The following is a 115343-nucleotide window of genomic DNA, read 5'->3' as shown; positions in this document are numbered from 1 at the left end:
GGCCACGCACCAGGCGGAGATCTCGGCCTACACCACCCACCAGCACCGCGAGGCCGTGGTCGGCGCCATGGCCGTGGCCGCGGCGGCCGCCCTGGTCGCCGACCCGAGCCGGCAGATCGGCCCCGAGGAGCTGCTCGACGGAGTGCTGGAGCTGATCCCGCGCAGCGCCGTACAGGCCGGACTCCGCCGGGCCCGGGACATGCTCGACTACGCCGACTCCGGCACCGTCGCCGCCGTCCTGGGCTGCGGCCGACGCACCAGCGCCCACGACACCGTGCCCTTCACCCTCTGGGCGGCCGCCCGCCATCTCGGCAACTACGAGAAGGCCTTCTGGACCACCGTGCGGGCCGGCGGCGATGTCGACACCACCTGCGGCATCGTCGGCGGGATCGTCGCCGCCGACCCCGCCGGCGCGCCGCCCGCGCAATGGCTGGAGGGCACCGAGCCCCTCCCGTCCTGGGCCCCCACCCTCGAAGTCTGACCACCCGACCACACCTGCCGCCGGGCCATGCCCAGGACACACTCGCCCACGACTCCCGCCACCGGCGGGGCGACGGCCGTCACCCCGTAACCGGCTGAGCTCCCAACGCGACCGGGTGCTCCAACGCCTTGCGCGGATCCGCCACTTCGCGCTGCCCGACGGCGCCCGCGAAGCCGAACGGCGACGATCCGCCTGCTCCGGAAGGTCGCCCACCGGCGTCTCCCATACCCGTCGGTAGCATCCCCCGTCGGGCCCGCCCGCTTTCTCACCGGCACCGATTGTGGCCAGGGGCGGATCCGATGCGGAAGGCCGGGCCGAATAGGCGTAATCTGGCTGCGCCATGCCGTACGAGCCCCCCACCCATACCGTCGAGCGATCGTTGCGCGCCACGACGGGCGCCAAGATCGTCGCAGGGATCGACGAGGTCGGACGCGGAGCCTGGGCCGGACCGGTCAGCGTCTGCGCGGCCATCACCGGACTCCGTCGACCGCCCGACGGACTCACCGATTCCAAGCTGCTGACCCACAAGCGCCGCGCCGAACTGTGCGAGGTGCTCGGACAGTGGGTCACTGCCTACGGCCTGGGGCACGCCTCGCCGCAGGAGATCGATGAGCTGGGTATGACCGCGGCATTGCGGCTCGCGGCCGTACGCGCCCTGGAGGCGCTGCCGGTCCGGCCGGACGCGGTCATCCTCGACGGCAAGCACGACTACCTGGGCATGCCGTGGCAGGTCCGCACGGTCATCAAGGGGGACCAGTCCTGCATCGCGGTTGCCGCCGCGTCCGTGCTCGCCAAGGTGCGGCGCGACGCGATGATGGCCGAAGTGGGCCTGGAATACGCCGACTTCGACTTCGCGGCCAACGCCGGCTACCCGTCGCCGACCCATCGCATCGCCCTGGAGGAGTACGGACCCACGCCGCACCACCGACTGTCGTGGTCCTACATGGACGCGCTGCCCCGGTGGCGGCATCTGAAGAAGGTGCGCATCACCCCCGAAGCAGCCGCTCTGGAAGCCGGCGGCCAACTCGGCTTCGATTTCTGAGCGGTGCGGGCATCAATTCGGTACCCGATGACGTGTCCCGCACTTACGTTTGATAGACATCCCTTTATGCCTCTCATCCCCGAGGAGCCTCAGATTCACGAGAGTGTCCCGGGTCCCCGCGCAACTCCGGCCGCCGGCCGTACCGCGCCGACCCCCCGTCCTGTCCCTGGCCCCGGTCCCCGCCCCGCGCCGCCGCGCGGTGCGCCCGCGGCCAGTGCCCGTCCGGGCAAGCCCGGACCCGCTGCCCCGCCGCGTGGGCCCGTCGCCGCTCCGCCGGCGCAGCGCACCGGATCCCCGCAGCCCCCGGCCGGCAAGACCGGCACGGCCGGAGCCCAGCTCCAGCTGATTCCGGCGCCCGCCGCCGGTGCCGTCGACGCCGCCGACGAAGCCGTCGACCTGCTGCTGGACTCGGGGCGTGCCCCGGGTGAAATCCTGGTGCTCACCACGGGCGAGAACCACCCGTGGGCCGCGCACGAACTCTCCTTCGGCGAGGCGTCCTACTGGGCCCAACACGACGCCGCGGACGACGTGTTCTACGCGGATGCCGACGCCGAGCGCGCCACCGGCCGCCCCGTCGTGGTCGTCGCCCTCAACGGCGGCACGGACGAGGTCACCGCGCGGGCGCTGCCTGCGGCGATGGCCCGTGCCGGAGCGCTGCTGATCGTCTGTGGCGACCCGCAGCGTATCAACGCGGTTCTCGGCGCCAGCGCCTGACCGCTCCGGCTCGCAGCAGCCCGTCGGCCCCCGAGGCCGTCGGGCTCGCCTGCGCTTCCGCGCGGGTCTGCCTCCGCGTACGGCTTGCCTCTCGTACGACTCTCGCGTGCTCGTCCGCTTGTCTCGCGGCCTCGTCCGCCGTGCGTTCCCGTACGGCGCGAGGCGGATCAGCGTGCCGCCGTATGCCGATGGGCCTCCGGTGCCCCGCCACCGGTGCTCCGCGGCGCCGGCCGGCCCTGTGCGACGACCGTGGCCGTACGAGGTGCGGCCGGGCGCGGCGCCGTGGTGCGGTGTGCCGCCGCGAAGTCCGCTCCCGTACGGCGGGCGGCCGTGCGCGGCTTGTCCTCGTACGATCCCCTGGGCCGGCGCCCGCCCCGGCCTTCGCCCAGTACTTGCCAGCGGTCGGGGGTCAGCGCGATGTACGCGCCGCAGCGGAGACCGTGCAGCGTGCAGGCGTCGCGCAGCCCCCACATCCACGCCCCGTCGGTCTCCGTCCAACGGGCTTCCCCGTCACGGCAGTAGAGCAGCACGGCGGTCCGGACCGGGGCACGCAACCGGAGGTCGTGCGGGATGACCCGGCGCAGATGCGCCAGCAGGGTATTACGGAACTCCCAGCCGTCGGGCGCGGCCGCGGGCTCGGTGAAGGACGCGCTGGCCGCCACCCGCTCCTGCGGATCGAGCACCGCCACGATGGCCGTCGACGGCCCCGGACGATGACGTTCGTGCAGGCCGGCGACGACCTCACGGGGGTTGCGCAGCAGGGGTATTCCGGCTGAGGCCCACTCGGCGGGCTCCAGCATCCGGCCCAGCCGGGCGGCGGGATCGGTGGAAAAGGGCGGTGAGAGGCGGGGCGGCGGGACGAAGCCGAAGGTCACGGGTCCTCCCTTCGTCCACGCGTCAGCGCATCGGACGGTGTCCGGTGTTCGAGCACCAGGACATGACCGAGCGTGACCGCGGAGCGGCCGGAACGGGGAAGCATCTCCAATTCTTGCGGTCGTACAGGCATGCGGGCAACGAGCAATTCCCTCAGGAGACTGGAATCGCGCCATGTGTGACAAATGTTCCCTGCCGTCGCACCCGTGAGTCGCCCCGTCCCGGATCGTCGGCAGCGAATGCCGCACGGCCGCGGCTCCACCGGGCGGCCGATGACCACGACCGGGACCACTCCGCTACGCCTGCACGGCGAGGACCAGCGGAAACACCCCCTCGGCTCCGGCCCGGCGCAGCAGACGGGCGGCCACCGCCAGCGTCCAGCCGGTGTCGGCGTAGTCGTCCACCAGGAGCACCGGACCACCCACGGACGCGAGGCTCTGCGCCAGCTCCGGCGGGACACCGAGGGAGCCGTGCAGTGCGCGCAGCCGCTGGGCGCTGTTGCTGCGCGGAATCCTGGTGTCGGCCCCGTCCTCCGCCGACGTCACCGCGCCCAGGAACGGCATCCGGCCGACCGCCGCGATCCGCTCGGCCAGCGAGCGGATCAGCTGAGGCCTGGTACGCGAGGAGAGGCAGACCACCCCCACCGGGCGGGCCGGCGCATCCGCCTGCCCGGAAGCCCAACCACCGGGCCCCTTCGCCCAGTCGGCGAGGACCGTGACCACCGCGGCGGCCACATCGTCCGGAACCGGACCGTCCGGTGTTTGAGCCGCGAGCATCGGGCGCAGCCGATTGCCCCAACCGATGTCGGAGAGCCGGCCCAGGGCCCGGCCGGTGGAGGCCAGCTCGTCCGCCGGAATGCGCCCCTTGAGCTCCAGGCCGATGGCCGGCAGCCCCGTCGGCCACATCCGCCGCGGCTCCACCTCCACGCCCGGACGCCCCAGCTCACCGCGCGCCGCATCCAGCGAAGCGGCCGACACCTCGACGGTGAACCGCGCCCCGGCGCAGTTGTCGCACCGGCCGCAGGCGGCCGCCGCCTCGTCGTCCAACTGCCGCCGCAGGAACTCCATCCGGCAACCGGTCGTGGTGGCGTACTCGCGCATCGCCTGCTGCTCGGCCTCGCGCTGCCGCGTCACCCACGCATAGCGCTCCGCGTCGTACGCCCACGGCCGGCCCGTGGAGATCCAGCCGCCCTTGACGCGCTGCACAGCGCCGTCCACGTCGAGCACCTTGAGCATGATCTCCAGGCGCGAGCGGCGCAGTTCGACCTGCGGCTCCAGGGCAGGCAGCGACACCGGCCGGCCGGCGGCGGCCAGCACGTCCAGGGTCTGGCGCACCTGCTCCTCCGGGGGGAACGCCAGCGAGGCGAAGTACTTCCAGATCGCCTCGTCCTCCCGGCCGGGCAGCAGCAGCACCTCGGCGTGCTCTACCCCACGGCCGGCGCGGCCCACCTGCTGGTAGTACGCGATCGGGGACGACGGCGAGCCGAGATGCACCACGAACCCCAGATCGGGCTTGTCGAAGCCCATGCCCAGCGCGGAGGTGGCCACCAGCGCCTTGACACGGTTGGCGAGCAGATCGTCCTCCGCCTGCTGGCGGTCGGCGTTCTCGGTCTTGCCGGTGTACGACGTGACCGTGTGCCCATGGTGACGCAGGAAGGCGGTGACTTCTTCGGCGGCGGCGACGGTGAGGGTGTAGATGATCCCCGAGCCCGGGAGCTCGTGCAGATGGTCCGCGAGCCAGGCCAGCCGGTGCGCGGCGTCCGGCAGCGGCAGCACGCCCAGGCTCAGGCTCTCCCGGTCCAGAGCGCCGCGGAGCACCAGCGCCTCGCCCGTCCCCTCACCCGTCCCGAGCTGTTCGGCGACATCGGCGGTCACCCGTGCGTTCGCCGTCGCCGTGGTGGCGAGCACGGGCACGCCCGGCGGAAGATCGGCGAGCATCGTGCGCAGCCGCCGGTAGTCGGGGCGGAAGTCGTGGCCCCAGTCGGAGATGCAGTGCGCCTCGTCGACCACCAGCAGCCCCGTGGCCGCCGCGAGCTTGGGCAGCACCTGATCACGAAAATCGGGGTTGTTGAGCCGCTCGGGACTCACCAGCAGGACATCCACCTCACCCGCCGCCACCTCGGACTGGACGGTGTCCCACTCCTCGGTGTTGGCCGAATTGATCGTGCGCGCGCGGATCCCGGCCCGGGCGGCCGCCTCCACCTGATTGCGCATCAGGGCCAGCAGCGGAGAGACGATCACGGTCGGTCCACTGCCGCGCTCGCGCAGCAGCGCGGTCGCGACGAAATAGACCGCTGACTTGCCCCAGCCCGTGCGCTGCACGACCAGCGCGCGACGACGCTCGGCGACCAGGGCCTCGATCGCCCGCCACTGGTCCTCCCGCAGCCGGGCCGTACCGCCGGGATCGCCGACGAGCCGGGTCAGGACGGCATCGGCTGCGGCGCGCAGATCTTCATTGCTCATGCCCCCATGCAACCCGATGCCACTGACAACGCGCGAACCCCCGCCCGAACCTGTGGATAACTCGTCACCGAGAGTTATCCACAGGGGTCGCGGAGCAGCGGCCGATCGCGAGATCTTCGAGCCATGAATCCGCAGAGCGAACCGCACGAGCCCAGCACCGACCCCAACTCACCTACTTCTTCGGCAACTTCGAGCACGCCCCCGACACCTTCCGACCCTTCCGACGTACCTACTCCTCCGAGCCCGCCGAACCCCTCTCGCCCGACGACTCCGAACCCCTTGACCCCCTCGACCAGCTCGACTCCGAACCCTCCGACCCCCTCGATCCCGCCCACCCCATCCACCCCGCCCGCCCCTTCCCACCCCCCGACCCCTCCCACTCCCTCGATCCCGAGCCAGGCTCCCTCTCCCGAGTCCTCCCACGCCCCGACCTCCGATCCCCGGCCCACCGAACCGGCAGATCGCGCCGAGGCCGCCCGCCACGCCGGCGCAGCCGACGCCCCGCACGTCTCCGTACCGACCCCCGCCGACGCGCTTCCGGCACCGGCCGCGGAGACACAGGTCACGCTGCGCGGCCCGGCGGAGCTGGCCGACGCACTGCCGTATTTGATGGGCTTCTATCCGGACGACAGCGTGGTGCTGGTCGCGTTGCACGGTGAGCGCGGACGGTTCGGCGGCCGGGTCCGGCTCGGCATCCCGGCCGACCGGGCCGAGTGGCCCGACGTCGCCGACCAGCTCGCCGAATGCCTGATCTCGGCCGGTCAGGACGGCTCCCCACGGCCCACGGCGATCATCGTCTACCTCTGTAAGGAGCCCGCGGAGGGCGAGAACGGCCGCGACGTCCGGGACCGGCTCCAGCCGTTCGCCCAGCGGCTGCGCACGGCCTGCGGAGCGCTCGACGTCCCCGTCCTCGAAGCCCTCTGCCTCTCCAACGGGCGTTTCTGGTCCTACTGCTGCCCCGACTTCCGGTGCTGCCCCGCGGACGGCACCCCGATGGTGATGCCGGGCACCTCCGTGATGGCCGCGGCGGCCGCCTACGCCGGAATGCAGGTACGCGGTTCGCTCAAGGAGATGGAGGCCAGGTTGCGGCCCCGCACGGGGCGACGGGCCGTCGAACAGGAAAAGGCCCTGGACGCGGCGGCCGGGGCTCTGGTGCCCCGGATGCTGCGGCCGGACGGTGCGGCGGCCGTCCGGAAGGACACCCTCGACCTGGCCGCCGCGATGATCCACCGCTTCCGTCAGGACACCCCCACGGGCAGCAACCGGGCCCGGGACGCCTGCGACGACGCGCTGATCACCAACGCCGAGGCGGCCAGTCTCATCCTCGGACTTCAGGACCGGGTCACCCGTGACCGGGCGGCGGAGTGGATGGACGGCACGGCCGCGGCCCCCGCCCTCCGCCTGTGGCGGGCCCTCGCCCGGCGCTGCGCCGGCGGCTATGCCGAGCATGCGACGGCACCGCTCACCCTGGCCGGATGGGTCAGCTGGTCCACGGAGGACGGCCCCTCGGCGCGGGTGGCCCTCGGGTGCGCCCTCTCGCTCGACCCGGATTACACCTTCGCCCAGCTGCTGCACCGCGCGATCAACGAGGGGCTCGATCCTGAGCCACTGCGCCGCTGCCTGCGCGAGCAGCACGAGGAGGCGATCAGCGCCGCCGCCTGTGCACCCACCCCCGGCGCGAAGCGACCGCGGTCCGCCAAGCGCCCGGCGCCCGGCCGGAACTCGCCCGCCGGCCGGCCTCGGGGACCCCGTGGTGGCACGGGCCCCGGGGCGCGTACGACCGGGGGACGCGGCGGGCGGCGGAGCGGCCAGGACGACCGGAGCCGGCGGTGACCGCGAGGTCCTTGTGCGGCCGGCGTGACCTGGGCACCGGCCGGACCGTTCACCTGTATGGCGCAGGCCGTACGAAGCCCCGACGTCCCCAGGGAGCGCAGAGCGTGCCAGGCATCGTCCCCACTACCCAACCGGCCCGCCGGCCACCGGAAGAGCGGCGTCCGGCGCCGCCCCGGGCCCCGCAACCGCAGCCCGTCCACTCCTCGCTGGTGTGCGTGGCACTGCCCGCCCTCGCGGTGTCCCCCGCATCGGGACAGCTGACCGGCCAGGGCCTGGAGGGCTTCTACCGGGACGGCCGGCGGGTCCTGTCCCACTGCGAGCTACGGGTCGCGGGCGGCGAACCACTGGTCGTCCAGGGCCGGATGACCGCCGCCGACCGGGCCCGGTTCGTCGGCACGATCCGCAGAACCGGCGAGCGGGGCCCGGACCCGGAGATCCGCATGGAACGGCTGCGGTCGGCCGACGGCACCGAGCGGATCACCTTCCTCAGCAGTGCGACCCGGCCGGTCCGGCTGCCGGTCGAGATCCGTCTGCACACCGACCTGGCGGAGCTCGGGGCCGTCGCCGTGGGCCTTCCGGGTTCCGAGCTGCGCGCCGCCGTCCACGGCTCCGGCCTCCGCTGGTCAGGGCCGGGCGTGCATGCGGTGGTGACCGCCGACCCACCGCCCGAGGACGCCCTGGCCTCGGCCGGGCTGCTGCGCTGGGAACTCGAACTCCCCGCCGGCGGCCGCCGCACCATCGAGCTGCGCGCCGCGCTGGAGCAGACGACCGCCGGACCGGGCAGCGGCCCCGTGGGGCACCGCCCGGCCGGGGGCGCCCGCATCCCCGGCCCGCGGAGCGGCACCCTCACGCCGCGTACCCGTGCAGACAGGCCACCCCGCCCCTGGTCGGACGCCCGGCTGGAGTGCGACGACCACCGGGCCGATGCCCTCATGGCGGCCGGCCTGGACGATCTGTACGGCCTGGCGATGCGGGACCCGGCAGCGCCCGCGGACGTCTACCTCGCGGGCGGGTTCCCCTGGCGCTGCGGTCTGGCACCGGCCGAGGCGTTGTGGGCCGCCAGAATGCTGCTGCCCTTGGGCACCCGGCTCGCCGCGGGCACCCTGCGGGCACTCGCACGGGGCCAACACGCCGCACCGGGGCCGGATTTCGGCCGAATTCCCGGAGCCCTGCGGGACGCCGGACCGCACTCCCCACCGAGCTGCACGGGTATCGAGGCGACCCTGCTGTTCCCCGTCGTGCTCGCGGAGGCGCGCCGCTGGGGACTGCCCGAGCCGGAGACCGAACGGCTGCTGCCCGCCGCGGAACGGTGTCTGAGATGGCTTCGGATCGTCTCCGACCCGGTGGGCCGTGCCCGTAGCGGCTATATCCCCGATCCGGCGCCCGACGGGCCGTACCGCTGCGAGACCCAGGCGCACGCCCATCGGGCCGCACTGCTGGGCGCGGATCTCCTGGACGCCTGCGGGTCCGCCGACGCCGCGGTGCTCCGCGACTGGGCCGCGGAACTACGCGCCCGGTTCCGCCGGGACTTCTGGCTGGAGGACCGGGCGGGCGGCCGTCCCGCCGCGCTGCTCACCGCCGACGGCCGGCCCGTCCCGTACCTCGGTTCCACCGCCGCCCACCTCCTCGACACCGGACTGCTCGGCGGTGGTGCCCTCGCGCCGGGCCTGCTGGACGCGGCCCAGACGGACCAGTTGGCCAGGCTGCTGAGCGGGCCGTCCATGCACTCCGGGTGGGGACTGCGCGGACTGGGTGCCAAGGAGAGCGGCTACAACCCCTTCGGCCACCGCAGCGGTGCGGTGCGCGTCCACGAGTCGGCGATCGCCGCCGCCGGACTGGCCGCGGCCGGCCACGAGCGGGCCGCCGGAGCCCTGACCCGGGGCGTCCTCGACGCCGCGGAGAGCTTCGGGCACCGCCTCCCGGAGATGTATGCGGGGGAGCAGCGCACGGCCGACGGAGCCCCCGTGCCGCACCCCGCGGCCTGCCGCCCCGCAGCGGTGTCGGCGGCCGGCGCGGTGCACATGCTGATCGCCCTCGCCGGTCTGCGTCCCGATGTCCCGGCCGGCACGGTCTCCGTGCGGCCGCTCGGTACGGCCCCGCTCGGCGCGATGGAGCTCACCGGGCTGAGCGTCGCCGAGCAGCCGTTCGCCGTACGGATCAGCAGACTCGGCATGGGCATGGTGGAAGCCGCCGCGGAGGGTCTGCAACTGGGGTCCTGAGCCACTGCGGGCCTGTTTATCGTCAGGCGGACGACTATGATCACGCCATGCCTCCCTACGACCCGTCGGCCTTCCCGCCGTTCGCTGTCACCGTCGACCTGGTCGTGCTCACCGTGCGCCGCCACGCCCTCTGCGCGCTGGCCGTGCGCCGCGGTGAGCCGCCGTTCCAGGGCCGCTGGGCACTGCCCGGCGGATTCGTCCGGGCCGACGAGGACCTTGAGGCAGCGGCCGCCCGGGAGCTCGCCGAGGAGACCGGTCTGCACGCCCAGACCCCGGCCGGCCCGCCGCCCACGTACGGTGCCCATCTGGAACAGCTCGCCACCTACGGCGATCCGAAGCGGGACCCCCGGATGCGGGTCGTCAGCGTCGCGCATCTGGTCCTCGCCCCGGACCTGCCGGCTCCCACGGCCGGCGGTGACGCGCACAGTGCCCGCTGGGCGCCGGTCGAGACCCTGCTGGAGCCGGACGACACCCATGCTCGGGAAGGCGAGCTGGCGGCCCCGCTCGCGTTCGACCACGCCCAGATCCTCGCCGACGGGGTGGAGCGGGCCCGTTCGAAGATCGAGTACTCCTCGCTCGCCACGGCCTTCTGCCCGCCGGAATTCACGGTGGGTGAGCTGCGCCGGGTCTATGAAGCCGTATGGGGGGTCGCCCTGGACCCGCGGAACTTCCACCGGAAGGTGACCGGCACCCCGGGGTTCCTGGTGCCGACGGGCGGCACCACGACGCGTCAGGGCGGTCGCCCCGCGCAGCTCTTCCGGGCCGGCGGCGCGACGCTGCTCAACCCGCCGATGCTGCGCCCCGAGGTCTGAGCACGGCCTTCGGCCTTCCCGGTGGGACAACCACGGACCGCTGATCTCTCCTGACCCCGGGACGCCCGGGAAGCCCGCGAGGGCCCGTAAACCCGGCGAGCCCGGAATCAACACGATTGCGCAATTACGAGAAAATAGGACATATTCCGGTACTTTGTTCCGGATGAGTCCACTCGTGTCGCCGATAGCCGACGTCCAGCCGCGCACCTGCCGACGGCTCGCTCCTCCCGCATGGCGGCTCCTGCGGCCGCCGGATGCCGGCCGCGCCCCGGCCTGCTTCGACGCCGCTCACGGCACTCGTGTCGACGCCGCCGCGCGGTGCGTGCCAGTGGCACGAGTCCCCGATGTCGCCACCCGTGAGCGAATACCTCAACTTCCCCGCCGTGCAACGCCCGTGGCGCCGAGAGGCTCATGAGTCAAGGTGCGGAAAGGGTTGTCATTCGGTGTGGTAGATACCCCTTGATGCCACTGTTCCGTATGTGAAATTCCCTGTTTTCACGGAGTGGTTGTGCGGCGGCCGTCAAGTGGCGGTCCGGAATCGACCGCGCCATATCGGTCGTGAGAAGCGGTTCGCCCCAATCCCCAGGCAGTGCACCGCCGTTGCCGTCGACCGGCTCTGGCCTGCGGTGATGTCCCCCTCGCCCGCTGCCGCTCTCCGTTCCGGTCGAGTAAGGCGCCTGTTTTGACGCCCTGTTGTTACGCATGCTGCTCATAACCCGCCCTGGGCAGCGCATTTCCTTCCGATAAAGCGTCAATTCAGGGATGGGGGGCGATCACCCTTTCGTGTGCTTTTCACCAAAGACCTCAAGGGTGTTCAGGGTGTCGCCGACAAAGGATGCGTGAGTACCCTTGCGCACACCATGATGACCGCGGCTCGCCCCGGCGACACCGGCCTCGCAGGCCCGGGCGAGCTTGACCGCTACCCCTACGCCAACGCCGCCAACGCCGCGAACAGCAGCAACACGGCCGGCCCCGAGCGTGCCGAGCGCGTTCCGCAGGTCTGGGACGGCCCCGAGGCGGAGATCGGCCGGGTCGGCCGGCGCGCGGCCGGCAGCCGCGGCCGCGGCCTGCACGGCCAACTCGTCCAGCAGCTCGGCCAGATGATCGTCTCCGGCGATCTCGGCGCCGACCGACCGCTCGTCCCCGAGGAGATCGGCCAGCGCTTCGAGGTCTCCCGCACCGTCGTCCGTGAGTCACTGCGCGTCCTCGAGGCCAAGGGGCTCGTGAGTGCGCGCCCCAACGTGGGCACCCGGGTGCGCCCGGTCAGCGACTGGAACCTCCTCGATCCCGACATCATCGAGTGGCGCGCCTACGGGCCACAGCGTGACGACCAGCGCCGGGAGCTGTGCGAGCTGCGCTGGACGATCGAGCCGCTGGCCGCCCGTCTCGCCGCCGGGCACGGCCGGGAGGACATCCAGCAGCGGCTGGCCGACATGGTCGAGATCATGGGTCACTCCGCCGCCCAGGGCGACACCATGACCTTCGGCCGCGCCGACGCCGAGTTCCACTCCCTGCTGCTCCAGCTCGCCGGCAACCGCATGCTGGAGCACCTCTCCGGCATCGTCTCCGCCGCCCTGCACGTCTCCGGCGGATCCGGCAGCGGCTGTGAGCGGCCGGTCGAGACGTCCGTGGGCCAGCACATGAGGGTCGTCGACGCCATCGGCTCCGGCGACGCCACGGCCGCCGAATCCGCGATGCGCCAGCTTCTCGCCGCCCATGGCGAGCCGGGCGGCCAGGGCTCCGGGACGCCCGTGGACCACGTCGTCCCCGCGCCCCGCGAGCACTGAAGGCCGTACCCGACCGCGTACGGAAGGTAGGCGCCGCGCGGCCCCGTGCCCCGCGTACCCCTCGGGCGGGGCACGCCGTACGCGGCGAAGGCGCACCCGCTCGCCGGATCCGGGGCGTCGACCGGATCCGGCGGCAGATCTTGGGAGGATTGCATGTCATATGACAGGGAATGGGTCGTTATGGGGTGTGACTCGGGCCACGCAGATTGGGCGTAACGCTCTCCCGGGAAGCGCGATGACTTAAGAGGTGATAGCCGAGGAGGGAATACGAACGGCGTTCGTGACGCTGTTCAACTCCCCGGTTGCCCCTGCGCCGTCGGTCCATCCCCACCGGCGGTCGTCGGCTCCGATCCACACTGGACGGGGTCGGAAGCCGTTTCCATCGTTCCGAGAGGTTGTTCGTGTCGGCCAGCACATCCCGTACGCTCCCGCCGGAGATCGCCGAGTCCGAGTCTGTGATGGCGCTCATCGAGCGGGGAAAGGCAGATGGGCAGATCGCCGGCGATGACGTGCGTCGGGCCTTCGAGGCTGACCAGATTCCGCCAACCCAGTGGAAGAACGTTCTGCGCAGCCTCAACCAGATCCTCGACGAGGAGGGTGTGACGCTGATGGTCAGTGCCGCAGAGGCGCCCAAGCGCACCCGCAAGAGCGTCGCAGCGAAGAGTCCGGCGAAGCGCACCGCCACCAAGACCGTCGCGGCCAAGACCGCCACGGTCAAGAAGACCACCGCCGCCGCCCCCGCCCCCGCGGCGGACCCGGCCGGTGAGTCCGAGTCCGCGCCTGCGAAGAAGGCAGCGGCAAAGAAGACGACCGCCAAGAAGACGGCCGCGAAGAAGACCACGGCCAAGAAGGCCACCGCGAAGAAGACCGCGGCCAAGAAGGACGTCGACGAGCTGCTCGACGACGAGGTGACCGAGGAGACCCCGACGCCCGGTAAGGGTGAGGGCCCCGAGGGTGCCGACACCCCGGAGAACGCCGGCTTCGTCCTTTCCGACGACGACGAGGACGACGCTCCCGCCCAGCAGGTCGCCGCGGCCGGCGCCACCGCCGACCCGGTCAAGGACTACCTCAAGCAGATCGGTAAGGTCCCCCTCCTCAACGCCGAGCAGGAGGTCGAGCTCGCCAAGCGCATCGAGGCGGGTCTGTTCGCCGAGGACAAGCTGGCGAACTCCGACAAGCTCGCACCGAAGCTCAAGCGTGAGCTGGAGATCATCGCCGAGGACGGCCGCCGGGCGAAGAACCACCTCCTGGAGGCCAACCTCCGGCTCGTCGTCTCCCTGGCCAAGCGGTACACCGGTCGCGGCATGCTCTTCCTGGACCTGATCCAGGAGGGCAACCTCGGTCTGATCCGCGCGGTCGAGAAGTTCGACTACACCAAGGGCTACAAGTTCTCGACCTACGCGACGTGGTGGATCCGCCAGGCCATCACCCGCGCCATGGCCGACCAGGCCCGTACGATCCGTATCCCCGTCCACATGGTCGAGGTCATCAACAAGCTGGCCCGTGTCCAGCGCCAGATGCTCCAGGACCTGGGCCGCGAGCCCACCCCGGAGGAGCTGGCCAAGGAACTCGACATGACCCCTGAGAAGGTCATCGAGGTCCAGAAGTACGGCCGCGAGCCGATCTCGCTGCACACCCCGCTGGGTGAGGACGGCGACAGCGAGTTCGGTGACCTGATCGAGGACTCCGAGGCGGTCGTGCCCGCCGATGCAGTGAGTTTCACGCTCCTGCAGGAGCAGCTGCACTCGGTTCTGGACACACTCTCGGAGCGGGAGGCCGGCGTCGTGTCCATGCGCTTCGGTCTCACCGACGGCCAGCCGAAGACGCTGGACGAGATCGGCAAGGTCTACGGCGTCACGCGTGAGCGGATCCGTCAGATCGAGTCGAAGACGATGTCGAAGCTGCGTCACCCGTCGCGCTCCCAGGTGCTGCGGGACTACCTCGACTAGTCGAACCGCCCGGCCCGTACAGCGCCGTGAGCCCGGTCTCTCCTGTGGGGGAGGGGCCGGGCTCGCCGCCGTCCGGGTGCGCGGCGGAGCCGTTTGGGTCACTCTGGGTGGGCGACCGCTGTCCCACAGTCAGGAGTCCGTATGCGTCCGGCCACAGGCGCCGTTCTCGGAGCCCTCGCACTGGTCCTCACCCTGCCGGTGGCGGCGGCCGCGGACGAGTCGGTGATCGGCGGGAAGCCCGCGCAACTGTCCCAGAGCCCCTGGGCGGTGGCACTGGCCTCCCACGAGCGCTTCGGGGCGCAGCGCTCCGGGCAGTTCTGCGGTGGGGTGCTGGTGGGGCACTCCACGGTCGTGACGGCGGCGCACTGCCTGAGCAAGGAGGTGCTGGGCGTGCCCTGGCAGCAGGTCCGGGACCTGCGCATCGTGATCGGGCGCGACAACCTCACCGGCGGCGGGGGGCATGAGGTCAAGCCGGCGAAGGTCTGGGTGAACCCCCGCTACGACAGCTGGACCAATGAGGGCGACATGGCCGTCCTCACGCTCCCGAAGCCGGTACCGAACCGGCCCATCCCGATAGCGGGACGCAACGACCGTGCCTACCGGCCGGGCAGCCGGGCCACGGTTTACGGCTGGGGGGACACCACGGGTGAGGGCAGCTATGCGTCGCGGCTGCGCTCGGCGCGCGTCAACGTGCTGCGGGATGCGGTCTGCGCACGGGCCTATCCGGGCAGCGCGGACGGAGCGTACCGGTCCCGTTCCATGCTGTGCGCGGGTGCAGCGGACGGCGGGCGGGACGCGTGTCAGGGCGACAGTGGCGGGCCCCTGGTCGTCCACGGACGTCTCGTGGGGCTGGTCTCCTGGGGGACCGGCTGTGGCCAGGCGGGCAGACCGGGCGTCTACACCCGGGCCTCGGCGCTGCTTCCGGCCGTATCGGCGCACGGAGCGGGCTGAGCCGTCGCGGGAGCCGGCAGATCACGCGGTGCGAGCGAACGAGTAGCGGGCGGCCCCCCGGTGGTGTCGGGGGGACCGCCCGCCGCACGGCGCAGGGCCGCTGCTCGCTCGTCGTGGATGCGAAGTGTCAGCGTTCCTCATCGGACGCGGACGCCGGAGAAGCGTTCAGCCGCTCCGTCTCGTCCTGTATTTCCGCGGCGATCTTCTTGAGTTCTGGCTCGAACTTGCGACCGTGGTGGGCGCAGAAGAGCAGTTCTCCGCCGGACATCAGGACGACGCGCAGGTATGCCTGGGCGCCGCAGCGGTCGCAGCGGTCAGCGGCCGTCAGCGGGCTCGCGGGTGTCAGAACAGTAGTCACGTCGCCTCTTCTCTAGCTCGACGAGCTGTCGTACCAGGGTCAACATCCAACCAGGCCGAAAACGTTCCCGCTCGTGCCTTTTCCTCGAAAAAAGTTCTTCGAGGGGGCCGGGTGCTGCCGGGTGGCGGCGAATGAGCCGTATTGCTTGGTGGTCTGATTCACGTTGGGTGCTGGGTCGGTCCCCCCGGCTGGCTTGCCGGTTGTTGATGAGGACGTGCCCGGAGCCTAAATGGTTCATGCCTCGAAGGGAACGTGATGTGCACGTCACTCGGACGTCACCCCAACGAGCGATCGAACGCGCGAGCGAAATTCTACTACCATGAGCATGCTTACGGGTGGCGTCACATCGGCTCTACCAGGCCTCGGTACCCTCTGACGGGCGACACCGCCACAACCGAGTCCGCGGAATGCGGACTGCCAGAAATTCAGCGAGGAGCGAACCGCGTGACCGCCGAGATGTCCGTGCCGTCCACCGCAGTGCTGACCGGGGCAGACCGGGACGGTTCCAACTACACCGCGCGGCATCTGCTCGTCCTGGAGGGCCTCGAAGCGGTCCGCAAGCGCCCTGGCATGTACATCGGCTCCACGGACAGCCGCGGTCTGATGCACTGCCTCTGGGAGATCATCGACAACTCCGTCGACGAGGCGCTCGGCGGCTACTGCGACCACATCGAAGTGATCCTCCACGACGACGGGTCCGTGGAGGTGCGTGACAACGGCCGCGGCATCCCCGTGGACGTCGAGCCCAAGACCGGGCTGAGCGGTGTCGAGGTCGTCATGACCAAGCTGCACGCCGGCGGAAAGTTCGGCGGCGGCTCGTACGCGGCCTCCGGCGGTCTGCACGGCGTCGGCGCCTCGGTCGTCAACGCCCTCTCCGCCCGGCTCGACGTCGAGGTCGACCGCAACAGCAAGACGCACTCGATCAGCTTCCGCCGCGGCGTCCCCGGCATCTTCACGGAATCGGGCCCGGACGCCCCGTTCGACCCGGCCAACGGCCTGCACAAGGGCAAGCGGATCCCCAAGACGAAGACCGGCACCCGCGTCCGTTACTGGGCCGACCGGCAGATCTTCCTCAAGGACGCCAAGCTCTCCCTGGAGACGCTGTACGCCCGCGCCCGCCAGACCGCCTTCCTCGTCCCCGGCCTCACCCTGGTCGTCCGCGACGAGCGCGGCCTCGACGGCGCCGGCAAGACGGAGGAGACCTTCCACTACGACGGCGGCATCAGCGAGTTCTGCGAGTACCTGGCGCAGGACAAGGCGGTGTGCGACGTCCTCCGGCTGACCGGGCAGGGCACGTTCAAGGAGACCGTGCCGGTCCTCGACGACCGCGGCCACATGACCCCCACCGAGGTCACCCGCGAACTGGGCGTCGACATCGCGCTGCGCTGGGGCACCGGCTACGACGCCACGGTCCGGTCGTTCGTCAACATCATCGCCACCCCCAAGGGCGGCACCCACGTCTCCGGCTTCGAGCGCGCGGTCACCAGGACGGTCAACGAGGTCCTGCGGTCGAGCAAGCTGCTCCGCGTCGCCGAGGACGACGTCGTCAAGGACGACGCCATGGAGGGGCTGACCGCGGTCGTGACCGTGCGCCTCGCCGAGCCGCAGTTCGAGGGCCAGACCAAGGAGGTGCTCGGCACCTCCGCGGCCTCCCGGATCGTCGCCCAGGTGGTGAGCCGGGAGCTGAAGGCGTTCCTGACGTCCACGAAGCGGGACGGCAAGCAGCAGGCGCGTGCCGTCCTGGAGAAGGTCGTCGCCGCGGCCCGGACCCGCATCGCCGCGCGCCAGCACAAGGAGGCGCAGCGGCGGAAGACGGCGCTGGAGTCCTCCTCGCTGCCGGCCAAGCTCGCGGACTGCCGCAGCGACGACGTCGACCGCAGCGAGCTGTTCATCGTCGAGGGTGACTCCGCGCTGGGCACCGCGAAGCTGGCCCGGAATTCGGAGTTCCAGGCGCTGCTGCCGATCCGCGGCAAGATCCTCAACGTCCAGAAGTCGTCCGTCTCGGACATGCTCAAGAACGCCGAGTGCGGCGCCATCATCCAGGTCATAGGGGCCGGTTCCGGCCGTACCTTCGACATCGACGCGGCCCGCTACGGCAAGGTCATCTTCCTGGCCGACGCCGATGTCGACGGCGCCCACATCCGCATCCTGCTGCTGACCCTCTTCCAGCGCTACATGCGGCCGATGGTCGAGCAGGGCCGGGTCTTCGCCGCCGTGCCGCCGCTGCACCGCATCGAACTGACCAACCCCAAGAAGGGGCAGGACAAGTACATCTACACCTACTCGGACAACGAGCTGCGCCAGACCCTGCTGGAGCTCCAGCGCAAGAACGTCCGCTACAAGGACAGCATCCAGCGCTACAAGGGCCTGGGTGAGATGGACGCCGACCAGCTCGCCGAGACGACCATGGACCCGCGCCACCGCACCCTGCGCCGGATCAACATCAGCGACCTGGAGGCGGCGGAGAAGACCTTCGACCTCCTGATGGGCAACGAAGTGGCCCCCCGCAAGGAGTTCATCACCAACTCCGCGGCCACCATGGACCGTTCCCGGATCGACACCTGAGCGCTCCCTGAGCCCGGGCGGGCGTCTCTCCACCCCAGGGTGGAGGGGCGCCCGCCGTGTTTTCCACCCGCTCCCCACCCTGGCGCCGATCCGCGCGGCGGCCACTCTCCGTAGCGTCGGGGAGGTCGGAATACGCCGTCTCCGGGAGGCTCAGGTCATGAGCGGCCTGCTCAACATCGTGGTGATCGTCGCGGCTGTCGCGTTCGTGGTCATCAAGCAGTTCAGTGCCCAGCAGCTCACGTCCGAGGGCCGCAAGTGGTGGTTGATCCCCGCCGTCCTGGTGTTCCTGGCGCTGCGCGCGCCCGGCCTGCTGGACCCCGTGCACCGGACCGCCTCCGCCGTCCTGCTGACCGTCGGGCTCCTCATAGGGCTGGCCTGCGGTGCGGGCTGGGCCTGGACCACACGCATCTGGACGGACGCGGACGGCGTGGTGTGGACCAAGGGCAGCTGGGCGGCGGCCGGGGTGTGGCTGTGCGCCATGGTGCTGCGCGGCGGCCTGATGGCCCTCGCCGCGGCCATGGGCGTCCATCAGGGCAGCCCGGCGATCATGCTCTCGGTCGCCGTCATGCTGCTGGCCCGGAGCGGGGTCACCACCTGGCGGGCCCAGGCCGTTCAGCGGACGTACGGTGTCCCTGTCGCGGGCTGAGGCCCCGGCGCGCCCGGTACCGCCGCCCACCGATCGAGGACCGTACGTGCTGCCCCCTTCCTTGACGAGCTGGCCCCTGCGGGAGTCGCTGTCCCGTGAAGGCATGAGCGGCGCCCGGTTGTGGATCGGCCGGTCGGTGCGCGTCCTGGTCGTCGTGGGACTGACGTGGTCCACCGTGGCCGGCCCGCACTTCCGGGGCTGGGCACTGGTGGCGGCGCTCGCGGGGGTCGCCGCCACGCTCGTGGCGTTCCGCGGCTACTTCCGCGTGACGCGCGAGCGCCTTCTCTGGCCGTCCGTGGGCCTCCTGTTCGTCCTGGAGGCCGCGGCCTTCGGCTTCTCCTTCGCCGGCGCCCGGACGCCGGCGATCGTCCTGTGGTGCGCCTGCGCCATCACCGCGTTGGAGCGGCTCCCGCTGGCCGTCGGCGTGCTGTGTTCGTCGGCCGCACTCGCCGCCTACGCCGTGATGAACACCGACAACTGGCTGGCGAGCACCACGACCACCGTGGGCCTGGCCCTGGCCGGTTACGTCATCCGCCTCGACGCCGAGGCGCGCGGCAACGCCCAGCGGCTGCTGGCCCAGGAGCGGGCGGCCCGCACGGCCGAGGCGGAGTCGGCGGCGCTGGCCGAACGGGGCCGGATCGCACGGGAGATCCACGACGTCCTCGCCCACAGTTTGAGCGCCCAGTTGGTGCATCTGGAGGCGGTGCGGCAGCTGATCCAGCGCAGTTCCGACCTCGAGGCGGACCGCGCACAGCTCCTGGAGCGGGTCGTGGCGTGCCGGGGAATGGCCCGAGAAGGGCTTGACGGCACCCGTGAGGCGCTTTCCGCCCTCCGCGGGGAGCTGGTCCCGGTCGAGGACTTCCTGCGCCGTCTGACGGCCGCTGAGGGCGTTCGACTGGACGTGACGGGCGAGTCCCGCGTGCTGCCGGCCGAGGCCGGACTCGCGGTCCGCAGGATCGCTCAGGAGGCACTCACGAACGTGCGCAAGCACGCCCCGGGGGCGCGGGTGAGCGTGCGGCTGGACTACGGGACGGACGACGTGGGGCTCGAAGTGCGGGACGACGGGGGCCGCGGGCGGTCCGCCGAACTCTCCGCGAGCGGTTCCGGGTACGGTCTGCTGGGAATGCGGGAGCGCGCCGAACTCCTCGGTGGAACGCTGGAGTCCGGCCCTGCTGAGGAGGGGTTCGTGGTGCGGTTGCGGGTGCCCGCATGACGGCACGTACGGTGACGCGGATCGTGGTCGCCGATGACCAGACGGTGGTGCGCGAGGGAATCGTGATGCTGCTGGGGCTGCTGCCGGGCATGGAGGTCGTCGGTTCGGCGGCGGACGGTGAGGAGGCGGTCCAACTGGTCGCCCGACACGCCCCCGACGTCGTCCTGATGGACCTTCGCATGCCCCGTTGCGACGGGGTCGAGGCCACCCGCCGGATCCGCGCGGACCACCCAGGCACCCAGGTCGTGGTGCTCACCACGTACGCCGACGACGACTCGCTCTTCCCCGCCCTGCAGGCCGGCGCCCGCGGCTATCTGACGAAGGACGCGGACGGCGACGAGATCGTCCGCGCCATCGACGACGTGCTCTCCGGTGAGGCCGGCCTGGCGCCGAAGATCCAGCGGCGCCTCCTGGAGCGCCTCGCCGAGCCCGCGCACACCGTGCCGCAGCCGCCGGCGGAGCCCCCGGACGGGCTGACCGCGCGCGAGGTGGAGGTGCTGCGGCTGGTCGCCGAGGGGCTGGCGAATCCAGAGATCGCCCGTACCCTGCATGTCTCCACGGCGACGGTGAAGACCCACATCAACAACCTCTTCGCCAAGGCGGGGCTGCGCGACCGGGCCCAGGCCATCCACTACGCGTACCGCAACGGGCTCGCACAGCCGCCCGGGTAGTTCCCGGCGGTCCATCACCTGATGGGGTGAAGGGTCCGCAAGCGGGCGTCCGGGATCTTCCTTTCTGTCCACCCTTGGGCGGCACGGACAACCACCCCGTGCACCAAGGAGAGTTCGGTGGACAAGCAGGACGGCCGCTCGGCCGATGAGTCCGGGGCCGTACGGCTCGACGACCCCTGGTACGACGCCCTCGCCCCCGGGTGGGCGGAACCGGCCGGTGCGGCGGACACGGCCGACCATGGAGGCGGTGCCGAGGAGCCGCTGACCGTAGGAGCACCGCGGAACGGCGGGATTCCCCTGGACGAGATCTATCTGGCGGTGCACCGGAGCGGTGCGTTCCAGGAGGTGCGCCGCTGTTACCGGCGCTTCGTCGTCCCCGCCACCCTTGCCTTTCTGGGCTGGTACCTCGCCTATGTGGTGGCGGCGATCGCCGCGCCGGATCTCATGGCCCGTCAGCTCGTCGGTGCCTTCAACGTCGCCATGGCCGCCGGTCTCGGCCAGTTCGCCACAACGTTTCTGCTCGCCTGGGCCTACATGCGCCACGCGCGGCTGCGCAGGGACCGTGCGGCGCTGGAGATCCGCTGGGAAACCCAGGAACTGACCGGGGGGAACGGGCGGTGACCGGCGGCCACGAGACCTTCGCGCTGACTCTGGTCAGCGCCTTCATCGCGCTCACTCTGGCGATCACCCTCTGGGCGGGGCGCCGCAGGCGTGGCTCCGCGGTGGAGTTCTACGCCGGCGGGAGGCTCTTCTCGCCCATGGAGAATGGTTTCGCCATCGCGGGTGACTACATGTCCGCCGCGTCCTTCCTGGGCATCACCGGGCTGATCGCCCTCTTCGGCTACGACGGCCTGCTCTATGCGGTCGGCTTCCTCGTCGCCTGGCTGCTCGTGCTCTTCCTGGTGGCCGAACTCGTCCGGAACTGCGGGCGGTTCACCCTCGCCGACGTCGTGGCCGCACGGATGCGGGAGCGCCCCGTGCGGATCGCGGTCGGCGCGGCGTCCGTCACCGTCTCCGTGCTCTATCTGGTGGCGCAGATGGTCGGTGCCGGCAGTCTGGTGGCGCTGCTGCTCGGCGACGCCGGACCGCAGGCCCGTACCTGGATGGTGATCGGCGTGGGCGCCCTGATGGTGGTCTACGTCGCCTTCGGCGGAATGCGGGCCACCACCTGGATCCAGGTGGTCAAGGCGGTGCTCCTCCTGGGCGGCGCCATGGCCCTGACCGTCCTGGTGGTGATCCGTTTCCACGGGGACCTCGGTGCGCTGCTGAACACCGCCGCCGAACGCAGCGGCCACGGAAGGGCGTTCCTCGCGCCGGGTCTCAAATACGGAGGGGACTGGACCGCGCGGCTGGACTTCCTCAGCCTCGGGCTGGCTCTGGTCCTGGGAACAGCCGGGCTGCCGCACATCCTGTCGCGGTTCTACACCGTGCCCACGGCGCGGGCCGCCCGCCGTTCCGTCGGCTGGTCCATCGGGCTGATCGGCGGCTTCTACCTGATGACCGTCGTGCTGGGCTTCGGGGCCGCCGCTGTAGTGGGCAGCGACGCAGTACGGGCCTCCAACTCGGCGGGCAATACGGCCGTTCCGCTGCTCGCCGTCGACCTGGGAGGCGGGGCGGGGTCCACCGGAGGAACGGTTCTCTTCGCCGTGGTGGCGGCGGTCGCCTTCGCCACCATCCTGGCCGTGGTCGCCGGTATCACCCTCGCCTCCTCGGCCTCCGTGGCCCACGACCTGTACGCCTCACTGCGCCGCCCGCGCGGCACGGCGCGGGACGCACAGCGCCGCGAGGTGGCCGTGGCACGCCTCGCCGCGGTCGCGGTCGGAGCCGTCGCCATCGCACTGGCGCTGCTCGCCCAGGACCTGAACGTCGCCTTCCTGGTGGGCCTGGCCTTCGCGGTCGCCGCCTCGGCCAATGTGCCGGCCCTGCTCTACGCCCTGTTCTGGCGCCGCTTCACGACGCGGGGTGCCGTCTGGTCCGTCTATGGCGGGCTGGTCCCCGCGCTCACCCTGGTGGTCCTCTCGCCCGTGGTCTCCGGAGGCCCGGAATCCCTCTTCCCCCACCTGGACTTCGCCGTCTTCCCGCTCTCCAACCCGGGCGCGGTCTCGATCCCCCTGGGCTTCCTGATGGGCTGGCTGGGAACACTGCTCTCCCCTGAGGCCGCCGATCCGGCCCGGCATGCGGAGACGGAGGTGCGGGCGCTCACGGGGGCGGGCGCCGTTTAGAACGCGCCGGGGCCTAGACCCATTCGTAGCGGTGTTCCGGGCGGCCGGTCTCGCCGTACCTGAGGGTGAGGCGCACTCGGCCGGCGCGTTCCAGGAGCTTCAGATAGCGCTGGGCGGTCTGCCGGCTCAGTCCGGCCCGGTGGGCGACGTCCTGGGCCGAGAGCGGGGTGTCCGCGGAGCGCAGCACCGAGCGCACGCGGTCGGCGGTGGCGGTGGAGTGCCCCTTGGGCAGCTCGGCGGAGCCGGCGTTGGCGGCTCCCAACGCGCCGAAAAGCCGGTCCACTTCGGACTGCTCGGCCTGTCCGCCGCCGGCGAAGGTGCGATGCAGCGCCGCATAGCCCTCCAGTTTGGAGCGCAGGCCCGCGAAGGTGAACGGCTTCACCAGGTACTGGAGCGCGCCGTGCCGCATCGCGGCCTGAACGGTCGCGATGTCGCGGGCCGCCGTCACCATGATCACGTCGGTGACCAGGCCACGGCGCCGCAGTTCGCCGACCAGTTGGAGGCCGGTCCGGTCGGGCAGGTAGTGGTCCAACAGGATCAGCTCGACGGGGTGCGTCTCCAAAGCGGCCAGGGCCTGCGCCGCCGTATGTGCGACGCAACTGACCCGGAAACCCTGCACCTTGGCGACATACGCCGCGTTGATCTGCGCGACCTGCGCATCGTCGTCCACGACCAGTACGTCGATCATCGGCCGGCCTCCGTGGCGTCCTCGGCGCGGTGCGCGCCCTCGGGATCGTCGGCCGCCCCGGCCGGCTCGGGAAGCTCCTCGGAGAGCGCGTCGGGGACCGTGACGGTGAACACGGCGCCGCCTCCTGGGCGTTGGTCCACCACGGCGCCGCCCCCGTAGCGCTCGGCGAGCCGGCGGACCAGCGCGAGTCCGATGCCGCGCTGCCCGTGGGCGGGCGGCTCCTTGGTGGTCCAGCCTTCCGTGAAGATCTCGGCCCGGCGCTCCTCGGGCACGCCCGGCCCGTTGTCGGCGACGCGTACGACGGCGGTCCGTCCCTCGGCCCGCACCTCCACCTCCACCTGGGCCTCGGGCGTGCCGGCGGTGGCGTCCAGGGCGTTGTCGACGAGGTTGCCGAGGACGGTGACCAGGCTGTGCGGGTCGATCAGGCGGTCGGGCAACCGGGTGCCGGACGCGATCCGCAAGGACACGCCCCGTTCGGTGGCGACGGTGGCCTTGCCCACCAGAAGGGCGGCCAGCAGGGGGTCGTGGATGCGCTCGGTGACCTGTTCCGCGGTGGCCCGGTGGACGCCGACGGCGCGGATCACGAACTCCACGGCCTCCTCGTGCAGCCCCAGTTCGAGCAGGCCGAGGAGGGTGTGCAGCCGGTTGGCGTGCTCGTGGTCCTGTGCCCGGAGGGCGTCGATGAGACCGCGGGTGCCGTCCAGTTCGCGGCCCAGCCGCTCCAACTCCGTACGGTCGCGGAGGGTCACCACCGCGCCGCCGTCGTCGGTCGGCATACGGTTCGCCACCAGCACCCGGTGCCCGCTGACCGCCAGCAGATCGGCACCCGAGACACGGCCGGCCAGCACATCGGTCGTCCGGCCCGGCGGAAGGGCGGTGTCCAGGGGGCGGCCGGTGTCCTCGGCGCGCAGATCGAGGAGGCGCTGCGCCTCGTCGTTCATCAGGCGGATCCGGCCCTGACCGTCGAGCGCGAGAAAACCCTCCCGGATGCCGTGCAGCATCGCCTCCCGCTCGGTGAGCAGCGCGGAGATGTCGGAGAAGGCCAGGTCATGGGTGCGGCGCTGGAGTCGGCGGGCGACCAGGTAGGCCGCCAGTGCGCCGACGGCGAGCACCCCGCCGGCGTACGCGAGCAGCTGCGGCACGGTGGACAGCAGCCGCTCCTGCACGCTCTCGTACGCGATGCCCACCGAGACGGCGCCGACGACCTTGCCGTTCTCGTCCCGCAGCGGGACCTTGCCCCGTGCGGAGCGGCCGAGGGTGCCCTCGTCGATCTGCATGACCTCGCGGCCGGAGAGCGCGGCGCTCGGGTCGGTGGAGACGTGGTGCCCGATCTCGTCGGGGTCGGTGTGGGACCAGCGCACTCCGCGCTTGTCCATGATCACGACGTACTCGGCTCCGGTGGCCGCGCGGATCCGTTCCGCCTCGTTCTGGACCGGGCCGTGGCGGCTCGGGCGCGATGCCTCCAGTGCGTCGTCGAGGCGCGGTTCGGCGGCGGTGGTCTGCGCGATGGCGAGCGCCCTGCGCATCGCCTGGTCGTCCAGCTGGGCGCTGAGCGGGGCGAGGAACAGGCCGGTCGCCAGTGCGGTGACGCCCGTGGCGATGGCCAACTGCATCAGCAGCACCTGGGAGAAGACCCGCCGCGGCCAGCCCAGCCGGGGGCGCCTCAGACGCACTCCGGTCGTGTTGCGTGCCCTGGACGTGCCGCGCGGGGCGGTCGCTGTGCGCGGGGCGGAGGGGCCGGCGGGAAACGGTGCGGTGCCCGAGGGCTCTGCGGCGCTCGGGCGCGGAACCGACGCTTCCTTCTCGCCCATACCGACGAACAGTAAGCGGGCCGACCGCCGGGCCGGTAATCCCTACGGCGAGGAATTCGGAGGGTGTCCGGACGGCCACGCGGGGCGCGGCAGCCCGGTCGTGACGGGAGCGGCGGAGTCGGGCTGTGGACGGCGATGACGGGCTTCGCGGGAGTTATCCACAGGCCTTTCGGCTGCGCACTGTGAGCACTTACTCTCGCAGTGTCGTCACGCTCCGTGACGGCGTCCGAGCCGCCACGGGTGGGGATCAGTGGCCGCGAATCCGTGAAAGGGGGGTCAGTCGAGATCTGCGGCGGTGAGAGAGGTGACCGCCATCCGCGAGGAAGGAAGGAGGGGTGCGCCACAGCTGGCGGGCGCCGGAGCACCGTCGGTCCGCTGCTCGACCGTCACGTACCAGGCCCGGCCGTCCGTGTGCGCGACCGTGACGGCCCAGGCCGGTCCCGCGCCGTCGGCGGGCGTGGCGGCGGATGCGGGCGGCAGGGCCTCGACCCGTACGACGTCGAGGGCGTCCGCGCGGTCCTCATGGATCCGGGCACGGACCGCGAGGTCGGCCGCCTGGGCGGGGCGCTCCCAGGCCGAACGGCCACGGCAGTGGTCCAAGACGATCCGTCCGCTGCGCGCCGCCTCCACGGCGGACTTGACCAGATGCGCCGAGGCACGGCCGTAGGCGTAACCGTAAGGAAGGAGAAAAAGGGTGGGGGAGAAGCGATGGCCGCCCAGGTGGGTGACCTCCCAGGTGTCGATTCCGGTGGCGGCGAGTTCCGCGGCCAGCGGCCGGCCGAGCAGGGCGCAGCAGCGGTCCCGTTTGCCGTTGGTGCAGACGAGGGCCAGCGGGTCGCCGGAATGCGGTTCCCAGAGGTCGTGGTGGTCGCCCGCGCCCAGGGCGGCGAAGTCCAGTCCGAGAGCGGTGCCGGGATCGGTGACGGTGGTCGTGCGGACCCAGGAGCGACCCGGCGCGGTGTGGGCGAGGAAGAGCCGACGGCGGGCGATGCCATGGCAGTCGGCGTGGCGGCCCGGCCGCCGGATCAGGGCGATGCGTACGCCGGTCCCGGCCGCCGCGGCGTCCAGCGCCCGGCCGAGACCTGGGTCGAGATGGCTGTCCGTGAGCGCCTTGGCTCCCCAGGGGCCGGTCTGCTCGATGAGCAGCCAGGTACGGGCGGTGGCCGAGGTCCCGGCCAGCGGTTCGGCCGCGTTACGGGAGGCGGTGGCGCAGGTACTCACAAAGGCGAGCCTAACCTCATGGTTCAGGCATCCCGCACGCCGGACCGCTTGCGAGCCTGCGCGGGAGGGGCGAGGAAGGGGGAGCGCGGTCGCGCCATGGCGGCCACGGCAACGGCAACGTCGAACCGCTCATGAATCGCCACCGCCGGAACGCCCGGTCACTCGCTCCCCATCGCGGCCGGGATGCCGGATCGCTCAGGCCCGCTCACGGTGGAGGCGCAGGACGGCTCGAGCCGCTCAGGCCCGCTCATGGCAGGCACATCACAGGACTTGGGCGGCTCGGGTGCACTCGTGGCAGGCACACCGGACGGCTCGCGCGGCTCGGGCCCGCTCATGGCAGGCACATCACACGGCTTGGGTGGCCCGGGTGCACTCGTGGCAGGCACACCGGACGGCTCGGGCGGTTCGGGCACGCTCATGGCAGATGTGCAAGGCGGCTTGGGCCCGCTTACGGGAGCGGCTGTGGGGGGCGTGGGCCGTGGTACTGGCCGCTGGGGCGCATGCGGAGCGGGCGCTCGTCGAATTCCTCCAGGGCGTGCGCGATCCAGCCGGCGGTGCGCGCGAGGGCGAAGACCGTTTCTCCCGCCTCGGGCGGCATGCCCACCGCGACGGTCAGCACGGCGAGTGCCAGGTCGACGTTGGCGTGCAGCTCCGTGTGGCGGGCGGTGGTGCTGACGACATCGCGTGCGGCCTGCAGGGCGGGTGCGGCCTGCGGTACGTCCGCCAGCAGCCGGAAGAGGACGCGGGCGCGCGGGTCCTCCCCCGGGTAGAGGCGGTGGCCCAGGCCCGGTACCCGGCGGCCGGCCCGCAGATGATCGGCCACGACGGCAGCCGCGCTGCCCCGGTCCAGGACCTCCAGCAGCGTCCGGTGCGCCAGCCCGCTCGCGGCGCCGTGCAGCGGACCGTCCAGCGCCCCCAGGCCCGCCGAGACGATCGCGTACGGATGGGCACGGGCGGAGGCCGCGACCCGGACCGCGAGGGTGGAGGCGGCGAGGTCGTGGTCGATGAGCAGGACCAGCGCGGCGTCCAGGACGCGCAGCGATGCGGGCTCGGCCGGTTCCGCGGTCAGCCGGGACCAGAGCCGGGGCGCGAGCGGTCCGGCGGTGGAGGGTTCTTCACCGAGCACCGGGAGGGCGTCGACGAGGGTCGGGATGAGGCTGCGGGCGGTGCCGAGGACGGCGTCCTCGGAGAGGTCGAACCGCAGTGGATCGGCGGCCGCGGCAGCGATCACCGCGACTCGCAGCTGGTCCATCGGCCCGCTGTGCGGCGGCAGCGCCCGTACGGCGCGACGGGCGGCGGTCCGGGCGTCCTGCGGGGCGGTGAAGCGGATGCCGCGGCGCAGCACACCGGTCCACAACCACTCCGCGACCTCCTCGTAGCTGTAGTGGGCGGCGAGCTCCGCGGTGTCCACGCCGCGGAAGTAGCAGTGGTCACGATCGATCAGGGTGATGCCGGTGCGGATCGCCAACTCGGCGCCGGCGGAGGGAGTTTCGCGGCGGCCGCTGCGGCGGGCCAGCGCGTCGATCTCCTTGGGGTCGAAGGTGCTGCCGCGGCTGCCGGGTTCCCGGTGGCTGGTCAGCTGACCGCGACTGACGTACGCATAGACCGTCTCGGGCTTCACGCCGAGCCGGTCGGCCGCCTCCCGCGTGCTCAGCCGTCGCTCGCGGGTGTCGTGTGCCGTGTCGTGATCCGCCATGGGATCACCGTATCCAGCGCGTCCGTACCCGGACCCATCCATGTCCAGGACCCTCCTGTATTGACGCATGCATTGATTCAATCAATATTGACGAGTATTGAGTCAAGCATAGATAGTCGGATCAATATCGGGGAGGAAGAACGAGGAGATCCGCCATGCCGATCGCTGAGGCGAACGCACCCATCGAGGCACCCCGCGGACTCGCGGGCGTCATCGTCACCGAGACCCAACTCGGCGACGTCCGGGGGCGTGAGGGCTTCTACCACTACCGCCAGTACTCCGCCGTCGAGCTGGCCCGGACCCGCACGTTCGAGGACGTCTGGTACCTGATGTTCCATGGCGCGCTGCCCGACGCGGCCCAGCTGGCGGCCTTCAAGGCCGAGACCGCCGCGCTGCGCCCGCTGCCCGTGGCAGTACGCGACGCACTGCCCGCCCTGGCCCGGGCCGGTGCGCTCGCGGGTCCGCTCGCCGGGCTGCGCACCGCGCTCTCGCTGCTCGGCGCGAGCTCCGGTTTCCGGCCGCTGTACGACATCGACGCCGACCGCCGGCGGGCCGACGCACTCGCCGCCGTCGCCGCCGTACCGACCCTGCTCACCGCACTGCACCGGCTCGGCCAGGGACAGCAGCCGGTGGAGCCACGGCCGGACCTGGGGCACGCCGCCAACTACCTCTACATGCTCACCGGCGAGGAACCGGATCCGGACCGGGTCCGGGCGATAGAGGCCTACCTGATCTCCACGATCGATCACGGCTTCAACGCCTCGACGTTCACCGCCCGGGTCATCGCCTCCACCGGTGCCGACCTCGCGGCCTGCCTCGTCGGAGCCATCGGCGCGCTCTCCGGCCCGCTGCACGGCGGAGCGCCGAGCCGGGCACTGGACACGCTCGACGCCATCGGTACGCCCGACCGGATCGACCCCTGGATCCGCGAACGGGTCCTGCGCGGCGAACGGATCATGGGGTTCGGCCACCCCGTCTACCGCACGGAGGACCCGCGGTCACGGATGCTGCGCGGGCTCGCCGAGGAGTTCGGCGGGCCGCTGGTGGAGTTCGCCGTCGAGGTGGAGGCGCGCGCCGAGGCGCTGCTGGCCGAGCTCAAGCCGGGCCGCGAGCTGCACATCAACGTGGAGTTCTACGCGGGCGTCGTCATGGAGCTGTGCGGCCTGCCGCGCGAGATGTTCACGCCCACCTTCTGCGCGGCCCGGGTCGTCGGCTGGAGCGCCAACATCCTGGAACAGGCAGAAGATTCGAAGATCATCCGCCCGGCGGCCCGGTACGTCGGCCCGCCCCCGCCGCAGCCGCTGCCGGAGGTGGTGCCCGGGTAGCCGCCACCACAACGCCGGTGCCTCAGCCTGGCACCGGGCCACGGCCGGATCTTGGCCCCCCGGGCCTTGGCCTCGCACCACGGCGCCGGACCTTGGCGCCGGGCCTCGGCAGCGGGCTACGGTTCCGCACCTCGTCGCTGGGCCAGGGTTCCGGACCTTGGTGTTGGACCACGGCGCCGGACCTTGGTGTTGGGTCACAGTTCCGAGTCTGGGCATCGGGTCACGGCGCTGGGAGGCCAGCGCGGGGCCACGGTTGCGGATCTCGGTGCCTGGCCACGGTGCCGGACCTCGGCACAGGATCTCGGCGTCGGGCCACGGTTCTGGGCACCGGGCGGTGGTTCGGGGCACCGGGCCGGTTCCGGGCCACGGGTCCCGGGGCGCGGTTTCGGGTCGCTGCGGCGCCGGGCCGTGGTGCCTGACCGGACCTTGCCGGCCGGACCGGATCCTGCCCACCGGACCGGGCCCCGGCGCCGGACGGGGCCCGGTCCGCCCAACCAGCCCCTGTCGGTGAGACCGGATGCTGGCGCCGGACCCGGCCCTGGCGATCGGCCCGGCCTTGGCCACGGTCGGGCCTGGGCCACGGTCGGGCCTGGGCCACGGTCCGGCCTCGGCCCCGACCCGGCCCCGCCCCCCGCCCCCGGCGACGGATGAGGCGCCCCACCCTGACACCATCGGCGGCTGCCCGCCGGACCCGACTCTGGTGCCGCACCGGGACCCGGCGATCGGCCCGGCCTCGGCCACGGTGCTGCCCGGCCCCGCCCCGGCCCCCCGCCCTGCCCTGGCGACGGACGAGGCGCCTCACCCTGGCACCAGCGGCGGCGGCTGCTGCCGGCCGGACCCACCCCTGGCGCCGGACCGGGACCCGGCGATCGGCCCGGCCTCGGCCATGGTGCGGCCCCGGCCCGGCCCTGGCCCCCGCGCCGCACCCGGCGACGGACGCGCCCCACCCCGGCCCCTCGCGGCGGCCGCTTGGCCTGGGGGCCCCGATTGCCCCGTCGCCCGCCGCCCTCCGGCGACGGACGAGGCGCCCTACCCTGGCCCGTCGCGGCGGCCGCTCGGTGCGTGGCCCCGGTTGCCCCGCCCCCGCCGCGCCGCCCCCACCCCCGGCAAGCGGCTGGCGCTTGGCCCGTAAAGCGCCGTATTGGTGGTCCGTTACGATCGACTGCTCGTCCGCCGCCGGGCCGCGCGGCCCGCCACCCGCACCATGGAGGCGCCTTCTGGCCACGCAACAGATCCCGGTCGTCGTGCTCGCAGGGTTCCTCGGTTCGGGCAAGACAACGCTGCTCAACCACCTGCTCCGGGCCGGCGACGGGACCCGTATCGGCGCGATCGTCAATGACTTCGGCAGCATCGAGATCGACGCGATGACCGTCGCCGGGCAGGTGGACTCGATGGTCTCGCTCGGCAACGGCTGTCTGTGCTGTGCGGTCGACACCAGCGAGCTGGACACGTATCTGGAGCGGCTGGCCCGGCCCTCCGCCCGTATCGACGTGATCGTCATCGAGGCGAGCGGGCTGGCCGAGCCGCAGGAACTCATCCGGATGATCCTGGCCAGCGACAACGACCGGATCGTCTACGGCGGGCTGATCGAGGTCGTGGACGCCGCCGAGTTCGAGTCCACCCGGGCCCGCCATCCCGAGCTGGACCGGCACGTCGGCATCGCCGACATCGTGGTGCTCAACAAGGCCGACCGGATCGACGACACGGCGCTCCGGGCGCTCCGGGACACCCTCGCGGAGCTGGCGCCCGGACGGCCGGTGCTTTGTGCGGCGTACGGACGGGTCGACCCCGAGCTGTTCTTCGACCGCGGGCCGGGGGAGGACCACGATGCCGCTGGCGTGCGGCAGTTGTCCTTCGAGGACCTGTTGCGCGAGGCCGCGGCCAATGGCGGGCACCCCCGAAACGATCGCGAAACCGCGTACGGCGAGAACGGCCACGTCGACCACCACGACCCCCACAGCTCAAGCGACCCCCGCAGCTCCAGCGATCCCCACAGCCCAAGCGACCACCACAGTCCAAGCGACCACCACGATTGCGGCCGCGACGCCTGTGGTGACCACTGCGCCCGCGACCACACCGGGCACTTTCACGCCGCCTACCAGAGTGTGGAGTTCAGCTCGGCGGAGCCGATGCACCCGCGTCGGCTCATGGCCTTCCTCGACAGCCGGCCGGCCGGGCTCTACCGCATCAAGGGGTTCGTCCACTTCGATGTCCCGGAGAACCGGCAGAAGTTCACCGTGCACGCCGTTGGCGACTTCCTGCGCTTCTATCCCGAGCCCTGGCCGAGGGGCGAGGAGCGGAGCACCCAGCTCGTCCTCATCGGCAGCGGCATCGATGCCCCGGCGCTCCGCAAGGAGTTGGACAACTGCCGGGAGACCGGGCCGCCGGAGGCCGATGTGAACAGCATGTGGGGCGTGCTGCGGTACGTGGCCTCCCGCGAGGGAGACGAGTAGGGACCAGTACACGAGTCCGAGTACAAGGACAGGTGCAAGTCCGAGTACGAGCGCGAGTGGCGAGTGCGAGTACGAGGAAGGGCAGCAGAGACGCGTAGCGCCGTCGGGCCGGCTCCACACCGGCCCGACGGCGTCCACTTCCGGTCACTCGACGGCGTCCGCTTCCCGTCCCGTCAGGAGCGAGGACGTCCGCTTCCCCGCCCCGTCAGCAGCGACGGGCGAGCCACGCGTAGCGCTTACACCGGACCCGCCAGCGCCGCCACCGGCTTCGTCAGCGCCACTCCCGAGCCGTCCCGGCGCGGGTCCGGCTCCGGCAGCGGGACCGGGGCGCCCTTGGCGTCCGCCGCCCGCACCGGTGCCGGTCCGGCCCACGCCTGGATCAGGCAGTCCTCGCCCTTCAGGAATCGCTGACAGCGCACCCCGCCGGTCGCCCGGCCCTTGCGCGGGTACTGGTCGAACGGGGTGAACTTGGCCGTGGCGACCGAGTCGTCCAGGGTGCCGTGCGAGCCGGCGACGGTGAAGACCATGGCGTCGGCCGCCGGGTCGACCGCCGAGAATGCGATCACCTTCGCGCCCTCGCCCAGCTTGATCCCGGCCATACCGCCCGCGGGCCGGCCCTGCGGCCGTACCTGCGACGCCGGATAGCGCAGCAACTGCGCCTCGTCGGTGATGAAGACCAGGTCCTCCTCACCGGTGCGCAGCTCGGCCGCGCCCACGATGCGGTCGCCCTCCTTGAGGGTGATGACCTCCAACTCCTCCTTGTTCGCGGGGTAGTCGGGCACCACCCGCTTGACCACGCCCTGTTCCGTACCGAGCGCGAGGCCCGGCGAGGACTCGTCCAGGGTGGTGAGGCAGACCAGCTCCTCGCCGTCCTGGAGCGTCAGGAACTCCGAGAGCGGTGCGCCGCCCGCGAGGCTCGGCGCCGCCGCGGTCTCCGGGAGCTGCGGCAGATCGATCACCGGGAGCCGCAGCAGCCGGCCCAGGGACGTCACCACGCCCACCTCGCCGCGGGTCGTCGCCGGCACCGCCGAGACGATCACATCGTGCTTGACCCGCTTGGCGTCGACGTCGAACGGCACCTCGCCGGTGACCGTACGCGCCAGCAGGCCCGTCGAGGACAGCAGCACCCGGCACGGGTCGTCGGCGACCTCCAGCGGCACCGCGCCGACCGTGGTGCCCGCCGACTCCAGCAGGACCGTGCGCCGGTCCGTGCCGTACTTCTTGGCGACCGCGGCCAGCTCGCCGGAGACCAGCTTGCGCAGTTCGGCGTCCGACTCCAGGATCCGGGTCAGCTTCTCGATCTCGTCCTGCAGCCGGTCCCGCTCCGACTCCAGCTCGATCCGGTCGAACTTGGTCAGCCGGCGCAGCGGGGTGTCGAGGATGTACTGGGTCTGGACGTCGCTCAGCGAGAAGCGCTCGATCAGCCGCTCCTTGGCCTGTGCGCTGTTCTCGCTGGAGCGGATCAGGCGGATCACCTCGTCGATGTCCACCAGGGCCGTCAGCAGGCCCTCGACCAGGTGCAGCCGGTCGCGGCGCTTCGTCCGGCGGAACTCGCTGCGGCGGCGCACCACGTCGAAGCGGTGGTCGACGTAGACCTCCAGCAGCTCCTTCAGGCCCAGCGTCAGCGGCTGGCCGTCCACCAGCGCGACGTTGTTGATGCCGAAGGACTCCTCCATCGGCGTCAGCTTGTAGAGCTGCTCCAGGACGGCTTCGGGGTTGAAGCCGTTCTTGACCTCGATCACCAGGCGCAGGCCGTGCTCACGGTCGGTGAGGTCCTTGACGTCCGCGATGCCCTGGAGCCTCTTCGAGCCGACCAGGTCCTTGATCTTGGAGATGACCTTTTCCGGGCCGACCGTGAAGGGGAGTTCGGTGACGACCAGCCCCTTGCGGCGCGCGGTGACGTTCTCCACCGTGACCGTGGCGCGGATCTTGAACGTGCCGCGGCCCTTCTCGTAGGCGTCCCGGATGCCGCTCAGACCCACGATCCGGCCGCCGGTCGGCAGGTCCGGGCCCGGGACGAAGCGCATCAGGGTCTCGAGGTCGGCGTTCGGGTGCTTGATCAGGTGGCGGGCCGCGGCGATGACCTCACCCAGGTTGTGCGGCGGCATGTTCGTCGCCATACCGACGGCGATGCCGGAGGTGCCGTTGACGAGGAGGTTCGGATACGCGGCGGGCAGGGCGACCGGCTCCCGCTCCTGGCCGTCGTAGTTCGGCGAGAAATCGACGGTGTCCTCGTCGATCGACTCGGTCATCAGGGACGTCGCGGACGCCATCCGGCATTCCGTGTACCGCATCGCGGCCGGCGGGTCGTCGTTGCCGAGCGAGCCGAAGTTGCCGTGGCCGTCGACCAGCGGCAGCCGCATCGAGAACGGCTGCGCCATGCGGACCAGCGCGTCGTAGATGGACGCGTCGCCGTGCGGATGGAGCTTACCCATCACCTCGCCGACGACCCGGGCGCACTTCACATAGCCGCGTTCGGGGCGCAGGCCCATCTCGTTCATCTGGTAGAGGATGCGGCGGTGCACGGGCTTGAGGCCGTCGCGGGCGTCCGGCAGGGCGCGCGAGTAGATGACCGAATACGCGTACTCGAGGAAGGAACCCTGCATCTCGTCGACGACGTCGATGTCGAGGATCCTCTCCTCGAAGTCGTCCGGCGGCGGGGTCTTCGTGCTGCGGCGGGCCATCGCGGCTGCGGCTCCTTCTGCTGCGTCTACTGCCGAGGTCGGGGACGGCGCCGGGGCGTCGTCGGTCAATCAGCCGGGTCGATCAGCTGGGGGATCAACCGGCGAGTATCTCTGAGTCTGACGCGGACCATTGTGGACCGCCCCACTGACAACGCCGACCGCGACTCCCCTTTCCGTGCCCGCGGCCGCCCGGTGACGGCCGTACGACGGGCCGGTGAAGGCCGTCCCGGCGGCCCGGACGGCGGCTCTCGCGGCGGTCGGCGCGGGCCCTCGATCGGGGGCGGTCCTGCGGGAACTTCGCCAGATGCCGACGCGGTTGCATACAGTGACAGAACTTCCTCGCAAGCGATCGAAGGGACGTACATGCCCATGGGTCACACGGCCACAGAACAAGCCGGCTCCGGCGGCCTGACAGCGACCGAGCACCGGCTGGCCAACGGCCTGCGCGTGGTGCTCTCCGAAGACCACCTGACCCCGGTCGCAGCGGTCTGCCTCTGGTACGACGTCGGCTCCCGCCATGAGGTCAAGGGCCGTACGGGCCTGGCTCACCTCTTCGAGCACCTGATGTTCCAGGGCTCCGCGCAGGTGAAGGGGAACGGCCACTTCGAGCTGGTGCAGGGTGCAGGCGGTTCGCTCAACGGCACCACGAGCTTCGAGCGCACCAACTACTTCGAGACCATGCCCGCCCACGAGCTGGAGCTCGCGCTCTGGCTGGAGGCGGACCGCATGGGCTCGCTGCTGACCGCGCTCGACGAGGAGTCCCTGGAGAACCAGCGCGACGTCGTCAAGAACGAGCGCCGCCAGCGTTACGACAACGTCCCCTACGGCACGGCCTTCGAGAAGCTGACGGCCATGGCGTACCCGGAGGGCCACCCGTACCACCACACGCCCATCGGGTCGATGGCCGACCTGGACGCCGCCTCACTGGAGGACGCGCGGGCGTTCTTCCGTACGTACTACGCGCCCAACAACGCCGTCCTGTCGGTCGTCGGCGACATCGACCCGGCCCGGACGCTGGCCTGGATCGAGAAGTACTTCGGCTCGATCCCCTCCCACGACGGCAAGCAGCCGCCCCGGGACGGCACGCTGCCCGACGTGGTCGGCACCGAGCTCCGCGAGGTCGTCGAGGAGGAGGTGCCCTCCCGCGCCCTGATGGCGGCCTACCGCCTTCCGCACGACGGCACCCGTGAGGCGGACGCCGCCGACCTCGCGCTGACCGTCCTGGGTGGCGGCGAGTCCTCCCGCCTGTACAACCGGCTGGTGCGCCGCGACCGCAGCGCGGTGGCCGCCGGCTTCGGTCTGCTGCGGCTGGCCGGCGCGCCCTCCCTGGGCTGGCTGGACGTGAAGGCGTCCGCCGGGGTGGAGGTGCCCGCCATCGAGCACGCGGTCGACGAGGAACTGGCACGGTTCGCCGCCGAGGGGCCCACCCCGGAGGAGATGGAGCGGGCGCAGGCCCAGCTGGAGCGCGAATGGCTGGACCGCCTGGCGACGGTCAGCGGCCGCGCCGACGAACTCTGCCGCTTCGCCGTCCTGTTCGGCGACCCGCAGCTCGCGCTGACCGCCGTGCAGCGGGTCCTGGACATCACCCCCGAGGAGGTGCAGGCGGTCGCCAAGGCCCGGCTGCGCCCCGACAACCGCGCGGTGCTCGTCTACGAGCCCACCGAGCCGGCCGGCAACGCCGCCGAGGAAGGGGAGACGGAGCAGTGAGCGACACCACCCGCCAGGATTCCCCAGGGAGCAGCATGCAGTTCCACCCGCAGCCCCAGAGCGGCGCGCCCAAGCCGTGGGCCTTCCCGGCCCCCGAGCGCAGCCAACTGCCCAACGGCCTCACCCTCCTGACCAGTCACCGCCCCGGTCAGCAGGTCGTCGCGGTGGAGATCAACCTCGTCGCCCCGCTGGACGCCGAGCCGGAGGGCCTGGACGGCGTCGCCACGATCATGGCGCGCGCCCTGTCCGAGGGCACCGACAAATACGACGCGGAGGGCTTCGCCGCCGAGCTGGAGCGCTGCGGCGCCACGCTGGACGCCCACGCCGACCACCCCGGCGTACGCGTCTCCCTGGAGGTCCCGGCCTCCCGGCTGACCCGCGCGCTCGGCCTGCTCGCCGACGCGCTGCGGGCCCCCGCGTTCCCGGAGAGCGAGATCGAGCGGCTGGTCCGCAATCGCCTCGACGAGATCCCGCACGAGCTCGCCAACCCGGCCCGGCGCGCGGCGATGGCGCTCTCCAAGGAGCTGTTCCCGGCCACCGCGCGGATCTCCCGCCCCCGTCAGGGCACCGAGGAGACGGTCGCGCGGATCGACGCCGCGGCCGTGCGCGCCTTCTACGACGCCCATGTCCGGCCCGCCACGGCCACCGCCGTGATCGTCGGTGACTTCACCGGCGTCGACCTGGCCGCGTCGCTCGCCGACACCCTCGGCGCCTGGAGCGGTTCGACCGCCGAGCCGGTGAAGGCGACCCCGATCGTCGCCGACGACACCGGCCGCGTGGTGATCGTGGACCGCCCCGGCGCCGTGCAGACGCAGCTGCTCATCGGCCGGATCGGCGCCGACCGGCACGACCGCGTGTGGCCGGCGCAGGTGCTCGGCACGTACTGCCTGGGCGGCACCCTCACCTCCCGCCTGGACCGCGTCCTGCGTGAGGAGAAGGGCTACACCTACGGCGTGCGGGCCTTCGGGCAGGTGCTGCGCTCCACGGCCCCCACGTCCCCCGAGGGCACCACCGGCGCCGCGCTGCTCGCCATCAGCGGCTCGGTGGACACCGCCTCCACCGGGCCGGCGCTGGAGGACCTCTGGAAGGTGCTGCGGACCCTCGCGGCAGAGGGGCTGACGGACGAGGAGCGGGACGTCGCGGTGCAGAACCTCGTCGGGGTGGCGCCGCTCAAGTACGAGACCGCGGCGGCCGTCGCGGGCACCCTCGCCGACCAGGTGGAGCAGCAGCTCCCGGACGATTTCCAGGCGCAGTTGTACCTCCGGCTCGCGGAGACCGGCACGGTCGAGGCGACCGCCGCCGCCGTCAACGCCTTCCCGGTGGACCGCCTGGTGACCGTCCTGGTGGGCGACGCCGCGCAGATCACCGAGCCCGTCAAGGCGCTGGGCATCGGAGAGGTGACGGTCGTCAGCGGCTAGTCCGCAGGCGGCGTATGACGAAGCGTCACGACCGACGGCTCCTGTGGGGTTCGCTCACCACGGGAGCCGTCGTATGTCCGTCGCCTGCTCGTCGCCTGTCCGCCGCCGGTCTGCCGCAGTCTGCTGTATGTCCGGTTTGGGATGGCTCGTTGAGCCGGAACTTGTGGCATCCCGCACAAAATCGCGGTTCCGTTTGGCGCCGCAAAGTGGCCCCGTTTAGCGTCGGTCCGGCTGTTCGTCACAACTCCGCCACAACAGTGGCACCGGACAGTCATCGCCGAGTCCCCGTACGGCGCGAGCCAGGGGAGCCGGGGACCCACCCGTCCCTGGGGTGAATCGGGCGCCTCTCCGGAGGGGCCCGTAGGAGACCTTCCTGCTCCGAACCCGTCAGCTAACCCGGTAGGCGAGAGGGAAGGAAAGGACAAGCCAGCACATGGCGTTCACCCGTGCCACCGGGAAGCACCGCCGGGCCAGCCGCAGCGCCCGGACGACCCGCAACCTCGCCGGTATAGCCACCCTCGCGACCTCCGGCGTCGTCGCCACCCTGGCGTCACCGGCGATGGCCGCCACCGACGAGGCACGCACCCAGGACACCGGCCTCACCCAGGCCGTCGTGCTCGGTGACGAGCTCGCCCACCGCCTGGAGGTCCAGGCCGACACCCAGCAGGCCGCCGCCGAGGCCGCCGCCATGCAGGCGAAGGCCGAGGCCGAGGCCAAGAAGCGGGTGGCGGAGGCCGAGCGGCACGCCGAGGCGGCCCGGAAGAAGGCCAAGGCCGAGCGCGAGGCCAAGGAGCGGGCCGCCCGGGACGCCGAGCGCAAGCGCCTGAACGCCTTCGTCGCCCCCGTCGCCGGCTCCTACGTCTCCACCGGCTACAAGGCCTCCAGCAGCCTGTGGTCCTCCGGCAGCCACACCGGCATCGACTTCCACGCCGCCACCGGCACCTCCGTCCACGCGGTCGGCGCGGGCACCGTCGTCGAGGCCGGCTGGGGCGGGTCGTACGGCAACAACATCGTGATCAAGATGCACGACGGCACGTACACCCAGTACGGCCACCTGTCGTCGATCGGCGTCTCGGTCGGCCAGACCGTCACCCCCGGCCAGCAGATCGGCCTCTCCGGGGCCACCGGCAACGTCACCGGCCCGCATCTGCACTTCGAGGCCCGCACCAGCCCGGACTACGGCTCCGACATCGACCCGATCGCGTATCTGCGCTCGCACGGCGTCAACGTCTGATCCGGCGTCAGGCACACCCGCCTCGGCCTCCCGGCGCACGCCTCGGTGCCCTCCCCGCCCATTGGCCAAAAAATATCGCCGAATACGCGGAGTCCGTCGGAAAAGCCGTGCCGGTCGAATAGAGTCTCGGAAAAGCCGCCGACCGGCGGCGTTTTCCGGGGATTACGGCGGAGGCACGATCGATGCGAGGCCATATTTCCGCGCATGCGGTGTGCACGGCGATTCGCGAGGACATCGTCTCCGGTGCGCTGGCGCCGGGGAGCCGACTGATCGAGGAGATCCTGGCGGCGCGCTACGGCGTCTCCAGGGTGCCGGTCCGCGAAGCGCTGCGCACCCTGCAGTCGGAGGGCTTCGTCACCACCCGCCACCACGCGGGCGCGTGCGTCGCCGAGCCCACCGAGCAGGAGGCCGCCGACCTGCTCGACATCCGCGCCCTGCTGGAGCCGCTGGGCGCGGCCCGCGCGGCCGCCCGGCGCACCCCCGCCCATCTGAAGGTGCTGCGCGGCCTGGTGCGGCTCGGCCGCGAGCGGGCCCGCCACGGCAGCCCCACCGACCTGCGCCAACTCGACGGCTGGTTCCACGAGACGCTGGCCCAGGCGGCCGGCAGCCCCAGCCTGACCGCGCTGCTGACCCAGCTGCGCCGCAAGATCGAGTGGATGTATGCGGTGGAGCCGCCGCCGCGGGCCGGTGATGCATGGGACGAACACGGCGCGGTGCTGGACGCGGTGGCCCGGGGCGACGCGGAACGGGCCCGCGCCCTGATGGCGGCCCACATCGAGCGCTCGCTCCCGGTGTACCGGCTGCGGCGCCCCGCCGCACCCGAGGTGAGCGATCCGAAACAGCCCGTCAACACAGCGCGCGCCCGTTCTTAACACCCGGGCCGTATACAAAGGGGTGCGGAATTCCCGGGGCGGCGATTGTTGTCCGCCTTTACTTCCGGATATCGGCGCGCTTTCAAATGTCGGCGTGCGCGCTGTCCGGTACGCACATTCCGCCGCACGCTTTTCCGTGCGTGCCTCTCCGTGCATTGTCCACCGGCCGTGAGAATTGTGCGGCGGAGGGCACGGTCTTTGCGCGCGGGAGGGGGTGCGGTATTTCCCCCGAACGCAAAACGGCCCCGCCGCGGCACCTTTTCAGGTCACCGCGGCGGGGCCGCCGTACGAGGGGCGTCCCGGTGGGCTCAGACGGTCTCGGGGAGCTCTTCGAGACCCTCGGAGACGAGCTTGGCCAGGCGGTCGAGCGCTTCCTCGGCGCCCTCGGCGTCCGAGGCCAGCACGATCTCCTCGCCACCCTGGGCGCCCAGGCCCAGGACCGCGAGCATGGAGGCCGCGTTGACCGGATTGCCCTCGGCCTTGGCGATCGTCATCGGGACGCCGGCGGCGGTGGCCGCCCGGACGAAGATCGACGCGGGGCGGGCGTGCAGGCCCTCGGCCCAACCGACATTGACGCGGCGCTCAGCCATGATGTTGCCCTTCAAAGTCGTGACTGTTGTCTAGACCATTCTCTCACGGTGTCGGGACTGCTCCCAGCCGCCCCTGACCCCGAGATTACGCGTGCCGGGCCGGTTGTCGGTGGCCGGTCGTACGCTGTCCGCATGCAGAAGCCGCCGGACCACGCATACCCGACCCACTGGGAAGCCGACGTGGTGCTGCGCGACGGCGGCACCGCGCGGATCCGCCCCATCACCCCCGACGACGCCGAGCGGCTGGTCTCCTTCTACGAACAGGTCTCGGACGAGTCCAAGTACTACCGCTTCTTCGCGCCCTACCCGCGCCTGTCCGACCGCGATGTGCACCGCTTCACCCACCACGACTACGTCGACCGGGTCGGGCTCGCGGCCACGGTCGGCGGCGAGTTCATCGCCACCGTCCGCTACGACCGGATCAACGACCAGGGGCTGCCCGCCAAGAGCCCCGAGGACGACCAGGCCGAGGTGGCCTTCCTGGTGCAGGACGCCCATCAGGGGCGCGGGGTGGCCTCCGCCCTCCTGGAGCACATCGCGGCCGTCGCCCGCGAGCGCGGCATCCGGCGGTTCGCCGCCGAGGTGCTGCCCGCCAACACCAAGATGATCAAGGTGTTCACGGACGCCGGGTACACCCAGAAGCGCACCTTCGAAGACGGCGTGGTGCGCCTGGAGTTCGACCTCGAACCGACCGAGCAGTCCATGGCCGTGATGCGCGGCCGCGAGCAGCGCGCCGAGGCCCGCTCCGTCCAGCGGCTGCTCGCCCCCGGCTCGGTCGCCGTCATCGGCACCGGCCGCGCCCCCGGCGGCATCGGCCGCACGGCCCTCCGGCACATCCTCGACTCCGGTTTCACCGGCCGGCTGCATGCCGTCAACCACGCCTTCCCCGACGACCTGCGGCGCCTCGACCCCGAGGGCGTACCGGCGGTCCGCGCGCTCCGGGAGATCCCCGACCCGGTCGACCTCGCGGTCATCGCCGTCCCCGCGGAGCGCGTCCCGGAGGTGATCCGCGACTGCGGCGAACACGGCGTTCCGGGCGTGCTGATCCTCTCCTCCGGTTACGCCGAGGCCGGCCCCGAGGGCAGGGAGCGACAGCGCGCCCTGCTCCACCAGGCCCGCTCGTACGGCATGCGCCTCATCGGGCCGAACGCCTTCGGTCTGATCAACACCGCCACCGACATCCGGCTGAACGCCTCCCTCGCCCCGCAGATGCCCGGCGCCGGCCACATCGGCCTGTTCACCCAGTCCGGGGCCATCGGCATCGCCCTGCTCAGCGGACTGCACGCACGCGGCCCCGGGGACGGCGGGATCGCCGGCATCTCCGCCTTCGTCTCGGCCGGCAACCGCGCCGACGTCTCCGGCAACGACCTCCTCCAGTACTGGTACGAGGACCCGGACACCGACGTCGTCATCCTCTACCTGGAGTCCATCGGCAACCCCCGCAAGTTCGCCCGGCTGGCCCGCCGTACCGCCGCCGTCAAACCGGTCGTGGTCGCCCGCGGCGCCCGGCACAACGGCACCACCCCGCCCGGCCACACCGTGCCCACCGTCCGCGTCCCCGACAGCACGGTCGCCGCCCTGATGCGCCAGGCCGGCGTGATCCGCGTCGACACCGTCACCGAGCTGATCGACGCCGGGCTGCTGCTGGCCTCCCAGCCGCTGCCGGCCGGATCGCGGATCGCCATCCTCGGCAACTCCGAGTCCCTGGCCCTGCTCGCCTACGACGCCTGCCTGACCGAACGGCTGCGGCCGCTGCGCCCCCGGGTGCTGCCCTCCGCCGCGACACCGGACGACTTCCGCGCCGCCCTCGACGAGACGCTCTCCGGCGACGGCTGCGACGCGGTGATCGTCACGGCCATTCCATGGGTGGGGGAGGAAGACGGGGCCCTCCCGGGCGGCAGCGAGGGCGCCGCGCTCGCCACGGCGCTGCGCACGGCCGCCGCGGCCCACCCGGAGAAGCCGGTCACGGTCGTCCACCTCGCCATGGACGCCCTGGCCGAGACCCTCGCCGCCCCGCCGCCCACCCCGGACCCCGCCGCCCCCTCGGCGGAGGCGGACCGACCCGCCCCACAGCCCCTCGCCGAACCCGACCCACCGGCCCCGGCGCCCCGCACCCCGCCGCCGACGGCAGCCCCCGCCCCGCCGCCCCGGCCCCCGTACCCGCCGTCCCGTCCGCCGTTCCCGCCGGGCCCGCCCCCAGGGGCCCGCACCGCGGCACCGACGCCCCCGGTCCGCGCCGCCGAGGCCGCCGTCCCGCCGAGCCGGCGTCCCGCCCCGCTGCGCATCCCCGCCTACCCCGCCGCCGAGCGGGCCGCCCGCGCGCTCGCCGAGGCCGTCCGCTACGCCGCCTGGCGCCGGGAGGCGGCCGATCCCGGCCGGGTGCCCGAGTACGACGACATCCAGGAGGCCGCGGCCGGCGCCGACATCGAGCGGCTCCTCGACCGGCTCACCGCCGACGTCCCCAGCGGCCGCTCGGTCCGGGTTCCGGACGACGACGCCGCGGCCCTGCTCGCCCGCTACGGCATCCACACCCGCCCCGTACTGCCCGCCCCCGACCCCGACACGGCCGTCCGCGCCGCCGCCCGCCTCGGCTACCCGGTCGCCCTCAAGACCACCGCGCCCCACCTCCGGCACCGCGCCGACCTGGGCGGAGTCCGGCTGGACATCGCCGGTGAGGCCGAACTCCGCCGTACCTACGCCGAGTTGACCGATTTCCTCGGCTCGCCCGAAGAGCTCCGGCCGGTCGTCCAGTCCATGGTGCCGCGCGGTGTCGACACGGTCATCCGCGCCGCCATCGACCCGGCCGCCGGCGCCGTGCTCTCCTTCGGCCTGGCCGGCGCCCCCTCCCAGCTGCTCGGCGACATCGCCCACCGCCTCATCCCCGCCACCGACCGTGAGGTCGCCGAGCAGATCCGCTCGATCCGCGCCGCCCCGCTGCTCTTCGGCTGGCGCGGCTCCCAGCCGGTGGACACCGCCGCCCTCGCCGAGCTGCTGCTCCGGGTCTCCCGGCTCGTCGACGACCACCCCGAGGTGGTGGGCGTGGAGCTCGAACCGGTCGTCGTCGCCCCGCGCGGCCTGTCCGTCCTGGACGCCGCCGTCCGCCTGGCCCGCCCGCCCGCCACCACCGACCTGGGCCCCCGCCGCCTGCCCGCCTACTGAGCCGCCCGGACCGCACGGACCCCGCACCACAGGGGCTGTGGTGCCCGCCGAGCCCCGTAGGATGGACCCCATGGCTAAGACCGGTACGACGACCCAGGGGCTGCGCGCGGCGATCGAGCGCAGTGGCTATTACCCGACGCTCGTGGCCGAGGCGGTGCAGGCCGCGGTCGGCGGAGAGCCGGTGGTGTCGTACCTCGTCCACCAGGAGACGACCTTCGACGCCAACGAGGTCCGCCGCCATGTCACCGTCCTGGTCCTGACCGGCACCCGCTTCATCGTCAGCCACACCGACGAGCAGGCCGCCGACGCCACCTCCCCGTCGCCGTACGCCACCACCTCCACCGAGTCCGTCAAGCTAGGCCGGATCTCCTCCGTGGTGCTCAGCCGGGTGGTCGCCAACCCCGAGTCGTACACCCCCGGCCAGCTGCCCCGCGAGGTCGTGCTGACCATCGGCTGGGGCGCGGTGGCCCGGCTGGACCTGGAGCCCGCCGCCTGCGGCGACCCCAACTGCGAGGCGGACCACGGCTACACCGGCTCCTCCACCGCCGACGACCTCTCGCTGCGGGTCAGCGAGGCCGGCGACGGCCCCGACTCGGTGCGCGAGACGCTCGCCTTCGCCCAGGCGCTCTCCGAGGCCACCGCGGCCACCACCACCCCCCGCTGATGGTCGACGTCGCCCCCGCCTGGCCGGAACCCGAACCGCTCGACCCGCTGTGCGCGCCGGTCCCGCAGTACGGCACCGGCTCGCTCGCCGATCTGCTGCCCACCATCGCCGCCGGCCTCGGCATGACCGAGCTGGCCACCGGCATGGACCTCGCCCCCGCCGACCGGGCCTGCGTCTTCCTGATCGACGGCCTCGGCTGGGACCTGCTCCGCGCGCACCCGGAGGAGGCCCCGTTCCTCAGCTCGCTCCTGGGGACGTCGTTCAACGGTAGCGGCCGTCCGCTCACCGCCGGCTTCCCCTCGACCACCGCGACCTCGCTCGCCTCGGTGGGCACGGGCCTGCCGCCGGGCTCCCACGGACTGCCCGGCTACACCTGCCAGGACCCGGCCACCGGCGAGCTGATGAACCAGCTGCGCTGGTACCCGTGGACCGACCCGTACACCTGGCAGCCGTACCCGACGGTCTTCCAGCTCGCGGAGGCCGCGGGCATCCACACCTGCCAGGTCTCCGCGCCGGACTTCCGGCACACCCCGCTCACCAAGATCGCGCTCAGCGGCGGCGCCTTCCACGGCCGGCTCTCCGGCGAGGAGCGGATGGACCTGGCCGCCGAGCAGCTGGCCGCCGCCGACCGCTCGCTGGTCTACACGTACTACTCCGAGGTCGACGGCAAGGGCCACCGCTACGGCGTCAACTCCGATGCCTGGCGCGGGCAGTTGATGTACGTCGACCGGCTCGCCGAGCGGCTGGCCGAGCAACTGCCGCCGCGCAGCGCGCTCTACATCACCGCCGACCACGGCATGATCGACATCCCGTTCGGCCCGGAGTCCCGGATCGACTTCGACGAGGACTGGGAACTCCGCGCCGGCGTCCGCCTGTTGGGCGGCGAGGGGCGCGCCCGGCACGTCTACGCCCATCCGGGCGCGGCCGCGGATGTGCTCGCCGTGTGGCGCGAGGTGGTCGGCGACCAGATGTGGGTCGCGAGCCGTGAAGAGGCCATCGCCGCCGGGTGGTTCGGGCCGCACGTCGACGACCGGGTGCGTGACCGGATCGGCGATGTGGTCGCGGCCGCCCACGCCGACATGGTCATCATCGCCACCGAACGGGAGCCCCGGGAGTCGGAGATGGTCGGGATGCACGGGTCGATGACCCCCATGGAGCAGCTGGTGCCGCTCCTGGAAGTCCGCACCTGACCACACCCCGCCCGCGGCCCTCCACCCCCTCACCTCCCTTATGCCCTCCGCCTGTTGCCCCCGCGCGGGCCGTACCCTCCCCTGGGCGGGCGACGACTCCGACCCGAAAGGCCATCCCCCGACCCATGTCCGAATTGGTATTTTTCTCCGGAACGATGGATTGCGGGAAGAGCACCCTGGCACTGCAGATCGGGCACAACCGCGCCGCACGGGGCCTGGAAGGGGTCATCTTCACCCGTGACGACCGGGCCGGCGAGGGCCGGCTCTCCTCGCGGCTCGGCCTGGTCACCGACGCCGTCGAGGCCGAAGAGGGCATGGACCTGTACGCCTACCTCGTCGCGCACCTGTCCCGCGGCGGCCGGGCGGACTACGTGATCGTGGACGAGGCCCAGTTCCTCGCCCCCGTCCAGATCGACCAGCTGGCCCGCGTCGTCGACGACCTCGACCTGGACGTCTTCGCGTTCGGCATCACCACCGACTTCCGCACCCGGCTGTTCCCCGGCTCCCAGCGCCTGATCGAACTCGCCGACCGTATCGAGGCGTTGCAGGTCGAGGCGTTGTGCTGGTGCGGCGCCCGGGCCACGCACAACGCCCGCACGGTGGACGGCGCGATGGTCGTCGAGGGCGCCCAGGTCGTCGTCGGCGACGTCCGTCAGAGCGCCGCGGACGTGGGCTACGAGGTCCTCTGCCGCCGCCACCACCTGCGCCGGATGACCAGTGCCGCGGCCCGTGCGAGCGCGCTCTCCCCGGACGTCCTGCCGGTCGCGCCGACGCGGTCCGGCGCGCCGGACTGACCCACGCCCCCGGTTGGCCCCTGTCAGACTCGTCCACCATGAGCAGCGATCTTCCATCCGGCACACTTCTCTCCGGCAAAATCGTCCTGGTCACGGGGGCGAGCAGCGGAATCGGCGCCGCGGCGGCGCGGGTCTTCTGCGACGAGGGGGCGACGGTCGTCCTGGTCGCCCGCCGTGAGGAACGGCTCGCCGAACTGGCCGGCGCCTTACGGGCCCAGGGCGCCGAGGCCGCGTACGTCGTCGCGGACGTGACCGTGGCCGCGGAGGCCGCCCGGGCGGTGGACTTCGCCGTCACGACGTACGGGCGGCTGGACGCGGCGTTCAACAACGCGGGCATCGGCGGCGACCGGACCCCGCTCCACCTGATGTCCGACGACGTGTACGACGCCATCATGGACACCAATGTGCGCGGCGTCTGGAACTGCCTGCGCCACGAGATAGCCGCGATGCTTCCGCAGGGCGCCGGCACCATCGTCAACAACAGCAGCGTGGCCGGGCTGATCGCGATCCGGGCCGCCGCCCCCTACATCGCCTCCAAGCACGCGGTGGTGGGCCTCACCCGGGCCGCGGCGGACGAGTACGCCCGCCAGGGCATCAGGGTGAACGCGGTGGCGCCCGGCACCACCCGCAGCGAGATCACCACCGACTGGTTCGCCCGCAACCCCGGCCTGGAGGAGATGGCCAACTCTCTTACCCCGCAGGGCCGTACCGCGGCTCCCGAGGAGATCGCGGCGGCCGCGGCCTGGCTGCTCAGCGACCGCTGCCCGTTCCTGACCGGGACGGTGCTGCCGGTGGACGGCGGACTGGTCAATCAGTGAGCCACCGCGACCCAGCGCTCTGGCAAGGTGCTCCGCTCAGTCCCGCGCGGAAGACGGTCCGGCCGCCCTGGGTGCCGGTGACGAGGACGGTGAGGCGGCCTGAGGGAGTGCGGGGCAGCAACTGCGCCTCGATCCAGCACGGTTCGTCGAACTCGACGTAGCGTTCGTAAGTGCTGATGACGGTCGCCGGGGTGAAGCGGGCCGGCGCGACGGTGGCGTGGGCGGCCTGATAGGCGGCTTCGAGCAGGGCGAGGCCCGGGACGTGGTCCACGGGATGGTCGAACAGCAGCGTGTTGCCGGTGTCGTTGCGCAGTCGCCAGCGGCGCGGCCGGCCGCCGGGGGAGAGCATCACCTCGGCCGCGTCGGTCCGTCCGACCAGTGCGGGGGCGACCGGGGCGGGGACCGGCCAGGAGCCCCAGCCGATGCCGAGACGCTCGCCGCGCAGCCGTCGGTACACGGCCGGTGAGGACCAGGCGAACTCCGACTCGGCCTGGGCGACGGTGACATCGTCCTGATGGATGCGGACCACCATGCCCAGCGCGCTGGTGCAGCGGCCGCTGCGGCGGGTCTGCGAGACGGCGACCTCGATGCCCAGATCCGTGGGCCCGCTGTCCGAAACGCGGAATTTCGGATTCGCCGTAAAACTCAGGTCATGCAGAATCATGTGGTGGGACAGCGGGACACCGTATTCCGCGTGAGCGATCGTCAGTCCGCTCTGCCGAAAGGTTTGCGCGAGCACTCTGGGGTCCGCCCGCCCGTCGCCGTGGGCGGCCGGCCATCGGCCGGTGAGCGAGAATGCGCCGGGGCCACAACGGTTCCAGCCAGTGATGAATACCCGCTCGGCGTCCCGGAGATGGGTGAATTCGCGCGGAACTGCGCTGCTGCCGACGGCGTTTGCACCGCTCTGAGCATCGAGAACGCGGAGCACCGGGCCCGGGGACCCTCGGTCGTGGGGCAACGGGCGTATGCGGATGGCGGCTTCGGGCATGGGGGTCCCCTGTGTGCGACGCATGAGAAGGAAGTTGCGCGCTGATAAAATACCGGGTCCGCGGTCTTTTTCTGTGCTGCGGTAAAGACTGCGGCAAACACCTGGGTCACGGGAGACGCGAGTTGGCGAAACAGGAACGGGCGATCCGCACACGTAAGGCCTGCCTGGTGGCCGCCGCGGAGATCTTCAACGAATACGGCTACGAAGCCGCCACCATCGCCGCCATCATCGACCGGGCCAAACTCACCCGTGGCGCGCTGTACTTCCACTTCACCTCCAAGGAGGAGCTCGCCCGCGGTGTCCTCGACGAGGCGGTGACCACCGAGGGCCTGGTGCCGCAGGCGCTCAAGCTCCAGGAGTGGGTGGACATCTCACTGCTGCTGGCTCACCGCCTGCCCCGGGAGCCGCTGTTGAGTGCCTCGATCCGGCTGTCCGTCGACTCCAAGGCGCGCAGCCTGTTCGGCACCCGCTGGCCCGACTGGATCGTGCTGGGCCGGGAGCTGCTCATCGAGGCCCGGGGGAGGGGCGAACTGCTGCCGCACGTCGATCCCACCGACACGGCGCGGCTGTTCGTGGGTGCCTGGACCGGAGTGCAGCTCGTCACGGAGGCCGTGCCGCACGCCCCCGACCTCTCCACCGAGATCTCCCGGCTCCTGGAGCTCTTCCTGCCCAACCTCGCCGTTCCCGGGGTGCTGGCGCGCCTGGACACCTCACCGTTCCGCGCCGAGCGGCTCTTCGAGGCCGGGAAGGCGACGGCGGTTTCCTGAGCCGGGGCGGCGACAAAAAGACCGCACGGTACTTTTTTCTCGGTGTCCCGCGCCGCTCAGCGCTGCTGAACGACCGTGAAGACCGCGCCCTCGCTGTCGGCGACGGTGGCCGCCCGCCCATGGGCGGACTCGTGGGCCGGCTCCCGTACATGGCCGCCCAGCTCGGTGACGCGGCGGGCCGCGGCGTCCGTGTCGGGGACCGCGAAGTACGTCATCCAATGGGGGCCGTGCTCTCGGAGCGGTGCGTTGCCCACACCGTGGATGCCGGCCACCGGGCGGCCCTTGAGGAGCAGCGTCAGGTGATCGCCATCCGGGTCGGCTGCCGAGCCGGTGCCGCCGACGGGAACCGGCTCGGCCTCGAAACCGAAGACGTGCTCATAGAACGGGCTGACGGCGCCCGTCTCCTGGGTCACCAGCTCGTTCCACACCGGGGTGCCGGGCTCGCCGGTGACCGCGGTGCCCATCATCGTCCGGCCCTGCCAGATCCCGAAGATCGCCCCCTGTGGGTCGGAGGCGATCGCCATCCGGCCCGCGTCATGGTCCGCGTCCAGCGGGCCGACGCCCACCGTCCCGCCGCAGCAACGGATCTGTTCGGCGGTCACATCCGCGTCGTCGCTGGCCAGATAGGTGGTCCAGGCGACCGGCAGATGGCGGTCGGGTGCCAGCTCACCGACCCCGGCGACCTCCCGGCCGTGGAGGAAGGCCCGCGCGTACGGACCGAAGTGCTGCGGCCCCGGGCGGAACTCCCAGCCGAACAGCGCGCCGTAGAACTCCTGCGTCGCGGAAAGGCTGTGGGCCAGGAGGCTCACCCAGCACGGCGCGCCGGGCATCCGCCGAGTCGCTGCCTCGGTCGTCATCGTCACTCTCCTCGGAGCATCGGGGGCTGACCATGGGGGTAAGGGCGCGGGTCCCGAGCAGATGCTCGCACCCTGTGTCCTGGTGTGCGCCCCGGCCGCGCCGTCCACGGCGCGTTCGCAAAGGAGAATGCCCGTTTTGACGTTTCGAGTCCGTTTCGCAGCCGTAACGGTGGAGCGTAACTCCGTCATACGGAGGGTGCCCACCCGCCTTCTGTACGTAGTCGCCGCTACGCAAGGATGAGTCCCATGAATGTCATCATCACCGCTACCGAACTCGCGAGCGAGCTGGCACAGTCCGCTCCTCCGGTGGTCCTGGACGTCCGCTACCAGCTCGGAGGCCCGCCCGGCCGTCCCGAGTACGAGACCGGCCACGTGCCCGGCGCGGTCTACGTCGACCTCGACGCCGAGCTGGCCGCACCGCCCGGCCCGGCCGGCCGGCACCCGCTCCCCGATCTCGGCGTCTTCGCCAAGGCGATGCAGGCCGCGGGGGTCCGCGCGGACCGCCCGGTGGTCGTCTACGACGGCGGACAGGGCTGGGCGGCCGCCCGCGCCTGGTGGCTGCTGCGCTGGAGCGGCCACCAGGACGTACGGGTGCTGGACGGCGGACTGGCCGCCTGGCGGGCCGCGGGCGGTGAGCTGAGCACCGCCCAACCGACCCCGGAACCGGGCGACTTCACGCCGGTGCCGGGCGCACTGCCGCTGCTGACCGCGGACGAGGCGGCCGCCCTGGCCCGCCGCGGCGTCCTGCTGGACGCCCGGGCCGGCGAGCGCTACCGGGGAGAGGTGGAGCCGCTCGACCGGGTCGCCGGCCACATCCCGGGTGCGGTGTCCGCGCCGACCACCGAGAACGTCGCCGAGGGCAGCACGGTCTTCCGGGCCCCGGCCGAGCTGGCCGAGCGGTTCGCGGCGCTGGGCGCCACCCCGGACGTGGAGGTCGGCGTCTACTGCGGCTCCGGGGTCTCCGCGGCCCACCAGGTGCTGGCGCTGGCGCACGCGGGCATTCCCGCGGCCCTGTACGTCGGTTCCTGGAGCGAATGGTCCGCCGACCCGAACCGGCCGGTCGCCACCGGCCCGCAGCCCGGCTGAGGCCCGCCACGGGCCGCCCCCGGCCCGTACACAGCCGTCCGCCCGGCCCTCGAACAGGACCGGGCGGACGGACGGGGCACCTGCGGGCGGCCGTTACTCCGGTTTCTTCCGCCGGGTGCCGAAGACGATCTCGTCCCAGCTGGGCACCGCGGCCCGGCGGCCCGGACGCACGCCGTCCGCCTCGGCCTGACGGTCCGTCGTCCCGGTCAGCCGGTCGCGGTGGCCGGCCACCGCCCGCGGCATCAGCACATCGGCGTACGCCGAACCCGCCCCCGCGCTCGCCGCCGGGGCCGGCGGCTCCTCGGCCTCGGCCTCGGACGCCTCGTCGGCCTGCGGTGCCTTGGCGCTCTCCGGTACGACCATGTCGCCGCGGAAGCTCGGTACCGCCTCCAGCAGGCTGGTCAGCGAATCCCGCTCCCGCTCCCGCTCGCCGGTGGCCTCCTCGGCGCCCCGGGCGTCGTCCTCGGCGGCGGTCCGCTCACCGCGCTCGGAGTGCCGGTCCAGCGTGCGGTCCAGCGGCCGGTCGCGCGGCAGCCGGGCGATCCGCGGCACGAACGGGAAGCTCGGCTCGGGCGTGTCGTCGGCCTCGCCGATCAGCGCCCGGGCCTCGTCGTCGACGGCCTGGACGAGTCGGCGCGGCGGGTCGTAGGTCCAGCTCGCCGAGTGCGGTTCGGTGGCGACCCGGTAGACCAGCAGCACCTCCCAGGTGCCGTCGTCCCGGCGCCAGGAGTCCCACTGCACGCTGTCCTTGTCGGCGCCGCGCAGCAGCAGCCGCTCCGCGACCGCCTCGCCGAGCTGCGGGCCGGTGTTCTCGCCGGGCCGGCGCACCGGTGTCTTGCGGGCCCGCTCGGCCATGAAGGCGCGCTCGGCCAGCACCGGGCCCTCGAAGCGGCGTACCCGGTCGACGGGGATGCCGGCCAGCTGTGCGACTTCTTCGGCGGAGGCACCGGCTCTTATCCGGGCCTGGATGTCCCGCGGCCGCAGGTGGCTCTCGACCTCGATCTCGATCTGGCCCAGCCGCGCACGGTCGTTGCGGACGGCGGCGCGCAGCCGCTCGTCGATCGGAAGCGTGTACTCGGTGCTGTCCGCAGCTTTGAGCACCAGCCGTGTGCCGTCGTTGGAGACGGCCACGACACGCAGTTCGGGCATGGGGACCTCCCGGGTGGTGCCTGCCGACGTCACGTGCGTCGCTGCTTCCGCTAGTCGAGTGTGGCCTGCCCGGGTGCAGCCTGCCACAACATTGCCGAGTTGCCCGGCGTGTCGAGGCTTGGCCCTCAAACGCCGTTATGACACGGTTACCAGTTCGCAACGCTCAGTGACCATGCCGCTTGCCCTGTCGCCGATCACCCGTGCCGAGCGGCGGCTCCCCGGGGTGAGTGCCGCCATCTGGCCCCCACCCATGGGTTCCGGGCAGCCGGACGGGAACCGGGGCCAGGGTTCGTCACAGTACTCCATTCGGGCCACCGAGGTGGACCGCCGCGCCGCCGAACTTCTGGGGGAACAGTGGCAGTCGGTCACCTTGTCGATCTCTCGACCTGACGCACGGGTGGCGAGTTTCACAGATTCCCCAAAATCGGAACTGTTGACTCCGCCAAATGGTCACTTCTCCGTGCAAGATGGATCGAAGGGGCTACCAAAGGTTGGAGATGGACGAAGAAAACGAAACAGGCACGACGAAGAAGGAGAAGCGGATAGACCTGAGCGTCGCTCAGGTGGCCGGCAGCGCGCTCGCCGCGGCCGTCGCCGCGTATCTCGCCGGTCAACTCGGTGTGTACGGAACCATCATCGGAGCGGGTCTGGTCAGCGTCGTGGCGACCACCGGCGGATCGATATTCCACCACCTGTTCCGGCGCACCGGCGAGCAGATCAAGGAAGCCTCGGTCAGCACCCGGCCGAGACCGCGCCGCTCCTCCTCCCGCACCCGATCCACCACCCGGCAGGCACGGCAGCCCGATCCCACGATGGTGCTGCCCACCTTCGACAAGCAGGGCACGGAGGACCACGTCACCTCCGTCGCCGCACAGACCTCCGGGCCCGACGCGGCCCGTACGCAGGTGATCCCCCGGGCCGAGCTGGCCCGCCGGCGCGATCCCGCGAACGCCCACCCCACCGACCGCACCCGGCTGGTGCCGCGCCTCGACGAGCGCACCATGGCGCCGGTGCCGCCGCCCGCCCGACCGGAGGCCGCCACCACCGCGCTGCCCCCGGCCGTACCGCCCGTCGGCCGGCCCGAGGAGGTCGGCGCCACTACGTACGGCACCCGACTGCGCGGCTGGAAGCGGCCGGCGCTCGCCGCGCTCGCGGTGTTCGCCCTGGCCATGGGAGGGGTCACCGCCACCGAGCTGCTGACCGGGCAGACCCCGAGCGGCCAGCAGGGCACCACGCTCGGCAACCTCACCCACACCGGGAGCGCCGGCCGGCACCAGCCCGTCACCCCGCGGTCGCCCGGCCCGGACCGCACCCCGGGGGACGACGGCCGGCACGGCAGCGGTGGCGGTGCGACCCCGGACCCGGGCAGGTCCGGCGACACCGGCACCGACCGGGGAACCGACCACGGCACGCCGTCGCCGAGCACCGGCCCGTCCGACGACGGCAAGACCTCGCCGGGCCCGGAGAACTCGCCGTCCCCGAGCCCGTCCCCGAGCGGTTCGGCGGACAGCGGCGACACCGGTAGCGGTGACGACACGGCCGGCGGCCACCAGGGGAGTGGGCAGAGTGGGCCGGAGACCGAGGCGGCGCCCGAACCGGGAGCTTCCTGAGGCGGCCGCGGCCGTCCGCGCCGGGTGCCCGGGTCAGTCCCCGAGCACCCGGCGCAGGTACGCGTTGCCGAACCGGCGGTCCGGGTCCAGCCGGTCCCGGACCGCGGTGAACTCACCGAACCGCGGACAGACCTCGGCGAGGTACGCCGCGTCGCGGGTGTGCAGCTTGCCCCAGTGCGGGCGCCCCTCGTGGGCGGTCATGATCCGCTCGGCGGCCGCGAAGTACGCCTCGTGGGGCGTGCCGCGGTACATGTGCACCGCGAGGTAGACGGTGTCCCGGCCGGAGGCGGTGGACAGCGGGAGGTCGTCGGCCGGCGCGGTGCGCACCTCCACCGGGAAGCTGACCTTGAAGTCCGAGCGCTCCACCAGCGCCTTCAGCTCGCCCAGCGCGGCGACCGCGGCCGCCCGCGGCAGTGCGTACTCCATCTCCACGAACCGCACCCGCCGCGGCGAGGTGAACACCTTGTAGGGGATGTCGGTGTACGTACGGGCCGACAGGGCGCGGCTGGAAATCCTGGCGATGCCCGGTATCGCGGCCGGCACCGCGCGCCCGACGGCGCAGGCGACCTGGAAGACACCGTTGGACAGCAGCTCGTCCTCGACCCAGCCGCTGATCCGGCCGGGCGGGTCCGCCGGGCCCTGGCTGCGGTTGTTGCGCTTGGTGTTGCAGTTGCCGGTGTGAGGGAACCAGTAGAACTCGAAGTGCTCGTTCTCGGCGACCAGTTCGTCGAACCGGCCGGTCACCTCGTCGAACGGCATCGGCTCCTCACGGGCGGTCAGCAGGAACTCCGGCTCCACGGCGAAGGTGAGCTCGCTGATCACGCCGAGCGCGCCCAGGCCCAGCCGGGCCGCGGCGAAGACGTCCGGGTTCTGCTGCGCGGAACAGGTCAGCACCGAGCCGTCGGCGGTGACCAGCTCCAGGGCGGTGATCTGGGCGGCCAGCGACGCCGAGTCCCGGCCGGTGCCGTGGGTGCCGGTGCTGACCGCCCCGGAGACGGTCTGCTCCATGATGTCGCCCATGTTGGTCAGCGACAGCCCGTGCGCGGACAGCGTCTCGTTGAGGCGCTTGAGGGGGGTCCCGGCGGCCACCGTGACCGTGCCTGCCGCGCGGTCCACGGCACGGACGCCGGTCAGCCGCTCGGGACGGATCAGCAGCCCGTCGGTGGCGGCCGCCGCGGTGAAGGAGTGGCCCGTACCGGCCGCCTTGACCGTCAGCCCGTCCGCGGCGGCGGCGCGGACGGCGGCGGCCAGCTCCTCGGTGCTCGCCGGGGCCACCGTCCGGGCGGGGCGGGCGGTGACATTGCCCGCCCAGTTGCGCCACGGGGCGGCGGTGGCGCCGCGCCCTCCCGAGCCGTCGACGGCGTTGCTGACTGCCATGGTGACGTCCCCTCCCCGCACGCGGGCCGGCCGGTCGGCCGCCGTTGGTGTGAGCGCATGATGTCAGTCATCACGGCGCCCGCCACAGGGGTTGAGCGGAATCGGACGATCAAGGAATCGGCGGTAATCACCCGGCTCCGGGACAACTCGTACCGCCGGTAACCACGGAGCGGTGCGCGGCTCATGCGACGGGCTGGCCGCCCTGCCGTTCCGCGGCCGCCGTGCCGTCCTCCGGCAGACCCGCCGCGACCGGGACGCCCGGCACGGCCGCCGGCTGCCGGGGGCGGAGCCGGCGGTAACCCGCGAACGCCACCAGCGCGGCCAGCACACCCGACGCCCCCGGCACCAGATAGCCGCGCTCCGCACCGGCCGCGTCCACCACCCAGCCGGCCGCCGACGAACCCAGCGCCACCCCCACGGCCAGACCGGTGCTGGTCCACGTCATGCCCTCGGTCAGCTTCGACCGCGGTACGTGCTCCTCCACCAGCGCCATCGTCGTCACCATCGTCGGGGCGATGGACAGCCCCGCCACGAACAGCGCGACCGCCAGCAGCGGCAGCGAACCCACCATCTGCAGCGGCACCATGCTCACCGCCATCGCGCACACCCCGACCACCCAGCGGCGCGACGGATGGCCCTTCAGGTGCAGCAGCCCGAAGACGGCACCGGCCGCACACGAACCGAGCGCATACACGGCCAGCACCAGACTGGCCGCCGTCTTGTGCCCGGCCTGCTCCGCGAACGCCACCGTCACCACGTCGACCGCCCCGAAGATCGCGCCGGTCGCCACGAACGTCCCCACCAGCACCTGCAGCCCGGGCGAACGCAGCGCCGAGCCGCTGGCCTGCTGCTCCCGCGGATGCGGCGCCGGCTCCGTCGCCCGCTGCGCCGTCAGCCAGAACACCCCGGCCGCCAGGAAGCACCCGGCCAGCAGCGGCCCGGCCTCCGGGAACCACGCGGTGGACAGCCCGATCGACAGGATCGGCCCGACGATGAAGCACATCTCGTCGGCGATCGACTCCCACGAGTACGCGGTGTGCAGCTCCCGCGGGGAACCCCGGTACAGCTCCGCCCAGCGCGCCCGGATCATCGACCCCACGCTCGGCACACACCCCGCACAGGCCGCGAAGACGAACAACGCCCAGTCCGGCCAGCGCTGCTGGGCACTCAGCAGCAGACCCGCGACCGCGGCGAGCGACACCAGCGTCGCCGGGCGCAGCACCCGCCGCTGGCCGTGCCGGTCCACCAGCCGGGAGATCTGCGGGCCGAGCACCGCGGCGGACAGCGCGAGGGTCGCCGACAGCGCGCCCGCCAGGCCGTACCGCCCGGTCAGCTGGGAAACCATCGTGACGACACCGATGCTCATCATCGACAGCGGCATCCGGCCCAGCAGCCCGGCGGCGGAGAAGGACTTGGTGCCGGGCCGGCCGAAGATGGCGCGGTAGGGACTGGGCAACGGGGGCGCTCCGCCGGATGAGGACCGAAGATCGGTAAGGAATGTATGTGGCCGATACAGCTTACGGGCGGCGCGCGGCCCACGCCTCCGGTTTTTCGGTCCCGTACCGCCGCCCCCGCCGCCCCGTCCGCGTGCCGGGACCTGCCCGCCGCACCCACAGGAAGGGTGGCAGGATCGATGCCATGCCGGAACAGCTCGATCCCCGCCCCTACGACGCCCTGCTGCTGCTCTCCTTCGGCGGCCCCGAAGGCCCCGACGACGTCGTCCCGTTCCTGGAGAACGTCACCCGCGGCCGCGGCATCCCCCGCGAGCGCCTCCAGGAGGTGGGGCAGCACTACTTCCTGTTCGGCGGCGTCAGCCCGATCAACGCCCAGAACCGCGAACTGCTCGACGCACTGCGCAAGGACTTCGCCCGGAACGGCCTGGAACTGCCGGTCTATTGGGGCAACCGCAACTGGGCGCCCTACCTGACCGACACCCTGCGCCAGATGGTGGGCGACGGCCGCCGCCGCATCGCCGTCCTGGCGACCAGCGCCTACGCCTCGTACTCGGGCTGCCGCCAGTACCGCGAGAACCTCGCCGACGCGCTCGCCGCCCTCCGGGCCGAGGGACTGCCGGTCCCGCAGGTGGACAAGTTGCGGCACTACTTCAACCACCCCGGCTTCGTCCGGCCGATGGTCGACGGCGTACTGGCGTCCCTCGCCGCGCTGCCCGACGACGTCCGCGACGGTGCCCACCTCGCCTTCACCACCCACTCCATCCCCACCGCCGCGGCCGACACCTCCGGCACCCCGGACGACCACACCGAGGGCGGCGAGGGCGGCGCCTACGTGGCCCAGCACCTCGACGTGGCACGGGTGATCGCCGACGCGGTCCGCGCGGAAACCGGAGTGGACCACCCCTGGCAGCTCGTCTACCAGTCCCGCAGCGGCGCCCCGCACATCCCCTGGCTGGAACCCGACATCTGCGACCACCTGGAGGAGCAGCACGCCGCGGGCGTCCCGGCCGTGGTGATGGCCCCCATCGGCTTCGTCTCGGACCACATGGAGGTCAAGTACGACCTCGACACCGAGGCCACCGCCAAGGCCGCCGAACTGGGGCTGCCGGTCGCCCGGTCCGCGACCGTGGGCGCCGACCCCCGGTTCGCCGCCGCCGTCCGCGAGCTCCTCCTGGAGCGCGCCGTCACCGAACGCGGCCACACCCCCGAGCGCTGCGCCCTGGGCGCCCTGGGTCCCTCCCACGACCTGTGCCCGGTCGGCTGCTGCCCGGCCCGCACCCCGCGCCCGGCCGCGGCCGGCGCCGACTGGCCGGGCCCGGTCACCCAGGCCCCCGCGTAACCCGCACACCGTGGCGGCGCACGCGTGCACCGGGGGCCGCCCCGCCGTGCCGTACGCCGCCCGACCGCTGCCCGACCCCCGCTCGCCCGAGCAAGGAGCACCGTGCCCGACCCGACGCAGACCGACGCGCTGTACGACGACCTCCTGGAGCTGGCCCTGGAGGCCGCCCGCCGTGCCGGGGCGCTGCTGCGCGACGGCCGGCCCGCCGACCTCGGTGTGGCCGCCACGAAGACCAGCCCGATCGACGTCGTCACCGAGATGGACCTCGCCTCCGAGAAGCTGATCACCGGCTTCCTCGGGGAGCACCGGCCCGACGACGGCTTCCTGGGGGAGGAGGGCGCCAGCAGCGAGGGCACCAGCGGCATCCGCTGGGTCATCGACCCCGTCGACGGCACCGTCAACTACCTCTACGACCTGCCCTCCTGGGCGGTGTCCATCGCCGCCGAGAAGGACGGCGAGGTGGTCGTCGGGGTCGTCGCCGCCCCGATGCGCGGCGAGACCTGTCACGCCGTCCTGGGCCGCGGCGCGTACAGCAACGGCGAGCGGATCCGGCACCGGCCCGCGCCGCCGCTCTCCCAGGCGCTGCTCGGCACCGGCTTCGCCTACCTGGCCGACCGCCGCGCCGCCCAGGCGGAGGTGCTGCGCACCCTGCTGCCGCGGGTCCGCGACATCCGGCGGGGCGGATCGGCCGCCATCGACCTGTGCGACGTGGCGTGCGGCCGGCTGGACGCCTACTACGAGCGCGGGCTGAACCCCTGGGACCTGGCGGCCGGCGCGCTGATCGCCCGGGAGGCCGGGGCCCGCACCGGCGGCCGCCCCGGACAGCCGGCCGCCCACGAGCTGACCCTCGCCGCCTCCCCGGAGCTCTTCGCGCAGCTCCAGCCGCTGCTGGACGAGCTCGGCGCCTGGCACGACTGACCCGTGCCCGCGCCCCGCGGGCACGACCGCGCCCCGGCACCCTTCCCCTGGGTGCCGGGGCGCGATCCCCGTACGCCGGCGTGATCAGGCGTTGCTGACCGCTCCGTAACGCACACCGTGCTCGTTCGCCAGCCGCTGGAGGTCCTCGAGCTCGGCCTGTTCGACCTCGACGAGGAATTCATCGCCCGCGCGGCGGGCCCGGTCCAGATCGGCTTCCGTGTTCTCTATGCGCTGCAAAATGCCTGCGGTGAACGCGTCCATGTGCGCCCCCTCGTCGTGGGTCGGTGGCACGGGGGTGTGCCGACGGTGGGTCGATCACGGCGTGGTCCCTGCGGAATGGATCAGTTCTTGGCACGTGGGTCGCCAGACGAAAAACAGGGCGTGATCGCGGGTGTGCAGTCGTCCTCCCCACCCGCAACCTCAGGGAAACCTCAACCCGCCCAGGAATCCGGCCGACCGGGCGCAGCGGCCCCGGGCCCCAGGCCCCGGCACTCCCGCCTTACTGCCGGTTTATGGCTCTTCGGGGCAGGATGGAAGGGCTCCAAGTGATTGTTGTGCCCGCCCGAAAGGGCCCTGAGGAAGGACTAGCGACGTGCGTGTTCTCGTCGTCGAGGACGAGCAGCTGCTCGCCGATGCGGTGGCCACCGGACTACGCCGGGAGGCCATGGCCGTCGACGTGGTCTACGACGGCGCTGCCGCCCTCGAACGGATCGCGGTCAACGACTACGACGTCGTCGTGCTCGACCGTGACCTGCCGGTCGTCCACGGCGACGACGTCTGCCGCAAGATCGTCGAGCTGGGGATGCCCACCCGCGTCCTGATGCTCACCGCCTCCGGCGACGTCAGCGACCGCGTCGAGGGCCTGGAGATCGGCGCGGACGACTACCTCCCCAAGCCGTTCGCGTTCACCGAGCTGACCGCCCGGGTGCGCGCCCTGGGACGCCGTACGACCGTCGCGCTGCCGCCCGTCCTGGAGCGGGCCGGGATCAAGCTCGACCCGAACCGCCGCGAGGTCTTCCGCGACGGCAAGGAGGTCCAGCTCGCCCCGAAGGAGTTCGCGGTGCTGGAGGTGCTGATGCGCAGCGAGGGCACCGTCGTCTCGGCCGAACAGCTCCTGGAGAAGGCCTGGGACGAGAACACCGACCCGTTCACCAACGTCGTGCGGGTCACCGTCATGACGCTGCGCCGCAAGCTCGGCGAGCCCGCGGTGATCGTCACCGTCCCCGGCTCGGGATACCGGATCTGACCGGCGATGCCTTCCCTGCCCTCGTTCTCCAAGCCGGCCGCCCCACCGCCGCCCATCCCGCCCAAACCCGCCTGGGACCCCCGCCCGCCGGTCAACGTCCGGCCCTTCCCGTGGCTCCGGCCGACGATCCGGATACGGCTGACGCTGCTGTACGGCGGGATGTTCCTGATGGCCGGCATCGTGCTGCTGACCATCATCTACATGCTCGCCGCGGACGCCCTGCACGACGGCAGCGCGCTGCCGCTGAAGATCCTGGGCGGCAAGTTCGAGTCCACCAGCGACATCTGCGACCTGCCCACCCAGACCTCCGGACCGCTGCTCCAGCAGGCCGTCGAGCAGTGCCTCCAGCACCAGCGCGCGCTGGCGCTCAACAGCCTGCTGAACCGTTCCCTGCTGGCGTTGCTGGGCCTGACGGTGGTGGCGTTCGCCTTCGGCTACGCGATGGCCGGGCGGGTGCTGTCGCCGCTGGGACGGATCACCCGGACCGCGCAGCGGGTCGCGGGCTCGGACCTGCACCGGCGGATCGAGCTGGGCGGTCCGGACGACGAGCTGAAGGAGCTGGCGGACACCTTCGACGAGATGCTCGACCGGCTGGACCGGGCGTTCGAGTCGCAGCGCCGGTTCGTGGCCAATGCCTCGCACGAGCTGCGGACCCCGCTGGCGATCAACCGGACGCTGCTGGAGGTGCAGCTGGCCGACCCGGACGCCTCGCCGGAGCTCGCGCAGCTGGGCAAGACGCTGCTGGCCACCAACGAGCGCAGCGAGCAGCTCGTGGAGGGCCTGCTGCTGCTGGCCCGCAGCGAGAACAAGGTCGTGGACAAGAAGCCGGTCGACCTGTCCGAGGTCGCCGCCCAGGCCGTGGACCAGCTCCGCGAGGAGGCGCAGGCCAAGGGCGTCGCGCTGCGCGGGGTGCGCCAGCAGGTCTTCGTCCAGGGCAACGGCGTGCTCCTGGAGCGGATCGCCCTGAACCTGGTGCAGAACGCGGTGCGCTACAACGTGCCCGAGGACGGCTGGGTGGAGGTGAGCACGGAGCCGCAGCCGGGGTGCGCGGTGCTGGTGGTCACCAACACCGGGCCGGTGGTCCCCGCCTACGAGGTGGAGAACCTCTTCGAGCCGTTCCGGCGGCTGCGCACCGAGCGCACCGGCAGCGACAAGGGCGTCGGCCTGGGCCTGTCCATCGTCCGCTCGGTGGTCCGCGCGCACGACGGCAGCATCACCGCCGAGCCCCGCGAGGGCGGTGGTCTGGTGATGCGGGTGGTGCTGCCGCTGTGAGGCGCTCGGCAAGGTGGCTGTGCGTCCGCTGGAGCCGTCCGCCACCGCCCTGACCAGCGCAGGGCCTCGGCAGGTACGATCGCCCGTCCTACGGCCGTACACCGCGGAGGTCCGCCGGCGGGGCCGGTTTGACGAATAGGGGGGCGGGGAGCGATCCTTCGCCACGTTCGCTTTGCGCGGAATTGGACCGGTCCACCAGCCGGTCGTCGCGTGTGTGATCGCTCACAGGCGCGAATTTCCAGCCATCTACGCTCCGTGATCAAAAGCCCTGGTGGAATGCCGGGGAAGTCCGGGTTTCCGGGGCCCTGGATCACGGGAAGTACAGGTGATGGGCTGCGCGAGGTGCGACATTCGGACCGTGTACGGTCCTGATCGCCATCCAAACCGATCACCTCTTCAGGGGTGCGGTTGGGTGTCGATTGAGTAACAGACCTTGATGTGAGGCAAAATCTCCGCCTCAGGTCGGGCACAAGTCCGGCCTCTCACGCGTTACGAGCGCTGAGACACCGCAGACACCCAGAGGGGGAGAGCGAAAATGGCTACGGATTACGACACTCCACGCAAGACCGACGACGACCTCAATGAGGACAGCATTGAGGAGCTGAAGTCGCGGCGGAACGACAAGTCCGCCTCGGCCGTCGACGTCGACGAGTTCGAGCAGGCCGAGGGCCTGGAGCTCCCCGGCGCCGACCTGTCCAACGAAGAGCTCGCGGTGCGCGTGCTGCCCAAGCAGCAGGACGAGTTCACCTGCATGAGCTGCTTCCTGGTGCACCACCGCAGCCAGCTCGCTGCGGAGGACAAGAACGGCAACCCGATCTGCCGCGACTGCGCGGCCTGAGTCCGGTCAACGCCGTGGCTGGCGTGAACCCGTTCCGCAAGCGTCACGAGGGCGGCCAAGGTCCGGCGGCCGGCGCACGATCACGCGACGAAACCGCGCCCGTGCCCGCCGACCCGACCGCCCCGGTACGGCGCGGCCGGGTGCGGGCGACGATCGCCGCGATCGCCGACCGGATCATCGAGATCGCCCCGCGGATCCCGGTCCGCGACCTCGCCACGCTGCGCGCCCAGTTCCCCGGACTGACCCCCGAGGAACTCGCCGACAAACTCGTCGCGGGCGCCTGTGCGGGGACCGCCACCGTCGGAGCGGGCGTGGGCGCGGCAGCCATGCTGCCCGTACCGCCCGCCATGCCGGCCGAGCTGGCCGCCGAGATCACCGGCGTGGCCGCGATCGAGATCAAGCTCCTCGCCGAGCTCCACGAGGTCTACGGCCTGCGGCCGCCCGGGAACTTCCGCCAGCGCGGGATGGCCTACCTGACGGCGTGGACGGAGGAGCGGGGCATCGACATCGCGAAACCCGCCTCGGTGAACGCCGCGCTCGGCGGGCAGATGAAGCGCGAACTGCGCCAGCAGATCATGAAGCGCACGCTGCGCAACCTCCCCAGCCTCACCCCGTTCATGGTGGGCGCCGCCGTCGGCGGCTTCATGAACCGCCGTGACACCAGAAAAGTCGCGAAAAAGGTCCGCAAGGACCTGCGGGCCAAGCAGGTGCCCTGGGACGCGCTGCCCGACGCACTCCCCGTATCCCCGCCGCCCGGACCGGCCCCGCTCCCGCCCGCCGACTGAAGCGGGCCGGCGCCCTCACGGCCGGCCCCCGGCCCACCCGTCAGGCGCGTACCGCCGTCAGCGCCGCCACCAGGCGCTCCGGGTCCCGGGTCGACAGATACGCGTACGGCGTCGGGTCGTCCGGGTCCGTGATCTCCACCCGCACCGCCGTCGGCACATAGCTGCGGAGCAGCATGAACGCCCGGGCATCGGCCTTGTGCGTCCGCCAGGCCAGCGCCTCCGCCGCGTCCAGCGCCCGGGCCTCGCCCAGCGCCGACGCCGGGATCTTCGCGTCCCCGGCGATCAGCGCACCGCCCACCACCCGGATCCGCACCGACCCGTACGCGCTCACCGCCACCGCGGACAGCGCCGCCCCGCCGATCAGCCCGCCGAGCATCGGCAGCGTCCCCACGGGGAGCAGCATCAGGGCACAGGCGACGCCGATCAGCCCGGCGATCAGCCACCAGGACCGGGGCGCGGTGAGACGTTCTTCGTACGACTGCATGGCTCCAGCTTGGCACGGCGGCGCGGGCCCCTTGGCCGCGCGGGTAGGGTCTGCACTCGTGAGTGGAACTGACACAACGAGGGCGGGGCGGCCGGGGCTGACGCCGCCGACGGACGCCGTGGCTCCGGTCCGGCACGCCGAGGCGCCGGCGCCCGGAGAGCTCCTCGGCGCGCACTACGACCGCTGCTTCGGCTGCGGCACCGGCCAGCCGCACGGTCTGCACCTGGAGGCCCGGGCCGGCGAGGGAGTGAGCGTCCAGGCCGAGTTCACGGTCAAGGAGGCCCACCAGGGCGCGCCGGGCCTGGCCCACGGCGGAGTGCTGGCCACCGCGCTCGACGAGACGCTCGGCTCGCTGAACTGGCTGCTGCGGGTCATCGCGGTGACCGGCCGGCTGGAGACCGACTTCGTACGCCCGGTGCCGCTCGGCACGGTGCTGCACCTGGACGCGCAGGTCACCGCGGTGCACGGGCGGAAGATCTACTCGACGGCGGTGGGACGCATAGGCGGCCCGGACGGCCCGGTCGCGGTGCGCGCCGACGCCGTCTTCATCGAGGTGAAGGTCGACCACTTCATCGAGAACGGAAGGACCGAGGAGATCCAGGCGGCGATGGCCGACCCGGACCAGGTCAAGCGCGCGCGAGCCTTCGAGGTGAACCCGTGAGCCACCCACGCGACCCCGTAGACGTACTGCTGCGGCGGCTGGACCCGGAGGTGCCCGTCCCGGAGTACGGGCACCCGGGCGACGCCGGCGTCGATCTGGTGACCACCGAGGCGGCCGAGCTGGCGCCGGGGGAGCGCACGGTGCTGCCCACCGGCGTGGCGATCGCGCTGCCCGACGGCTACGCGGCGTTCGTGCACCCGCGGTCCGGGCTCGCCGCGCGCTGCGGACTGGCGCTCGTGAATGCCCCCGGGACGGTGGATGCCGGGTACCGTGGAGAGATCAAGGTGATCGTGGTCAATCTGGACCCGCGGGAGACCGTGCGGTTCGAGAGGTTCGACCGGATCGCCCAACTTGTCGTCCAGCAGGTCGAGAAGGTGCGCTTCCACGAGGTGGCGGAACTTCCCGGCTCGGCGCGGGCCGAGGGGGGATTCGGTTCCACCGGCGGTCATGCGGCGGTGGGCGGCTCCACGGGCGGGAATGAATACGCAGCGGTCGGTGCCGACCGGGAAGGACAGTGACGTGTTCGGACGTCGCAAGAAGAACAAGACTCCTGAGGAGTCGGCGGCGGGGCTCGCCGAGGAGACGGTGACCGGCGCGCCGGCCGAGGAGGAGAGCGACGGGGAGCAGCACCGGGTCAATCTTCCGCCCGCGCCGCGCCCCGACGGGCCGTGGGACTCCTCCGAGGTCACCCACCCCGGCGAGGGCCGGGTCGACCTCGGCGGGCTGTTCGTGCCCGGGGTCGAGGGCATGGAGCTGCGGGTGGAGGTCGCCGGTGACGCGATCGTCGCCGCGACCGTGGTGCTGCAGGACAGCGCCGTACAGCTGCAGGCGTTCGCCGCTCCCCGCAACGAGGGCATCTGGGGCGAGGTCCGCGAGGAGATCGCGGCCGGCATCACCCAGCAGGGCGGGGTCATCGACGAGGTCGAGGGCCCGCTGGGCTGGGAGCTGCGCGCCCAGGTACCGGTACAGCTGCCGGACGGCACGAACGGCGTGCAGGTCGTGCGGTTCGTGGGCGTGGACGGGCCCCGGTGGTTCCTGCGTGGCGTGATCTCCGGCCAGGGCGCGGTGCAGCCGCAGGCCGCGGGCGTGCTGGAGCACATCTTCCGGGACACCGTCGTCGTCCGCGGCGAGGGCCCGATGGCGCCGCGCGACCCGATCGTCCTGAAGCTGCCGGACGACGCCCAGATGGTGCCGGACGGCGTGCAGCAGGAGCCGGTCGAGCAGTCCCGCTTCGGCGGCGGCGTGGAGCGCCTGGAGCGCGGACCGGAGATCACGGAGATCCGCTGACACACGAGCCGGCCGACGGTGCCCACCAGGGCGCCGGACCGGCCGGAACACGACGGTCAAACGGGCCCGCACCCCCTTCGAGGGGGTGCGGGCCCTTCGTGTTTGTGCAGGTCAGGGCAAGGGCCGTATGGGTTCCGTCAACAGGGCGCTAATGGCCGTAAGGGAGGCGTCAACACCGCTCAGGAGCGGTCATGTGGACGGTTTGCTCTAGGGGTCCGAACTTCCCGTCCAACTAGGAGCACACGATGGCCGACGTGGCCTTCGTCGTCGTCACGATCGCGGTCTTCGCGCTGGTGGCCCTCGTCGCCAAGGGGGTGGCGAAGCTGTGACCGTCGAGAACACGGTCGGCCTGATCGTCGCCGTCGCCCTGCTGGGATACCTCGTCCTCGCCCTCGTCTTCCCGGAGAGGTTCTGAGGTGACCACTGCCGCCTCCGCCGCGGGCCCGATGAGCCCCGTCCTCGCCGGCGTGCTCCAGCTGATAGCGCTCCTCGCGGCGCTGGCCCTGGCGTACCGCCCCCTCGGCGACCACCTGGCCGCCGTCTACAGTTCCCCGCGGCACCTCCGCGTCGAGAAGGTCCTCTACCGCTGCATCGGCGCCAACCCGGACGCACAGATGCGCTGGCCCGCCTACCTGCGCGGCGTCCTGGCCTTCTCCGCGGCCGGGGTGCTCCTCCTCTACCTCCTGCAGCGTCTCCAGGGCCATCTGCCGCTGTCCCTCGGGTTCGCGTCGATCAGCCCCGACCAGGCGTTCAACACCGCCGCGTCGTTCGTCTCCAACACCAACTGGCAGTCCTACAGCGGCGAACAGGCCATGGGCCACGTCGTGCAGACCGCCGGCCTCGCGGTGCAGAACTTCGTGTCCGCGGCCACCGGCATGGCCGTCGCGATCGCCCTGGTCCGCGGCTTCGCGCTCCACCGGGCGCGCTCCGCTCAAGCAGGGGGAACCCCCGTCCGCACCGGCGAACTCGGCAACTTCTGGGCCGACCTGGTGCGCGGCACCGTCCGCGTCCTCCTACCGATCGCCGTCATCGGGGCCGTCGTCCTGGTCGCCTGCGGCGCGATCCAGAACTTCTCCGGCATCCACGAGGTCGGGCAGTTCCTGGGCGGGCACCAGCAGGCCAACGGCGGTGCGGTGGCCTCCCAGGAGGTCATCAAGGAACTGGGCACCAACGGAGGCGGCTACTTCAACGCCAACTCCGCCCACCCCTTCGAGAACCCCAACGCCTTCACCAACCTCTTCGAGATCTTCCTGATCCTCGTCATCCCGTTGGCGCTGACCCGCACCTTCGGCAAGCTCGTCGGCAACGTGAAGCAGGGCTACGCGATCCTCGCCACCATGTGCGTCATCTGGCTCGGCTTCACCGCCCTGATGATGTGGACCGAGTTCGCGCACGGCGGCCCGGCCCTGCAGGCCGCGGGCGCCGCCATGGAGGGCAAGGAGACCCGCTTCGGCGTCGGCTCCTCGGCGATCTTCTCGGTGGCCACCACCCTGACCTCCACCGGAGCCGTGGACTCCGTCCACTCCTCCTTCACCGCGTTCGGCGGCGGCATCCAGCTGCTCGGCATGATGCTCGGTGAGATCGCCCCCGGTGGGGTGGGGTCCGGCCTCTACGGCATGCTCGTGATGGCGATCATCGCGGTGTTCATCGCCGGCCTGATGGTGGGCCGCACACCCGAGTACCTCGGCAAGAAGATCGGCACCCGCGAGATCAAGCTCGCCGCCTGCTACATCCTCGTCACCCCGACGCTGGTCCTCGGCCTCACCGCCGCCTCGATGGTGCTGCCCGACGCACTGGGCTCGATGCTCAACACCAAGGCCCTGGGCGCCGGTGCGCACGGCTTCTCCGAGGTCCTGTACGCCTTCACCTCCGGCGCCAACAACAACGGCTCCGCCTTCGCCGGCCTCAACGCCAACACCCCCTGGTACAACACCACGATCGGGCTGGCCATGCTGCTCGGCCGCTTCCTGCCGATGGTGTTCGTCCTCGCGCTGGCCGGCTCGCTCGCCGAACAGCAGCCGGTCCCGGAGACCGCCGGCACCCTGCGCACCGAGAAGCCGCTCTTCGCCGGGCTGCTCGTCGGCACCATCCTGATCATCACCGGTCTGACCTACTTCCCGGCGCTGGCACTCGGCCCGCTGGCGGAGGGCCTGTCATGACCGCCCCCGCCAAACCTGAGGAGCCCGGCTCCATGACCACCAGCCCGACAGCCACCCCGACCCGGGCCCCGCACCAGGACGTCCCCGGCGGGCACAAGCCCGGCGACGGCCGCGTCGGCGGCGGACTCTTCGACCCCCAGCAACTGGTCACGTCCCTGCCCGACGCGCTGCGCAAGCTCGACCCGCGGGTGATGGCCAAGTCCCCCGTGATGTTCGTCGTCGAGGTCGGCTCCGTACTCACCACGGTCTTCGCCTGCCTGTCCCCCGGGGACTGGTTCGGCTGGGCGATCGCCGTCTGGCTCTGGCTGACGGTGATCTTCGCCAACCTGGCCGAGGCGGTCGCCGAGGGCCGCGGCAAGGCGCAGGCCGACACCCTGCGCAAGGCCAAGACCGACACCGTCGCACGTCGGCTGAGCGACGGTGCGGAGGAGCAGGTCCCCGGCACCGAACTGCGCATCGGCGACCTCGTCGTCTGCGAGGCCGGCGACATCATTCCCGGCGACGGCGATGTCGTCGAAGGCGTCGCCTCCGTCGACGAGTCCGCCATCACCGGTGAATCCGCCCCGGTCATCCGCGAGTCGGGCGGCGACCGCTCGGCCGTGACCGGTGGGACCAAGGTGCTCTCCGACCGCATCGTCATCAAGATCACCACCAAGCCCGGTGAGACCTTCATCGACCGGATGATCAACCTCGTCGAGGGCGCCGCACGGCAGAAGACCCCCAACGAGATCGCGCTGAACATCCTGCTCGCCTCGCTCACTATCGTCTTCCTGCTGGCCGTCGTCACCCTCCAGCCGTTCGCGATCTACGCGGGCGCCGAACAGCCCATGATCGTGCTGCTCGCCCTGCTGGTCTGCCTGATTCCGACGACCATCGGCGCCCTGCTCTCGGCCATCGGCATCGCCGGCATGGACCGGCTCGTCCAGCGGAACGTCCTGGCGATGTCGGGACGGGCCGTGGAAGCGGCCGGCGATGTCTCGACGCTGCTGCTCGACAAGACCGGCACCATCACACTCGGCAACCGCCAGGCCGCCGAGTTCGTGCCCGTACGCGGCACGACGGAGGCCGAGGTCGCGGACGCCGCCCAGCTGTCCTCGCTGGCCGACGAGACCCCCGAGGGCCGCTCGATCGTCGTCCTCGCCAAGGAGGAGTACGGGCTGCGCGAGCGCCACCAGGGCGAACTGGTGGACGCGGAGTGGGTGCCGTTCACCGCCCAGACCCGGATGTCCGGGGTGGACGTCGACGGCCGCAAGGTCCGTAAGGGCGCGACCGGTTCGGTCCTCGCCTGGGTCCAGGAGCGCGGTGGCACGGTCGCCGATGACGCCGACACCGTGAGCAACGCCATCTCGCAGGCCGGCGGCACGCCGCTGCTGGTGGCCGTCGAGGACGACAAGGGCGCTCGCGTGCTGGGCGTCATCCACCTCAAGGACGTCGTCAAGGAGGGCATGCGGGAGCGGTTCGACGAGCTGCGCCGCATGGGCATCAAGACCGTCATGATCACGGGCGACAACCCGCTGACGGCCAAGGCGATCGCCGAGGAGGCGGGCGTCGACGACTTCCTCGCGGAGGCGACTCCCGAGGACAAGATGGCGCTCATCAAGCGGGAGCAGGCCGGCGGCAAGCTCGTCGCGATGACCGGCGACGGGACGAACGACGCCCCGGCCCTCGCGCAGGCGGACGTCGGCGTGGCGATGAACACCGGTACGTCGGCCGCCAAGGAGGCCGGCAACATGGTCGACCTCGACTCCAACCCGACCAAGCTCATCGAGATCGTCGAGATCGGCAAGCAACTCCTGATCACCCGCGGCGCGTTGACGACGTTCTCCATCGCCAACGACGTCGCCAAGTACTTCGCCATCATCCCGGCGATGTTCGCGGTGGCCTACCCGGGCCTGGACACCCTCAACATCATGCGGCTCTCCAGCCCCAACTCCGCCATCCTGTCGGCGATCATCTTCAACGCCCTGATCATCATCGCGCTGGTGCCGCTCGCCCTGAAGGGCGTGCAGTACCGCCCGGTCAGCGCCGACCGGATGCTGCGGCGCAACCTCGGCATCTACGGCCTGGGCGGACTGATCGCACCGTTCATCGGCATCAAACTCATCGACGTGCTCATCTCCCTCATCCCCGGGCTGCACTGATGCGGAAAGCGTGGTAACCGCCATGAACAACTCGGTACGCAACACCGCCCGGTTGCTCGGCGCCGGCCTGCGCGCCCTGCTCGTCCTGACCGTGGTGTGCGGCGTCCTCTACCCGCTACTGGTCACCGGCGTGGCCCAGGCGGCCTTCCCCCACCAGGCCAACGGGTCCGAGGTCCGCTCCCACGGCAAGGTCGTCGGCTCCTCGCTCCTCGGCCAGCGCTACGACAAGGGCACCGACAAACAGGGCAACCCCATCCCCGACCTGCGGTTCTTCCAGCCGCGCCCGTCCGCGGGCCTGGGCAGCAACCGGACCAACGGCGTCAACACCCAGTACGACCTCAAGGTCTCCGGCGCCTCCAACCTGGGCGCCGGCAACACCGACCTCACCAAGGCGGTCGGAGAACGCAAGAAGTGGGTCGCCGAGACCTACGGCGTCCCCGCATCGAAGGTCCCCGCGGACGCCGTCACCTCCTCCGGCTCCGGCCTCGACCCGGACATCTCCCCGGCGTACGCCCAACTCCAGGCCGACCGCATCGCCAAGGAGAACCACCTCCCGGCAACCACGGTGCGCCGCCTGGTCACCCGTCACACCGAGAGCCGCGCCCTGGGCTTCCTCGGCGAACCGCGGGTGAACGTACTGGAGTTGAACGTGGCGCTGCGGGATCTGCTGCGGGCACAGGGCGACAAGGGCTGAACCGGAAAGGAGCCCCAACGACGGGCGACGGGCGGCTCCCGAGGGATTCCTCCTCGGGAGCCGCCTTCTGCTCTTCAGATATCTGAACTCACGGTGTGAGGACGGCAGTTGTGACGGTCGGTGGGCCAACCGGCCGCCCCTGAGTCACCTTCCTGCGTCATGCCTTGACGAGGCGTCGGCTGGGCTCTACTTTTCCCAGCCATGACAGACGTTCATGTCAGCGCCTGTTGTTCATGTACGAGAACAGTCTGAGAGCGGAAAGAAGGCGACACGAGACCAGCCCTTCTTCCCTCCCCGTGGAGTATCTCGGCAGGAAGGCACCCACCCCCCATGCGCAGAACGTTCACCCTCGTCGCCGGCACGCTGACCGGCGCCCTGACGGCCGGCCTCCTCATAGGCGCCCCGTCCACCGCGGCCCCGGCGGCCACCAAACCGTCCGCGTCCGCCCCGGCCACCTTCACCCACCCCGGCGTCCTCGTCGGCACCCGCCAGCTCGACCACGTCCGCAGCAAGGTCAACTCCGGCGCCCAGCCCTGGAAGAGCGCCTTCGACGCGATGATGGCGAGCCCGTACGCCTCGCTCTCCCGCACGCCCAAACCCCGCGGCACCGTCGAATGCGGCCCGTACTCCAAGCCCAACCACGGCTGCACCGACGAACGCGAGGACGCCCTCGCCGCCTACACCCTCTCGCTGGCCTGGTACCTCACCCGCGACAGCAGATACGCCGACAAGGCCATCCAGATCATGGACGCCTGGTCCGCCACCCTCAAGGAACACACCAACAGCAACGCCCCACTACAGACCGGCTGGGCCGGCTCCTCCTGGCCGCGCGCCGCCGAAATCATCCGCTACACGTACAACGGCTGGCCCAAGAACCGCATCGACCGCTTCGCCGGCATGCTGCGCACCGTCTACCTCCCCGAGGTCATCAACGGCTCGCACAGCAACGGGAACTGGGAACTGACCATGATGGAGGCCGCCGTCGGCATCTCCGTCTTCCTGGACGACAAGGCCTCCTACGACAAGGCCCTCGCCACCTACCGCGCCCGCGTCCCCGCGTACATCTACCTCACGTCCGACGGCGCTCTGCCCAGGACCACACCGGGGAGCGGCCTGAACACCCGCGACAAGATCATCAAGTACTGGCAGGGCCAGTCCACCTTCGTCGACGGCCTGACCCAGGAAACCTGCCGCGACTTCACCCACACCGGATACGGCCTGTCGGCCATCTCCCACATCGCCGAGACCACCCGCCTCCAGGGCCAGGACCTCTACCCCGAGGTCGCCGAACGCCTGCGCCACGCCCTCGGCTTCCAGGCCACCTACGAACTCGGCACCGCCCCGCCGTCCTGGCTGTGCGGCGGCACCCTCAAGCGCGGCCTGGGCCCCGTCACCGAGGTCGGCTACAACGCCCTGCACAACCGGATGCACTTCGACATGCCGCGCACGCAGAAACTCACCGAGCAGCAGCGCCCGGCGGGCTCCAACAACCTCTTCGTGGCCTGGGAGACCCTGACCCACGCCGAGAACCCCAACTGACCGCCTGGCGGCTCCCCGCCGGCCCTTCCCGCGGCCGCATCCGACAGTTATCCACAGGCGTTGCCCGCCGAACCACGCCCTACGCATACTGACGCCACCGGCAGGCACCACCGAGGGTGCCCGACCGGCGCGGCGCACCGATGCCGCAACGGGAGGGGGGACGACCATGCACAACGGGGGAAGCGGATCCCGGCCGGACGCGGTCGGCGGGGCGGGGAAGCGGAAGTCCGACGCGTCCGCAGGGGACGGTGTCGGGGGAGCCGACCGGGCAAGCGGTGTCCCCACGGCGATGGTCATCGTCGAGGATCTGCACCGCAGTTACGGCAGCGAGGGCAGTGACGCCGGCGCCGTGCACGCGCTCCGCGGGGTCTCCTGTCGCATCCCGCGCGGCGAACTGGTGGCCCTGCGCGGCCGTTCCGGATCCGGCAAGACGACACTCCTCAACCTCATCGGCGGCCTGGACACCCCCGACGCGGGACGCATCACCGTCGACGGCACCCCGCTCGCCGCCCTCGGTGAGACCGAACTGCTGGAAATGCGCCGCGACCGCATCGGCTTCGTCTTCCAGTCGTTCGGGCTGATACCGATCCTGAGCGCCGCCGAGAACGTCGGAGTGCCCCTGCGCCTCCGCAAGGTCCCGCCACGCGAGCGCGAGGAACGCGTCGCGCTGCTGCTGTCACTGGTCGGCCTCGCCGACCACGCCCGGCAGCGCCCGGGCGAACTCTCCGGCGGCCAGCAACAACGGGTCGCGATAGCCCGCGCGTTGGCCAATCGCCCCGCCCTTCTCATAGCCGACGAACCCACCGGCCAACTCGACGCCGAAACCGGCCTGGAGGTGATGGAACTGCTGCGCGCCGTCGTCCGTAGCGAGGGCGTCACGGCCCTGGTCGCCACCCACGACAACACCCTCCTGGACCTTGCCGACCGCGTCCTGACGCTGAACGACGGGTTGATCACTGAGGAGGGCGCACAAACCCGAGCGGCGGCGGGCTTGGCGTAGCGGCCACGGGCTTGGCTTAGGACGGCGTGGGGGTGGCGGGGCGCGGGGGGCGGCGGGGTCGGCCGGTCAGTGGGGGCGGGGGTGGAGGAGGCGGGGTGGGGGAGGGGGAGGGCCCCCCGGGGGGAGGGGGGAAGGTAGCCGGGGGGAGGGCCCCAGGGGAGGAGGAAGCGCTCTTCATGGCGATGGCCCTCCCCCCTCCCCGACGCGCGCCTGGCCGCCCCCTCCCGAGTCGGTTCGGGGTGGGGCGGCCATTCCGTACGGTTTCAGGGCGCCATGGTGAACTGCTGCAGCAGCAGGGGCGTACCCGGGCCGGCGCCCGCACCCAAGCCCCTGATGGTCCGTCAGGTCAGGGCGATCGTGAACAGTACGAAGGCGAGCACGATGATGGCTACGCGGACGTAGTGGAAGCGGTCCCATCGGCCGACCTGTTGCTTCCAGTCGGCGGGCAGGCCCTCCTTCGACCAGGCCGCGACACGTGAGTTGATCGGTACGAGCAGCAGGATCGACATCACCACGCTCAGTACCAGCAGCACCGTGCCCGCGGCGATGAATGAGGCGCCCGCGTCGCCCCATGTCAGCGCGGACCACGTCGCGCCGAGGACGACCGAGCCGATGTACCAGAACGGCATGACCCGGCCGAGGACGCGTGCCCCGTCGCTGCGGGCGTCGAGTCCGCCGTCGTTCGGGAGCCGGTCGAGGATCGGATTGACGAACACCGCCACCGCGAATTCCACGCCCACCATTAGTCCGACCACGACGACCGTGATGACGGCCAGTGCGTTGTGCATGTCCCCTCCCAGGGCTTGAACAGGGCTTGAACAAGGGCTTGAAGCGCCGGCGGCCGAGCGATTGGCGGCCTGGAGGCCCAATTATCTAGCGGCGCTAGATTCTGGTTCGATGCTAGACCGGTCGTTGCTCTGTTGTCTAGCGGTGCTAGCATCGAGGCATGTCGGTACGTGAACGCAAGGAACGCGAGCGGGCCAACCGCCACAGGCTGATCGTCTCCACGGCCCGCGAGCTGGCCGAGACGCAGGGATGGGACGCCGTTACCACGCGCCGCCTCGCCGAGCAGATCGAGTACAGCCAGCCCGTGCTCTACAGCCACTTCCGGGGCAAGAAGGAGATCGTCGGGGCGGTCGCGCTGGAGGGGTTCGCCGAGCTGACGACCGCGCTGCGCGCCGCGGTGCCGGAAGGGCCCCCCGGGCGGGAGGCGGTCGCGGCGCTGGCCAGCGCCTACACCGACTTCGCCGCGCGCAATCCCGCCCTGTACGACGCGATGTTCAGCCTCGACAACGGCCTCTTGTTCGCCGACGAGGACACGCCCGCGCCGCTGCGGGAGGCGTTCCAGGCCCTGCTGGACCCGCTCGTCGAGCATGCGCATCCCGACGAACCAGGCCTGTTCGTCGAGACGTTCTGGGCCGCGCTGCACGGGCTGGTCACCCTCACCCGCGCCGGACGCCTGCCCGCCGACCGGGTCCCCGACCGCCTCACTCTCCTGGTCGACCGCTTCGTCCCGAAGTGAACGGGAGCGCAACAGAAACGGTCTCCAGCAAGCGCGAGTTCACGCCGGCCGCTGGCGCTGCGTCAGGCCTCACTGTCCTCACAACTCTCGCGGCCCTCACGACACCTCACGGCCTGCACGCCCCCTCAGCCCTCACCCGTCTCCCCCCCCGCACACCGCTAGCAGCGCGCCCCACCCCCGTACGCCGCTACCAGACGTCGCCGTCGCGCCAGTCGCAGGTGAGGTCGGAGTCGAGGTCCAGGGCGGCGGCGGGGGTCGGCAGGACGTAGAGGCAGTCGTCCTCGTCGGCGGTGCGCCGGACGCCGGACGGGGTGAGGGTCCAGGAGCGGCCGCGCCACTGCTGCCAGCCCCGGGCGGCGTAGAAGGTGGCGGCCTCGTCGGAGGCGCCGAGCGCGCCGAGGTCGTAGGCGGCGCGGATGACTCGTTCCAGCGCGGCCATCATGGCCGCCCCGTGGCCACGGCCGCGCCGGTCCGCGCGTACGCCGACCCCCTCGACGTAACCGCAGCGCAGCGACCGGCCGCCGTGCAGCAGTCGGCGCTGGATCACGGAGGCGTGGCCGATGAGTTCGTCGTCCTCGTAGGCCAGGGCGTGCAGACCGCCGAGGGCGTGGTCCCAGTCCTCCTCGGTCATGTCGTCGAAGACGTCGTGGAGGAGGGCGCGCGCCGCCCCGAGGGTGGCCGCGTCCAGGTCGGCGGTGTGCGCGATCCGTACCGCGGGCGTGCGGCCCGTCGTCAGACCTTCCTCGGGGGCGGGGGAGTGGCCGGTGAGGGAGGTGGGGTCGGTTACGGGCCCGGGCAAGGGCTCGGGCGCGGTGTCCGTCATGAGGGGCATCGTCGCATTCAGCCGTGTCGTGCGGCGAGGTGTTTTGGTCGCGCGTGAACGGAGGGGCAGGGGCGGCCGGCCTCGGCCGGTCGCCGTTCCCGCTGATCCGGAGGCCGCGGGCCCCGAGCAGCGCCCGCCCGCGGCAGCGACGAAGCCCCGTATCAGAGTCGCGTCAAGACCGGGCGCGAAGGCGTCGACTGAGGCTTTTGTTCGCTTGTGGGGTCGGTAGGGTCGCAGCAGGCCAGCCCGGTGGGGGCGGCCTTCACGTAAGACAATGGGGCCATGGCACGCGGCAAGCTACGGATATATCTCGGGGCGGCGCCCGGCGTCGGCAAGACCTACGCGATGCTGTCCGAGGCACACCGGCGCGTGGAGCGGGGCACGGACGTCGTGGTGGCGTTCGTCGAGCACCACGGGCGGCCCCGTACGGAGGTCATGCTGCACGGCCTGGAGCAGATCCAGCGCCGCGAGCTGACGTACCGTGGCTCGGTTTTCACCGAAATGGACGTGGACGCGGCACGGGAACGCAAGCCCGCGGTGGCCCTGGTCGACGAGTTGGCCCACACCAACGTGCCCGGTTCGCGCAACCCCAAGCGCTGGCAGGACATCGAGGAGCTGCTGGAAGCCGGCATCGATGTCATCTCGACGGTGAACATCCAGCACCTGGAGTCGCTCGGTGACGTCGTCGAGTCCATAACGGGCGTCCGGCAGCGCGAGACCGTGCCGGACGAGGTGGTGCGGCGGGCCGACCAGATCGAGCTTGTCGACATGTCGCCGCAGGCCATCCGGCGCCGGATGGCGCACGGGAACATCTATCAGTCCGACAAGGTGGACGCCGCCCTGTCGAACTACTTCCGGCCGGGCAACCTCACGGCGCTGCGCGAGCTGGCGCTCCTCTGGGTCGCCGACCGCGTCGACGAGTACCTCCAGGAGTACCGCGCGGAGCACTCGATCCGGTCGACCTGGCAGGCCCGCGAGCGGATCGTCGTCGGCCTCACCGGAGGCCCCGAGGGCCGTACGCTCATCCGCCGTGCCGCCCGGATGGCGGCCAAGGGCTCGGGCAGCGAGGTGCTCGCCGTCTACATAGCCCGCAGTGACGGGCTGACCTCCGCCTCACCCAAGGAACTCGCCGTCCAGCGGACCCTGGTGGAGGACCTCGGCGGGACGTTCCACCACGTCATCGGGGACGACATACCGAGTGCGCTGCTGGAGTTCGCGCGCGGGGTGAACGCCACGCAGATCGTGCTGGGGTCCAGTCGCCGCAAGACCTGGCAGTACGTCTTCGGGCCGGGGGTCGGGGCGACCGTCGCCCGCGACTCGGGCCCGGACCTCGACGTGCACATCGTCACCCACGAGGAGGTCGCCAAGGGCCGCGGACTGCCGGTGTCGCGCGGTGCGCGGCTGGGGCGGGCCCGGATCATCGCCGGCTGGCTGGTCGGCGTGGGCGGCCCGGCGCTGCTCTCGTTGCTGCTGTCGAGCCTCGCCAACGGCCCTGGACTGGCCAACGACGTCCTGCTGTTCCTCTTCCTGACCGTCGTGGCGGCGCTGCTCGGCGGGCAGCTGCCGGCGCTGGCGTCGGCCGCGGTCGGCTCGTTGCTGCTGAATTTCTACTTCACGCCGCCGACCCACACCCTCACCATCAGCGACCCGGAGAACATCGTCGCCATCGCGATCTTCTTCGCGGTCGCGGTGTCGGTCGCCTCGGTGGTGGACCTCGCCGCCCGCCGCACCCACCAGGCGGCACGGCTGCGCGCCGAGTCGGAGATCCTGTCGTTCCTCGCCGGCAGCGTGCTGCGCGGTGAGACGGCGCTGAACGCCCTGCTGGAGCGGGTGCGGGAGACCTTCGGCATGGACACCGTGGCGCTGCTGGAGCGGCGCAGCGACGTCGACCCGTGGACCTGCGCCGGCCGGGCCGGCGGCTCCGACAGGAGCGAGCCGCTGCGGCGGCCGGAGGACGCGGACGTCGACATGCCGGTGGGCGACCACATGGCGCTGGCGCTGACCGGGCGGGTGCTGCCCGCCGAGGACCGCCGGGTGCTGGCCGCCTTCGCCGCCCAGGCCGCCGTCGTACTGGACCGGCAGCGGCTGGTCGGCGAGGCCGAACGGGCCCGGGAGCTGGCCGAGGGCAACCGCATCCGGACGGCGCTGCTGGCCGCGGTCAGCCATGACCTGCGGACGCCGCTGGCGAGCATCAAGGCCTCCGTCACCTCCCTGCGGTCGGACGACGTGGCCTGGTCGCCCGAGGACGAGGCGGAGCTGCTGGCCGGCATCGAGGCCGGCGCGGACCGGCTGGACCACCTGGTCGGCAACCTCCTGGACATGTCCCGGCTGCAGACCGGCACGGTCACCCCGCTGATCCGCGAGATCGATCTCGACGAGGTCGTGCCGATGGCGCTGGGCGGCGTACCGGAAGGCAGCGTCACCCTGGACATTCCGGAGGAGCTGCCGATGGTCGCGGTCGATCCGGGGCTGCTGGAACGTTCGGTCGCCAATCTCGTCGAGAACGCCGTGAAGTACAGCCCGGACGGGGAGGCGGTGCTGGTCGCGGCCAGTGCGCTCGGCGACCGGGTGGAGCTGCGGATCGCCGACCGCGGCCCGGGCGTGCCCGACAGCGCCAAGGACCGGATCTTCGAGCCGTTCCAGCGCTACGGCGACGTCCCGCGCGGCGCCGGCGTGGGGCTGGGGCTCGCCGTGGCCCGGGGCTTCGCGGAGGCGATGGGCGGCACGCTGGCCGCCGAGGACACCCCGGGAGGCGGTATGACGATGGTCCTCACGCTCCGGGCCGCGGGCGGCCGTCCGCCGGTCCGGCCCGACCTCCCGGCCCAGGTCACGACATGAGCCGGACCCCGCCGCCCTCCACCCCACGTCCCGCGGGCCGCCCCGCCGGGAAACGCACCGACCCCGCCCCACCGGGACACGACACCACACCACGAGGAGATCGCCAGTGAACCGGGTGCTTGTGGTCGATGACGAGCCGCAGATCGTCCGCGCCCTCGTGATCAACCTGAAGGCGCGCAAGTACGAGGTCGACGCCGCCCCCGACGGGGCCACCGCCCTCAAGCTCGCCGCCGCCCGCCACCCCGACGTCATCGTCCTGGACCTCGGCCTGCCCGACATGGACGGCGTCGAAGTGATCAAGGGGCTGCGGGGCTGGACCCGGGTGCCGATCCTGGTGCTCTCCGCCCGGCAGACCTCCGACGAGAAGGTGGAGGCGCTGGACGCGGGCGCGGACGACTACGTCACCAAGCCGTTCGGCATGGACGAGCTGCTGGCCCGGCTGCGGGCGGCGGTGCGCCGGGCCGAGCCGACCGGGCCGGCCGACACCGCCGTCGTCGTGGAGACCGAGGGCTTCACCGTCGACCTCGCCGCGAAGAAGGTCAACCGCGACGGCCGGGACATCCGGCTGACCCCCACCGAATGGCACCTCCTGGAGGTCCTGGTCCGCAACGCCGGCCGGCTGGTCAGCCAGAAGCAGCTGCTCCAGGAGGTCTGGGGCCCGTCCTACGGCACCGAGACGAACTACCTCCGGGTCTACATGGCCCAGCTCCGCCGCAAGCTGGAGAGCGACCCCTCGCACCCGAAACACTTCATCACCGAGCCGGGGATGGGGTACCGCTTCGAGCAGTGAGGGTGGGGGCGGGGGCCGGGGCCGGGTGGTGACGGCGGGGCGGGGCCGCCCTGTGGACACCGTGATCCGCGGACCCGGGCACCGGTACGCTGGCTTCATGAGTGCTGGGACCCGATCCGAGAAGCCGGCCGGTCGCTTCCGCCGGATGCTCGACAGGCTGTCCTCCTCCGAGGAGGAGCTGCAGTCCGCCGAGTTGCAGCAGGACGCGGAGGACGCGGGCTGCACCCGCATCTGCGACTGCGACGACCGCCAGATAGTGAAGGTCACCGGCACCCTGCGGCATGTCACGCTGCGGCCCCGCGCCGGTGTGCCCGCGCTGGAGGCGGAGCTGTTCGACGGCTCCGCCGCGCTCGACGTGGTGTGGCTGGGCCGCCGCTCCATCGTCGGGATAGAGCCGGGCCGTAAGCTCATCGCCTCGGGCCGGATCTCGCTGAGTCATGGACGCCGGGTGCTCTTCAATCCGAAGTACGAACTCCGACCGCTCGGACAGGAGTAGCCGGTGACGTCTTACGACCGACCGACCACCGACCCCCACGCCGCTGCCGACCCGCACGCCGCTGCCGGTGCCACCCCCGGCGCCGGTCCCGCCCCCGCCGCGCCGCCGGACGACAGCGGTGCCGGCCGGGAGGTGACCGAGGCGGCGCTGTTCGAGGCGTTCGGCGGTGTGCGGGGCCTGGTGGAGACGGTTCTCCCCGGCCTGCTGTTCGTCGCGATCTTCACGGTCAACAAGGACCTGCACATCTCCGCGATCGCCGCGCTGGCCGTCTCGCTGGTGCTGGCGGCCGTCCGCCTGGTCCGCAAGGACACCGTCAAGCACGCCTTCGGCGGTGTCTTCGGTGTCGCCTTCGGCGTGGTCTTCGCGATGATGACCGGCAATGCCAAGGACTTCTACCTGCCCGGCATGCTCTACACCCTCGGCCTGGCCGTGGCCTACATGGTCACGACGCTCGCCGGGGTGCCGCTGATCGGTCTGATCCTGGGCCCGGTCTTCAAGGAGAACCTCTCCTGGCGCACCCGTAACCCCGGCCGGAAGAAGGCGTACGCCAAGGCCAGCTGGGCCTGGGGGCTGATCCTGCTCGGCAAGTGCGCGATCCTCTTCCCGCTGTACTGGTGGGCGGACACCACCCAGCTCGGCTGGGTGCTGATCGCGCTGAAGATCCCGCCGTTCCTGCTCGCGGTCTATCTGACCTGGGTCTTCCTGGTGAAGGCGCCACCGCCGATCGACGTGTTCGCCGAGATGGAAGCCGCGGAAGAGGCGGAGAAGGCGGAGAAGGAACGCAAGGCGGCACTGGCGAAGGACGGCGGCGGGGCAACGGCGGGCCGCCACCGCCGCGACTCCTAGCGCCCACCGCAGCGACTCGTAGCGCCCAACGCCGCGAGTCGCAGCCGCACACATGACTGACGAGGGCGCCCCCGGAGATCCCCGGGGGCGCCCTCGTCATATGTGCGTTCGTGCCGTGCGCCGGGCCTACGACCGCGGCGACCCGTCAGCCCGCCGCGTCCTCGCGCCGGACCGACAGCAGGTCCTCCAGCTGCTCCTCGCGGGACTGCGCCGCGACGAACAGCAGCTCGTCGCCCGCCTCCAGCACGTCCTCCTTGTTGGGCGTGAGCACCCGCGTGCCGCGGATGATCGTGACCAGGGAGGTGTCCTCGGGCCATGCCACATCGCCGACCCGGGTGCCGGCCAGTGCCGCCTCCGGGGGCAGCGTCAGCTCGACGAGGTTGGCGTCGCCGTGGCTGAAGCGCAGCAGCCGGACCAGGTCGCCGACGCTGACCGCCTCCTCGACCAGGGCGGACATCAGACGCGGCGTGGAGACCGCGACATCGACGCCCCAGGACTCGTTGAACAGCCACTCGTTCTTCGGGTTGTTCACCCGGGCGACCACCCGCGGCACGCCGTACTCGGTCTTGGCGAGCAGCGAGACGACGAGGTTGACCTTGTCGTCGCCGGTCGCCGCGATGACGACGTTGCAGCGCTGCAGCGCCGCCTCGTCGAGCGAGGTGATCTCACAGGCGTCGGCCAGCAGCCACTCCGCGAGCGGCACCCGCTCGACCGAGATGGCGGTCGGCGCCTTGTCGATGAGCAGGATCTCGTGCCCGTTCTCCAGGAGCTCGCCCGCGATGGACCGACCCACCGCGCCCGCGCCCGCAATTGCGACCCTCATGCGTGCGCCTCCTCGGGACCCGTGGCGAATGCCGCCTCGACCTTCTCGACCTCGTCGGAGCGCATCATGACGTGCACCAGGTCGCCTTCCTGCAGCACCGTCTGGGAAGTCGGCAGCATCGCCTCGCCCAGCCGGGTGAGGAAGGCGACGCGTACGCCGGTCTCCTCCTGCAGCTTGCTGATCTTGTGGCCGACCCAGGCCGGGGCGGTGTGCACCTCGGCGAGCTGGACAGCGCCGCTGGGGTCCCGCCACAGCGGCTCGGCGCCCGACGGCAGCAGCCGGCGCAGCATCTGGTCGGCAGTCCAGCGGACGGTGGCGACGGTGGGGATGCCCAGCCGCTGGTAGACCTCGGCGCGGCGCGGGTCGTAGATCCGGGCCGCGACGTTCTCGACACCGAACATCTCGCGGGCCACCCGGGCGGCGATGATGTTGGAGTTGTCACCGCTGGAGACGGCCGCGAAGGCACCCGCCTCCTCGATGCCGGCCTCGCGCAGGGTGTCCTGGTCGAAGCCGACGCCGGTCACCCGGCGGCCGCCGAAGGACGAGCCCAGGCGGCGGAAGGCGGTGGGGTCCTGATCGACCACCGCGATGGTGTGACCCTGGCTCTCCAGGGTCTGTGCGAGCGCGGATCCGACCCGCCCGCACCCCATGATGACGATGTGCATGCTGATTACCCCGTGCCCTGTACTAGCGCGCTGACCTGCACAAACACCCTGCTCACTACTTCCTTCTCCCAGTACCGGCGACACGAAGCCACAGCTCGCGATACGGACCGGGTGCGGCAACGGGCGCGCTGGTCGCACCGGTGGTCCGGTACAACCGTAGCCGCAAGAGCGGCTCCTGGAGGGGGCGCGGTCGGCAGCAGTCGGAGGCGGATCGGCGAGGCGGTGCGACGGTCTTCCGCGCCGGGCTGCGCCGCCCGCCGCCCGTGAGGCACGCTACGAGATGTGCCCAACCTGCCTCTCCAGCCCCAACAGGGCTCTCCTGCCCCGCACATGGTGGTCTGCGGCGATGATGCGCTCGCCCACCGGCTCGCCGCCGAGCTCCGGGACGTCTACGGCGAACGGGTGACGCTGGTGACCCCCTCCGCCCGCGAGCCGCACCGTCCCGGTATCCCGCCGCCGGCCAGCCCGCTGGGCCGGGCCGGTGCGCTGCTCGGCCGGGTGTCGGCGGCCATGACCCGGACCGCGCTGCCCCCGGAGCCACCCGGAGAGGGCACCGAGCCGCCGCCCGAGCCGCTGCGGATCCTGGAGGCGGCGCAGCCGGACGACGTGGCGCTCACCGAGGCGGACATCGCCGGGGCGGAGGCGCTGGCCCTGGTCTACGACGACGATGAGCTCAACATCCATGCCGCGCTGCGGGCCCGCCGGCTCAATCCCCGTCTGCGGCTGGTCATCCGCCTCTACAACCGCAAGCTCGGCCAGCACCTGGAGGAGCTGCTCGACCAGGCCGCCGCGGTCGCCGCCCTGGGTGCAGGCGGGGACGGGTCCGCCGGGGCCGTGGACGGCGCGGCCGGGGTCGATGCCTCGACGACCGTACTGTCCGACGCGGACACCGTGGCCCCCGCGCTGGTCGCCACCGCGGTCGCCGGAACCAGCAAGGTCATCGAGGCGGACGGGCTGCTGCTGCGGGCCGTGGAACGCACACCGGTGCGGCCCGGCCGGGCCGGGGACCCGGAGCTGTGCACGCTGGCGGTGCTCCCCGCCTCCGCCACCGACTTGGGCGCGGCCGGCACCTCCGGTGCCGCTACCGTCCCCCGTTCACCCGTTGCCGCCAACTCCCTTGCGGCTCCGGCGAGTTCGGGCGTGTTGGCGGACGAGGGGGCGGTGCTGCTGCCGGACGACGAGGTGGCCGTGGCCGCCACCGGCCGGGCCCGCATCGTCCTGGAGACCGTCTCCTACACCGACCCCTACCCGGGTACGGACGCGGGGCGGCCGGTGCGCCGTCGCGGCCTGCGTGGCCGGGGTGCCCCGCTGGCCTCGCTGTTCTCCCGGCGGCTGCGCTGGTCGCTGGCCGGCCTGGTCGGCGCGGTGCTGGCCCTGGCCGTCGCCTCCTGGCTCACCACCGGCGAGGCCCCGCTGCACGCCACCTACCTCACCTTGCTGGACCTCTTCGCGATCAACGACCCGGCGATCGGTGCGTCGCTGCCCCGCAAGATCCTCCAACTGCTCTCCGGGCTGACCGGTCTGTTGCTGCTGCCGGTGCTGGTCGCCGCGGCGTTCGAGGGGCTGGGCACGTTCCGCAGCGCCTCGGCACTGCGCCGCCCGCCGCGCGGACTGTCGGGCCACGTGGTGCTGCTGGGCCTCGGCAAGGTCGGCACCCGGGTGCTGGCCCGGCTGCACGAGATGGGCATCCCCGTGGTGTGCATCGAGGCGGACCCGGAGGCGCGGGGACTCGCACTGGCCCGGCGGCTGCGGGTGCCGACGGTCCTGGGCGACGTCACTCACGAAGGGGTCCTGGAGGCCGCGATGATCGGGCGGGCGTCCGGTCTGCTCGCGCTGACCAGCGAGGACACCACGAACCTGGAGGCCGCCCTCTACGCCCGTTCGGTCACCCCGCAGCTGCGGGTGACCCTCCGGCTGTTCGACGACCGCTTCGCCACCGCCGTCTACCGCACCCTGCGCGCCGCGCACCCCCGGGCGCTGACCCGCAGCCGCAGCGTCTCCTTCCTGGCCGCCCCCGCCTTCGCCGGCGCGATGATGGGGCGGCAGATCCTGGGGGCGATCCCGGTCGAGCGCCGGGTGCTGCTGGTCGCCCGGGTCGAGGTCCGCGGCCACGCCGCGCTGGAGGGCCGTACGGTCGGCGAGGTCCGGCGGCCCGGCCGGCTGCGGGTGCTGGCGGTCGACACCTCGGCGCCCGACGAACCGGACCCGGACGCCCCGGCAGCCGCCGCCGCGCCGCCGGCCGCCGAGCGCGCGCCGGCCCATCTGGCCCACGAGCTGGGCGACGGCTACGTCCTGCGGCCCCAGGACCGGGTGCTGCTGGTCGCCACCCGCCAGGGCCTGGGCGCCCTGCACTCCCGCCGCTCCCGGCCGTCCGGCCCCGGACCGGCGGCGACGGCACGCACCGGGGGAGGGGCGAGCGGCCCGGCGTGACGAAGGCGGGACGAAGACGGACGAAGACGGGACGAAGGCGGGCAGGACCGAGGGGCGGGGCGAGCGTTCCGACGCCCGCCCCGCCCCACGTGACGAATGCCACGAAAGTCCGGTCGCGCCCCGCTCCCGGCGCGCGTGCTGTGCGTGCGACGTGCGGATCCTGTGCAGGCACGGGCCTCGGGACCGCTCCCGACCTGGGCGGGTGTGGCCCGCGCCACGGCGGGTTGCTCCCCCGTGCGGGTGGCGGGTGGGCAGGGGGCTTGACCAAGCCTTAGCATCCTCTGCGTGTCCAAACTGACCGACGTGCCCAAACGGATCTTGATCGGGCGCGCACTGCGCAGCGACCGGCTCGGGGAGACCCTGCTCCCCAAGCGCATCGCACTCCCCGTCTTCGCCTCCGACCCGCTCTCCTCCGTTGCCTACGCGCCGGGCGAGGTGCTGCTCGTCCTGTCCGTCGCGGGAGTGTCGGCCTACAGCTTCAGCCCCTGGATCGCGGTCGCGGTCGTGGTGCTGATGTTCACCGTCGTCGCGTCGTACCGGCAGAACGTGCACGCCTACCCGAGCGGCGGTGGTGACTACGAGGTCGCCACCACCAACCTCGGCGCCAAGGCGGGACTCACCGTCGCCAGCGCCCTGCTCGTCGACTACGTCCTGACCGTCGCGGTGTCCATCTCGTCCGGGATCGAGAACCTGGGTTCCGCGATCCCGTTCGTCGTCGAGCACAAAACGCTCTGCGCGATCGCCGTCATCTTCCTGCTGACGCTGATGAACCTGCGCGGGGTCAAGGAGTCCGGCAAGCTCTTCGCGATCCCGACGTACGTCTTCGTGGCCGGCGTCTTCATCATGATCATCTGGGGCGTCATCCGCTCCGTGGTCATGGGCGACACGATGAAGGCCCCCACCGCCGACTACACCATCCACGCCGAACAGGGCGGTCTGGCCGGCTTCGCGCTGATCTTCCTGCTGCTGCGCGCCTTCTCCTCCGGTTGTGCCGCGCTCACCGGTGTCGAGGCGATCTCCAACGGCGTCCCGGCCTTCCGCAAGCCCAAGTCGAAGAACGCCGCCACGACGCTGGCCCTCATGGGCGGCCTGGCCGTCACCATGTTCTGCGGCATCATCGCGCTGGCCATGACGACGAAGGTCAGGATGGCCGAGAACCCGGCCACCGACCTGCTCAACAACGGCCGGCCGCTGGGCTCCGGCTACACCCAGAACCCGGTGATCTCCCAGGTCGCCGAGGCGGTCTTCGGCAAGGGCAGCTTCCTCTTCGTCGTCCTGGCCGCCGCCACCGCGCTGGTCCTGTTCCTGGCCGCCAACACCGCCTACAACGGCTTCCCGCTGCTCGGCTCGATCCTGGCCCAGGACCGCTACCTGCCGCGCCAGCTGCACACCCGCGGGGACCGGCTCGCCTTCTCCAACGGCATCGTGCTGCTGGCCGGCGCCGCCGCGGTCCTCGTCTACCTCTACGGCGCGGACTCCACCCGCCTGATCCAGCTCTACATCGTCGGCGTCTTCGTCTCCTTCACGCTTAGCCAGACCGGCATGGTCCGCCACTGGAACCGCCACCTGCTGACCGAGAAGGACCCGGCCAAGCGCAACCGGATGCACCGCTCCCGCGCGATCAACGCCTTCGGTGCCTTCTTCACCGGGCTCGTCCTCGTCGTCGTCCTCCTGACGAAGTTCACCCACGGCGCCTGGGTGGCCCTGCTCGGCATGGTCATCTTCTTCGCCACCATGACCGCGATCCGCCGCCACTACGACCGGGTCGCCGACGAGATCGCCGCCGAGGACACCCTCGACGACGACGTGGCCCGCCCCTCCCGCGTGCACTCCCTCGTCCTGGTCTCCAAGGTCCACAAGCCCACCCTGCGGGCCCTGAACTACGCCAAGCTGATGCGCACCGACACCCTCGAAGCGGTCAGCGTGGACGTCGACCAGGCCGACACCAAGGCGCTGCGGGAGGAGTGGGAGCGCCGCGGCATCGAGGTGCCGCTGAAGGTCCTGGCCTCGCCCTACCGCGAGATCACCCGCCCGATCATCGACTACGTGAAGTCCCTCCGCCGGGAGAGCCCGCGCGACGCCGTCTCCGTCTACATCCCCGAGTACGTCGTCGGCCACTGGTACGAGCACCTCCTGCACAACCAGAGCGCCCTCCGCCTCAAGGGCCGCCTCCTGTTCACCCCCGGCGTCATGGTCACCTCCGTGCCCTGGCAGCTGGACTCCTCCGAGGCCGCCAAGCTGCGCGCCCGCAAGCGCGCCGAGTGGAACGCCCCGGGCGCGGTACGCCGCGGCCCGGTCGCCCAGCCGAAGAAGGAGCGGGCGGCCACGAAGAAGTGAACGGGGTGTGCGACGGGTAGCGGCCGGAGCTGGCCGCGGGCCGTGCACGACCGGCAGGGCAGGGGACCGGGCGCGGACCGGGCACGGCACACCGGGACGTAGACTTGACGGCTGGCCTCCTTCCGGAGGCCGGCCGTCGTCGTCACGTCGTACCCCACCTCAGGAGCCCACCCGCCATGCCGGAAGAACCCAAGAACCCACTGGCCGGCGAGGAGCAGTCTCTGACCAGCGGGGACAAGCCGCTGGCCGACGAGGAGCAGTCCCTGGCCGGTACGGAGCAGCCGCTGCCGGGCGCCGCGAAGTCCCTGGTCGCCGAGGAGAAGTCCCTGATCGCCGAGGAGAAGTCTCTGGTCGGCGAGGAGTACGAGGTCGAAATCGGCCCGGTCGCCCACGGCGGCCACTGCATCGCCCGTACGGAAGCCGGCCAGGTCCTCTTCGTGCGTCACACCCTCCCCGGCGAGCGCGTGATCGCCCGGGTCACCGAGGGCGAGGAAGGCGCACGCTTCCTCCGCGCCGACGCCGTACGGATCCTCCAGCCTTCCAAGGACCGCGTCGAGGCCCCCTGCCCCTTCTCCGGCCCGGGCCGCTGCGGCGGCTGCGACTGGCAGCACGCCAAGCCCGGCGCCCAGCGCCGCCTCAAGGGCGAGGTGGTGGCCGAGCAGCTGATGCGGCTGGCCGGGCTGACTCCCGAGGCGGCCGGCTGGGACGGCACCGTCGAGCCCGCCCCCGGCGACAAGGTCGGCCCCGGCGAGGTCCCCGCCTGGCGCACCCGCGTCCAGTACGCCGTCGACGCCGAGGGCCGCGCCGGCCTGCGCAAGCACCGCTCACACGACGTCGAGCCCATCACCCACTGCCTGATCGCCGCCCCCGGCGTTTCCGAACTCGGCGTCGAGCAGCGCGACTGGCCCCAGATCGCCACCGTCGAGGCGATCGCCGCCACCGGCTCCCACGACCGCCAGGTCATCCTCACCCCCCGCCCCGGCGGCCGCCTCCCGATCGTCGAACTCGACAAGCCGGTCTCCGTGATGCGCGTCGGCGAGAAGGACAAGGGCGTCCACCGCGTCCACGGCCGCCCCTTCGTCCGCGAACGCGCCGCCGGCCGCACCTGGCGGGTCGGCAACGGCGGCTTCTGGCAGGTCCACCCGAAGGCCGCCGACCTCCTCGTCGACGCCGTCATGCAGGGCCTGATGCCGAAGAAGGGCGACATGGCCCTCGACCTCTACTGCGGCGTCGGCCTGTTCGCCGGAGCCCTCGCCGAACGCGTCGGCGACAAGGGCGCGGTCCTCGGCATCGAGTCCGGCAAGCGCGCCGTAGAGGACGCCCGCCACAACCTCGCCGACCTCGACCGCGTCCGCATCGAACACGGCAAGGTCGAATCGATCCTCCCCCGCACCGGCATCACCGACGTCGACCTCGTGGTCCTCGACCCACCCCGAGCCGGCGCCGGCAAATCCACCGTCCACCACCTCGCCTCCCTCACCCCCCGCCGCCTCGCCTACGTAGCCTGCGACCCGGCGGCCCTCGCCCGCGACCTGAAGTACTTCGCGGAGGTGGGGTATGCGCCGCGGCGGATGCGGGCGTTCGATCTGTTTCCTATGACGCATCATGTGGAGTGCGTGGTGGTGCTGGAGCGGGCCGACAAGGGGCGCTGACCTGCCTGTGGTGTGCGTGATGGGCGTCGGGTGCTTTACGGGCGATACCTGGACGCACGAGCGAGGCAAGTTTGACGCATGTCAGAAGCCTTCCTGATGCGTCGCCGGGTGCGGTGAAGAAGCCGCCGCTGTTGCCGGATTGCTCCAGCGGCAGGGGTGGCTTTCGTGCGGTCAGTGAGAGCGCTGGCTCGGAGCTGCGAGGCGGTCGCGGAGTCTACCGAGACGGATGGTGTGGGGGCCGTACTGCGTGCTCCGTCGCGTCTGTCTCGCGATGGCCCCGCATCGAGCTGGGCTGGTGTGTGGCGGCGGACGACGGCCCGGCCCCGCCGATAGGTGATTACGCTGCGGGTAAGCAATTCAGGAGCGCCTCGTGGATGCCGTCTTGGATCTCCCAGCGGATCACTGGCTCGGCCGTCAGGATGCTGTGTCGCCTCGCAGACGACCAAGGATGGCGGCGGGCGAATCGTGGAATCGTGGTCTTTGCCAAGGCGACGGATGAGCGCGCGGAACACCTCGACCAACGGCAGCTCAGGAAGGTACTGCAGCCTTAGTCATTGCCCGCTGGCACGTCCTGCGAAACGACCGCCTGGAACCCGGCATGACGAGGCTTGCAGCATCACCCACGGCTAGTAGTCCTGGAGGGTATGGGATATGCGCTCTCACAACGCATGGATCTGCCGTTCTGACCGTGCCCGACTGCTACATCAGTCGTCGTTCATCCACTTCAGTGCGATGGCCTGCTGCCAGGCGTCGATCATCTCTTCAAAGACCTTGTCCACCTCGGTGAGATATGCCCGGTGGTCTGCGGTCTGTGCCTGGGCGGCGCCGTCGGCGGCTGTCTTCTCCCGCATCATCTGCAACACCGGTAGGGTCTTTGCATCCGGGTGCCCCAGCTCCCGAACCTTGCGCCCGGTGTCCGCACCCACCATGTAGGCGGACAGCCGTGCCTTGTCGCTGACCGCCATGTCATCGTCCGGGCGCAGGGTCGTATCGCCTAGCTCCAACTCGACCAGTGCCCGGCCGCTCCACAGGGCCAGGAGCTGTCCGGGTGAGAGAATGTGCCTGCCGTCGATGACCAGGAGCCCGCGGTACTCCACAGTGGTCGTGCCGTCCTCGTTACGCCGGATGTTGCTTTGGTCGCCCTCGACGGATATCGCGGAAACCGGCACATCGGCGGGCAGTCGGACCGTACGCAACCGAGACATGCCCGCACGCTACACCGTCCGAGATGGCGGCATCGACCGGCGAATCTCTTGTGGCTCCGGGGCGCCGACCGAACCGTCTCGCAGCTGCCGAGGAAAGTCCCGTCCTCTTCGATTTGTCCCGCAGCGTCGCTTGCGAAGCCGTCCCGTAGTTCTTGCAGCGACCGGGGGCTAGTCTTCGTTGGGCGGCCACGCAGCCAGGGGCACGGTATGGAACCGATCCGCCTCAGTCACTCGCCCACGGGTCACCGCTGTGGGGCGGCCACCAACGGCAATCTCCGACCGGGGATCCACACCGCCGAGGCCGGCGGCCGCACGACATGCTGTGCGAGGACTGTCGCATCGATGCGCTGCGTGTCCAGCTCACGTTCGATGATCAGCACATCGGCAAGTGCGTCGAGCGCGGCGGAGGGGCGTGACTCGGCGAGTACCTGTAGCGCGTCGGTGACCGCCTGGTCGCGGTCGAGGACGAAGCCAGCAGCCGCGTAACCGTCGACGATCCGCTGATCGCCGCTGGCACCGTGTTCCAGCACGCAGCGGCGGAGCTCCGGGTGGTTGAACCCGTGTGCCGTCAGCCAGTTGGCCTGGGCGTGGCCAGCACTCAGCCACACAAGCGTGTAGTGCTGCGCGTCGCCCTTTCCGTCCACCCAGCAACCACCTCCCTCCGGCATGGACCGGTCACTAGCGAGGGAAAGTCGCTTCACCTCAAGCCCAAGGACCCAGGCGATCAGGGCGTGCGCGGCTTCGTGGATCGCAGCCGATCGCCACCACACGTCGTCGGGCAGCTTTGCCATGCACCACACGTGTGCTGGTTCGGTGAGCTGCGGTGCGTCCAGAAGCGCCGGGCGGGTGGCGAGGTAGGGGGCGTGAACCTGGATGTGTGAGGCGTCGGCAAGCTCTCTTGTCAGCAGATGTCGGGTCCCCGCAGAAGCCTCGCTCGTCATACCCGCGATTCTCTCAGCTCTGCTGGGCGGCAGGACATCTGTGGTTGGGGCCAGGTCAGGCCGTTGGCAGGCCAGAGCCCGAAGCGTCCCTGGCGCCAGTCCGTCCGCCGGATCGAGGACTACTCGCCGCCCGCCGTCCTCACCAACCTCACCGTCTGCGCTCTGCTCATCGGAGACGGCGCGGTCTTTCTCCTGCCGACCTCCGACTTCCAACGTGGCCCGGTCGCGCAGCCAAGGCGGGCATGTTCATCGGTGAAACCATCTGCTGGCCCTGGTCGTGTCGCTTGGCTCGGCGATCACACCCCCTGGCCGTCGTGGGCTTCGCCCTCGCGGTGGCCGGCTCGCTCGTACTGGCTCGCTTTGGCGAGGCACCAGCGAAGGGACGAAGGTCCGGTGTGATGACGGTACTTGAGGCGGCGTCGTGGAGCGGCCTTGCCGCGGCAACAGGCAAGCCGCCACGGTCAGAGACCCTGTATCCGAGATACACGGCAGCGATTGGCTACCAGGCCGCTCAATAAGTGAGCGCGAGTCACCCTCGCCTCCTCGTCATCACATGCGACTCATAGGGCACTTGGGGAACCGTTCGCCCAGCTGGAATAGTCTGATCTTCTGGCAAGGGTTTTACGGGGGGAATGTTCCCATGGGTGTTGTGCTGCCGGGTTGGGCTGATGAGCTGCTCGATCTGATCGGTGTGTCGTGGCCGAATGTGGACGAGGACGACTATCGCGAAATGGCCAATGCCATGCGGGAGTTCGCCGACGACATCGACGAAGGCGCGAACGAGGCCCACACCGCGATCCAGAGTCTGGTCGGGTCGGCGGGCGGTTCCCTGGCCGTTGAGGCGCTCAACGCCCATTGGGGGAAGATCAACGGCCAGCATCTCAAGGGACTGGCCGACTGCGGTCGCATGGCAGGCACCGCGATGGACGGGGTCGCGTTACTCATCGAGGGCGCCAAGATCGCCGCACTCGTCCAGCTCGGCATCCTCGCCGCCGAGGTCATCGCCGCGCAGGCGGCGGCCCCATTCACCCTGGGACTTTCCGAGGTCGGCGCGCTGGGCGCGACCCAGGCGACCCGAATGATCGTGAAGCGGCTGTTCAAGGAGGTCTGCCAGCAGGTCACCGAACAGGTAATCAGCATCGCGCTCACGCCCGTGGAGGAGGCGCTGGGCGCAATGGTCGGGGACCTCGTCGTGCAGCTCGGTGCCAACGCCCTCGGTGTGCAGGACGGTGTCGACCTCGGTCACGCCGCCAAGGCCGGAAAGGACAGCTTCAGCCAGGGCGTTGCGGACGCCAAGGGCGCCGCCAAGTCCGCCGCCGACAACCCCATGGAACTCCTCAGTGCCGGCGGCCGCCGGAGCGGCGGCGGTGGCTTCGGCGGATCCGGTGGCGGTAGCCATGGCGGAGGCGGCAGCAGCTCGGCGGGCGGTGGCGGATTCAGCTTCGACAAGGACGAACACGACCGCGTCGTCACCAGCCTGGAGAGCGCCGGCGGAACCTTCCGCAACAAGGCCGGGGGCAAGATCGGCCGAGCCAAGAGCCACCACAACCGCACCCGCGGCAAGGACTTCATCGCGGATGCCGCCAACACGATGCTCGACAAGGTCGTTGAAGGCATCGAGGAGGGCGTCAAGAAGACTGCCAAGCATCTCGACGACAACATGACCCGCGGCATCAAGCAGATGGCCAAGAACCATCACGAGAATGACAAGGGCTTGGCTGACCACTTCAAGGGCCTTGGGAAGGACGGCAAGGGCGATCCCAAGGCTCCCAACGCTGGCGGCTCAGGCCCAGGTGGCCGTGGCGTCGGCAAGTCGCCGAACTCGAAGGGCGCCCATTCCACGGCGCTCTCGAAGAGCGAGGCCGCCAAGCAGGCTGATGCCGACCACCCGCACGACAAGACCCGCAAGGACGAAAGCAAGTGCACGGACGGCACGGACCCGGTCGACCTGGCCACCGGCAAAGTGTTCCTCTCCCAGACCGACATCACCCTGCCCGGTGCCCTGCCTCTGCTCTTCACCCGTAAGTACGAGTCGTCGACCCGCATCGGACGACACCTCGGGCCGTCCTGGTCCTCCACCATCGACCAACGCCTGGAAATCGACGCCGAAGAGGTCGTCTTCGTCACGGAGACTGGGATGCTGCTGCGATACGCCATCCCACAGGCCGACGAGCGGGTCCTGCCAAAGAACGGTCCACGCTGGCCCCTGAGGCGTACCGACCAGAATGACTGGGCCATCGACGACCCGGAGACGGGCCAGACCCGTTACTTCAGCGAGGCCCTGCACACCGCTGGTGTCGCCCTGCCCGATGAGATCACGGACCGCAACGGCCACCGGATCACGTTCGACTACGCCGACGAGACCGGCATCCCATACGCCATCCGGCACAGCGCCGGCTACGAGCTCAAGGTCACCTGCGACGAGCACGGCCTCCTCACCGCCCTGCACCTGGTCGGCGCTGCCGACGATGGCTCGGACCAGCTGATCCGCTCCTTCGGTCACGATGAGGACGGCAACCTCACCACCGTCACCAACGCCACTGGCGCTGTGACGCGGTTCGAGTACGACACCGAGCACCGCATGACGGCCTGGGTCGACTCCAACGACTCCCGCTACGAGTACACCTACGACGACCGTCACCGCTGCATCACTCAGGCTGGCGCCGAAGGGCACATCTCCAACCGCTTCTCCTACGGTGAGATTGACCCCGAGACTGGGCACCGACTCACCACACATATCAACGGCGAAGGCTTCGCAACGCGGTACCTCATCAACGAGCGCCTCCAGGTCATCGCGGTCACCGACCCGCTCGGCAACACCACGCGCACCACGTACGACATACACGACCGTCCTATTCAGACCACTGATCCGCTGGGCGCCACCACCCAACTGACCTATGACGAGTTCGGGAACCTCGTCTCCATCGTCCGCCCGGACGGCTCCACCAGCACCGCCACCTACACCGGCCTCGGCCTGCCGTCTCAGATCACCGGCCCAGACGGACGGACCGTCCACCAGGAATACGACGCCAAGGGCAACCGGATCGCTGTCACCAACCCCGCCGGCCAAACCACCCGCTTCACCCACGACGAACGCGGCCACCTCGCCTCGGTAGTCGACTCGCTGGGCAACATCACCCGCATCGAGTGCGACGCGGCCGGTCTCCCCTTCACCGTCACCGACCCGCTGGGCGCCGTCACGACCTTCCATCGGGATCGCTTCGGCCGTACCACCTCCGTTACGGACCCGCTCGGCAACACCACCCACTACACCTGGACCGTCGAAGGGCGCCTCGCAGCCCGCCTCAACCCGGACTCCACGCAGGAGTCGTGGACCTACGACGGTGAGGGCAACTGCACCTCCCAGACCGACGTGCTGGGCCAGGTCACCACGTTTGAATACGGCCACTTCGACCAGCTAAAGGTGCTCACTGACCCGGATGGCGCCCGCCACGAGTTCATTCACGACACCGAACTCAAGCTCATGAAGGTCATCAACCCACAGGGCCTGACCTGGCGGTATGAGTACGACGAGGCTGGGCGCCTGATCTCTGAGACGGACTTCGACAACCGCACCCACAGCTATTCGCACGACGCGGCTGGGCGCCTTGCCTCCCGTACCACCCCGCTGGGGCACACCATCCGCTTCCAGCGCGATGCCCTCGGCCGGACCCTCACCAAGGATGTCGACGGCGCACTCACCACCTACACTTACGACGCCGCCGGGCATCTGGCCCAGATCACCGCCCCGGATAGCCAGATCACCTACGCACGTGATGAGTTCGGGCAGGTCGTCGCCGAGACGGTGAACGGCCGCACCACCATCTTTGGCTACGACGCCCTGGGCCGCCGGATATCCCGCACCACCCCCACTGGCGCTGTGAGCCGATGGACCTACGACGCGGCGGGCCGTCGCACCGGACTCGACGCCTCCGGTCATGCTCTGACGTTCACGCGCAACGCAGTCGGCCAAGAGCTGTCCCGCGCCCTCGGCGACCTCACCTTCACCAACCACTACGACACCCTCGGCCGCCTCACCGACCAGCGCGTCGCCTCAGCCGCCGAAACCATCCAGCACCGCGCCTACACGTACCGCGCCGACGGCCACCTCACCAGTATCGACGACCACCTCAACGGTGCCCGCAGCTTCGAACTCGACACCGCCGGCCGGATCACCACCGTCTCTGCCCACAACTGGACCGAGACCTACGCCTACGACACAGCCGGCAACCAGACGTCCGCCACCTGGCCCGACGTCGCGGGCCACGCCTCAGCACGCGGCGAGCGGACGTACGTCGGCACCCGCATCCAGGCCGCCGGCGCCATCCGCTACACCCACGACGCCGCGGGCCGCACCACCGTCCGCCGAAAGACCCGCCTGTCCCGCCGCCCCGACGTCTGGCACTACACGTACGACGCAGAGGACCGCCTCACGTCCTGCACCACCCCCGACGGCACAGTCTGGACGTACACCTACGATCCCCTGGGCCGTCGCACCGCGAAGTACAAGTGGGCACCGGACCGCCAAACCGTCGCCGAACACACTCTGTTCACCTGGGACGGCACCCAGCTGGCCGAGGAGACCGACTCCGCCAGCGGCGTCAGCCTCACCTGGGACTACGAGGGCTACCGCCCCCTGACCCAGTTCGAGCGCAAGCCCCGCACGCAGGACGAGTACGACGCCCGCTTCTACGCCATCGTGACGGACCTGGTGGGCACCCCGACCGAACTAATCGACGAGCGAGGCAACTCGGCATGGCGCGCCACCACCACGCTCTGGGGCACAACCGGCTGGGCCGCGAACGCACGGGCATACACGCCACTGCGTTTCCCAGGCCAGTACTTCGACTCGGAAAGCGGGCTGTACTACAACTTCCACCGCTACTACGACCCTGAGATCGCCCGCTATACCAGCGCTGACCCGCTCGGTCTCGCAGCGGCCCCCAACCCGAATGCCTACGTCGCCAATCCTCATCTCTGGATCGACCCACACGGTCTCGCGCCGGACGAAGGCTGCAAGAAAGCCTCGTCCGAGGTAAACCCTCCCCCACTTAAAATAGTCGCCCCAGGTGAGGGCAGGACCGGCGACCCACCCGTAGTCGTCGGCCCCGGGGAGATCAGGGTGGGCGACGTGCACGGTGATGCCGTTGTCCGGGGTGGATTCCTCGAGGGTAACGTGCACGGCACTTTGGTGATGGCGGAAGGCGGGACCGTCGTCGGCAACAGATTCGGCAACGTGGTCCAGATCGGCCATCACAATTCCATAGGTTCGCCAGGCCCGCATGGCTCAAATTCCCTCTTCAGCTTGGACGGGACGAACATCCACAACGGCATGGTGATCCAGGCCGGATACGTCGAGGGCGATATCACCTCTGGCGGCCGCAAGATCTGGCCGCTTGAATGAGGCGCTGGGTCGAAGCACGATGCGCAAAAGCCCCTGGCCTACCTCTGATTAGATTGTTGCCCTCGGATCGTCGCTCTCGTTGCGAGGCCGACTACAGCTGGAGTGGAAGTGACCAGCGCGCCGTGTACCTGGCGGCCGTGGGCAGTTCGGTATGAACAACAGACTGGGGGTCTCATCTCATTCGCCGATGTGCACCCCCTCGGCATGGTCCGACGCAGAAGCCAGTTGGCCGGCTGAGATGGCAGCGTTGCTGTGGTTGCCTTTGCTGGCTATGGGGATGACGAGGGACGGTCGCCCGGACACCAGACCTCCGCGAAGTACTGCGGGCGATAGCGATACTTGGCCTTGTGGCCCTTGTCCCTGCCGGTGAGGGCCCAGCCTGCGTGCGCGCAGTGCGGTGTCTGCGGGGACGATCGTGACGGAATGCTTGGGGAACCGCCGGCACAGCAGTTGCTTCGCGAGCGTGTGGGCGAAGCCGATGCCAAGCTCACCGGACTGCAGGTTCTTGTACTGTTCTGCGATCTGCCGGCCCTCATCGGTCAGGCCCAGGAAGGAATCGACACCGCCTTGCAGAGCCTGGTCGTACTTGAGCGCACCCAGTGGTCGGCCAGCCCCGCCCTGCGCCCCGCCATGACAGCGCCATTGCCCGGCCGAGCGTGTGCAGGTCCCCCAAAAGGGTCACTTCTATCTGGCGGCTGAGTTCGGTGCGGGGGACCGGGCGAGGCGTTGCTTGCGGCGGAGGACTTCGTCCCCGTTCTCCTTCCTCGTCCTGTCGTCCGCCGCGATGGCCAGTCCCACTTTCCCGACCAGCTCCTCGCTGGAGCGGACGGAGATGTTCGGCGACTCGACGAGATCCAGCAGGACCTTCTTGGCAGCCTTCAATGAGTCCCCCGTGGCTCCTACGGGCGCTTTACGAACGCCGTGAAGGTACGGACGAGGTAGACGGCGCATGCAAGTACGCAGGGGGCGCACACACGGGGGCCGCGGAGTGTGCACCCGCTGTCGTGGTCGTCAGAGCCTCGTCACGTACGTCGTTCGGACGCTCTACGGCTCCGCGACAGACTCAGACGAGGAGCGGCTCCACCCTCGCGTTACCAGCCATGATCCGCCAGGCCGGCATGCGGACCGTCCGGGTCACCGTGTCCGGTTTCGCTCCGGAGCCGCCGGACGGCAGCCCCGTCAGCAGGTCACCGCGCGCGTGACTCAGCCGTAGGTGGCGGGCCGGATCGAGGCCGTTGTCCGGGCCTGTGTCGATGAGCACCGCGGTGTTTCCCGCGTCCGTTGTGAACAGCAGGTCCACCGTGTGCCCGCCGACTACCGCCGAGCGTTCGAGATCGGTGTACCCGCGTTCACCGAGGTACGCCTGGAGCCGGTCCGTGAGCTCTTCGCGGAGCCCGGTCTGTGGCTCTGTCCCCGATGCCGCGTCGTGGGCGACGGAGGATCCCGCGCCCAGCACCTCCGACCGTTCCGCGAGCAGCGCGGGCAGCCCCGCCTGGCCCTGCCAGAAGGCATGACTGCCCACTGTGATCAGCTGCGACTTGGCCCGTGTGACCGCGACGTTCCATAGATTGACCTGGCTCGCCACCCAGTGCGTCGTACGCGGCGGAGTGTTGTCGGTGGCCACCGGGCTCAGGACCATGACGTCACGCTGCCCACCCTGGAAGGCGTGCACAGTGCCGACTCGCACCCGGTCATCATCCGCCCACACCCGGGCCAAAGCCTCCTTCTGAGCCTTGAACGGTGTCACCACCCCGATCGTTGCGTCCTCGGGCAGCCGGGCGAGCAGCTCATTCACGGATTCCCGTACCCGCCGAGCCTCTTCCGGGTTGCGCCAGGACTGCCCGCCACTTCCCCGAGCGGATTCGCCGTGCGGGACATCCACCCACCCCAGCACCGGGGCCGGGTCGGCGGCTCCCACAGGGTCGACCGCCGGGATCTGGTCCCGGACATCGGTGAGCACCTGCAACTGCCCCGTGTAGCAATAGCGGTTGACGAGGTCCGCGATCTGTGGATGGCACCGGTAGTGCTCGTCGAGCAGCAGGGCCGCATCGCCATGCTGGGCGGCCGCATGGTACGACGCGTACACGTGGTAGGTGAGTCGGTGGTCCTCCAGCTGCGCCGCGCTCAGCCCGGCCCGTACCCGTGCCTGCCTCTCCTGTTCTGCCGTGATTCCCGGGATGTGCCCGAGTTGCATGGGATCCCCGATGATCAGCGCCCGCTTGGCCCGGAAGAGCAGAGGCAACACCGAGGGGATCGAGCACTGGCTCGCCTCGTCGATCACGACAAGGTCGAAGAGTTTCGGTACGAGTTCGAGCTGACGTACCGAGTGTGTGCTGATGGCCCACCCCTTCAGGTGTGCCATCAGATTGCGCTGGCTCTTCTGGAAGCCGGAGCGCCGGCGCAGTGCCTGGAGCCGCTGACTCATCAGGGAACGTCCGCGGACCATCGCCTCGGCAGCCACGGCCTCGGCCAATTCGCCGGACACCTCCGACAGGTCGGCGCTGCTCGCCAACCGCGCCTGCTTCAGAGCCAGTTCGTCCCGGCCCAGGTGCTGCGGTAGGAGATCCCGGAGCTTCCACTCCACGGCGGTTGACTCCGTCAATTCGAGCAGGCGTTCGGACGACACGGGCCGCTCCGTGGCCCAGGCTGGCCAGGGGCTCGGCGGGGCTTCCGCGACCGAGGCGACGAAGGCGGACAGGGCGCGCCCTCTGCGCCACCGGCCGAAGGCGAACCAACGGGCGGTGGCGGCCTTCCGCGCCCGTTCCTCCCAACGCGCGAGCGCGGCTGGGCCCGCGGCCCACGCCCCTTCGAGCAACGCCACTGGCAGCCCGAGCCCCTCTGCCCGAAGAGCCCGGTCCCGCACCAGCTGCAGTAGCTGTGCCTCCTCGTCGACCAGCTGGGCCGCTTCCGCCCGGTGCGTGGCGGCTCGGGCGTGGCGGTTGCGGAGGTCACCGGTCACGGTCACCGAGCCACGAGCCGGCTTCTCGACCGGCTGGGCGAGCAGCTGCTCCAGTTTCGCGGCCTCGCGTTCCAGGGCTGCGATGTTCCCGGTCCGCATGAGCAGACCGGGTGAGATCGCGTCGCAGCGCTCGGCCACGACATTCACGGCCTCGTTGTTCGTGGAGGCGACGAGCACGGACTGCCCGGCGGCGACCGCCGTGGTGACCACCGCGGTCACGACCTCGCTCTTCCCGGTACCCGGAGGGCCGGTCGAGACGGTCAGCGGACGCGTCATCGCCGAAACGACCACCTGCTCCTGGCTCTCGTTGCACGGCCCCGGAGCCACCACGACTGGCGACGCGTGACCACGGGCATCAGCGCCGTCGTCTCCTCCGTTGAGGAGCGCACCCAGCGCGGTGCCGGGGATCTGTCCGGTCCGGGCGGAGATTTGGATCAGGTTGTCCACCAGAGCTTCGTTCGCGAGGCGTTCTACGCCTGTGGGCGCGAGGAGAACGGCGGCATTGTGCGCACCCGGTCGCAGCGAGCCCATGACGGAGCGGTCGCTGAGCGCGGACAGGTCGAGGGGCTCCAGTTCGGGAAGTCCGAGCCTTGTCAGGAGTTCCCGTACAGCCTTGACCATCTGGGCGCCGTTGCCCTCCTGCCAGGTCGGCTGCCAGTGGGAGACGAGGTCGGCGGCATCGTCGTCGGCAAGCAGCTCGGTGACCACACCGGTGTGCAAGGACGGCACCCCGCTCGGACGGAGCAGATCCCGGCCGTTTTCGTCGGGCGCGAGTTCCATCGGCTGGATCAGCAACGGGGCAATCCGTACCGTCGCGCGCCGTCGGCCGTCGGTGCGTTCCGGGAGCGTGACCGCCGGGAATCCGTACCAGTACTCCTGCGTTCCTGCCCCCTCCACCTGTGCACCGCTGTTCTTGGGCCTGGGCAGTTGCGCGGGGGCGGGCAGACCGGACCCGAGACCGGACTGTATCGTCTCCGAGCCCTGGCCCAGCAGGAAGTACGCCGAGCCCCGGCCGCTGTCCCGGTCGGGCGTCATGCCCGATGCCGCCTGCGCGCTGAGGCAGTGCGTGTAATAGCGTAGGAGCCGCTGCCAGTCGATGCCGTCCTGGGTGTCCCGGCCGACGAGCTGTCGGGCCTTCAGCAGGACGGGAGAGGCCAGCGCCGCCCTGGCAGAGATGTCGCGAGGAGGGGCGGGAAGGTTCACGGATCGGGCCACGGAGCGCGCCAGGGGCAGGGAGCGCGTCGCGCGGATCGTGGACTTGGTCGGACGCTGCTCCTCGGGCACACCGTTGCGCACCATCTGTGCGGTCAGGTACTCGAACAGGTCGTCCGGCGTGATCCAGCCGCTGTCCTTGATCCGCCCGCTGCGCAGGCCTTCCACGATCTCACCGGTAAAACGGGAGGTGCCGAGTGAGGAGCCCTCCGGGGCCATCGCCGAGGCGGCCTGGAGGGCGTCGGAGGCAGTGATGAAGTACACGCCGGTCGGCCGCAGCAGGGTACTTGGCGTGGGGCACTCACCTCTGTCTCCCACGCCTTTGGCGGTCCAGCCCTGAACGACTGATCCACTGGAGCAGCAGTCCAGCAGCACGACCTTCGATGAGGCCCGGCAGGACTGGAGCATGCGCTCCAGAAACTCGGCGGGGACGGCCGTTCCGGGCAGGTCGTCCGGGTCGGCGTCCCGCGTGAGGAAGTACAGCTGACCGTCAGCCTCGCAGAACTCCCCGTGGCCGCTGAAGTAGAGCAAGGCCGTCTCACTGGGCTGGCGCGCCTCCAGGAACTCCTCGATGGCGTACAACATTTCTGGCCGGGTCGGATCGGGGACCATGGCGCAGTCGTTGAACATGCCGATTTCGGTGCTCTCCAACACCGCCTGCATGTAATGCAGATCAGCCCGGACCGGCGGGAGATCACGGTAGCGGTCGCTGTCGTACGTGGATACGCCGATCAGCATGGCGTACCGGTCGTTCTCGCTCACTCCTGGCCCGATCCGTCCTCGTCAGCATCCGCATCTCCGCTGTTGTTGCCGCTGAGGAACCGCTCGATCAGCTGGTCGTTGGCGCGGACCTCCCTGCCGGAGACACGGAGCGTCGTGCCGTCGGGCCGCGTGATGACCACGGTCCGCTGCGGCACGCGGGCCAACCAGATCTGGATGCCGGCCGCGACCAGGGAGCCGCCGCTGAACACCAGGCCGATCAGTTCCGTGACCGGCCCTCCCTTGTCCGTGTCGGCAACGGTGTGCTGATGCGGGATGTCGAGCGCGGCCCGTGGATCGGCCTCGGCGAGGGTTGCGAGGAGTTCCCGGGCTTCTCGCCGGGCCCGCAACGGATCCTCGTCCATGAGGCTGATGCGATACCCGGCGGCCGTGTCGGTGTGAGTGGTGCCCACGTGTGCTGTCCCCCTTGGATCCCTCGTGTGCTGCACACACGGACCGACGACGGTATCGCTAGCCACTGACAGTCGGTCTGCCGTAGCCGAAACCCGCTGGTCAATGGCCTGAAACGCACATGGCTGTCCACTCGGTCGTACCGGTCGCGCCGACGAGTGGTCTGTCGTCACCCCGGAAGGGTCGGCCCACCAGAGTGTCGGCGCACAACTGGTCGGAGACATACCGCCACGACCCGCAGGCAACGTGACCAACGTCGGCTGGTGGACGACTGAGCGCAGGACCGACGTATCACCAAGCAGCGGCTGGCTGCCGATGCCACCCCTGTGTGGTGGGTTCAACAAGCACGCGCGGGGAAACGACGGTGCAGTCGCTCGACTCCGGCGCTTTCAGAGGAGGAAACGATGACTTGGCGATCGTCGTGCTGACGCCTGCGCGATGCCCTACTGTGCGTCGGAGGGGGCGGCAGGTACTCGAGGCCAACCTCTGTACCGAGTCGAAAACACGCTGTCTGAACTGGCCGAGAAGACCTTGGGTGACCGTTCCCGCGTCGGTTTGATCACGCTCGGCAGTGCGGACCACGGCTGGGGAGGGGACCTCGGTTTGCGACTCGCTGACTATGACGTGCGCCTGCCGGACCTGCTCTGGAAAGCGGACGAGAGCGATGTCCCGGCACAGCTGCGGGAGAGGTGTCCGACGCTGTACCAGGATGAGTGGGCAGCTGCCGTTCGTCTCCAAGTTGATCCTCCTGGCGGTAGTCGGAGTCCGAACCCGACGGTGCCGATCGGCAACCGCAGCTCCTCGCGAAGCCGGCTCGAGCGGCAGCCAGGGAGCGCTTTTGCCAGTCGCTGATCGCGATCGCGGAGTATGAGGTCGCAGAACCAACTCACAGCCCAACCGGCAAGTGCACGCCTGAGATGCGCGACTGAGACACCCGACAACGAGGAGGCTGCTCAGCACATAGCAGTCCTGTCCGGAGGGCCACCACAGTCATCGGTGCGGCTACGCCTGAGCTGCTCGGGCCTCTCGCTCGCGCAGGTACTCCTGAGTGCCGACGGCTGCCCTGCACCCGGCTGGTACTTGAGGAATTCCCGGAACTGAACCAGGAGGAGTGCCACGCCGTCATTCACGTCACGGGGCTGGTCCTCTTGCTTTCGAGGCGGCCAGTATGGCGGTAGAGCGTTCAGCAACTCACCAAAGGCCTGGAACCTATACAAGCGCGCCTGAATCCCATGGTGTTGGCCGGCCAACACCAGAGGGGCGGACAGTTGGCCAGCGCTGGGCTCATGGCCTCGTTCTTCCCGTTCGACGGGAACCACAAGTCCCGCTCGTCAATGACGCATTGATGACCCGGGCAACCACCCCCCTGACCTCCCCCTATAGCTCCCAGTGAGCACCGACGCACCGGTCGTTTTTTTGCTCAATGGTGAACGGGGAGCCAAGGGTTCGGCGGTGATTCGGGCTTACAGTCCTGTTTGACCGGCTCGATGACATTGTTCTGAGGCGAGAGACGTTCTCTGGAGAACGGGGGATCACGGTGCTGGAGACGGCGCAGTTATCGCAGGTGAACGACCAGGCGCAGGCGAACGGCCGAGAGTGGGTGAACGGTCAGGGGCACGGTGGCGGCGCTCACGCTCTAGGGCACGGCGGGGGCGTTCAAGGGCACGGGCACCGGACCGCGGGGGTGTTGGGGGAGTTACCGGCCCGGCCCGTGGTGCGGGTCATGTTGGTGGCGGAGCAGTCGGTGACGCGGGCCGGGTTGCGGTCGATATTGACGGCGGCGCCGGAGTTGCGGGTGGTCAGTAGTTTCGGGAATCCGAAGAAGGCCATCGAGGCGTCGCGCGAGGAGCAGCCCGAGGTCATCCTCGTCGGTACGCGGGAGGGGCTGACCGCGGATGCGGCGGCCGCTCAGCGGCTGGTGTCGGTGAACGGGGCGCCGGGGGCGAAGGCGATACTGCTGCATCCCGCGGAGACGAGTGTGGAGGTCTCGCAGGTTCTGACCGGGGGCGTTCACGGGTGTATCGATCCCGCGGTGGATGAGGAGCAGATCATTCGGGCGGTGACGACCGTGGCGATGGGCGGTGCGGTGTTCCTGCCGGCGCCCAAGGTGCAGCCGGTCGAGCTGACGCTGGCGATCGACGGGCCCAGTCCGGCCGAGGCCAGCCTGACCGAGCGGGAGCGGGCGGTGCTGGGCAAGCTCGCGCGGGGGCTGAGCAATGCGGAGATCGCCACGGAGTTGTTCCTGGCGGAGGCCACCGTCAAGAAGCATCTGACGCAGGCCATGCGGAAGATCGGGCAGCCGGACCGGCTGCGGGCCGGCTTGTACGCGTACCAGCACGGGATCTTCGAGTAGTCGATGAGTAGTCGTTGAGTCGTCGTCGCGTAGCTCCGCAGCGTTTGGGCGGGGGAGAGCGACGGGGTGCCGGTGGCACCTGGCGACCATGGGAGCAGGTGCGGAGACGATCGGGGAACCGTCGGGCGGGTGTGGCGATCGCGGGGTGGCCCGTACGCCTACCGGCCCGGGTTCTCGGCTGGTTGGCGCTGAGGTGGGTGGCACCTGACGGACCGGCCGCGGGCGACCATTGGAGTAGCTGCGGGTGACGATCGAGGAACCGCAAGTCTCCGAAGGTGTGTTCTGTCAGGTGTCAACCAGCGGTTAATTTTGTTTCGCTCTTTCGGTACGGCCGGCTGCCCGATATCGGCGGTCGGCGGGCCGCATCTCGCCATACGAACAGCGGGGGTCTCGTTGAGCGACTACACCGTCAGTCATGTCGAATTCCATGTCGGGGATGCCCGGCAAGCCGCCTATTACTACCGCACCGCATTCGGTTTTCACACAGTGGCCGAAGGGGGTCCGGAAACCGGGCTCGCGGACCGTAGGTCCATTCTTCTCGGGCAGGGGGACATTCGCCTCCTGATGACGTCCGATCTGACCTCCGACGGGCCGGTGGCCCGCTATGTGGCGCGCCACGGTGACGGGGTGGCGAACATCGCCCTGCGGACGGGCGATGCGGAGGGCACGTTCCGGCGGGCCGTCGAGCACGGGGCGGAGGTGGTGGCGGAGCCGGCCGAGGTCGAGTACGAGGACGGCACCGTCGCCCTGTCCGCCGCGGTCAGGGCGTTCGGGGACACCGTGCACACCTTTGTGCAGTACGAGGACGCGGGCCGGCAGTTGCCGCATCCTCGGCTGCGAGCGGCGGATGCGGATGCCGGTGCGCAGGCCGCCGGCGGCGAAGCGCGGTTGCATTCGCTCGATCATTTCGCCGTTTGTCTTCCGGCCGGTGAACTCGCCCGGACCGTGGCCTTTTACGAGAAGGGCCTCGGGTTCGACGAGGCCTTTGAGGAATTCATCGAGGTCGGGGACCAGGCGATGGAATCCAAGGTGGTGCGCAGCCCGTCCGGGGCCGTCACCTTGACGTTCCTGGAGCCCGATGTGCGGCGTAAGCCGGGGCAGATCGACACCTTCCTCGACGCGCACGGCGGCGCCGGCGTACAGCATCTGGCATTCGGTACGTCGGATATCGCCGCCGCCGTACCGCATATCGCCGGGCAGGGGGTGGAATTCCTGCACACGCCCGCCACGTACTACGACGCGGTGGAGGACCGGGTCGGCTCCCTCGGGGGCGATCTGGCGGTGCTGCGCGACCTGTGCGTGCTCGCCGACCGCGATGACTGGGGGCTGCTGTACCAGATCTTCACCCGCTCGCCGCACGCCCGGGGCACGTTCTTCCTCGAACTCATCGAGCGGCGCGGTGCGCAGACCTTCGGCAGCGGCAACATCAAGGGCCTCTACGAGGCGGTCGAGCGCGCCCAGGCCCTCACCGGCGCCACATGACGGACACCGGCACTGATCCAGCTACCGGCCCCGATCCAGTCACTGACACCGACCCCGCGGCCCGGCCGCTGACCGACGCCGATCCCGCCGCCCGGCCGCTGACCGACGCCGACCCCGCCGCCCGGCCGCCGTTGACCGGCCCCGATCCAGTAGCTGACACCGACCCCGCCGCCCGGCCGCTGACCGTCGCCGGATACGCCGCGCTCGCCAAGGACCGTCTGCCCGCGGCCACTTGGCACTACTTCCAGGGCGGCGCCGGCACGGAGAGCACCGTACGGGCCAACCGTGCCGCATACCGCCGGGTCCGGCTCCGGCCGCGGGTGCTGACCGACGTCTCCCGGTGCGAGCTGTCGACCACGGTGCTGGGGGATCCCATCGGCGCGCCCCTGGGCGTGGCGCCGATGGCGTACCACCAACTGGCCTGTGCCGAAGGGGAAGTGGCCACCGTGCGGGCGGCCGGCGCGCCCGGGCTGCGGATCCCGACCATCGTGAGCATCTTCGCCAGCCGGACCTTCGAGGACCTCGCCGCGCAGGCCACCGGACCGCTCTGGCTGCAGCTCTACTGGCTGCACCGGCGGGACGTGCTGCGCACGGTGGTGCGGCGCGCGGAGGCCGCCGGGTTCCGCGCCCTGGTGCTCACCGTGGACACCCCGCGGCTCGGCAGACGGCTGCGCGAGGTGCGCCACGGCTTCCATCTGCCCCCGCACATCGCCGCCCGCAACCTGGACGGCGAGGTCACCGGATTCCTGCACGACCGGCAGGACGGCAGTTCCGCCCTGGCCCGGCACGCCGACGCCTTCATCGACTCCTCGATCGGCTGGGCCGACCTGGAATGGCTGCGGGAACAGACCCGGCTGCCGCTCCTCCTCAAGGGCGTCCTCACCGCGGAGGACGCGGACCGCGCCGCCGGACTCGGCATCGACGGGATCGTCGTCTCCAACCACGGCGGCCGCCAACTCGACGGCGCCATCGCCACGTTGGACGCGCTGCCGGAGGTCGTGGCGGCGGTCGGCGGCCGCTGCCCGGTGTTCCTCGACGGGGGCATCCGCCACGGGACCGACGTGCTGAAGGCACTGGCGCTGGGCGCCCGGGCCGTCTTCGTCGGCAGACCCGTGCTGTGGGGGCTGGCCGCCGGCGGGGAGGCCGGGGCGCGCGAGGTGCTCACCCTGCTGCGGGACGAACTGGAGGACGCCATGGCGCTGGCCGGCCGCCCGTCCCTCGCCGCCCTCGGCCCGGAGCTGCTGGCCCGTGGCCCGGCCGCGGCGGCACCGAACGAATCGTACGAGGACCCGGATCTTCGGAAAGGACCATGATGACCACCGAGCCGTTCCAACTCAGCGACCACGACCGGGCGTTGCTGCCCACCGACGACGACGTGCAGTTCTACCAGGAGCACGGCTGGTACCTGTCGAAGAAGCTGCTGACCGACGACGAGGTCGACACGCTCGTCGAGGCCAGTGAGCGGTTCTACGCCGGTCACCGGGACCGGACCCTGCCGGTCCGGCCGCCGCGGCTGGCGTACTGGGAGCCGGAGAAGGGCGATGTCCACCGGCACAACGACTACATCTTCTACGAGGACGACACGATCCGGCGCATCCTGTCCAAGCCGCTGATCGGGGCGGTCGCCGCGCGCATCGCGGAGACCAGCCAGATACGGCTGTGGAACAGCACCCTGATCTACAAGCCGCCGCGGCCCGAGGACGAGGGCAACATCGTGCCCTGGCACTTCGACCGCCACTACTGGCAGACCTGCACCTCCGACGAGATGCTGACCGCCTTCATCCCCTTCCACGACTGTGACGAGGAGATGGGCACCATCACCATGGTCGACGGCAGCCACCGCTGGAAGGAGATCGGCGGCAACGACGCGACCACCAAGCACTTCGCCGAGCGGGACCGCTCCGAACTGGACGAGATGCTGGAGGAGAACGCCGCCTTCAACAACGTCACGGTCCGCAAGGTGCCCGTCGTCATCCCGAAGGGGCACATCAGCTTCCACCACTGCCGCACCTACCACGGCAGCGGGCTCAACCGGAGCGACCGCCCGCGCCGGGCGATCTCCTTCCACCTCCAGGACCGGACGAACCAGTGGCGGCCGTTCGAGATCTCCACCGGCGAGCGGGTCGTCTACAACAACGACGTGCTCGTCCGTAAGGACGCGAACGGCAACCCCGACTACGCGGACCCGGACTTCTGCCCGGTGCTCTGGCAGGAGCAGGCGTAATGCCGCGGCCCGGACCGGATGCCGAGCTCAGGCCGGCCGATCTGCACTCGTCCCTCTCGGACCCGCTGCTCGACGTGATGAACTTCCTCAACGAGGTCACGCTGCGGTACCCCGAGGCGATCTCCTTCGGTCCGGGCCGCCCCTACGACGGGTTCTTCGAGGTGGACCGGATCGGCGGCTACCTCGACACCTACACGCGCCACCTGGAGCAGGACCTCGGCCGCACCCCCGAAGAGGTGCGCACCGCGCTGTTCCAGTACGGGCGCACCAACGGCCAGATCCACGAGCTGGTGGCCCGCACCATCGCGCACGACGAAGGCATCCACACCGACCCGTCGGCCGTCGTGGTCACGGTCGGCTGCCAGGAGGCGATGCTGCTGGTCCTGCGGGCGCTGATCACCGGCCCGGACGATGTCCTGCTGGTCACCGACCCCGGCTACGTCGGCATCACGGGCGCCGCCCGGCTGCTGGACGCCACGACCGTGCCGGTGCCCGAGGACGACACCGGACTGGACCTCGACGCGCTGCGCACCACCGTCCGCGAACTCCGCGCCCGGGGCAAGCGGCCGCGCGCCGTGTATGTGATCCCCGACTTCGCCAACCCCTCCGGGGCGTCGATGCCCACGGAGAAGCGGCACGCACTGCTCGAACTCGCCGCGGATCAGGACCTGTTGCTGCTGGAGGACAACCCGTACGGGTTCTTCAGCCGCACCGGGGAGCAGCGGCCCACCCTGAAGTCGCTGGACACCCGGCACCGGGTGATCTACTTCGGTTCGTTCGCCAAGACCTGCTTCCCGGGCGCCCGGGTCGGCTACGTCATCGCCGACCAGCCGGTCGTCGGCGAGAACGGCGGGCGCACACTGCTCGCCGACGAGCTGTCGAAGATCAAGAGCATGGTCACGGTGAACACCCCGGCGATCGCCCAGGCGGCCATCGGGGGCATGCTCCTCGCGCACGGGTGCCGGCTGCGCGATGCCAACAAGGACCTCATCGACTTCTACCGCGGCAACATGGAGGCGCTGCTGGCCGCGCTCGCCCGCCACCTGCCGCAGGACCGGTGGGGGGTGCGGTGGAACGTGCCGGAGGGCGGGTTCTTCCTCGTCCTGACCCTGCCGTTCGCCGCCGACAACGCCTTCCTGGAGGAATCGGCCCGCGATCACGGCGTCATCTGGACCCCGATGAGCTACTTCTACCTGGGCGACGGGGGAGAGCGGCAACTACGGCTGTCCGCCAGCTACTTGACACCCGAGCGGATCGAGGAAGGGGTGCGCCGGCTCGCCGCGCACATCATCCGGCGGATCACCCAGGGGCACTAGATGGCCGCGAACGCACTGCGCACCGTCGCCGTCGTCGGCACCGGGCTCATCGGCACCTCCGTCGCCCTCGCCCTGACGGCGCGGGGCCTTACCACCCATCTCCTCGACCGGGACGGCGCCGCGGCCCGGACCGCCGCCGCGCTGGGCGCCGGTACGGCCGGCCCGCCGCCCGACCCGGTGGACCTGGCGGTGCTCGCCGTACCACCCGGGAGCGTGGCCGGCGTCCTGGAGGAACACCAGAAGAACGGTCTGGCGCGGGCGTACACCGACGTCGCCAGCGTGAAGGGCCCGCCGCTGGACGAGATCGCGGCCCGCGGCGGTGACCTGGGCTCCTTCGTCGGCGGCCACCCGATGGCGGGGCGGGAACGCTCGGGTCCGCTGGCGGCCCGGGCCGAGCTGTTCGAGGGCCGGCCCTGGGTGCTCACGCCCGACCCGGCGACCGAACCCGCCGTCCTGGGGCGGGCGCTGGAACTGGTCCGGCTGTGCGGCGCGCTGCCGGTCGTCCTCGGTGCCGAGGCCCATGACCACGCCGTCGCACTCATCTCCCATGTCCCGCACCTCCTCGCCACCTTGATGGCGGCCCGGCTGGCCGACGGGGAAGAGGTGGCGCTGCGGCTCGCCGGCCAGGGCCTGCGCGATGTCACCCGGATCGCCGCCGGCGACGCCGGACTGTGGACGGACATCCTCACGACCAACGCGGAGGCCGTGGCGGCCGTGCTGGACGGGCTCGCCGCCGACCTGGACGCCGTACGCCGCGCGCTGCGGGAGCCGGCCCCGGCGGAGCTGACCGCACTGCTCGAACGGGGCAACACGGGATATGCCCGGATCCCCGGCAAACACGGCGGAACTGCCGTAGCGTACGCATCGGTTCGGGTGGTCCTGCGCGACCGGGCGGGTGAGCTGGCCCGACTGCTCGCCGCCGCCTCGGCGGTGGGGGCGAACATCGAGGACGTCCGCCTGGAACACGCCACGGACGGCTCCGCCGGGCTGGCGGAACTCCTGGTGGCGGACGAGTCGGCCGGCACCCTCACGGCCGAACTCCGGCGCCGCGAGTGGACCGTCCACGTCTAGCGCGCCGCGCGTGACCCCCGAGCCATCCCGGGCCGCACCGGCCCTCGTCGAGCGAAACCAGGAGTACGACCGTGCGGGCAGCAGTGATGTTCGGGGCAGGGGACGTCCAGGTGAAGGAGGTGCCCGACGCCCGGATCGACCGGCCGACCGACGCCGTGGTGCGGGTCACCCACGCCGCGATCTGCGGCAGCGACCTGTGGCGCTACGGCAAGATGCCGCCCAACCCGGACGGGGTGCGGATCGGGCACGAATTCATCGGCGTGGTCGAGGAGACCGGCGCCGAGGTCACCTCCGTACGCCGCGGAGACCTCGTCCTCGCGCCCTTCAAGTGGTCCGACGGCACCTGCGAGTTCTGCCGCGACGGGCTGCCCAACTCCTGCCCGGACGGCGGCTTCTGGGGCGGCGAGCTGGACGGCGGCCAGGGCGAGGCGGTCCGCGTCCCGCTGGCCGACGGCACGCTCCTCCCGCTCCCGATGGAGCCGGACGACTCCCGGGTGCCGGCGGTGCTGGCCCTGTCCGACGTGCTGTGCACCGGCCACCACGCGGCCCGCGCCGCGCAGGTCGGGCCCGGCCGGACCGTCGCCGTGGTGGGGGACGGCGCGGTCGGGCTGTGCGGCGTGCTGGCCGCCTCCCGGCTCGGCGCGGAGCGCATCATCGTCCTCGGCCGGCACACCGCGCGGACCGATCTCGCGCGGCGGTTCGGTGCCGTCGAGGTGGTGCCGGAGCGCGGCGCGGAAGCCGTCGAGCGGGTCAAGGAGCTCACCGGCGGCCACGGCGCGCACGCGGTGCTGGAGTGCGTCGGGACCGGCGCGGCCCTGCGGGACGCGCTGGACATGGCCCGCCCCGGTGGCGCGGTCGGCTACGTCGGGGTGCCCCAGGACGGCGAGGGCGTCGACGTACGGCGCTTCTACCGCCGTAACGTCACCCTCGCCGGCGGCGTCGCCCCGGCCCGGGCCTACGCGCCCGAGCTCCTCCCCGATGTGCTGTCCGGACGTCTCGACGCATCCGCGATCTTCGACCGCACCATCGGGCTGGACGGCGTCGCCGACGGCTACAAGGCCATGGCCGCACGCGAGGCCCTCAAGGTGCTCATCCGCCCCTGAGGAACCTTGCGTCCCTTCGTTCCGCGCCCCGCTTCCCGGCCGCACCGGGAAGCGGGGCGCCTGTCCGTGCCGGGAAGAGGGGCGTACGTCCGCACCGGGGAGCGGGGGCGCACGTCCGTGCCGGCGCCTTGCGGCGTCAGCCGCCCGTCGAACTCAGCTCGCCGTTGAACACCGTCACCGCCTGCCCCAGCAGGGTCACCCGGTCGCCGCGCAGCTCGACGCCCACCCGGCCGCCGCGCGGGGACAGTTGACGGCCGGTCAGCTCGGTCCGGCCGAGCCGCTCGGACCAGAAGGGCGCCAGTACGCAGTGGGCGGCGCCGGTGACGGGGTCCTCGGGTATGCCGGCGGCCGGGGCGAAGACCCGGGAGACGAAGTCGTGGTCGGCGCCCGCGGGGGCGGCCGCGGTCACGATGACCGCCCGGCCGCTGAACGCGGCCAGCGCCACGATGTCCGGGGACAGGTCCCGCACGGCGGCCGCCTCCGCCAGTTCCACCAGCAGGTCGTGCCGGGCCCGGCCGGTCCACACCGGGTCGGTGCCCAGAGCCTTGGCCAGCCCGGCCGGTACCGGCTCGGCGGCCGGCGGGTCCGCCGGGAAGTCCAGGGTGATGTCACCGCGGCCGTGCCGCCGGGCGGTGAGCACCCCGCTCAGCGTCTCGAAGCGCAGGGTCGCGTCACGGGCGGCGGCCCGGGTGGTGTGGAGCACGTGGGCGGTGGCCAGCGTGGCGTGTCCGCAGAGGTCCACCTCCACCGTGGGCGTGAACCACCGCAGGCCGTAGGAGTCCTCCGCGACGCGGTGCACGAAAGCGGTTTCCGACAAATTGAGTTCGGCGGCGACCTGCTGCATCCAGGCCACCTCGGCCGGCTTCTCCAGCAGACACACACCGGCGGGATTACCGGCGAACGGCCGGTCGGTGAACGCATCGACGATGAAGGTGCGCATGGCCCGAAGCTACTGCCGGTAAGACGCCAAGGGGTGAAATGAGAGCACTTGCCGCTGTTGGTACCGCATTACGGCGCCCATCGGAGCAGGGGGAACGGTCCGAGAGGAGCCTGTTTACGCCTCCACACGATCACTAGGATTCCCATCCGAACGTCGAACCGCCGGCCACCGCCACGGAATCGAGGCGGCGGGCCCAGGGGGCGCATTCCGCGTCCGGAAGGGCATGCATGCAGACCACGGAAGCCAAAGTCCCACCCTTACTTCTCGCGGTGCTCATCTCCCTGAGCGTGGGCGGCCTGATGTCCTCCGACATCAATCTCCCCGGCCTGGCACAGACCGCCCACGCCCTCGGTAGCTCCGTCTCCGCGGTCCAGGCGACCTTCAGCCCGTATCTGATCGGCCTGCTCGTCGCCCAACTCCTCTACGGCCCCTGGTCCGACGCGATCGGCCGGCGGCGGCTGGTCATCGGCGGCTTCACGCTGTACGCGGTGGCCTCGCTCGGCTGCGCCCTCTCCCCGAACATCGCGGTCTTCGCCGCCGCCCGGCTGCTCCAGGCCCTCGGCGCGGGCGCCGGACTCGTCCTGGCCCGGGCCATCGTCGGTGACCTCTACGGCCAGCAGACCGCGGCCCGCGTCTTCACCACGATCATGCCGGTGGTCGGCGCCTCACCGGCCATCTCCCCGCTCATGGGCGGCTATCTGACGACCTACCTCTCCTGGCGCGCGCCGTTCTTCCTGACCGCGGTGATCGCCCTGGTCACCGTGCTCGCCGTGGTGCTCCGGGTGCCCGAGTCGCTGCCCACGGAACGCCGCGCACGCCGGCTGCGCACGACGGTGGGGAACTACCGCCGGCTGCTGCTGAGCGGAAAGTTCTGGGGCTACGGCCTCAACCTCGGTGTGGGGTACGCCGTTTACACCGGCTATCTGGTCGCCTCACCGGTGATCTTCCAGCGCCTGGGCATGAGCACCGAGATCAACGGCTACTGCTACATCAGCATCGCCGCCGCGTACATCACCGGCAACCTCGTCTCGCGCCGCCTGGTCAAGCGCCACTCCATCGACCGGCTGCTCGTCCGGGGCCATCTGATCTTCTCCAGCGGCGCCCTGGTGCTGCTGGTGGTGGGGCTGACCGATCCGCAGACCCCCTGGCCGCTGCTGGTGCTGATGACGGCCGTGACCATCGGCAACGGCTTCCTCTTCCCGATGTCCGTGGCGGGCGGGGTGACCTCCTTCCCCGCCATGGCCGGCGCCGCGTCCGGACTGCTGGGGGCGGTCCAGATGGCCGGCGGCAGCTTCTCGTCCCTGGTCGTCAGCAAGATCCCGCCGGACATCAGGTCGTTCGCGATCCTGGTGGCGGTCCTCGCGCTGACCGGACTGACCGCATACCACTGCCTCCGGGTCCGCACGGCCCGTTCCGCCACCGCATCCGACGCACCACAGGCGGCCCCGCCCGCCGCGCCGGTGGCCTCCGCAACACCGACCGACGAATGACCACCACGTATTCGCATACGCATGATTGAGGGGAAAACCGCCATGGGTCAGGTCTCACGCCGTCTGGAAGAACTCGGACTGACGCTGCCGCCGCTGCTGCCGAAGCTGGCGAATTACGTGCCGACGAAGACGGTCGGCGATCTCGTCTTCGTCTCCGGTCACGGCCCGCTGAATCCGGACGGCTCGGTGAAATACCGGGGACGCCTGGGCGCGGATTTCACCATCGACGAGGGCAAGGAAGCCGCCCGGCTCGTCACCCTGAACATCCTCTCCGCCCTCAACGCCGAACTCGGTGATCTCGACCGGATACGGGAATTCGTCAAACTGCTCGTCATGGTGCAGTCCGCCCCCGATTTCCAGGAACAGCACGTGGTCGCGGAGGGCGCCTCCGACCTCCTCACCGACGTCTTCGGCGCCGAACGCGGCTCACACGCCCGCTCCGCCGTCGGCATGATGGCCCTCCCCTTCGGCATCGCGGTCGAAATCGAGGCCGTGGTACGCATCGACGCCTGATACGCCCGCTGTGCACCCTCTTCCGCGGCTCAACCGTCCCGGAAGAGGGTGAGCCACGGCAGCAGATCCTCCCGGAGCTCGGGGTCGCGCACGCCCAGACCGTCCCGCGGCGCGAGGCAGCGGATGCCCACCTTCCCGTGGTGGCGGCCCGCCCGTACGGTGGCCACGGCCTCGGCGGTGGCCTCCAGGGGGTGGGTGACGGACAGGGGCGGATGGATACGGCCCTTGAGGACGAGCCGGTTGGCCTCCCACGCCTCCCGGTAGCTGGCGAAGTGCGTACCGAGGATCCGCTTGAGCCCGGTCCACAGGGAGCGGTTGTCGTAGAGGTGCCCCGGGCCCGTGGTGGAGGCGCAGGTGACCACGGTGCCACCGCGCCGGACCGCGTACACCGAAGCGGCGAAGGTGTCCCGGCCCGGGTGCTCGAAGACGATGTCGGGATCCTCCCCACCGGTGAGGTCCCGAACGTGCCGGGCGAAGCGCCGCCATTCACCCGGGTCCGGGGTCTCCGGGTCCTTCCAGAACTGATAGTCCTCGGCCCTGCGGTCGATGACCAGGTCCGCGCCCATCCCGTGGCACAGTGCGGCCTTCTCCGGCGACGAGACGACACACACCGGCGTGGCCCCGCCGGCGAGCGCGTACTGCGTGGCGAACGAGCCCAGCCCGCCCGCCGCACCCCAGATCAGGACGGTGTCCCCCTGCTTCATCGCCGCACCGTTGTGGGACACGAGCTGCCGGTACGCGGTGGAGTTCACCAGCCCGCAGCAGGCGGCCTCCTCCCACGTCAGATGGGGCGGCTTGGGCATCAACTGGGCGGCCTTGACCAGCGCGAGCTCCGCCAGCCCGCCGAAGTTCGTCTCATGGCCCCAGATGCGCTGCGCGGGACCGGGCGCCGCGTCGTCGTGGCCGTCCGGGGCCTCCAGCTCCACCACGAGACAGTGCGCCACGACCTCGTCACCGGGCCGCCAGTGGCTGACGCCGGGACCGGTGCGCAGGACCACGCCGGAGAGGTCCGACCCCAGGACGTGGTACGGCAGGTCGTGCCGCCGCCCGGCCGGCGATCTGCGGGCGTACTCCGCGAGGAAGCGGAATGTCGGCTCCGGCTCGAACAGCGCGGACCCGACGGTGCGGTGGTTGACCGACGAGGCCATCACCGCGACCAGCACCTCGGCGTGCCCCGGCTCTGGCACCGGCACCTCGTCGAGGTACAGCGAGGCACGCGGGTCACGCTCGCTGTGCGGGACCCCGACGAACAGCCCGGCGTCCTCCCGGTGCACGGTCACCGCCCGGTACGTCCGCGGCAGGGACAGACCGGCAAGCTCCCGGGCCGTGACGTCCGGATCGAGCAGTGCGCTGACGAGCTCGTGCACGGTGCGACTCCCACGCGACTGACGGTGCCTCTTTCACGTGCCTCTGCGACACCGCCATGGAAGCCCACCCTCCCCACCCAAGCCAGAAAAACCACCCTAAACCACCCATAAGGCCGTTCCGCTGCGCTTGGCTTGGCCTCCCACGTACCCGTTTGTCCCGCCGTCGGGGTTGCTCGCCGTGGCCGCTTTGCGGCGCCTCCCACGTACCCGTCCGCTGCGCCGCGGGGCGTCTCGCCGTTGCGCGCTTTGCGGCGCCTCGCACGTACCTTGCCGTCCCGCCGCGGGGCCTGTTCGCCGTTGCGCCTGGCGGCGGGCGTGGTGTCTTTGGGTGCGGTGCCGGCCCTCCAGACTTCGTCCTCCGGTCCAGCCCCTCCCGTTGGTGGGGGGAGAGGTTGGTGGGGGCGGGCGTTGTTCGGGAAGTTCCGCGTGTCGGGGGGTGTCGTGGGGTGACGGGAATACCTCACTGTTCCCGTGGCGTTGAGGCCCGCAAGGGGCATTCGCGTCCCCTACGGGATCTGTTCGGCCCCGCCCTAAGGGCCCCCACGCCCGCCCCCACCGCCCTTAATTTCCCCCCAACGGGAGGGGACGGGCCGGAGGG

The 115343-nt window shown here is 71.3% G+C and carries 89 protein-coding genes and 1 riboswitch (1 of these 90 running past the window's edge); of the genes, 62 read left to right on the top strand and 27 right to left on the bottom strand.

What is annotated here, in order from left to right; translation table 11 throughout:
* From ACFV1J_RS11175 to ACFV1J_RS11165, 3 genes are all read left to right on the top strand, one after another.
* Positions 1–481 carry the 3' portion of an ADP-ribosylglycohydrolase family protein gene (locus ACFV1J_RS11175; protein ID WP_385857033.1) on the top strand. Its footprint begins 428 nt before the window's first position, so 481 of the gene's 909 nt are visible here — the last part of the coding sequence; its start codon lies off the left edge, out of view; it ends in the stop codon at positions 479–481.
* A 340-nt stretch (positions 482–821) separates the two neighbouring features.
* On the top strand, positions 822–1523 hold the full coding sequence (locus ACFV1J_RS11170; RefSeq protein WP_385857032.1) for a ribonuclease HII: 702 nt from the start codon (positions 822–824) through the stop codon (positions 1521–1523).
* Between the two features lie 66 nt (positions 1524–1589).
* Entirely contained in the window at positions 1590–2237 is a 648-nt protein-coding gene (locus tag ACFV1J_RS11165; protein WP_385857031.1) for a hypothetical protein, read from the top strand.
* A 167-nt stretch (positions 2238–2404) separates the two neighbouring features.
* Here the strand turns inward: ACFV1J_RS11165 and ACFV1J_RS11160 are convergent, their stop codons facing one another.
* Both ACFV1J_RS11160 and ACFV1J_RS11155 read right to left on the bottom strand, forming a co-directional pair.
* On the bottom strand, positions 2405–3112 hold the full coding sequence (locus ACFV1J_RS11160; protein WP_385857030.1) for a hypothetical protein: 708 nt from the start codon (positions 3110–3112) through the stop codon (positions 2405–2407).
* Between the two features lie 294 nt (positions 3113–3406).
* The gene (locus ACFV1J_RS11155; RefSeq protein ID WP_385857029.1) at positions 3407–5572 is read right to left on the bottom strand and encodes a RecQ family ATP-dependent DNA helicase; all 2166 of its coding nucleotides are present in this window, start codon (positions 5570–5572) and stop codon (positions 3407–3409) included.
* 567 nt (positions 5573–6139) lie between these two features.
* Here ACFV1J_RS11155 and ACFV1J_RS11150 point away from each other — a divergent pair.
* The 6 genes from ACFV1J_RS11150 to ACFV1J_RS11125 all read left to right on the top strand — a co-directional run bounded on the left by ACFV1J_RS11150 (position 6140) and on the right by ACFV1J_RS11125 (position 15123).
* Positions 6140–7405, top strand: a complete 1266-nt coding sequence (locus tag ACFV1J_RS11150) for a DUF4192 domain-containing protein (protein ID WP_385857097.1) — start codon at positions 6140–6142, stop codon at positions 7403–7405.
* 215 nt (positions 7406–7620) lie between these two features.
* Positions 7621–9624, top strand: a complete 2004-nt coding sequence (locus ACFV1J_RS11145) for a glycogen debranching N-terminal domain-containing protein (RefSeq protein ID WP_385857028.1) — start codon at positions 7621–7623, stop codon at positions 9622–9624.
* A 47-nt stretch (positions 9625–9671) separates the two neighbouring features.
* Complete coding sequence (locus tag ACFV1J_RS11140) at positions 9672–10436, top strand: NUDIX domain-containing protein (protein ID WP_385857027.1); 765 nt, start codon at positions 9672–9674, stop codon at positions 10434–10436.
* A gap of 785 nt (positions 10437–11221) precedes the next feature.
* On the top strand, positions 11222–12223 hold the full coding sequence (locus ACFV1J_RS11135) for a FadR/GntR family transcriptional regulator (protein WP_385857025.1): 1002 nt from the start codon (positions 11222–11224) through the stop codon (positions 12221–12223).
* Positions 12224–12624: 401 nt separating this feature from the next.
* Positions 12625–14172, top strand: coding sequence for an RNA polymerase sigma factor (locus ACFV1J_RS11130; RefSeq protein ID WP_360950971.1), 1548 nt, complete (start codon positions 12625–12627; stop codon positions 14170–14172).
* Between the two features lie 141 nt (positions 14173–14313).
* Positions 14314–15123, top strand: a complete 810-nt coding sequence (locus ACFV1J_RS11125) for a serine protease (protein ID WP_385857024.1) — start codon at positions 14314–14316, stop codon at positions 15121–15123.
* 127 nt (positions 15124–15250) lie between these two features.
* Here ACFV1J_RS11125 and ACFV1J_RS11120 read toward each other — a convergent pair whose 3' ends face one another.
* Entirely contained in the window at positions 15251–15481 is a 231-nt protein-coding gene (locus ACFV1J_RS11120; protein ID WP_030412880.1) for a hypothetical protein, read from the bottom strand.
* A gap of 444 nt (positions 15482–15925) precedes the next feature.
* On the opposite strand from ACFV1J_RS11120, the gene ACFV1J_RS11115 reads away from it, so the two are divergent.
* From ACFV1J_RS11115 to ACFV1J_RS11090, 6 genes are all read left to right on the top strand, one after another.
* Positions 15926–18046: a type IIA DNA topoisomerase subunit B gene (locus ACFV1J_RS11115; RefSeq protein ID WP_385857023.1), complete on the top strand. Its 2121-nt coding sequence runs from the start codon at positions 15926–15928 to the stop codon at positions 18044–18046.
* Between the two features lie 157 nt (positions 18047–18203).
* Positions 18204–18692, top strand: coding sequence for a DUF1453 domain-containing protein (locus ACFV1J_RS11110; RefSeq protein WP_385857022.1), 489 nt, complete (start codon positions 18204–18206; stop codon positions 18690–18692).
* A gap of 49 nt (positions 18693–18741) precedes the next feature.
* The gene (locus ACFV1J_RS11105) at positions 18742–19905 is read left to right on the top strand and encodes a sensor histidine kinase (RefSeq protein ID WP_385857096.1); all 1164 of its coding nucleotides are present in this window, start codon (positions 18742–18744) and stop codon (positions 19903–19905) included.
* A complete protein-coding gene (locus tag ACFV1J_RS11100) occupies positions 19902–20576 on the top strand; it encodes a response regulator (protein WP_385857021.1) in 675 nt (224 codons plus the stop codon). Before ACFV1J_RS11105 ends, ACFV1J_RS11100 begins: the two co-directional genes overlap by 4 nt.
* A 117-nt stretch (positions 20577–20693) precedes the next feature.
* Positions 20694–21197: a DUF485 domain-containing protein gene (locus tag ACFV1J_RS11095; RefSeq protein WP_385857020.1), complete on the top strand. Its 504-nt coding sequence runs from the start codon at positions 20694–20696 to the stop codon at positions 21195–21197.
* The gene (locus ACFV1J_RS11090; protein WP_385857019.1) at positions 21194–22798 is read left to right on the top strand and encodes a cation acetate symporter; all 1605 of its coding nucleotides are present in this window, start codon (positions 21194–21196) and stop codon (positions 22796–22798) included. The genes ACFV1J_RS11095 and ACFV1J_RS11090 overlap by 4 nt, the downstream gene beginning before the upstream one ends.
* A 13-nt stretch (positions 22799–22811) precedes the next feature.
* Here the strand turns inward: ACFV1J_RS11090 and ACFV1J_RS11085 are convergent, their stop codons facing one another.
* The 4 genes from ACFV1J_RS11085 to ACFV1J_RS11070 form a co-directional block, all read right to left on the bottom strand.
* Positions 22812–23486 carry a response regulator gene (locus ACFV1J_RS11085; RefSeq protein ID WP_385857018.1) on the bottom strand — a complete coding sequence of 225 codons (675 nt, stop codon included), beginning with the start codon at positions 23484–23486 and terminating at the stop codon, positions 22812–22814.
* Positions 23483–25099 (bottom strand): ATP-binding protein, encoded by a 1617-nt coding sequence (locus ACFV1J_RS11080; RefSeq protein WP_385857095.1) that lies wholly within the window; start codon positions 25097–25099, stop codon positions 23483–23485. Before ACFV1J_RS11080 ends, ACFV1J_RS11085 begins: the two co-directional genes overlap by 4 nt.
* A 474-nt stretch (positions 25100–25573) precedes the next feature.
* Positions 25574–26518 (bottom strand): sucrase ferredoxin, encoded by a 945-nt coding sequence (locus tag ACFV1J_RS11075; protein WP_385857017.1) that lies wholly within the window; start codon positions 26516–26518, stop codon positions 25574–25576.
* A 448-nt stretch (positions 26519–26966) separates the two neighbouring features.
* A complete protein-coding gene (locus ACFV1J_RS11070; protein WP_385857016.1) occupies positions 26967–28214 on the bottom strand; it encodes a citrate/2-methylcitrate synthase in 1248 nt (415 codons plus the stop codon).
* Between the two features lie 155 nt (positions 28215–28369).
* Here ACFV1J_RS11070 and ACFV1J_RS11065 point away from each other — a divergent pair, with 155 nt between their 5' ends.
* Complete coding sequence (locus ACFV1J_RS11065) at positions 28370–29539, top strand: citrate synthase/methylcitrate synthase (RefSeq protein WP_385857015.1); 1170 nt, start codon at positions 28370–28372, stop codon at positions 29537–29539.
* Positions 29540–30756: 1217 nt separating this feature from the next.
* The gene (locus tag ACFV1J_RS11060) at positions 30757–31992 is read left to right on the top strand and encodes a CobW family GTP-binding protein (RefSeq protein ID WP_385857094.1); all 1236 of its coding nucleotides are present in this window, start codon (positions 30757–30759) and stop codon (positions 31990–31992) included.
* Between the two features lie 236 nt (positions 31993–32228).
* Here ACFV1J_RS11060 and ACFV1J_RS11055 read toward each other — a convergent pair whose 3' ends face one another.
* A complete protein-coding gene (locus ACFV1J_RS11055; RefSeq protein WP_385857014.1) occupies positions 32229–34676 on the bottom strand; it encodes a DNA topoisomerase (ATP-hydrolyzing) subunit A in 2448 nt (815 codons plus the stop codon).
* Positions 34677–35045: 369 nt separating this feature from the next.
* Between ACFV1J_RS11055 and ACFV1J_RS11050 the strand changes: the two genes are divergently transcribed.
* The 4 genes from ACFV1J_RS11050 (at position 35046) to ACFV1J_RS11035 (ending at position 39907) form a co-directional block, all read left to right on the top strand.
* Complete coding sequence (locus ACFV1J_RS11050; RefSeq protein ID WP_385857093.1) at positions 35046–36383, top strand: M16 family metallopeptidase; 1338 nt, start codon at positions 35046–35048, stop codon at positions 36381–36383.
* Positions 36384–36418: 35 nt separating this feature from the next.
* A complete protein-coding gene (locus ACFV1J_RS11045; protein WP_385857092.1) occupies positions 36419–37801 on the top strand; it encodes a M16 family metallopeptidase in 1383 nt (460 codons plus the stop codon).
* A gap of 265 nt (positions 37802–38066) precedes the next feature.
* Positions 38067–38222: riboswitch (cyclic di-AMP (ydaO/yuaA leader) on the top strand.
* Between the two features lie 12 nt (positions 38223–38234).
* Positions 38235–39035, top strand: a complete 801-nt coding sequence (locus ACFV1J_RS11040) for a M23 family metallopeptidase (protein WP_385857013.1) — start codon at positions 38235–38237, stop codon at positions 39033–39035.
* A 182-nt stretch (positions 39036–39217) separates the two neighbouring features.
* Complete coding sequence (locus ACFV1J_RS11035) at positions 39218–39907, top strand: GntR family transcriptional regulator (RefSeq protein ID WP_385857012.1); 690 nt, start codon at positions 39218–39220, stop codon at positions 39905–39907.
* Between the two features lie 308 nt (positions 39908–40215).
* Here the strand turns inward: ACFV1J_RS11035 and ACFV1J_RS11030 are convergent, their stop codons facing one another.
* Positions 40216–40497, bottom strand: coding sequence for an HPr family phosphocarrier protein (locus ACFV1J_RS11030; RefSeq protein WP_385857011.1), 282 nt, complete (start codon positions 40495–40497; stop codon positions 40216–40218).
* Between the two features lie 132 nt (positions 40498–40629).
* Between ACFV1J_RS11030 and ACFV1J_RS11025 the strand changes: the two genes are divergently transcribed.
* The 5 genes from ACFV1J_RS11025 to ACFV1J_RS11005 all read left to right on the top strand — a co-directional run bounded on the left by ACFV1J_RS11025 (position 40630) and on the right by ACFV1J_RS11005 (position 47122).
* The gene (locus ACFV1J_RS11025) at positions 40630–43656 is read left to right on the top strand and encodes a GNAT family N-acetyltransferase (protein WP_385857010.1); all 3027 of its coding nucleotides are present in this window, start codon (positions 40630–40632) and stop codon (positions 43654–43656) included.
* Positions 43657–43726: 70 nt separating this feature from the next.
* On the top strand, positions 43727–44320 hold the full coding sequence (locus ACFV1J_RS11020; protein WP_030417303.1) for a DUF5998 family protein: 594 nt from the start codon (positions 43727–43729) through the stop codon (positions 44318–44320).
* Entirely contained in the window at positions 44320–45510 is a 1191-nt protein-coding gene (locus ACFV1J_RS11015; RefSeq protein WP_385857009.1) for an alkaline phosphatase family protein, read from the top strand. The genes ACFV1J_RS11020 and ACFV1J_RS11015 overlap by 1 nt, the downstream gene beginning before the upstream one ends.
* 125 nt (positions 45511–45635) lie before the next feature.
* A complete protein-coding gene (locus tag ACFV1J_RS11010; RefSeq protein WP_385857008.1) occupies positions 45636–46304 on the top strand; it encodes a thymidine kinase in 669 nt (222 codons plus the stop codon).
* Between the two features lie 38 nt (positions 46305–46342).
* Entirely contained in the window at positions 46343–47122 is a 780-nt protein-coding gene (locus tag ACFV1J_RS11005; RefSeq protein ID WP_385857007.1) for an SDR family oxidoreductase, read from the top strand.
* Here the strand turns inward: ACFV1J_RS11005 and ACFV1J_RS11000 are convergent.
* Entirely contained in the window at positions 47112–48110 is a 999-nt protein-coding gene (locus ACFV1J_RS11000; RefSeq protein WP_385857006.1) for a ScbA/BarX family gamma-butyrolactone biosynthesis protein, read from the bottom strand. The genes ACFV1J_RS11005 and ACFV1J_RS11000 overlap by 11 nt on opposite strands.
* A gap of 122 nt (positions 48111–48232) precedes the next feature.
* Here ACFV1J_RS11000 and ACFV1J_RS10995 point away from each other — a divergent pair, with 122 nt between their 5' ends.
* Positions 48233–48877: a ScbR family autoregulator-binding transcription factor gene (locus ACFV1J_RS10995; RefSeq protein ID WP_385857005.1), complete on the top strand. Its 645-nt coding sequence runs from the start codon at positions 48233–48235 to the stop codon at positions 48875–48877.
* A 56-nt stretch (positions 48878–48933) separates the two neighbouring features.
* Here ACFV1J_RS10995 and ACFV1J_RS10990 read toward each other — a convergent pair whose 3' ends face one another.
* Complete coding sequence (locus ACFV1J_RS10990) at positions 48934–49734, bottom strand: VOC family protein (RefSeq protein WP_385857004.1); 801 nt, start codon at positions 49732–49734, stop codon at positions 48934–48936.
* A 246-nt stretch (positions 49735–49980) separates the two neighbouring features.
* Here ACFV1J_RS10990 and ACFV1J_RS10985 point away from each other — a divergent pair, with 246 nt between their 5' ends.
* A complete protein-coding gene (locus ACFV1J_RS10985) occupies positions 49981–50820 on the top strand; it encodes a sulfurtransferase (RefSeq protein ID WP_385857003.1) in 840 nt (279 codons plus the stop codon).
* Between the two features lie 93 nt (positions 50821–50913).
* Here the strand turns inward: ACFV1J_RS10985 and sepH are convergent, their stop codons facing one another.
* Positions 50914–51969 carry a septation protein SepH gene (gene sepH / locus ACFV1J_RS10980; RefSeq protein WP_385857002.1) on the bottom strand — a complete coding sequence of 352 codons (1056 nt, stop codon included), beginning with the start codon at positions 51967–51969 and terminating at the stop codon, positions 50914–50916.
* A 497-nt stretch (positions 51970–52466) separates the two neighbouring features.
* Here sepH and ACFV1J_RS10975 point away from each other — a divergent pair, with 497 nt between their 5' ends.
* Entirely contained in the window at positions 52467–53579 is a 1113-nt protein-coding gene (locus tag ACFV1J_RS10975) for a hypothetical protein (protein WP_385857001.1), read from the top strand.
* A 33-nt stretch (positions 53580–53612) separates the two neighbouring features.
* Here the strand turns inward: ACFV1J_RS10975 and ACFV1J_RS10970 are convergent, their stop codons facing one another.
* The gene (locus ACFV1J_RS10970; protein ID WP_385857000.1) at positions 53613–54956 is read right to left on the bottom strand and encodes a D-arabinono-1,4-lactone oxidase; all 1344 of its coding nucleotides are present in this window, start codon (positions 54954–54956) and stop codon (positions 53613–53615) included.
* Positions 54957–55137: 181 nt separating this feature from the next.
* Positions 55138–56412 carry an MFS transporter gene (locus ACFV1J_RS10965; RefSeq protein WP_385856999.1) on the bottom strand — a complete coding sequence of 425 codons (1275 nt, stop codon included), beginning with the start codon at positions 56410–56412 and terminating at the stop codon, positions 55138–55140.
* A 182-nt stretch (positions 56413–56594) separates the two neighbouring features.
* Between ACFV1J_RS10965 and ACFV1J_RS10960 the strand changes: the two genes are divergently transcribed.
* Both ACFV1J_RS10960 and ACFV1J_RS10955 read left to right on the top strand, forming a co-directional pair.
* Positions 56595–57749 carry a ferrochelatase gene (locus tag ACFV1J_RS10960; RefSeq protein WP_385856998.1) on the top strand — a complete coding sequence of 385 codons (1155 nt, stop codon included), beginning with the start codon at positions 56595–56597 and terminating at the stop codon, positions 57747–57749.
* Positions 57750–57851: 102 nt separating this feature from the next.
* Entirely contained in the window at positions 57852–58667 is an 816-nt protein-coding gene (locus tag ACFV1J_RS10955; RefSeq protein ID WP_385856997.1) for an inositol monophosphatase family protein, read from the top strand.
* Positions 58668–58751: 84 nt separating this feature from the next.
* Here ACFV1J_RS10955 and ACFV1J_RS10950 read toward each other — a convergent pair whose 3' ends face one another.
* Positions 58752–58928 (bottom strand): hypothetical protein, encoded by a 177-nt coding sequence (locus tag ACFV1J_RS10950; protein WP_385856996.1) that lies wholly within the window; start codon positions 58926–58928, stop codon positions 58752–58754.
* 331 nt (positions 58929–59259) lie between these two features.
* Here ACFV1J_RS10950 and ACFV1J_RS10945 point away from each other — a divergent pair, with 331 nt between their 5' ends.
* From ACFV1J_RS10945 to ACFV1J_RS10930, 4 genes are all read left to right on the top strand, one after another.
* Entirely contained in the window at positions 59260–59913 is a 654-nt protein-coding gene (locus ACFV1J_RS10945; protein ID WP_006602630.1) for a response regulator transcription factor, read from the top strand.
* Between the two features lie 6 nt (positions 59914–59919).
* Positions 59920–61185 carry a sensor histidine kinase gene (locus tag ACFV1J_RS10940; RefSeq protein WP_385856995.1) on the top strand — a complete coding sequence of 422 codons (1266 nt, stop codon included), beginning with the start codon at positions 59920–59922 and terminating at the stop codon, positions 61183–61185.
* Between the two features lie 535 nt (positions 61186–61720).
* Positions 61721–62023, top strand: coding sequence for a DUF4193 domain-containing protein (locus ACFV1J_RS10935; RefSeq protein WP_016575747.1), 303 nt, complete (start codon positions 61721–61723; stop codon positions 62021–62023).
* 14 nt (positions 62024–62037) lie between these two features.
* Positions 62038–62808: a hypothetical protein gene (locus tag ACFV1J_RS10930; protein ID WP_385856994.1), complete on the top strand. Its 771-nt coding sequence runs from the start codon at positions 62038–62040 to the stop codon at positions 62806–62808.
* A gap of 40 nt (positions 62809–62848) precedes the next feature.
* On the opposite strand, the gene ACFV1J_RS10925 is transcribed toward ACFV1J_RS10930, so the two are convergent.
* Positions 62849–63292 carry a DUF3093 domain-containing protein gene (locus ACFV1J_RS10925; RefSeq protein WP_030808274.1) on the bottom strand — a complete coding sequence of 148 codons (444 nt, stop codon included), beginning with the start codon at positions 63290–63292 and terminating at the stop codon, positions 62849–62851.
* A gap of 58 nt (positions 63293–63350) precedes the next feature.
* Here ACFV1J_RS10925 and ACFV1J_RS10920 point away from each other — a divergent pair, with 58 nt between their 5' ends.
* The 9 genes from ACFV1J_RS10920 (at position 63351) to ACFV1J_RS10880 (ending at position 72773) form a co-directional block, all read left to right on the top strand.
* Positions 63351–63953, top strand: a complete 603-nt coding sequence (locus ACFV1J_RS10920) for a PaaI family thioesterase (protein ID WP_385856993.1) — start codon at positions 63351–63353, stop codon at positions 63951–63953.
* Positions 63950–64471, top strand: a complete 522-nt coding sequence (gene dut / locus ACFV1J_RS10915; RefSeq protein ID WP_385856992.1) for a dUTP diphosphatase — start codon at positions 63950–63952, stop codon at positions 64469–64471. The genes ACFV1J_RS10920 and dut overlap by 4 nt, the downstream gene beginning before the upstream one ends.
* A 1-nt stretch (position 64472) precedes the next feature.
* Positions 64473–65240, top strand: coding sequence for a DUF3710 domain-containing protein (locus ACFV1J_RS10910; protein WP_385856991.1), 768 nt, complete (start codon positions 64473–64475; stop codon positions 65238–65240).
* Positions 65241–65565: 325 nt separating this feature from the next.
* A complete protein-coding gene (gene kdpF, locus ACFV1J_RS10905; protein ID WP_096212427.1) occupies positions 65566–65655 on the top strand; it encodes a K(+)-transporting ATPase subunit F in 90 nt (29 codons plus the stop codon).
* A 31-nt stretch (positions 65656–65686) separates the two neighbouring features.
* The gene (kdpA, locus tag ACFV1J_RS10900) at positions 65687–67399 is read left to right on the top strand and encodes a potassium-transporting ATPase subunit KdpA (RefSeq protein WP_385857091.1); all 1713 of its coding nucleotides are present in this window, start codon (positions 65687–65689) and stop codon (positions 67397–67399) included.
* A 32-nt stretch (positions 67400–67431) separates the two neighbouring features.
* Positions 67432–69540, top strand: coding sequence for a potassium-transporting ATPase subunit KdpB (gene kdpB, locus ACFV1J_RS10895; RefSeq protein ID WP_385856990.1), 2109 nt, complete (start codon positions 67432–67434; stop codon positions 69538–69540).
* Positions 69541–69562: 22 nt separating this feature from the next.
* Positions 69563–70234: a potassium-transporting ATPase subunit KdpC gene (gene kdpC / locus ACFV1J_RS10890; protein WP_385856989.1), complete on the top strand. Its 672-nt coding sequence runs from the start codon at positions 69563–69565 to the stop codon at positions 70232–70234.
* A gap of 330 nt (positions 70235–70564) precedes the next feature.
* Entirely contained in the window at positions 70565–71773 is a 1209-nt protein-coding gene (locus tag ACFV1J_RS10885; protein ID WP_385856988.1) for an alginate lyase family protein, read from the top strand.
* 289 nt (positions 71774–72062) lie between these two features.
* Positions 72063–72773: an ABC transporter ATP-binding protein gene (locus ACFV1J_RS10880; protein WP_385857090.1), complete on the top strand. Its 711-nt coding sequence runs from the start codon at positions 72063–72065 to the stop codon at positions 72771–72773.
* A 341-nt stretch (positions 72774–73114) separates the two neighbouring features.
* Here ACFV1J_RS10880 and ACFV1J_RS10875 read toward each other — a convergent pair whose 3' ends face one another.
* The gene (locus tag ACFV1J_RS10875; RefSeq protein WP_385856987.1) at positions 73115–73561 is read right to left on the bottom strand and encodes an anthrone oxygenase family protein; all 447 of its coding nucleotides are present in this window, start codon (positions 73559–73561) and stop codon (positions 73115–73117) included.
* 158 nt (positions 73562–73719) lie between these two features.
* Between ACFV1J_RS10875 and ACFV1J_RS10870 the strand changes: the two genes are divergently transcribed.
* Positions 73720–74295: a TetR/AcrR family transcriptional regulator gene (locus ACFV1J_RS10870; protein WP_385856986.1), complete on the top strand. Its 576-nt coding sequence runs from the start codon at positions 73720–73722 to the stop codon at positions 74293–74295.
* 187 nt (positions 74296–74482) lie between these two features.
* On the opposite strand, the gene ACFV1J_RS10865 is transcribed toward ACFV1J_RS10870, so the two are convergent.
* A complete protein-coding gene (locus ACFV1J_RS10865; RefSeq protein ID WP_385856985.1) occupies positions 74483–75118 on the bottom strand; it encodes a GNAT family N-acetyltransferase in 636 nt (211 codons plus the stop codon).
* 282 nt (positions 75119–75400) lie between these two features.
* Between ACFV1J_RS10865 and ACFV1J_RS10860 the strand changes: the two genes are divergently transcribed.
* The 4 genes from ACFV1J_RS10860 to ACFV1J_RS10845 all read left to right on the top strand — a co-directional run bounded on the left by ACFV1J_RS10860 (position 75401) and on the right by ACFV1J_RS10845 (position 80088).
* On the top strand, positions 75401–77956 hold the full coding sequence (locus ACFV1J_RS10860; RefSeq protein ID WP_385856984.1) for a DUF4118 domain-containing protein: 2556 nt from the start codon (positions 75401–75403) through the stop codon (positions 77954–77956).
* Positions 77957–78062: 106 nt separating this feature from the next.
* Complete coding sequence (locus tag ACFV1J_RS10855; protein ID WP_360957556.1) at positions 78063–78746, top strand: response regulator; 684 nt, start codon at positions 78063–78065, stop codon at positions 78744–78746.
* A 97-nt stretch (positions 78747–78843) separates the two neighbouring features.
* On the top strand, positions 78844–79242 hold the full coding sequence (locus ACFV1J_RS10850) for an OB-fold nucleic acid binding domain-containing protein (protein ID WP_078872252.1): 399 nt from the start codon (positions 78844–78846) through the stop codon (positions 79240–79242).
* Between the two features lie 3 nt (positions 79243–79245).
* Complete coding sequence (locus tag ACFV1J_RS10845) at positions 79246–80088, top strand: DUF3159 domain-containing protein (protein WP_385856983.1); 843 nt, start codon at positions 79246–79248, stop codon at positions 80086–80088.
* Positions 80089–80233: 145 nt separating this feature from the next.
* On the opposite strand, the gene ACFV1J_RS10840 is transcribed toward ACFV1J_RS10845, so the two are convergent.
* Both ACFV1J_RS10840 and ACFV1J_RS10835 read right to left on the bottom strand, forming a co-directional pair.
* Positions 80234–80911 carry a TrkA family potassium uptake protein gene (locus tag ACFV1J_RS10840; protein WP_030412323.1) on the bottom strand — a complete coding sequence of 226 codons (678 nt, stop codon included), beginning with the start codon at positions 80909–80911 and terminating at the stop codon, positions 80234–80236.
* Entirely contained in the window at positions 80908–81576 is a 669-nt protein-coding gene (locus tag ACFV1J_RS10835) for a potassium channel family protein (protein ID WP_385856982.1), read from the bottom strand. The genes ACFV1J_RS10840 and ACFV1J_RS10835 overlap by 4 nt, the downstream gene beginning before the upstream one ends.
* A 330-nt stretch (positions 81577–81906) precedes the next feature.
* Here ACFV1J_RS10835 and ACFV1J_RS10830 point away from each other — a divergent pair, with 330 nt between their 5' ends.
* The 3 genes from ACFV1J_RS10830 to ACFV1J_RS10820 all read left to right on the top strand — a co-directional run bounded on the left by ACFV1J_RS10830 (position 81907) and on the right by ACFV1J_RS10820 (position 87995).
* On the top strand, positions 81907–84006 hold the full coding sequence (locus ACFV1J_RS10830; RefSeq protein WP_385857089.1) for an NAD-binding protein: 2100 nt from the start codon (positions 81907–81909) through the stop codon (positions 84004–84006).
* A 285-nt stretch (positions 84007–84291) separates the two neighbouring features.
* A complete protein-coding gene (locus ACFV1J_RS10825) occupies positions 84292–86343 on the top strand; it encodes an APC family permease (RefSeq protein ID WP_385856981.1) in 2052 nt (683 codons plus the stop codon).
* Positions 86344–86519: 176 nt separating this feature from the next.
* Positions 86520–87995 (top strand): class I SAM-dependent RNA methyltransferase, encoded by a 1476-nt coding sequence (locus tag ACFV1J_RS10820; RefSeq protein ID WP_385856980.1) that lies wholly within the window; start codon positions 86520–86522, stop codon positions 87993–87995.
* Between the two features lie 704 nt (positions 87996–88699).
* Here the strand turns inward: ACFV1J_RS10820 and ACFV1J_RS10815 are convergent.
* Together ACFV1J_RS10815 and ACFV1J_RS10810 are read right to left on the bottom strand one after the other, a co-directional pair.
* Positions 88700–89200, bottom strand: a complete 501-nt coding sequence (locus ACFV1J_RS10815) for a hypothetical protein (protein WP_385856979.1) — start codon at positions 89198–89200, stop codon at positions 88700–88702.
* Between the two features lie 242 nt (positions 89201–89442).
* The gene (locus ACFV1J_RS10810; protein WP_385856978.1) at positions 89443–90141 is read right to left on the bottom strand and encodes a hypothetical protein; all 699 of its coding nucleotides are present in this window, start codon (positions 90139–90141) and stop codon (positions 89443–89445) included.
* A 640-nt stretch (positions 90142–90781) separates the two neighbouring features.
* Here ACFV1J_RS10810 and ACFV1J_RS10805 point away from each other — a divergent pair.
* Positions 90782–95545 (top strand): DUF6531 domain-containing protein, encoded by a 4764-nt coding sequence (locus tag ACFV1J_RS10805; protein ID WP_385856977.1) that lies wholly within the window; start codon positions 90782–90784, stop codon positions 95543–95545.
* Between the two features lie 684 nt (positions 95546–96229).
* Here the strand turns inward: ACFV1J_RS10805 and ACFV1J_RS10800 are convergent.
* The 3 genes from ACFV1J_RS10800 to ACFV1J_RS10790 form a co-directional block, all read right to left on the bottom strand.
* Positions 96230–96427 carry a hypothetical protein gene (locus tag ACFV1J_RS10800; protein WP_385856976.1) on the bottom strand — a complete coding sequence of 66 codons (198 nt, stop codon included), beginning with the start codon at positions 96425–96427 and terminating at the stop codon, positions 96230–96232.
* Between the two features lie 181 nt (positions 96428–96608).
* Positions 96609–100478: an AAA domain-containing protein gene (locus tag ACFV1J_RS10795; protein ID WP_385856975.1), complete on the bottom strand. Its 3870-nt coding sequence runs from the start codon at positions 100476–100478 to the stop codon at positions 96609–96611.
* A complete protein-coding gene (locus ACFV1J_RS10790; RefSeq protein WP_385856974.1) occupies positions 100475–100888 on the bottom strand; it encodes a hypothetical protein in 414 nt (137 codons plus the stop codon). The genes ACFV1J_RS10795 and ACFV1J_RS10790 overlap by 4 nt, the downstream gene beginning before the upstream one ends.
* Before the next feature lie 1721 nt (positions 100889–102609).
* Here ACFV1J_RS10790 and ACFV1J_RS10785 point away from each other — a divergent pair.
* From ACFV1J_RS10785 to ACFV1J_RS10755, 7 genes are all read left to right on the top strand, one after another.
* Positions 102610–103239 (top strand): LuxR C-terminal-related transcriptional regulator, encoded by a 630-nt coding sequence (locus ACFV1J_RS10785; protein WP_385856973.1) that lies wholly within the window; start codon positions 102610–102612, stop codon positions 103237–103239.
* 309 nt (positions 103240–103548) lie between these two features.
* A complete protein-coding gene (gene hppD / locus ACFV1J_RS10780; RefSeq protein WP_385856972.1) occupies positions 103549–104721 on the top strand; it encodes a 4-hydroxyphenylpyruvate dioxygenase in 1173 nt (390 codons plus the stop codon).
* Positions 104718–106034: an alpha-hydroxy-acid oxidizing protein gene (locus ACFV1J_RS10775; protein WP_385856971.1), complete on the top strand. Its 1317-nt coding sequence runs from the start codon at positions 104718–104720 to the stop codon at positions 106032–106034. The genes hppD and ACFV1J_RS10775 overlap by 4 nt, the downstream gene beginning before the upstream one ends.
* Entirely contained in the window at positions 106031–106945 is a 915-nt protein-coding gene (locus ACFV1J_RS10770; protein ID WP_385856970.1) for a phytanoyl-CoA dioxygenase family protein, read from the top strand. Before ACFV1J_RS10775 ends, ACFV1J_RS10770 begins: the two co-directional genes overlap by 4 nt.
* Positions 106945–108261, top strand: coding sequence for a PLP-dependent aminotransferase family protein (locus ACFV1J_RS10765; RefSeq protein ID WP_385856969.1), 1317 nt, complete (start codon positions 106945–106947; stop codon positions 108259–108261). Before ACFV1J_RS10770 ends, ACFV1J_RS10765 begins: the two co-directional genes overlap by 1 nt.
* A 15-nt stretch (positions 108262–108276) precedes the next feature.
* Positions 108277–109332, top strand: coding sequence for a prephenate dehydrogenase (locus ACFV1J_RS10760; RefSeq protein WP_385857088.1), 1056 nt, complete (start codon positions 108277–108279; stop codon positions 109330–109332).
* 71 nt (positions 109333–109403) lie between these two features.
* Positions 109404–110435, top strand: a complete 1032-nt coding sequence (locus ACFV1J_RS10755; RefSeq protein ID WP_385856968.1) for a zinc-binding dehydrogenase — start codon at positions 109404–109406, stop codon at positions 110433–110435.
* Between the two features lie 136 nt (positions 110436–110571).
* On the opposite strand, the gene ACFV1J_RS10750 is transcribed toward ACFV1J_RS10755, so the two are convergent.
* On the bottom strand, positions 110572–111375 hold the full coding sequence (locus ACFV1J_RS10750) for a PhzF family phenazine biosynthesis protein (protein WP_385856967.1): 804 nt from the start codon (positions 111373–111375) through the stop codon (positions 110572–110574).
* Between the two features lie 227 nt (positions 111376–111602).
* Between ACFV1J_RS10750 and ACFV1J_RS10745 the strand changes: the two genes are divergently transcribed.
* Positions 111603–112865: a multidrug effflux MFS transporter gene (locus ACFV1J_RS10745; RefSeq protein ID WP_385856966.1), complete on the top strand. Its 1263-nt coding sequence runs from the start codon at positions 111603–111605 to the stop codon at positions 112863–112865.
* A gap of 42 nt (positions 112866–112907) precedes the next feature.
* On the top strand, positions 112908–113378 hold the full coding sequence (locus tag ACFV1J_RS10740) for a RidA family protein (RefSeq protein WP_385856965.1): 471 nt from the start codon (positions 112908–112910) through the stop codon (positions 113376–113378).
* A 29-nt stretch (positions 113379–113407) separates the two neighbouring features.
* Here the strand turns inward: ACFV1J_RS10740 and ccrA are convergent, their stop codons facing one another.
* Positions 113408–114745, bottom strand: a complete 1338-nt coding sequence (ccrA, locus tag ACFV1J_RS10735; protein ID WP_385856964.1) for a crotonyl-CoA carboxylase/reductase — start codon at positions 114743–114745, stop codon at positions 113408–113410.
* Positions 114746–115343 lie beyond the last annotated feature (598 nt).

Source organism: Streptomyces sp. NPDC059649, from assembly GCF_042734445.1.
In the GTDB taxonomy this organism is placed as follows: domain Bacteria; phylum Actinomycetota; class Actinomycetes; order Streptomycetales; family Streptomycetaceae; genus Streptomyces.
The sequence above is the reverse complement of the archived record's forward strand: the minus strand, read 5'-3'. Positions and strand labels throughout refer to the sequence as shown.

Excerpts from the sequence above, each read along its gene's own strand:
- ACFV1J_RS11170 (WP_385857032.1), top strand. The coding sequence starts at position 822 with ATGCCGTACGAGCCCCCCACCCATACCGTCGAGCGATCGTTGCGCGCC.
- ACFV1J_RS11165 (WP_385857031.1), top strand. The coding sequence starts at position 1,590 with ATGCCTCTCATCCCCGAGGAGCCTCAGATTCACGAGAGTGTCCCGGGT.
- ACFV1J_RS11155 (WP_385857029.1), bottom strand. The coding sequence starts at position 5,572 with ATGAGCAATGAAGATCTGCGCGCCGCAGCCGATGCCGTCCTGACCCGG.
- ACFV1J_RS11140 (WP_385857027.1), top strand. The coding sequence starts at position 9,672 with ATGCCTCCCTACGACCCGTCGGCCTTCCCGCCGTTCGCTGTCACCGTC.
- ACFV1J_RS11125 (WP_385857024.1), top strand. The coding sequence starts at position 14,314 with ATGCGTCCGGCCACAGGCGCCGTTCTCGGAGCCCTCGCACTGGTCCTC.
- ACFV1J_RS11110 (WP_385857022.1), top strand. The coding sequence starts at position 18,204 with ATGAGCGGCCTGCTCAACATCGTGGTGATCGTCGCGGCTGTCGCGTTC.
- ACFV1J_RS11100 (WP_385857021.1), top strand. The coding sequence starts at position 19,902 with ATGACGGCACGTACGGTGACGCGGATCGTGGTCGCCGATGACCAGACG.
- ACFV1J_RS11085 (WP_385857018.1), bottom strand. The coding sequence starts at position 23,486 with ATGATCGACGTACTGGTCGTGGACGACGATGCGCAGGTCGCGCAGATC.
- ACFV1J_RS11080 (WP_385857095.1), bottom strand. The coding sequence starts at position 25,099 with ATGCAGTTGGCCATCGCCACGGGCGTCACCGCACTGGCGACCGGCCTG.
- ACFV1J_RS11070 (WP_385857016.1), bottom strand. The coding sequence starts at position 28,214 with ATGGCGGATCACGACACGGCACACGACACCCGCGAGCGACGGCTGAGC.
- ACFV1J_RS11065 (WP_385857015.1), top strand. The coding sequence starts at position 28,370 with ATGCCGATCGCTGAGGCGAACGCACCCATCGAGGCACCCCGCGGACTC.
- ACFV1J_RS11055 (WP_385857014.1), bottom strand. The coding sequence starts at position 34,676 with ATGGCCCGCCGCAGCACGAAGACCCCGCCGCCGGACGACTTCGAGGAG.
- ACFV1J_RS11050 (WP_385857093.1), top strand. The coding sequence starts at position 35,046 with ATGGGTCACACGGCCACAGAACAAGCCGGCTCCGGCGGCCTGACAGCG.
- ACFV1J_RS11045 (WP_385857092.1), top strand. The coding sequence starts at position 36,419 with ATGCAGTTCCACCCGCAGCCCCAGAGCGGCGCGCCCAAGCCGTGGGCC.
- ACFV1J_RS11040 (WP_385857013.1), top strand. The coding sequence starts at position 38,235 with ATGGCGTTCACCCGTGCCACCGGGAAGCACCGCCGGGCCAGCCGCAGC.
- ACFV1J_RS11035 (WP_385857012.1), top strand. The coding sequence starts at position 39,218 with ATGCGAGGCCATATTTCCGCGCATGCGGTGTGCACGGCGATTCGCGAG.
- ACFV1J_RS11030 (WP_385857011.1), bottom strand. The coding sequence starts at position 40,497 with ATGGCTGAGCGCCGCGTCAATGTCGGTTGGGCCGAGGGCCTGCACGCC.
- ACFV1J_RS11025 (WP_385857010.1), top strand. The coding sequence starts at position 40,630 with ATGCAGAAGCCGCCGGACCACGCATACCCGACCCACTGGGAAGCCGAC.
- ACFV1J_RS11020 (WP_030417303.1), top strand. The coding sequence starts at position 43,727 with ATGGCTAAGACCGGTACGACGACCCAGGGGCTGCGCGCGGCGATCGAG.
- ACFV1J_RS11015 (WP_385857009.1), top strand. The coding sequence starts at position 44,320 with ATGGTCGACGTCGCCCCCGCCTGGCCGGAACCCGAACCGCTCGACCCG.
- ACFV1J_RS11010 (WP_385857008.1), top strand. The coding sequence starts at position 45,636 with ATGTCCGAATTGGTATTTTTCTCCGGAACGATGGATTGCGGGAAGAGC.
- ACFV1J_RS11005 (WP_385857007.1), top strand. The coding sequence starts at position 46,343 with ATGAGCAGCGATCTTCCATCCGGCACACTTCTCTCCGGCAAAATCGTC.
- ACFV1J_RS11000 (WP_385857006.1), bottom strand. The coding sequence starts at position 48,110 with ATGCCCGAAGCCGCCATCCGCATACGCCCGTTGCCCCACGACCGAGGG.
- ACFV1J_RS10990 (WP_385857004.1), bottom strand. The coding sequence starts at position 49,734 with ATGACGACCGAGGCAGCGACTCGGCGGATGCCCGGCGCGCCGTGCTGG.
- ACFV1J_RS10985 (WP_385857003.1), top strand. The coding sequence starts at position 49,981 with ATGAATGTCATCATCACCGCTACCGAACTCGCGAGCGAGCTGGCACAG.
- sepH (WP_385857002.1), bottom strand. The coding sequence starts at position 51,969 with ATGCCCGAACTGCGTGTCGTGGCCGTCTCCAACGACGGCACACGGCTG.
- ACFV1J_RS10975 (WP_385857001.1), top strand. The coding sequence starts at position 52,467 with ATGGACGAAGAAAACGAAACAGGCACGACGAAGAAGGAGAAGCGGATA.
- ACFV1J_RS10970 (WP_385857000.1), bottom strand. The coding sequence starts at position 54,956 with ATGGCAGTCAGCAACGCCGTCGACGGCTCGGGAGGGCGCGGCGCCACC.
- ACFV1J_RS10960 (WP_385856998.1), top strand. The coding sequence starts at position 56,595 with ATGCCGGAACAGCTCGATCCCCGCCCCTACGACGCCCTGCTGCTGCTC.
- ACFV1J_RS10950 (WP_385856996.1), bottom strand. The coding sequence starts at position 58,928 with ATGGACGCGTTCACCGCAGGCATTTTGCAGCGCATAGAGAACACGGAA.
- ACFV1J_RS10940 (WP_385856995.1), top strand. The coding sequence starts at position 59,920 with ATGCCTTCCCTGCCCTCGTTCTCCAAGCCGGCCGCCCCACCGCCGCCC.
- ACFV1J_RS10935 (WP_016575747.1), top strand. The coding sequence starts at position 61,721 with ATGGCTACGGATTACGACACTCCACGCAAGACCGACGACGACCTCAAT.
- ACFV1J_RS10925 (WP_030808274.1), bottom strand. The coding sequence starts at position 63,292 with ATGCAGTCGTACGAAGAACGTCTCACCGCGCCCCGGTCCTGGTGGCTG.
- kdpA (WP_385857091.1), top strand. The coding sequence starts at position 65,687 with ATGAGCCCCGTCCTCGCCGGCGTGCTCCAGCTGATAGCGCTCCTCGCG.
- kdpB (WP_385856990.1), top strand. The coding sequence starts at position 67,432 with ATGACCACCAGCCCGACAGCCACCCCGACCCGGGCCCCGCACCAGGAC.
- kdpC (WP_385856989.1), top strand. The coding sequence starts at position 69,563 with ATGAACAACTCGGTACGCAACACCGCCCGGTTGCTCGGCGCCGGCCTG.
- ACFV1J_RS10885 (WP_385856988.1), top strand. The coding sequence starts at position 70,565 with ATGCGCAGAACGTTCACCCTCGTCGCCGGCACGCTGACCGGCGCCCTG.
- ACFV1J_RS10880 (WP_385857090.1), top strand. The coding sequence starts at position 72,063 with ATGGTCATCGTCGAGGATCTGCACCGCAGTTACGGCAGCGAGGGCAGT.
- ACFV1J_RS10875 (WP_385856987.1), bottom strand. The coding sequence starts at position 73,561 with ATGCACAACGCACTGGCCGTCATCACGGTCGTCGTGGTCGGACTAATG.
- ACFV1J_RS10870 (WP_385856986.1), top strand. The coding sequence starts at position 73,720 with ATGTCGGTACGTGAACGCAAGGAACGCGAGCGGGCCAACCGCCACAGG.
- ACFV1J_RS10865 (WP_385856985.1), bottom strand. The coding sequence starts at position 75,118 with ATGACGGACACCGCGCCCGAGCCCTTGCCCGGGCCCGTAACCGACCCC.
- ACFV1J_RS10860 (WP_385856984.1), top strand. The coding sequence starts at position 75,401 with ATGGCACGCGGCAAGCTACGGATATATCTCGGGGCGGCGCCCGGCGTC.
- ACFV1J_RS10850 (WP_078872252.1), top strand. The coding sequence starts at position 78,844 with ATGAGTGCTGGGACCCGATCCGAGAAGCCGGCCGGTCGCTTCCGCCGG.
- ACFV1J_RS10840 (WP_030412323.1), bottom strand. The coding sequence starts at position 80,911 with ATGAGGGTCGCAATTGCGGGCGCGGGCGCGGTGGGTCGGTCCATCGCG.
- ACFV1J_RS10835 (WP_385856982.1), bottom strand. The coding sequence starts at position 81,576 with ATGCACATCGTCATCATGGGGTGCGGGCGGGTCGGATCCGCGCTCGCA.
- ACFV1J_RS10830 (WP_385857089.1), top strand. The coding sequence starts at position 81,907 with ATGGTGGTCTGCGGCGATGATGCGCTCGCCCACCGGCTCGCCGCCGAG.
- ACFV1J_RS10820 (WP_385856980.1), top strand. The coding sequence starts at position 86,520 with ATGCCGGAAGAACCCAAGAACCCACTGGCCGGCGAGGAGCAGTCTCTG.
- ACFV1J_RS10815 (WP_385856979.1), bottom strand. The coding sequence starts at position 89,200 with ATGTCTCGGTTGCGTACGGTCCGACTGCCCGCCGATGTGCCGGTTTCC.
- ACFV1J_RS10810 (WP_385856978.1), bottom strand. The coding sequence starts at position 90,141 with ATGACGAGCGAGGCTTCTGCGGGGACCCGACATCTGCTGACAAGAGAG.
- ACFV1J_RS10805 (WP_385856977.1), top strand. The coding sequence starts at position 90,782 with ATGGGTGTTGTGCTGCCGGGTTGGGCTGATGAGCTGCTCGATCTGATC.
- ACFV1J_RS10785 (WP_385856973.1), top strand. The coding sequence starts at position 102,610 with ATGTTGGTGGCGGAGCAGTCGGTGACGCGGGCCGGGTTGCGGTCGATA.
- ACFV1J_RS10775 (WP_385856971.1), top strand. The coding sequence starts at position 104,718 with ATGACGGACACCGGCACTGATCCAGCTACCGGCCCCGATCCAGTCACT.
- ACFV1J_RS10770 (WP_385856970.1), top strand. The coding sequence starts at position 106,031 with ATGATGACCACCGAGCCGTTCCAACTCAGCGACCACGACCGGGCGTTG.
- ACFV1J_RS10765 (WP_385856969.1), top strand. The coding sequence starts at position 106,945 with ATGCCGCGGCCCGGACCGGATGCCGAGCTCAGGCCGGCCGATCTGCAC.
- ACFV1J_RS10750 (WP_385856967.1), bottom strand. The coding sequence starts at position 111,375 with ATGCGCACCTTCATCGTCGATGCGTTCACCGACCGGCCGTTCGCCGGT.
- ACFV1J_RS10745 (WP_385856966.1), top strand. The coding sequence starts at position 111,603 with ATGCAGACCACGGAAGCCAAAGTCCCACCCTTACTTCTCGCGGTGCTC.
- ACFV1J_RS10740 (WP_385856965.1), top strand. The coding sequence starts at position 112,908 with ATGGGTCAGGTCTCACGCCGTCTGGAAGAACTCGGACTGACGCTGCCG.